General features: G+C 59.3%; 106 protein-coding genes, 4 tRNA genes and 1 pseudogene (1 of these 111 running past the window's edge). 70 read left to right on the top strand and 41 right to left on the bottom strand.

Annotation, left to right across the window (positions count from 1 at the left end; genetic code table 11):
* The 4 genes from lysA to QP994_RS06270 form a co-directional block, all read left to right on the top strand.
* Positions 1-1,231: the 3' portion of a diaminopimelate decarboxylase gene (gene lysA / locus QP994_RS06285; protein ID WP_284865756.1), read on the top strand. It extends 116 nt beyond the left edge of the window; 1,231 of the gene's 1,347 nt are visible here — the last part of the coding sequence; its start codon lies beyond the left edge, outside the window; the stop codon is at positions 1,229-1,231.
* Between the two features lie 54 nt (positions 1,232-1,285).
* Positions 1,286-2,638, top strand: a complete 1,353-nt coding sequence (locus QP994_RS06280) for a homoserine dehydrogenase (RefSeq protein ID WP_284865747.1) — start codon at positions 1,286-1,288, stop codon at positions 2,636-2,638.
* A 35-nt stretch (positions 2,639-2,673) separates the two neighbouring features.
* Positions 2,674-3,603 (top strand): homoserine kinase, encoded by a 930-nt coding sequence (thrB, locus tag QP994_RS06275; protein WP_284865746.1) that lies wholly within the window; start codon positions 2,674-2,676, stop codon positions 3,601-3,603.
* 97 nt (positions 3,604-3,700) lie between these two features.
* On the top strand, positions 3,701-5,623 hold the full coding sequence (locus tag QP994_RS06270) for a vWA domain-containing protein (protein ID WP_284865745.1): 1,923 nt from the start codon (positions 3,701-3,703) through the stop codon (positions 5,621-5,623).
* Positions 5,624-5,642: 19 nt separating this feature from the next.
* Here QP994_RS06270 and QP994_RS06265 read toward each other — a convergent pair whose 3' ends face one another.
* Positions 5,643-7,454, bottom strand: a complete 1,812-nt coding sequence (locus tag QP994_RS06265; protein WP_284865744.1) for a long-chain fatty-acid--CoA ligase — start codon at positions 7,452-7,454, stop codon at positions 5,643-5,645.
* A 335-nt stretch (positions 7,455-7,789) separates the two neighbouring features.
* Here QP994_RS06265 and rho point away from each other — a divergent pair, with 335 nt between their 5' ends.
* The 17 genes from rho to QP994_RS06180 all read left to right on the top strand — a co-directional run bounded on the left by rho (position 7,790) and on the right by QP994_RS06180 (position 23,135).
* Positions 7,790-9,619 carry a transcription termination factor Rho gene (gene rho / locus QP994_RS06260; RefSeq protein WP_284865743.1) on the top strand — a complete coding sequence of 610 codons (1,830 nt, stop codon included), beginning with the start codon at positions 7,790-7,792 and terminating at the stop codon, positions 9,617-9,619.
* Positions 9,620-10,699 (top strand): peptide chain release factor 1, encoded by a 1,080-nt coding sequence (gene prfA / locus QP994_RS06255; RefSeq protein ID WP_284865742.1) that lies wholly within the window; start codon positions 9,620-9,622, stop codon positions 10,697-10,699.
* Positions 10,665-11,609 carry a peptide chain release factor N(5)-glutamine methyltransferase gene (gene prmC, locus QP994_RS06250; protein WP_502870017.1) on the top strand — a complete coding sequence of 315 codons (945 nt, stop codon included), beginning with the start codon at positions 10,665-10,667 and terminating at the stop codon, positions 11,607-11,609. Before prfA ends, prmC begins: the two co-directional genes overlap by 35 nt.
* A gap of 16 nt (positions 11,610-11,625) precedes the next feature.
* Complete coding sequence (locus QP994_RS06245; RefSeq protein ID WP_284855013.1) at positions 11,626-12,291, top strand: L-threonylcarbamoyladenylate synthase; 666 nt, start codon at positions 11,626-11,628, stop codon at positions 12,289-12,291.
* Positions 12,292-12,294: 3 nt separating this feature from the next.
* Entirely contained in the window at positions 12,295-13,443 is a 1,149-nt protein-coding gene (locus tag QP994_RS06240) for an MraY family glycosyltransferase (protein ID WP_284865740.1), read from the top strand.
* Positions 13,444-13,454: 11 nt separating this feature from the next.
* Complete coding sequence (locus tag QP994_RS06235) at positions 13,455-13,892, top strand: Cg1360 family ATP-synthase-associated protein (RefSeq protein ID WP_284855011.1); 438 nt, start codon at positions 13,455-13,457, stop codon at positions 13,890-13,892.
* Between the two features lie 375 nt (positions 13,893-14,267).
* Entirely contained in the window at positions 14,268-15,065 is a 798-nt protein-coding gene (gene atpB, locus QP994_RS06230; protein WP_284855010.1) for a F0F1 ATP synthase subunit A, read from the top strand.
* A gap of 108 nt (positions 15,066-15,173) precedes the next feature.
* Positions 15,174-15,416 (top strand): ATP synthase F0 subunit C, encoded by a 243-nt coding sequence (locus QP994_RS06225; protein WP_034664082.1) that lies wholly within the window; start codon positions 15,174-15,176, stop codon positions 15,414-15,416.
* Positions 15,417-15,469: 53 nt separating this feature from the next.
* Positions 15,470-16,051 (top strand): F0F1 ATP synthase subunit B, encoded by a 582-nt coding sequence (locus QP994_RS06220; RefSeq protein WP_284865739.1) that lies wholly within the window; start codon positions 15,470-15,472, stop codon positions 16,049-16,051.
* Between the two features lie 8 nt (positions 16,052-16,059).
* Complete coding sequence (locus QP994_RS06215) at positions 16,060-16,899, top strand: F0F1 ATP synthase subunit delta (protein WP_284855008.1); 840 nt, start codon at positions 16,060-16,062, stop codon at positions 16,897-16,899.
* Positions 16,900-16,908: 9 nt separating this feature from the next.
* A complete protein-coding gene (atpA, locus tag QP994_RS06210; protein WP_284855007.1) occupies positions 16,909-18,588 on the top strand; it encodes a F0F1 ATP synthase subunit alpha in 1,680 nt (559 codons plus the stop codon).
* Positions 18,589-18,664: 76 nt separating this feature from the next.
* Positions 18,665-19,639 (top strand): F0F1 ATP synthase subunit gamma, encoded by a 975-nt coding sequence (locus QP994_RS06205; RefSeq protein WP_284855006.1) that lies wholly within the window; start codon positions 18,665-18,667, stop codon positions 19,637-19,639.
* A gap of 3 nt (positions 19,640-19,642) precedes the next feature.
* Positions 19,643-21,169 (top strand): F0F1 ATP synthase subunit beta, encoded by a 1,527-nt coding sequence (gene atpD / locus QP994_RS06200; protein WP_102723766.1) that lies wholly within the window; start codon positions 19,643-19,645, stop codon positions 21,167-21,169.
* 9 nt (positions 21,170-21,178) lie between these two features.
* Positions 21,179-21,541: a F0F1 ATP synthase subunit epsilon gene (locus QP994_RS06195; RefSeq protein ID WP_284855005.1), complete on the top strand. Its 363-nt coding sequence runs from the start codon at positions 21,179-21,181 to the stop codon at positions 21,539-21,541.
* Between the two features lie 131 nt (positions 21,542-21,672).
* Positions 21,673-22,131 carry a DUF2550 domain-containing protein gene (locus tag QP994_RS06190; protein ID WP_284855004.1) on the top strand — a complete coding sequence of 153 codons (459 nt, stop codon included), beginning with the start codon at positions 21,673-21,675 and terminating at the stop codon, positions 22,129-22,131.
* Positions 22,132-22,150: 19 nt separating this feature from the next.
* The gene (nucS, locus tag QP994_RS06185; RefSeq protein ID WP_284855003.1) at positions 22,151-22,843 is read left to right on the top strand and encodes an endonuclease NucS; all 693 of its coding nucleotides are present in this window, start codon (positions 22,151-22,153) and stop codon (positions 22,841-22,843) included.
* A gap of 4 nt (positions 22,844-22,847) precedes the next feature.
* The gene (locus QP994_RS06180) at positions 22,848-23,135 is read left to right on the top strand and encodes an Rv1322 family protein (RefSeq protein WP_284865738.1); all 288 of its coding nucleotides are present in this window, start codon (positions 22,848-22,850) and stop codon (positions 23,133-23,135) included.
* Positions 23,136-23,151: 16 nt separating this feature from the next.
* Here the strand turns inward: QP994_RS06180 and glgB are convergent, their stop codons facing one another.
* Together glgB and QP994_RS06170 are read right to left on the bottom strand one after the other, a co-directional pair.
* On the bottom strand, positions 23,152-25,344 hold the full coding sequence (glgB, locus tag QP994_RS06175) for a 1,4-alpha-glucan branching protein GlgB (RefSeq protein WP_284865737.1): 2,193 nt from the start codon (positions 25,342-25,344) through the stop codon (positions 23,152-23,154).
* A 39-nt stretch (positions 25,345-25,383) separates the two neighbouring features.
* Positions 25,384-27,402: a maltotransferase domain-containing protein gene (locus tag QP994_RS06170; RefSeq protein ID WP_284865736.1), complete on the bottom strand. Its 2,019-nt coding sequence runs from the start codon at positions 27,400-27,402 to the stop codon at positions 25,384-25,386.
* A 133-nt stretch (positions 27,403-27,535) separates the two neighbouring features.
* Here QP994_RS06170 and QP994_RS06165 point away from each other — a divergent pair, with 133 nt between their 5' ends.
* The 7 genes from QP994_RS06165 (at position 27,536) to QP994_RS06135 (ending at position 34,603) form a co-directional block, all read left to right on the top strand.
* Positions 27,536-28,396, top strand: a complete 861-nt coding sequence (locus tag QP994_RS06165; RefSeq protein WP_502870016.1) for an ABC transporter ATP-binding protein — start codon at positions 27,536-27,538, stop codon at positions 28,394-28,396.
* A gap of 99 nt (positions 28,397-28,495) precedes the next feature.
* The gene (locus QP994_RS06160) at positions 28,496-29,323 is read left to right on the top strand and encodes an NUDIX hydrolase (RefSeq protein ID WP_284854998.1); all 828 of its coding nucleotides are present in this window, start codon (positions 28,496-28,498) and stop codon (positions 29,321-29,323) included.
* A complete protein-coding gene (locus QP994_RS06155; RefSeq protein WP_284865734.1) occupies positions 29,313-30,539 on the top strand; it encodes a THUMP-like domain-containing protein in 1,227 nt (408 codons plus the stop codon). The genes QP994_RS06160 and QP994_RS06155 overlap by 11 nt, the downstream gene beginning before the upstream one ends.
* Before the next feature lie 41 nt (positions 30,540-30,580).
* Positions 30,581-31,366 carry an electron transfer flavoprotein subunit beta/FixA family protein gene (locus QP994_RS06150; RefSeq protein ID WP_284865733.1) on the top strand — a complete coding sequence of 262 codons (786 nt, stop codon included), beginning with the start codon at positions 30,581-30,583 and terminating at the stop codon, positions 31,364-31,366.
* A 13-nt stretch (positions 31,367-31,379) separates the two neighbouring features.
* Positions 31,380-32,333, top strand: coding sequence for an electron transfer flavoprotein subunit alpha/FixB family protein (locus tag QP994_RS06145; RefSeq protein WP_284865732.1), 954 nt, complete (start codon positions 31,380-31,382; stop codon positions 32,331-32,333).
* Between the two features lie 4 nt (positions 32,334-32,337).
* Positions 32,338-33,474, top strand: a complete 1,137-nt coding sequence (locus QP994_RS06140; protein WP_284865731.1) for a cysteine desulfurase family protein — start codon at positions 32,338-32,340, stop codon at positions 33,472-33,474.
* A gap of 61 nt (positions 33,475-33,535) precedes the next feature.
* A complete protein-coding gene (locus QP994_RS06135; RefSeq protein WP_284865730.1) occupies positions 33,536-34,603 on the top strand; it encodes a glycoside hydrolase family 25 protein in 1,068 nt (355 codons plus the stop codon).
* A 15-nt stretch (positions 34,604-34,618) separates the two neighbouring features.
* On the opposite strand, the gene QP994_RS06130 is transcribed toward QP994_RS06135, so the two are convergent.
* The 6 genes from QP994_RS06130 to QP994_RS06105 all read right to left on the bottom strand — a co-directional run bounded on the left by QP994_RS06130 (position 34,619) and on the right by QP994_RS06105 (position 39,739).
* Positions 34,619-35,413, bottom strand: a complete 795-nt coding sequence (locus tag QP994_RS06130) for a spermidine synthase (protein WP_284865729.1) — start codon at positions 35,411-35,413, stop codon at positions 34,619-34,621.
* Between the two features lie 11 nt (positions 35,414-35,424).
* Complete coding sequence (locus tag QP994_RS06125) at positions 35,425-36,174, bottom strand: ABC transporter permease (RefSeq protein WP_284865728.1); 750 nt, start codon at positions 36,172-36,174, stop codon at positions 35,425-35,427.
* Between the two features lie 4 nt (positions 36,175-36,178).
* The gene (locus QP994_RS06120; protein WP_284865727.1) at positions 36,179-36,925 is read right to left on the bottom strand and encodes an ABC transporter permease; all 747 of its coding nucleotides are present in this window, start codon (positions 36,923-36,925) and stop codon (positions 36,179-36,181) included.
* Positions 36,922-37,839: an ABC transporter ATP-binding protein gene (locus tag QP994_RS06115; protein ID WP_284865726.1), complete on the bottom strand. Its 918-nt coding sequence runs from the start codon at positions 37,837-37,839 to the stop codon at positions 36,922-36,924. The genes QP994_RS06120 and QP994_RS06115 overlap by 4 nt, the downstream gene beginning before the upstream one ends.
* Before the next feature lie 83 nt (positions 37,840-37,922).
* Entirely contained in the window at positions 37,923-38,609 is a 687-nt protein-coding gene (locus QP994_RS06110; protein WP_284865725.1) for a response regulator, read from the bottom strand.
* A complete protein-coding gene (locus QP994_RS06105) occupies positions 38,606-39,739 on the bottom strand; it encodes a sensor histidine kinase (protein WP_284865724.1) in 1,134 nt (377 codons plus the stop codon). Before QP994_RS06105 ends, QP994_RS06110 begins: the two co-directional genes overlap by 4 nt.
* Positions 39,740-39,845: 106 nt before the next feature.
* On the opposite strand from QP994_RS06105, the gene mnmA reads away from it, so the two are divergent.
* The 3 genes from mnmA (at position 39,846) to QP994_RS06090 (ending at position 42,266) form a co-directional block, all read left to right on the top strand.
* Positions 39,846-40,955, top strand: a complete 1,110-nt coding sequence (gene mnmA / locus QP994_RS06100) for a tRNA 2-thiouridine(34) synthase MnmA (protein WP_284865723.1) — start codon at positions 39,846-39,848, stop codon at positions 40,953-40,955.
* Positions 40,952-41,821 carry a uroporphyrinogen decarboxylase/cobalamine-independent methonine synthase family protein gene (locus QP994_RS06095; protein WP_284865722.1) on the top strand — a complete coding sequence of 290 codons (870 nt, stop codon included), beginning with the start codon at positions 40,952-40,954 and terminating at the stop codon, positions 41,819-41,821. The genes mnmA and QP994_RS06095 overlap by 4 nt, the downstream gene beginning before the upstream one ends.
* A 70-nt stretch (positions 41,822-41,891) precedes the next feature.
* Positions 41,892-42,266 carry a hypothetical protein gene (locus QP994_RS06090; protein ID WP_284854984.1) on the top strand — a complete coding sequence of 125 codons (375 nt, stop codon included), beginning with the start codon at positions 41,892-41,894 and terminating at the stop codon, positions 42,264-42,266.
* 15 nt (positions 42,267-42,281) lie between these two features.
* Here QP994_RS06090 and QP994_RS06085 read toward each other — a convergent pair whose 3' ends face one another.
* Positions 42,282-42,959, bottom strand: a complete 678-nt coding sequence (locus QP994_RS06085; protein ID WP_284865721.1) for a 3'-5' exonuclease — start codon at positions 42,957-42,959, stop codon at positions 42,282-42,284.
* A 74-nt stretch (positions 42,960-43,033) separates the two neighbouring features.
* Between QP994_RS06085 and QP994_RS06080 the strand changes: the two genes are divergently transcribed.
* Positions 43,034-43,804, top strand: coding sequence for a MerR family transcriptional regulator (locus tag QP994_RS06080; RefSeq protein WP_284865720.1), 771 nt, complete (start codon positions 43,034-43,036; stop codon positions 43,802-43,804).
* 128 nt (positions 43,805-43,932) lie between these two features.
* A complete protein-coding gene (ligA, locus tag QP994_RS06075) occupies positions 43,933-45,963 on the top strand; it encodes an NAD-dependent DNA ligase LigA (protein WP_284865719.1) in 2,031 nt (676 codons plus the stop codon).
* 6 nt (positions 45,964-45,969) lie between these two features.
* On the opposite strand, the gene QP994_RS06070 is transcribed toward ligA, so the two are convergent.
* The 6 genes from QP994_RS06070 to QP994_RS06045 all read right to left on the bottom strand — a co-directional run bounded on the left by QP994_RS06070 (position 45,970) and on the right by QP994_RS06045 (position 49,533).
* The gene (locus tag QP994_RS06070) at positions 45,970-46,284 is read right to left on the bottom strand and encodes a hypothetical protein (RefSeq protein ID WP_284854981.1); all 315 of its coding nucleotides are present in this window, start codon (positions 46,282-46,284) and stop codon (positions 45,970-45,972) included.
* Positions 46,272-46,940 (bottom strand): hypothetical protein, encoded by a 669-nt coding sequence (locus tag QP994_RS06065; protein WP_284865718.1) that lies wholly within the window; start codon positions 46,938-46,940, stop codon positions 46,272-46,274. Before QP994_RS06065 ends, QP994_RS06070 begins: the two co-directional genes overlap by 13 nt.
* 21 nt (positions 46,941-46,961) lie before the next feature.
* Positions 46,962-47,219, bottom strand: coding sequence for a hypothetical protein (locus QP994_RS06060; RefSeq protein WP_150386055.1), 258 nt, complete (start codon positions 47,217-47,219; stop codon positions 46,962-46,964).
* Entirely contained in the window at positions 47,216-48,238 is a 1,023-nt protein-coding gene (locus QP994_RS06055) for a serine hydrolase domain-containing protein (RefSeq protein WP_284854979.1), read from the bottom strand. Before QP994_RS06055 ends, QP994_RS06060 begins: the two co-directional genes overlap by 4 nt.
* Complete coding sequence (locus QP994_RS06050; protein ID WP_284854978.1) at positions 48,238-48,762, bottom strand: ArsR/SmtB family transcription factor; 525 nt, start codon at positions 48,760-48,762, stop codon at positions 48,238-48,240. Before QP994_RS06050 ends, QP994_RS06055 begins: the two co-directional genes overlap by 1 nt.
* A gap of 96 nt (positions 48,763-48,858) precedes the next feature.
* On the bottom strand, positions 48,859-49,533 hold the full coding sequence (locus QP994_RS06045; protein WP_284854977.1) for an ACT domain-containing protein: 675 nt from the start codon (positions 49,531-49,533) through the stop codon (positions 48,859-48,861).
* A gap of 91 nt (positions 49,534-49,624) precedes the next feature.
* Between QP994_RS06045 and gatC the strand changes: the two genes are divergently transcribed.
* Genes gatC through QP994_RS06020 form a run of 5 tightly spaced genes read left to right on the top strand, consistent with a single transcriptional unit; the run spans position 49,625 to position 54,365 of the window.
* A complete protein-coding gene (gene gatC / locus QP994_RS06040) occupies positions 49,625-49,933 on the top strand; it encodes an Asp-tRNA(Asn)/Glu-tRNA(Gln) amidotransferase subunit GatC (protein WP_284854976.1) in 309 nt (102 codons plus the stop codon).
* The gene (gene gatA / locus QP994_RS06035) at positions 49,934-51,415 is read left to right on the top strand and encodes an Asp-tRNA(Asn)/Glu-tRNA(Gln) amidotransferase subunit GatA (RefSeq protein WP_284854975.1); all 1,482 of its coding nucleotides are present in this window, start codon (positions 49,934-49,936) and stop codon (positions 51,413-51,415) included.
* Complete coding sequence (locus tag QP994_RS06030) at positions 51,399-52,733, top strand: MFS transporter (protein WP_284865717.1); 1,335 nt, start codon at positions 51,399-51,401, stop codon at positions 52,731-52,733. Before gatA ends, QP994_RS06030 begins: the two co-directional genes overlap by 17 nt.
* A gap of 19 nt (positions 52,734-52,752) precedes the next feature.
* Positions 52,753-53,784 (top strand): ATP-dependent 6-phosphofructokinase, encoded by a 1,032-nt coding sequence (locus QP994_RS06025; protein WP_284865716.1) that lies wholly within the window; start codon positions 52,753-52,755, stop codon positions 53,782-53,784.
* Positions 53,784-54,365 (top strand): GNAT family N-acetyltransferase, encoded by a 582-nt coding sequence (locus QP994_RS06020; protein WP_284865715.1) that lies wholly within the window; start codon positions 53,784-53,786, stop codon positions 54,363-54,365. Before QP994_RS06025 ends, QP994_RS06020 begins: the two co-directional genes overlap by 1 nt.
* Here QP994_RS06020 and nadC read toward each other — a convergent pair.
* Both nadC and nadA read right to left on the bottom strand, forming a co-directional pair.
* Positions 54,362-55,210 carry a carboxylating nicotinate-nucleotide diphosphorylase gene (gene nadC, locus QP994_RS06015; RefSeq protein WP_284865714.1) on the bottom strand — a complete coding sequence of 283 codons (849 nt, stop codon included), beginning with the start codon at positions 55,208-55,210 and terminating at the stop codon, positions 54,362-54,364. The two genes, QP994_RS06020 and nadC, sit on opposite strands and share 4 nt — an antisense overlap.
* Positions 55,211-55,214: 4 nt before the next feature.
* Complete coding sequence (nadA, locus tag QP994_RS06010; protein ID WP_284865713.1) at positions 55,215-56,168, bottom strand: quinolinate synthase NadA; 954 nt, start codon at positions 56,166-56,168, stop codon at positions 55,215-55,217.
* A 103-nt stretch (positions 56,169-56,271) separates the two neighbouring features.
* On the opposite strand from nadA, the gene QP994_RS06005 reads away from it, so the two are divergent.
* Positions 56,272-57,219 (top strand): bile acid:sodium symporter family protein, encoded by a 948-nt coding sequence (locus tag QP994_RS06005; RefSeq protein ID WP_502870019.1) that lies wholly within the window; start codon positions 56,272-56,274, stop codon positions 57,217-57,219.
* A 49-nt stretch (positions 57,220-57,268) separates the two neighbouring features.
* On the top strand, positions 57,269-58,771 hold the full coding sequence (gene gatB, locus QP994_RS06000) for an Asp-tRNA(Asn)/Glu-tRNA(Gln) amidotransferase subunit GatB (RefSeq protein ID WP_284865711.1): 1,503 nt from the start codon (positions 57,269-57,271) through the stop codon (positions 58,769-58,771).
* Between the two features lie 199 nt (positions 58,772-58,970).
* Here gatB and QP994_RS05995 read toward each other — a convergent pair whose 3' ends face one another.
* On the bottom strand, positions 58,971-60,065 hold the full coding sequence (locus QP994_RS05995; protein ID WP_284865710.1) for an HNH endonuclease signature motif containing protein: 1,095 nt from the start codon (positions 60,063-60,065) through the stop codon (positions 58,971-58,973).
* Positions 60,066-60,302: 237 nt separating this feature from the next.
* The gene (locus QP994_RS05990; protein WP_284854966.1) at positions 60,303-61,706 is read right to left on the bottom strand and encodes a YkvI family membrane protein; all 1,404 of its coding nucleotides are present in this window, start codon (positions 61,704-61,706) and stop codon (positions 60,303-60,305) included.
* A 171-nt stretch (positions 61,707-61,877) separates the two neighbouring features.
* Between QP994_RS05990 and QP994_RS05985 the strand changes: the two genes are divergently transcribed.
* Complete coding sequence (locus QP994_RS05985; protein WP_284865709.1) at positions 61,878-62,825, top strand: DoxX family membrane protein; 948 nt, start codon at positions 61,878-61,880, stop codon at positions 62,823-62,825.
* Positions 62,826-63,113: 288 nt separating this feature from the next.
* On the opposite strand, the pseudogene QP994_RS05980 reads toward QP994_RS05985, so the two are convergent.
* The 4 genes and pseudogenes from QP994_RS05980 to QP994_RS05965 form a co-directional block, all read right to left on the bottom strand.
* Positions 63,114-64,052: pseudogene (locus QP994_RS05980) on the bottom strand (glycosyltransferase 87 family protein); the annotation flags it as partial.
* Positions 63,953-65,806, bottom strand: coding sequence for a dihydroxy-acid dehydratase (gene ilvD / locus QP994_RS05975; RefSeq protein WP_284865708.1), 1,854 nt, complete (start codon positions 65,804-65,806; stop codon positions 63,953-63,955). The gene ilvD and the pseudogene QP994_RS05980, both read right to left, overlap by 100 nt.
* 4 nt (positions 65,807-65,810) lie before the next feature.
* The gene (locus tag QP994_RS05970) at positions 65,811-66,320 is read right to left on the bottom strand and encodes a PH domain-containing protein (RefSeq protein ID WP_284854963.1); all 510 of its coding nucleotides are present in this window, start codon (positions 66,318-66,320) and stop codon (positions 65,811-65,813) included.
* A 49-nt stretch (positions 66,321-66,369) separates the two neighbouring features.
* Positions 66,370-67,929 carry a mechanosensitive ion channel family protein gene (locus QP994_RS05965; RefSeq protein ID WP_284865707.1) on the bottom strand — a complete coding sequence of 520 codons (1,560 nt, stop codon included), beginning with the start codon at positions 67,927-67,929 and terminating at the stop codon, positions 66,370-66,372.
* A gap of 317 nt (positions 67,930-68,246) precedes the next feature.
* Between QP994_RS05965 and QP994_RS05960 the strand changes: the two genes are divergently transcribed.
* The 3 genes from QP994_RS05960 (at position 68,247) to ilvC (ending at position 71,692) form a co-directional block, all read left to right on the top strand.
* The gene (locus tag QP994_RS05960) at positions 68,247-70,055 is read left to right on the top strand and encodes an acetolactate synthase large subunit (protein ID WP_502870018.1); all 1,809 of its coding nucleotides are present in this window, start codon (positions 68,247-68,249) and stop codon (positions 70,053-70,055) included.
* A 2-nt stretch (positions 70,056-70,057) separates the two neighbouring features.
* A complete protein-coding gene (gene ilvN / locus QP994_RS05955) occupies positions 70,058-70,585 on the top strand; it encodes an acetolactate synthase small subunit (protein ID WP_034664858.1) in 528 nt (175 codons plus the stop codon).
* 90 nt (positions 70,586-70,675) lie between these two features.
* On the top strand, positions 70,676-71,692 hold the full coding sequence (ilvC, locus tag QP994_RS05950; protein WP_284854960.1) for a ketol-acid reductoisomerase: 1,017 nt from the start codon (positions 70,676-70,678) through the stop codon (positions 71,690-71,692).
* A 161-nt stretch (positions 71,693-71,853) separates the two neighbouring features.
* Here the strand turns inward: ilvC and QP994_RS05945 are convergent, their stop codons facing one another.
* From QP994_RS05945 to QP994_RS05930, 4 genes are all read right to left on the bottom strand, one after another.
* Complete coding sequence (locus QP994_RS05945; protein ID WP_284865706.1) at positions 71,854-73,476, bottom strand: MFS transporter; 1,623 nt, start codon at positions 73,474-73,476, stop codon at positions 71,854-71,856.
* 10 nt (positions 73,477-73,486) lie between these two features.
* A complete protein-coding gene (locus QP994_RS05940) occupies positions 73,487-74,713 on the bottom strand; it encodes an amidohydrolase (protein ID WP_284865755.1) in 1,227 nt (408 codons plus the stop codon).
* 157 nt (positions 74,714-74,870) lie between these two features.
* The gene (locus QP994_RS05935) at positions 74,871-75,203 is read right to left on the bottom strand and encodes a DUF2314 domain-containing protein (RefSeq protein ID WP_284854958.1); all 333 of its coding nucleotides are present in this window, start codon (positions 75,201-75,203) and stop codon (positions 74,871-74,873) included.
* Between the two features lie 136 nt (positions 75,204-75,339).
* Positions 75,340-75,756, bottom strand: a complete 417-nt coding sequence (locus tag QP994_RS05930) for a hypothetical protein (RefSeq protein WP_284854957.1) — start codon at positions 75,754-75,756, stop codon at positions 75,340-75,342.
* Between the two features lie 224 nt (positions 75,757-75,980).
* Here QP994_RS05930 and QP994_RS05925 point away from each other — a divergent pair, with 224 nt between their 5' ends.
* The 9 genes from QP994_RS05925 (at position 75,981) to QP994_RS05885 (ending at position 87,519) form a co-directional block, all read left to right on the top strand.
* The gene (locus QP994_RS05925; RefSeq protein ID WP_502870015.1) at positions 75,981-76,931 is read left to right on the top strand and encodes a cation diffusion facilitator family transporter; all 951 of its coding nucleotides are present in this window, start codon (positions 75,981-75,983) and stop codon (positions 76,929-76,931) included.
* A 39-nt stretch (positions 76,932-76,970) separates the two neighbouring features.
* Positions 76,971-78,776, top strand: a complete 1,806-nt coding sequence (locus tag QP994_RS05920) for a GmrSD restriction endonuclease domain-containing protein (protein WP_284865705.1) — start codon at positions 76,971-76,973, stop codon at positions 78,774-78,776.
* The gene (locus QP994_RS05915; protein WP_284865704.1) at positions 78,773-79,741 is read left to right on the top strand and encodes a hypothetical protein; all 969 of its coding nucleotides are present in this window, start codon (positions 78,773-78,775) and stop codon (positions 79,739-79,741) included. Before QP994_RS05920 ends, QP994_RS05915 begins: the two co-directional genes overlap by 4 nt.
* Before the next feature lie 153 nt (positions 79,742-79,894).
* Entirely contained in the window at positions 79,895-81,478 is a 1,584-nt protein-coding gene (serA, locus tag QP994_RS05910) for a phosphoglycerate dehydrogenase (protein WP_284854954.1), read from the top strand.
* Between the two features lie 61 nt (positions 81,479-81,539).
* Positions 81,540-82,556 carry a 3-isopropylmalate dehydrogenase gene (locus tag QP994_RS05905; protein WP_284865703.1) on the top strand — a complete coding sequence of 339 codons (1,017 nt, stop codon included), beginning with the start codon at positions 81,540-81,542 and terminating at the stop codon, positions 82,554-82,556.
* 10 nt (positions 82,557-82,566) lie between these two features.
* Positions 82,567-84,114, top strand: coding sequence for a cell wall-binding repeat-containing protein (locus QP994_RS05900; protein ID WP_284865702.1), 1,548 nt, complete (start codon positions 82,567-82,569; stop codon positions 84,112-84,114).
* Between the two features lie 74 nt (positions 84,115-84,188).
* Positions 84,189-86,054, top strand: coding sequence for a DUF294 nucleotidyltransferase-like domain-containing protein (locus tag QP994_RS05895; protein ID WP_284865701.1), 1,866 nt, complete (start codon positions 84,189-84,191; stop codon positions 86,052-86,054).
* Positions 86,055-86,639 (top strand): 3'-5' exonuclease, encoded by a 585-nt coding sequence (locus tag QP994_RS05890; protein WP_284854950.1) that lies wholly within the window; start codon positions 86,055-86,057, stop codon positions 86,637-86,639. It begins immediately after the preceding gene.
* An 88-nt stretch (positions 86,640-86,727) separates the two neighbouring features.
* On the top strand, positions 86,728-87,519 hold the full coding sequence (locus QP994_RS05885) for a fumarylacetoacetate hydrolase family protein (RefSeq protein WP_284854949.1): 792 nt from the start codon (positions 86,728-86,730) through the stop codon (positions 87,517-87,519).
* A 10-nt stretch (positions 87,520-87,529) separates the two neighbouring features.
* Here the strand turns inward: QP994_RS05885 and QP994_RS05880 are convergent, their stop codons facing one another.
* Positions 87,530-88,654, bottom strand: a complete 1,125-nt coding sequence (locus tag QP994_RS05880) for an isochorismate synthase (protein WP_284865700.1) — start codon at positions 88,652-88,654, stop codon at positions 87,530-87,532.
* A 120-nt stretch (positions 88,655-88,774) separates the two neighbouring features.
* Here QP994_RS05880 and gltX point away from each other — a divergent pair, with 120 nt between their 5' ends.
* The 5 genes from gltX to QP994_RS05855 all read left to right on the top strand — a co-directional run bounded on the left by gltX (position 88,775) and on the right by QP994_RS05855 (position 91,727).
* Positions 88,775-90,277, top strand: coding sequence for a glutamate--tRNA ligase (gene gltX, locus QP994_RS05875; RefSeq protein WP_284865699.1), 1,503 nt, complete (start codon positions 88,775-88,777; stop codon positions 90,275-90,277).
* A gap of 146 nt (positions 90,278-90,423) precedes the next feature.
* Positions 90,424-90,495: transfer RNA gene (locus QP994_RS05870), tRNA-Gln, on the top strand.
* Positions 90,496-90,540: 45 nt separating this feature from the next.
* A tRNA-Glu gene (locus QP994_RS05865) sits at positions 90,541-90,613 on the top strand.
* A gap of 211 nt (positions 90,614-90,824) precedes the next feature.
* Positions 90,825-91,460, top strand: a complete 636-nt coding sequence (locus QP994_RS05860; RefSeq protein ID WP_284865698.1) for a hypothetical protein — start codon at positions 90,825-90,827, stop codon at positions 91,458-91,460.
* Positions 91,461-91,654: 194 nt separating this feature from the next.
* A tRNA-Glu gene (locus QP994_RS05855) sits at positions 91,655-91,727 on the top strand.
* Positions 91,728-91,899: 172 nt separating this feature from the next.
* On the opposite strand, the gene QP994_RS05850 is transcribed toward QP994_RS05855, so the two are convergent.
* Together QP994_RS05850 and QP994_RS05845 are read right to left on the bottom strand one after the other, a co-directional pair.
* Positions 91,900-92,298, bottom strand: coding sequence for a carboxymuconolactone decarboxylase family protein (locus QP994_RS05850; RefSeq protein WP_284865697.1), 399 nt, complete (start codon positions 92,296-92,298; stop codon positions 91,900-91,902).
* A 24-nt stretch (positions 92,299-92,322) separates the two neighbouring features.
* Positions 92,323-93,030 (bottom strand): IclR family transcriptional regulator, encoded by a 708-nt coding sequence (locus tag QP994_RS05845; protein ID WP_284865696.1) that lies wholly within the window; start codon positions 93,028-93,030, stop codon positions 92,323-92,325.
* Positions 93,031-93,172: 142 nt separating this feature from the next.
* Between QP994_RS05845 and leuC the strand changes: the two genes are divergently transcribed.
* The gene (leuC, locus tag QP994_RS05840; RefSeq protein ID WP_284865695.1) at positions 93,173-94,594 is read left to right on the top strand and encodes a 3-isopropylmalate dehydratase large subunit; all 1,422 of its coding nucleotides are present in this window, start codon (positions 93,173-93,175) and stop codon (positions 94,592-94,594) included.
* A gap of 13 nt (positions 94,595-94,607) precedes the next feature.
* Positions 94,608-95,198, top strand: coding sequence for a 3-isopropylmalate dehydratase small subunit (gene leuD, locus QP994_RS05835; RefSeq protein WP_284865694.1), 591 nt, complete (start codon positions 94,608-94,610; stop codon positions 95,196-95,198).
* 25 nt (positions 95,199-95,223) lie between these two features.
* Here leuD and QP994_RS05830 read toward each other — a convergent pair whose 3' ends face one another.
* Positions 95,224-96,243: an NUDIX hydrolase gene (locus QP994_RS05830; RefSeq protein WP_284854942.1), complete on the bottom strand. Its 1,020-nt coding sequence runs from the start codon at positions 96,241-96,243 to the stop codon at positions 95,224-95,226.
* A gap of 151 nt (positions 96,244-96,394) precedes the next feature.
* On the opposite strand from QP994_RS05830, the gene QP994_RS05825 reads away from it, so the two are divergent.
* Positions 96,395-97,393 carry an NAD(P)H-dependent glycerol-3-phosphate dehydrogenase gene (locus QP994_RS05825; protein WP_284865753.1) on the top strand — a complete coding sequence of 333 codons (999 nt, stop codon included), beginning with the start codon at positions 96,395-96,397 and terminating at the stop codon, positions 97,391-97,393.
* Between the two features lie 22 nt (positions 97,394-97,415).
* The gene (locus QP994_RS05820; protein ID WP_284865693.1) at positions 97,416-98,480 is read left to right on the top strand and encodes a D-alanine--D-alanine ligase family protein; all 1,065 of its coding nucleotides are present in this window, start codon (positions 97,416-97,418) and stop codon (positions 98,478-98,480) included.
* Here the strand turns inward: QP994_RS05820 and QP994_RS05815 are convergent.
* A complete protein-coding gene (locus tag QP994_RS05815) occupies positions 98,449-99,435 on the bottom strand; it encodes a DUF3515 domain-containing protein (protein WP_284865692.1) in 987 nt (328 codons plus the stop codon). The two genes, QP994_RS05820 and QP994_RS05815, sit on opposite strands and share 32 nt — an antisense overlap.
* A 141-nt stretch (positions 99,436-99,576) precedes the next feature.
* On the opposite strand from QP994_RS05815, the gene QP994_RS05810 reads away from it, so the two are divergent.
* The 6 genes from QP994_RS05810 to coaD are packed head-to-tail and all read left to right on the top strand — an operon-like array spanning position 99,577 to position 105,974.
* Positions 99,577-100,581, top strand: a complete 1,005-nt coding sequence (locus tag QP994_RS05810) for a thiamine-phosphate kinase (RefSeq protein WP_284865691.1) — start codon at positions 99,577-99,579, stop codon at positions 100,579-100,581.
* Positions 100,578-101,222 carry a uracil-DNA glycosylase gene (locus QP994_RS05805; protein ID WP_284865690.1) on the top strand — a complete coding sequence of 215 codons (645 nt, stop codon included), beginning with the start codon at positions 100,578-100,580 and terminating at the stop codon, positions 101,220-101,222. Before QP994_RS05810 ends, QP994_RS05805 begins: the two co-directional genes overlap by 4 nt.
* Before the next feature lie 11 nt (positions 101,223-101,233).
* On the top strand, positions 101,234-102,772 hold the full coding sequence (locus QP994_RS05800) for a DAK2 domain-containing protein (RefSeq protein WP_284865689.1): 1,539 nt from the start codon (positions 101,234-101,236) through the stop codon (positions 102,770-102,772).
* A gap of 3 nt (positions 102,773-102,775) precedes the next feature.
* Positions 102,776-104,896 (top strand): ATP-dependent DNA helicase RecG, encoded by a 2,121-nt coding sequence (locus QP994_RS05795; protein WP_284865688.1) that lies wholly within the window; start codon positions 102,776-102,778, stop codon positions 104,894-104,896.
* Between the two features lie 20 nt (positions 104,897-104,916).
* Positions 104,917-105,495 carry an RsmD family RNA methyltransferase gene (locus tag QP994_RS05790; RefSeq protein ID WP_284865687.1) on the top strand — a complete coding sequence of 193 codons (579 nt, stop codon included), beginning with the start codon at positions 104,917-104,919 and terminating at the stop codon, positions 105,493-105,495.
* Complete coding sequence (coaD, locus tag QP994_RS05785; RefSeq protein WP_284854934.1) at positions 105,495-105,974, top strand: pantetheine-phosphate adenylyltransferase; 480 nt, start codon at positions 105,495-105,497, stop codon at positions 105,972-105,974. The genes QP994_RS05790 and coaD overlap by 1 nt, the downstream gene beginning before the upstream one ends.
* An 86-nt stretch (positions 105,975-106,060) precedes the next feature.
* Here the strand turns inward: coaD and QP994_RS05780 are convergent, their stop codons facing one another.
* From QP994_RS05780 to QP994_RS05755, 6 genes are all read right to left on the bottom strand, one after another.
* On the bottom strand, positions 106,061-106,825 hold the full coding sequence (locus QP994_RS05780; RefSeq protein ID WP_284854933.1) for an amino acid ABC transporter ATP-binding protein: 765 nt from the start codon (positions 106,823-106,825) through the stop codon (positions 106,061-106,063).
* The gene (locus QP994_RS05775) at positions 106,826-107,746 is read right to left on the bottom strand and encodes an amino acid ABC transporter permease (protein WP_284854932.1); all 921 of its coding nucleotides are present in this window, start codon (positions 107,744-107,746) and stop codon (positions 106,826-106,828) included.
* Between the two features lie 2 nt (positions 107,747-107,748).
* The gene (locus QP994_RS05770; RefSeq protein ID WP_284865686.1) at positions 107,749-108,648 is read right to left on the bottom strand and encodes an ABC transporter substrate-binding protein; all 900 of its coding nucleotides are present in this window, start codon (positions 108,646-108,648) and stop codon (positions 107,749-107,751) included.
* A gap of 100 nt (positions 108,649-108,748) precedes the next feature.
* Entirely contained in the window at positions 108,749-109,093 is a 345-nt protein-coding gene (locus tag QP994_RS05765) for a hypothetical protein (protein WP_284854930.1), read from the bottom strand.
* Positions 109,094-109,177: 84 nt separating this feature from the next.
* Positions 109,178-110,755, bottom strand: coding sequence for a phytoene desaturase family protein (gene crtI, locus QP994_RS05760; RefSeq protein ID WP_284865685.1), 1,578 nt, complete (start codon positions 110,753-110,755; stop codon positions 109,178-109,180).
* Positions 110,752-111,666: a squalene/phytoene synthase family protein gene (locus tag QP994_RS05755; RefSeq protein WP_284865752.1), complete on the bottom strand. Its 915-nt coding sequence runs from the start codon at positions 111,664-111,666 to the stop codon at positions 110,752-110,754. The genes crtI and QP994_RS05755 overlap by 4 nt, the downstream gene beginning before the upstream one ends.
* Positions 111,667-111,859: 193 nt before the next feature.
* Here QP994_RS05755 and QP994_RS05750 point away from each other — a divergent pair, with 193 nt between their 5' ends.
* The gene (locus tag QP994_RS05750; RefSeq protein ID WP_284865684.1) at positions 111,860-113,437 is read left to right on the top strand and encodes an alanine/glycine:cation symporter family protein; all 1,578 of its coding nucleotides are present in this window, start codon (positions 111,860-111,862) and stop codon (positions 113,435-113,437) included.
* A 70-nt stretch (positions 113,438-113,507) separates the two neighbouring features.
* Positions 113,508-113,581: transfer RNA gene (locus QP994_RS05745), tRNA-Leu, on the top strand.
* A 222-nt stretch (positions 113,582-113,803) separates the two neighbouring features.
* On the opposite strand, the gene QP994_RS05740 is transcribed toward QP994_RS05745, so the two are convergent.
* Both QP994_RS05740 and QP994_RS05735 read right to left on the bottom strand, forming a co-directional pair.
* The gene (locus QP994_RS05740) at positions 113,804-114,898 is read right to left on the bottom strand and encodes a DNA alkylation repair protein (RefSeq protein WP_284865683.1); all 1,095 of its coding nucleotides are present in this window, start codon (positions 114,896-114,898) and stop codon (positions 113,804-113,806) included.
* Positions 114,899-114,948: 50 nt separating this feature from the next.
* Positions 114,949-115,343: hypothetical protein (locus QP994_RS05735; protein WP_350338195.1), on the bottom strand; the 395-nt coding region annotated here is incomplete at its 5' end.

Genomic DNA, 115,343 nt, shown 5'->3' with positions numbered 1-115,343 from the left:
CGTCGCGGAATACGGCACTCCTGTCATGGTCGTGGATGAGGAGGACTTCCGTTCCCGCTGCCGCGACATGGCGCAGGCGTACCTCGAGCCGAAGAACGTCCACTATGCCTCTAAAGCGTTTTTGACCACGCGCATTGCCCGCTGGGTGGAAGAGGAAGGTCTCTCCCTCGACGTGGCTAGTGAGAATGAGCTGCTCATCGCGCTGGCTGCGGATTTTCCCGCGGAGCGCATCACCGTACACGGCAACAATAAGTCCGAATCCTTCCTGCGTACCTGCGTCACCCGTGGTGTGGGGCACGTGGTGGTGGATTCCCACCAGGAACTGGACACCCTGGACCGTATCGCCGGTGAGGAGGGCGTTGCCCAGGACGTGTTCATCCGCGTGAAGCCCGGCGTGGAAGCGCACACGCACGAGTTCATTGCCACCAGCCACGAGGACCAGAAATTCGGCTTGTCGCTGGTGTCCGGCTCGGTTTTCCGTGCCGTGCAGACAGCCCACAATGCTGCGAACCTTAAGCTCACTGGCCTGCACTGCCACGTGGGCTCCCAGGTCTTCGACGCAGAGGGCTTCAAGCTGGCCGCATCTCGCGTGCTGGGGCTGTACGCCAAGATCTACCGTGAGCTGGGTTTGCAGCTGGATTACCTCGACCTCGGCGGTGGCTACGGCATTGCCTACACCGTGGATGAGCAGCCGCTTGACGTGCAGGCTGTAGCAAAGGATTTGCTGCGCGCCGTTGAGGATGCGGCAGGGGAGTTGGGCATCACTCCGCCGACCGTCATCGTGGAACCCGGCCGCGCGATTGCGGGCCCGGCAGCCGTCACGGTGTACTCCGTGGGCACCGTCAAGGACGTCCATGTGACCGATGATGCAACGCGTCGATACATCGCTGTGGACGGTGGGATGAGCGATAATATTCGCACCGCTTTGTACGGTGCGGAGTATGACGCGCGAGTGGTCAATCGTCTCACTGAGGGCGTGCCACACGCGACGCGCCTTGTTGGTTCCCACTGCGAATCCGGCGACATCCTGATCAATAACGCCCTCTGGCCAGACGATATTGCGCCGGGGGATCTGATCGCTCTCGCCGCGACCGGAGCGTACTGCTACTCCATGGCTTCCAACTACAACTGCTTCGGTCGCCCTGCCGTAGTCAGTGTGAAGGAAGGCACCGTGACACCCATGGTGCGCCGAGAGACAGTAGAAGACATACTCGCTAGGGAGTCTTTGTAAACTCTTAGGGCATTGCTGTCCACCAGTCCATCGTTTCAACGACACAGGAGAACCATGACTGCGCTAAGCGCCGAAGGCAGGAACGGAAACTACCCAGGCAAAGGCATTGGGCAACCAGTTGGAGTTGCTCTGCTTGGTATGGGCACCGTGGGTACAGAGGTCTTGCGTCTGATTAATGATTTCTCTGCCAACCTGGAAAACCGCATCGGTGGTCCGATTGCTGTCCGTGGCGTGGCCGTGTCTGACTTGAACAAGAAGCGCCCGGTGCTGGATAACTTCCCGGATATCACGGTCACGGACAATGCCCGCGAACTCATTGACCGCGACGATGTTGACGTTGTGGTTGAGGTCATCGGTGGCATCGATTACCCGCGTGAGCTGGTGCTCACCGCACTGAAGGCCGGCAAGTCTGTGGTCACCGCGAACAAGGCCCTCATCGCTGCGCATGCGGATGAGCTGTCGGATGCTGCGAATGAGGCCGGCGTGGACCTCTACTACGAGGCAGCCGTTGCGGCAGCCATTCCCGTCGTGGGTATGCTGCGTCGCTCCCTGGCTGGTGACCAGGTGCAGCGAATCTCCGGCATTGTGAACGGCACGACCAACTTCATCCTTGACGCCATGGCTTCCACCGGCATGGGCTACGACGAGGCGCTGGCTGAGGCGACCCGCCTGGGTTACGCGGAAGCTGACCCGACCGCGGATGTGGAGGGCCACGATGCTGCATCCAAGGCTGCGATCCTCGCTTCTATGGGCTTCCACACCCGCGTGACCTACGACGATGTTCACGCTGAGGGCATCACCAACATCACCGCCGAAGACATCGAAGCAGCAAAGGCCGCTGGCTTCACCATCAAGCTGCTCGCTATTTGCGAGAGGCTTGTCGACGACGCGGGGGTCACCTCCGTCTCCGCTCGCGTGCACCCGACGTTGGTGCCGAATGAGCACCCGCTGGCGAGCGTCGACAAGTCTTACAACGCTGTCTTCGTGGAAGCGGAAGCCGCTGGCCGTCTCATGTTTTACGGCAATGGCGCGGGTGGTGCTCCCACCGCGTCCGCTGTGCTTGGTGACCTGGTCGGTGCAGCCCGCAACAAGATCCACGGTGGTCGTGCTCCGGCTGAGAACCCGTACGCGAACTACCCGGTGGCTGATTTCGGTGATGTGCCGACGCGCTACCACATTGACATGTCCGTGGCTGACCGCCCGGGCGTGCTGGCTGAGATTTCCCGCCGCTTCGCCGCGCAGGATATTTCCATCTCCGCTGTGCGCCAGGAAGAATCCGGTGAGCATTCCCGCCTCATCGTGGTGACCCACTCCTCGCTAGAGCGCAAGCTCGCCGGCATCGTTGACGAGCTGCGTGAGATTGAAGAGGTCAAGGCGATCAACTCTGTGATCCGCCTCGACTCCTAAGCCCTCAACAGCTGCGTGAACCGGAAGGACTAATAGTGAGCATCGACCTTGAAGTAGGCCTGCGCGCCCGCGTCACCGTGCCTGGCAGTACCGCCAACTTGGGCCCCGGCTTTGACACCCTTGGCCTCGCCGTGGGCATCTACGACACGGTGGAAGTGGAAGTCACGGCGTCTGGCCTTGATGTGGAGATTTTCGGCGAGGGCGCCAATGACCTGCCGCGTGATGCCTCCCACCTCGTGGTCAAGGCGATCAACTCGGCCCTGCACGCCGCTGATGCTCATGCACCGGGGCTGAAAGTCACCTGCACCAATAACATTCCGCAGTCCCGCGGCCTCGGTTCTTCCGCTTCCGCTGCTGTTGCCGGTGTCATCGCTGGCAACACTCTCGCCGGGAGCCCATTGAGCACTGATGACGTGATTCAGCTCAGTTCTGCCTTCGAGGGCCACCCGGATAACGCTGCGGCCAGCGTCGTCGGTGGGGCAGTGGTGTCCTGGACGGACATCCCTGTCGATGGTGTGTCTCAGCCGGTTTACCGCGCTGTGCCCTTGACCGTGCACCCGGACATCAAGGCCACCGCGCTGGTGCCTAACTTCCACGCGTCGACGAACGCCGTGCGCAAGGTGCTGCCGTCGCACGTGACGCATACGGACGCCCGCTTTAACGTCTCCCGTACCGCGGTGATGACGGTTGCGATCCAGACCCACCCAGAATTCCTCTGGGAAGGCACCCGCGATCGCCTGCACCAGCCGTACCGTGCGGACGTTCTACCGGTCACGGCTGAGTGGGTCAACCGCCTGCGCAACCGTGGCTATGCCGCATTCTTGTCCGGTGCTGGACCCACCGCGATGGTGCTGTCCACGGAGCCGATTGACCCGAAGATCCTCGAATCGGCCCGTGAGGACGGCCTCCGTGTGCTCGAGCTCGACATCGCTGGGCCGGCGACGGCGGAGCTGCTTCGTTCTTAGATTTTCCTGGCAAAATCTCGCCTCGCACTGCGAGGCGCTGTGCGTTACTTTAGTTTGGAAAGTGACCTTGGACACATTGCAATGAAGGAACGGGTAGATGAAAACACTTTCTATGCCGGCACGAATGAGAGCTGCTTTTGCTCTTGTTGTGGCAGCGGTCTTGACCGTGGCGTGGGCACCGGTGGTGTTCGGCCAGGATGAGGCAGCGGACAGCAAGGCAATGCTGATTCTGGATGCATCTTCGTCCATGCTGGAGGAAGACGCGGACGGTTCGCGTATTGATGCGGCGAAGCAGGCCGCCAACGACCTGGTGGATTCCCTACCAGCGACCGCCAATATGGGGTTGATGGTCTACGGTGCCAACGAGTCGGATGCACCGGATAACCGCGATGCCGGTTGTAAGGATATTGAGACGCTTGTGCCCGTGGGCAAGGTGGATAAAGGGAAGTTCACCTCAGCGATCAATGGGCTGACTCCGAAGGGCTACACCCCGATGGGCAATTCACTGCGTGCTGCGGCGAAGGAACTGGGGGATGAGGGGCAGCGGTCCATCATCTTGGTCTCCGATGGCATTGATAGCTGCGCCCCGCCACCGGTGTGTGAGGTGGCAAAGGAGCTCGCCGCCGATGGCGTTGACCTGGCCATCCACACCGTTGGCTTTAAGGTGGATGATGCTGCGCGTGAGGAGCTGCAGTGTATTGCAGAAGCCGGCAACGGTGAGTTCCATGAGGCTGATGATGCTGGCTCCCTAGCTGAAACCCTGAAGTTCCTGTCCCAGCGTGATGTGGGCAAGTACAAGCTCAAGGGCACGAGGTTTGAGTTCGCCGACAACCCTGAGGACGCCAAGTGGTTGGGTGAGGGCCAGTACCAGACCAAGGTGAAGCCAGACACGAACACTAAGAAGGACCGCTATTTCCGTGTGTCTGTTCCGGAAAAGCACAACGCTCTGATCAGTATCACACCGGTGTGGCAATCCAATGGCAATGTTCGCCACGCTGACCTGTTCCTGGACACGAGCGACATTACAAATGAAGTGGATTCGTCTTGTGGTGACGTGTCAAAGACATTAGGAAATAGCTCGATCTTTGGAAACGCGATGTTCGGCATTGACCCCTACGAGATTGCGCTTCGCCGTGATGGCCAGGACGACAACTGTGATATGAGTACATGGCTCATCGGCATGCAGGTGTACCAAACCGGGGAAGAGATCACTGAGGACGTCAACCTCGAAGTGAATGTCTTTTACGAGCCGATTCCAGAAGCAGGTCAAGCAGAGAAGTGGAAGAACCAGAAGATCTCCTCGCAGAGCAAATTCAGTGGTGATATTTCGATCACGAATTCGCAGGAGATCACCGGTGGTTCGGGTTTCAATGACGCGGTGGAAATTACGGAAGGTTCCTATTCCGACAAGATTGTTCCGGGTGAATTCCGTTTCTACAAGATCCCCGTCTCTTGGGGTCAGCGTCCTGTGATCAAGTTGAAAACTCCAGAATCAGAAACCTCAGACCACGATGGCATTGGGTTTGGTTTCCACGATCCTTTGCGTAGTGAGGCAGGGAGTGGAAGCGTGAGTATGACTGGGCAAAAGGCTGATGAGTCTGATCCGGTAATGCCGTCCGATGTTGCATGGTTCGCGCCTAAGAGTCCACCGCAAGGTTATTACTTCGCGTGGGTTGGTATGGGCTCGAAAGGCGGGAGCCAGATCACCGGTGTGGAGCAGCCCTACGAGTTCGCAGTAGCCCTTGACGGCGAACCAGGTGATGGTGGTCCGGATTGGCAGCCCACTTATGAGGATGGGCCGGAACCATCGGATACGCCAATTCAATTTGACAGTGCGAATGTGCCGAAAGAAACCTCGAAGGAAGATTCCGCGGAGGATGCGCAAGTGGCCGAGGATTCATCCTCGGCAGGTTGGGTGGTGCCAGCCATGATCGGTGCGGGCATCCTCTTGGTTGTGCTGCTCGGCGTGCTGCTGTTCCTGCTGAATAGGAACAAGAAGAACCAGATGCCACGCCGCTAACGGCAGCGGTGATGTTTATCTAATCCTCGTCCGCGTCCGGGTCGAGGACCGGAATGGTGTCCTCGCCGGCGTCGTCTGCGTCCGCTGCTTCGGCTGCGGGCGCGGTTTCATTGTCTGGGCGGGTACCGGGACCGGGGAGGGCGATGATGTCGAATTCATCTTTGGCCAGATGCTCGCGCAGGTCGATCTTGTCAAACTTGCCCACAGAGGTTTTGTCGATGGAGGAGACAAACGTCCAGTACTCCGGCGCCATCCAGGTGGGCAGCTCCTGCTGAAGGTCTGAGCGGAGCTTCTTAGCCAGCTCGATGGATGGTGGCACATCGGCGTGCAACACGGTGACAGCGAGGGGGCGTTCGCCCCACTTCTTGTCGGGGTAGCCGATGACGGCGCACTCAACCACCTCGTCAGCCTCCATGATGAGGTTTTCCAGCTGGGCGGAGTAGATCCACTCGCCGCCAGAACGGATGACGTCGCGGGAGCGGTCATACAACGTCATAAACCCGTCGGAGGTCACCGTGCCCACATCACCAGTGCGGAGCCAGCCGTCGGCGGTGAAGAACTCATCGTCTTCTGTGACTTCCTTGCCGCGGAACACCGAGGCGTACTCCTGAGTTTCAGCATTTGTGGGGTGGTAGTAGGAGCCGGCAACCATGTTGCCGCGAACCTGGATCTCACCATCACTCCGGTCAGAGCCGGAGACGATCTGCCCGTCATTGACCACGCGGTAATCCAACCAGGGAGCAAAACGGCCCTGGGACACGCGGTAAGCCCAGCGGCGCTCGCCGCCGGCACCTGAAGGTGGGCGGGCAACGGTGCCCACGGTGGACGTTTCTGTCATGCCCCAGACGTGCACTACGTCCACACCGTAGCGTTCCTCCCACACTTTGATGAGGGCTGGTGGGGCAGGGGAGCCGCCCACGTAAATCTCCGTGAGCGACATGCGCTCGGGTGGATTGTGCAGGTAGTAGACCATGAGCTGAATCCACAAGGTAGGCACACCGTGGGCCACGCGCGGGTGAGTGCCGGCGATGAGCTTGGCCAAGGTCGGTGCAGACACATCCGAATCCGGTAGCACCAGCGGGGTGCCCGCCAGAAATGCGGTGAAGGGCACACCCCAGCTGAGCACGTGGTAGATCGGGATGCAACACAGGAAAGACTCACCGTGAGTAATAGCCAGGGAATCCGTTGCGCGCAGGCTCATCGCGGTCAGCCAGATAGAGCGGTGGGAATACGCCACGCCCTTCGGGGCGCCCGTCGTAGCTGTCGAATAGCAGATTGCCGCCGCAGTGTTTTCTGGCAGTTCGGGCCAATCGTAGAGGGTGGAACGGCCGTCGAGAAGGGCTTCGTAGCTCCGTACAGACACTGAATCCGGCAGCTCCTCCGCAAGCGGTGCGACTGGTTTTGTCCCGGTGAAACAGACCACCCGTACCTTCGGGCACTTCGGCAGAATACGCGCGAGCTTCGGTGTGAGGCGCGGATCCGCAACCAGAACCTCCATCTCGGAGTGGTTGATGATGTAGGTGATCTGGTCCTCCAGTAGCTGCATATTCAGCGGGACGAAAACCGACCCTTTCGCGGCGACGGAGAACATCACCTCCAAATGCTCCGCGCAGTTGTACATGAACGTGCCCACGCGCTGGTCCCCGTCAATCCCCAAAATGTCATTGAGCGCGTGAGCAAACGCGGCGGCGCGGGACCCGATAGCCCCGAACGTGGTTTCCTCCGCGGTGCCCGTGCGCCACGTGGTCACCTTCGTCGTGGAGTGCACTGAGGAGCCGTATCTTAAAATTCGTCCGACGGAAAAGGGCACTTCCTGCATGGTGGCGAGCATGCCCACAACTCTAGCGCGACCCTTTTTGCGCGGGGCATTCCACCGCACCGTTGAAATGTGGTCTACAATGACCGACATAGATCGCGACCGTGGTGGATCTTCACATGGTCAGGGGCGTATTCTCATTTGTCTGCGCCGCGCCGCATCCACCAAATCTTTAAAACCGTACCGTGTTCATCCACGGCGATGTGTTTGTGCGAGTCCGATCTAACGTGCATCACCTTCTTTGATACTGGTCCGTCGCGCTATGCGTTGTGCACCATCAGCCGAGAAGGCAGGGGACGTTTACGCCGCGCGAAAATGCACGCGCTGGACGACATGATGAAAGGACATCCGTGACTGATACGGGTAATGCCGCGAGCCAAGACCTCGCATCACTGAAGCTGCCGGAGCTGCGCAAGATCGCAGCCGAAAAAGGCCTTCGGGGGACCTCAGCCCTACGCAAGGGCGAATTGATTCAGGCCATCACCACCGGTTCTGTGCCGCAGCGCGCACGTCAGCGTGCCAGCGAGCAGGCCGCCGCTGAGAACACGCCGGCACAAGAGGGCCGTGCGAAGAAGTCTCAAGAGCAGGGAAAACAGCCTGATCAGAAGGAACAGAAGGAGCAGGGCCAGGAGAAGGACGACCAGCGTTATGAGTCGCGCTCCGCTGCGCGTCGTGCCCGCCGCAACCGTGCCAAGCACGCTGAGCAGGAGCAGGGAGACAACTCCGAGAGCTCCTCGCGTAACGACGATCGCTCGGACCGCGACGACCGCTCAGACCGTGGCAACCGCGATAACCGCGACAACAATGACGATCATGGCTCTGACCGCGACGGTCGTGACAACCGGGATAACCGGGATAACCGCGGTGGTCGGAACAATCGCGACAACCGCGATGGTGACGGCAATGGTCGCCGTGGTCGTCGTGGACGCCGTAACCGCCGCAACCGGGACAACCACAACGGTGGTGGCAATAACAACCACAACAATGGCCAGGACTTCGATCCGGAGGATCTGCAGGAAGTCGCTGGCATCGTGGACATCGTGGACAACAATGCAGCGTTCGTTCGCACCACCGGTTACCGGGCGAACCAGGCTGACGTGTTCATCAACAACAACCTGGTGCGCCGCTGCGGCCTGCGCGCCGGTGATGCGGTGATTGGGCAGGTTCGTGCCAACGGCCAGAGCCATTCCCACGGCAGTGGGCGTAACCGCCAGCGCTACAACCAGCTGGTGCGTGTGGATTCCATCAACGGCATGAGCGTGGAGGACGCGAAGCAGCGCCCCGAGTTCCACAAGCTCACGCCGCTGTACCCGAACCAGCGTCTGCGCCTGGAAACGGAGCCGAACATTCTGACCACGCGTGTGATCGACCTGGTCATGCCGATTGGTAAGGGCCAGCGTGCACTCATCGTCTCCCCGCCGAAGGCTGGTAAGACGACGATTTTGCAGAACATTGCTAATGCAATCGCGCAGAACAACCCGGAGTGCTACCTCATGGTTGTGCTCGTGGATGAGCGCCCGGAGGAAGTCACGGACATGCAGCGCTCCGTCAAGGGGGAGGTCATTGCCTCCACCTTCGACCGCCCGCCGAGCGAGCACACCGCTGTTGCGGAACTCGCGATCGAGCGCGCCAAGCGCTTGGTTGAGATGGGGCAAGACGTTGTGGTCCTGCTGGATTCCATCACCCGCCTGGGCCGTGCGTACAACAACTCCTCGCCGGCATCGGGTCGCATCCTGTCTGGTGGTGTGGACTCGAACGCGCTGTACCCGCCGAAGCGTTTCCTGGGTGCCGCCCGCAATATCGAGGACGGTGGCTCGCTGACCATCATCGCCACGGCGATGGTGGAGACCGGTTCTGCTGGTGACACGGTGATCTTCGAGGAGTTCAAGGGCACCGGTAACGCGGAGCTCAAGCTCGACCGCAAGATCGCGGAGCGTCGCGTGTTCCCGGCTGTGGACGTCAACCCATCCGGTACCCGAAAGGACGAGCTGCTGCTCGCCCCGGAGGAAGCCCGCGTCATGCACAAGCTGCGTCGCATCCTCTCCGCACTGGACCCGCAGGCCGCGATTGATCTGCTGATCAAGCAGCTGAAGAAGACCAAGACGAACGGTGAGTTCCTCGTTGGTGTCGCGCAGTCGGCGCCGATGGCCGCTGATGTGGACACGGAGGAGTACCAGTAAATGGCCGGATCACACGTATCGCTCGTTGATGACTATGTGTCTGAATACCAGGGCATCCAAGCCCAGATGTCAGACCCAGAGGTTGTCGGCGACCAGGACTTGTTCCGCAAGCTGTCCAAGCGCTATGCGCAGCTGCAGCCGATCATCAACGTGAACAATGACCTCAACCAGGCCCGAGAGGACCATGAGGCCGCCAAAGAAATGGCCGCCGAGGACAAGGAATTCGCTGAAGAGGCAACCCGCCTTGAAAGTGAGATTGTCCGCCTGGAGGAGGAGCTGGCCGATCTGCTGGCTCCACGCGATGAGCACGATCCGGATGACGTGATCATGGAGATCAAGGCTGGTGCCGGTGGGGAAGAGGCTGCGCTGTTCGCGGCTGACCTTGCCCGCATGTACCAGAAATACGCTGAGAAGCATGGCCTGAGCTGGGATGTCCTGGACGTCTCCGAGTCTGACCTCGGCGGCGTGAAGGACATGACGGTGTCTGTGACCATGAAGAACCCGTCGCGTGATGGCGCATGGTCCATGCTGAAGTTCGAGGGTGGCGTGCACCGTGTGCAGCGCATCCCCGTGACTGAATCGCAGGGCCGCATTCAGACGTCCGCTGCTGGCGTCTACGTCTTCCCGGAGACCGAAGAGGTCGGCGACGTTCAGATCGATGAGAAAGATCTGCGCGTTGACGTCTACCGTTCCTCCGGTAAGGGCGGCCAGGGCGTGAACACGACGGACTCCGCTGTGCGTATCACCCACCTGCCCACGGGCATTGTGGTGACCTGTCAGAAGGAACGCTCGCAGATTCAGAACCGTGCGCGCGCGATGCAGGTTCTGCAGGCTCGCCTCGAGCAGATCGAACGCGAGAAGGCTGAGGCAGAAGCCGCTGAGGGTCGTGCTTCGCAGGTGCGCAACATGGACCGCTCGGAGCGCATTCGCACCTACAACTGGCCGGAGAACCGAATTTCGGATCACCGTATCGGCTTTAAAGCCAACAACCTTGACTCGGTGCTCGATGGCAACATGGATGACCTGATCACCGCTCTGCAGACGCATGAGCGCCAGGAGCGACTCGAGGCGGAGCACTAGTCCAGTGCGCTGGAACTCACCCGAGCTCGCATCGCTTATCGACGATGCCCGGCGCCGCTTCATCCACTCCGGTATCGCCTCCCCCGACGTGGACGCGACTTTGATCGCGGCGGCGTTGCTAGGGGAGTCATCCCATTTGGCCTTGCGCTTTTATTCCCCGGACCAGATCCCAGATACCTTCACGGCTGAGTTTCGCGAAGCCGTGAAGCGACGAGAGAAGCGCGAGCCCCTGCAGCACATCATTGGCTCTGCGCCCTTTGGTGTCTTGGATCTCACCGTCGGGCCGGGAGTGTTCATTCCACGCCCGGAAACGGAAGTGCTCGCCGAATGGGCAGTGACGGAGTTTGAAAAGCTCAGTGAGACCCATGAGTACCACTCGGGTGAGTCCATCATCGTGGACCTGGGCACTGGTTCGGGTGCCTTGGCGATCTACATTGATCAGCGTGTGCAAGCTGATGAAGTGATCGGCGTGGATCTTTCGCCCGTCGCTGTTGCTGCTGCGCAAGAGAACGCACGCGAGCATGGCTCAGCTGTACGTGTCATCGAGGGCGATATGACAGACCCAGAGCTGCTCAGTGAGTATTCCGGGCGCGTTGCCATGGTGGTGTCCAACCCGCCGTATGTGCCTTTTGTCCCGCAGGAAGCAGGACTGTTTCCTGCGGAGATCTACCATGATCCGGAAACAGCAGTGTTCTCTGGCACAGACGGCATGGATGCCATTCGTGGACTCATTCCCGTGGCAGCACGATTGCTCATGCCGGGTGGGCTGCTGGGGATTGAGCATGATGATTCGACGGCGGCGGTGACGCGAGAACTCGTCGAAAAGCAGGGCTGCTTTGAACACGTTCGCAACCTACAAGACCTCACTGGACGGGACAGGTTTGTCACCGCGAGTAAGGTACAACCCTAAAGGAGGATCACCGCCGATGCCGAGCAGAGTGTATGACTGCCTGGACCCACAGGGCCGCAAGAAAGGGATTGAAGCCGCAGCAGCCGCCGTTAAGGCTGGTCAATGTGTGGTGCTGCCCACCGATACCGTGTATGGAATTGGTGCGGACGCATTCAACCCGGATGCCTGCGCCAAGTTGCTAGCCACGAAGCGACGTGGACCGGACATGCCGATTCCGGTGCTCGTGGGCTCGTGGACCACGATTCAGGGTCTGGTGCGTGAATTCACGGACACCGCGAAAACCCTCGTCGAGGCGTTCTGGCCAGGTGGCCTGTCCATCGTGGTGCCGGAAGCTCCGTCCCTGCCATGGAACTTGGGTGATACCCGCGGCACCGTCCTTCTGCGTATGCCGCTGCAGCCGGTTGCTATTGAGCTGCTGCGTGAAGTCGGCCCGATGGCTGTGTCGAGCGCGAACATCTCCGGCCAGCCACCTGCGGTGACCGCTGTGGGTGCGCGCAATCAGTTCGGTGAAGCCGTGCAGACGTACCTTGACGGCGGCCAAGCGGAGGTGGGGGAGCCCTCCACCATCATTGATATTTCCGGACCTCGTCCTGTGATTCTGCGTGAAGGTGCTATCTCCCCGGAACGCATTGGTGAAGTGCTGGGCATTGACCCGGAGGATCTGCGGCGGAAGGACCGCTAACCTATGACGGGAACTGGCGTCCCCCTGCGCGAGCTGGGTTTGGTCATTCTGGTCGCGGCCGTGATCACCTACCTGGCTACTGGACCTGTGCGCTCCTATCTCGTGCGCACCGGCCGTGTCGCAGAGATCCGTGCGCGTGATGTACACACGCAACCCACCCCAAGTTTGGGTGGCGTGGCCATGTTCACGGGCTTCTTATCCGCTGTCTTCCTAGCGTTGCAACTGCCTGCGCTCACCCGCGGTTTCGCCCCCGTCACACCTGAGATGACAGCGGTTGTCGTGGGTGCCTTCCTCATCGTGGTCGTGGGCATTATTGACGATCTCTATGAACTCGGCGCGTTAGCCAAATTCGCTGGGCAGGTGTTGGCGGCCCTCACTGTCTCCGTGATGGGCCTGTCCTACAACATCATTTTTTTGCCTATCGACGGTGGCACCACCCTCATCCTCGACCGCACCCAGGGCATCATCCTGTCCACGCTCATCACAGTGACCTTGGTGAATGCCTTCAACTTTGTCGACGGTATCGATGGGTTGTGCGCCGGGCTGGGGCTTATCGCCGGTGGCGCGATCTTGCTGTTTTCTCTGACGCTGCTCCATGACCAAGGTGGGGCAGTCTCCGCCTACCCGCCTGCAATCATCTGCGCCGGAATGGTGGGAATGTGTGCAGGCATCCTGCCACACAACTTTGAACCCGCCCGAATATTCATGGGGGATACCGGCGCCATGCTCATTGGTCTGCTGCTGTCCGCCGCTTCCATTTCGGCTTCCGGCAAGATCAACATGGCCCTGTACGGCACGGCAGACTTCGTCGCTTTGATCAGCCCCTTCATTGTTGTCCTCGCGGCGATTGCACTACCGGTGGCTGATCTCATCATGGCGGTAGTTAGGCGTGTCTCCCAGGGGAAAAGCCCCTTTTCGGCCGACCGGCAGCACATCCACCACCGGTTGCTTGCCCTCGGTCACACTCACCGTCGCACGGTCCTAGTGCTGTACATGTGGGTCTCCGCCATTGGCTTTGGTGCGGTGAGCTTCTCCATCATTCCCGCGCGCTACGCCGCCATGGTGCTCATCGTGGCGGTTGTGCTTGCAGCAGCCGCCACGGCTGTGCCAGTGCTTCAGGGCAAGATCGGCCCCGTCAGTCCAGATAGGTAGAATCTGTGCCCGTGACTTCCTCAACCACCCCCGCATCCAATCCCGCTGACTTCGACGACCCGCAGGCGCCCCTCAAGCGCGCCCTTAAGCTCGGTGGCTGGGCGCTTGTTGTTCTCACCATCGTCTCTCTGGCTATCTGGGGTGGGATGCGGGATTTGCCCGGTATTTGGGGCGTGCTCATTGGCGCCGCAATCGGTGGCGGATTCGTTCTTCTTACGGTGATTTCGGTGTTGGCTACAGCGAATACGACACCAAGCACCACGATGGCTGTCGTGCTGGGAAGCTGGATGCTCAAGCTCGTCGTGCTGATCGCGGTGCTCTTTGTACTGCGCGGCATGGATTTTTACGACACTGCTGCGCTCGGCGTGACTGTCATCCTGGCGCTCATCGTTGTTTTGGGCTCTGAAGTCTGGGGCATCATGACCACGCGCGCCACCTACGTGGGGTAGGACGCGGGATAGCTGGGGTAGGATGCGGGCGTCTTTTTCTCTCCCCCTGTTGGGCTCCTGTGACTGAGCTAACAAACCCCTTTGACCAGTCTGAATGCGTCTTAATTGCTTAGTGCCCACTTTCGGGTGCGACAAGCTCCCCCCAACATGCCCGATTATGTCGAACGGCTGATAGGCTAATCGCGGGTTAGAAGGAGAGAGCTACACCTTTTGGGGTTATCCGCCCGCTTCTTCTAGATCATCCCCTGCACCGCGGTAGCTGATGTGCGACGGAGTCCGCCGCGGATGGCAGATTTTGAAGACGTCCATCGCACCGCACATGAAAATTGTGCGGCCCGAGAACGGGAGAGAACGCTGAGCGTTGCAACTTTGGCCATGAAGGGTAGCTTCCACGCACCCGAACTGGACCCAGAATTTTTCCCGGGGCAATACTACGGCCAAATGCTGGGGGAGGACTTCCTCGGCGGTTGGTTCGCGCTGGACCGCATCATGATTGTGCGCCTGGTTATGGCGCTCATCCTTGTGGTTCTTTTTGCAATCGCCTTCCGGAACCCCAAGCTGGTTCCGTCGGGTCTGCAAAACCTTGGTGAGGTCGCAGTGGACTTCGTCCGTCTGCACATCGCTGAGGACATCTTGGGCAAGAAGGAGGGTCGTCGATTCCTTCCGGTTATCGCCACGATCTTCTTCACAGTGCTTTTCATGAACGTGGCCACGATCATTCCTGGCCTGAACATTTCGCCTAGCTCCCGTATCGGTCTTCCGATCGTGCTGGCAGTGGTCGGGTACATCACCATGATCTACGCGGGCGCAGCCCGTCACGGCTTCGGCAAATACGTGAAGCACTCACTCGTGATTCCTAACTTGCCTCCGGCGCTTCACCTTCTGGTGGTGCCGATCGAGTTCTTCTCGACATTCATTCTGCGACCGGTCACCCTGGCTCTTCGTCTTATGGCGAACTTCCTGGCTGGCCACATCATTCTCGTCCTTCTGTACTCTGCTACGAACTTCTTCTTCTGGCAGCTGAACGCTTGGACGGCACTGAGTGGCATGACCCTGATCGCAGCGATCCTGTTCACCCTGTACGAGTTGATTGTTATCTTCCTGCAGGCGTACATCTTCGCCCTTCTGGTCGCGGTGTACATCGAACTGTCGTTGCACGCAGATTCGCACTAGTCAGGCGCGAACTGACTGACACTGGCCAACTGAATAACCCCACATACACTTTGTCACCGCTCGGGCCTTGACCTAAGGGCCGGGCACCAAGAAAGGGAACGACTTTCCATGAACGAGATCATCCTCGCCCAGGCAGCAGAAGCTACCAAGTACACCGGCCTCGGCACCATCGGCTACGGCATCGCAACCATCGGCCCGGGCCTCGGCATCGGCATCCTCGTCGGCAAGACCGTCGAGGGCATGGCACGTCAGCCGGAGATGGCTGGCCAGCTGCGTACCACCATGTTCCTGGGTATCGCCTTCGTCGAGGCTCTGGCCCTGATCGGCCTGGTCGCTGGCTTCCTGTTCTAAAGAAACTCCTTAACCCAGAAGTTTCATAAAACCATTTAGATCAGGAGCACCGCATGACGAACGTCATCTACCTACTTGCAGCCGAGGGGGCAGAGCAGTTGCCGCTTGAGGGCGGTAACTCCATCCTGCTGCCGAAGGCTTACGACATCGTCTGGTCTCTCGTCGTCTTCCTCGTGATCTTCCTCCTCTTCTGGAAGTTTGTGCTTCCGAAGTTCCAGGAAGTGCTCGCGGAGCGCGAAGACAAGATCAAGGGCGGTATCGAGCGGGCTGAGACCGCACAAGCACAGGCCAAGGCTGCTCTGGAAAAGAACAACGCTCAACTCGCTGAGGCACGCGCCGAAGCTGCTGAGATCCGCGAAGCTGCCCGTCAAAAGGGCAAGGAGATCGAAGCAGAGGCACGCACCAAGGCTGAGGAAGAGTCCCGTCGCATTGTCGAATCCGGTGAGAAGCAGCTGCTGGCCTCGCGTGAGCAGGTCGTCGCAGAGCTTCGCAACGAGCTGGGCCAGAACTCCATCAACCTCGCCGAGGAACTCCTCGGCACCGAGTTGTCGGATTCCACCCGTCGCTCCAACACCATCGACAACTTCCTGAGCCAGCTGGACACCGTGTCCGCACGCTCGGCTACCCGGAAGTGAGGGCGTCGATGAGAGCAGCGAGCCGCGAAGCACTGTCGAATGTCGCGCAGAAACTGGACGCGTTCATCCGCGACACCGACAGCGCTGACACCGTTTCCGTAGCAGCCCAGACCGGCACCGAGCTGTTCCTCGTTGTGGACCAGCTTGAGAAGGACCGCACCCTGCGCGTCGCCGTTGCTGATGCTTCCCTCAAGGAAGAGCAGCGCACCGGGATCATCAGTGAGGTTTTCGGCGGTAAAGTCGCCGAGCCAACGTTGAACATCCTGCGTGAGGCAGCAGCACAGGTCTGGTCCACGCCGCGCGAGTTCCGTGCAGGACTCGTCCACCTGGGCCGTCGCGCACTTCTGCGCGGCGCAGAGAGCGAAGGCAAGTTGGAAACTGTTGAAGAGGAGCTCTTCGCACTTTCCCGCCTCCTCGAGCGCGAAAGCGAACTCACCCAGCTGCTGTCCGACCGCACTGCCACCGCAGACCAGAAGCGATCCCTTCTGGCCAACGTGCTCTACGGCAAGGTGTCTATGTACACCGAAGCCCTGGCGCTCCAGGTGGTGGGTCGTCCCGAGAAGAACCCGGTTGACGATATCGCGGGCATTTCCCGTGAATCGGCCGAGTTGACCGGCAAGACTGTTGCAGAGGTCACCTCTGCTACGGAGCTTTCCGCTTCTCAGCGCGACGCATTGGCAGAAAAGCTAGGCAAGATTTACGGCCGCGAGATGGCTATCCACACTGAGGTTGACCCCAGCCTCCTCGGCGGTGTGACCATCCGCGTTGGCGACGAGCAGATTGACGGCTCCACGCGAGGCAAGCTTGCCCGCCTGCGTGCCGACATGGCTGCCAACACGGCTTACTAGAACAAAAATATGCTGGAAGAATCTACCGAGAGCAGGAAGAACATGGCGGAGCTGACGATCTCCTCCGATGAGATCCGTAGCGCGATAGCGAACTACACCTCGAGCTACTCCGCGGAGGCCTCCCGTGAGGAGGTCGGCGCGGTGACGTCGGCTGCAGATGGTATTGCCCAGGTTTCCGGGCTGCCGGGCTGCATGACCAACGAGCTGCTTGAGTTCCCGAATGGCGTCATTGGCGTCGCTCAGAACCTTGAGACCGACTCCATTGGTGTCGTGGTCTTGGGTAATTTTGAGACGATTTCCGAGGGCGACAAAGTTGTGAGGACCGGAGAGGTCCTGTCCATCCCGGTTGGGGATAACTTCCTCGGCCGCGTGATCAACCCACTGGGTCAGCCGATTGACGGCCTGGGCCCGATCGAGTCCGACGAAGAGCGTGTGCTGGAGCTTCAGGCTGCAGGCGTGCTTGACCGTCAGCCGGTCGAGGAGCCGATGCAGACTGGCATCAAGGCTATTGACGCGATGACCCCGATCGGCCGTGGCCAGCGCCAGCTGATCATTGGTGACCGTAAGACCGGTAAGACCGCGGTCTGCATCGACACCATCCTTAACCAGAGGGCTTTCTGGGAGACCGGCGACAAGAACAAGCAGGTTCGTTGTATCTATGTCGCTATCGGCCAGAAGGGCTCGACCATCGCAGGCGTGCGCCGCACCCTCGAGGAGAACGGCGCTCTGGAGTACACCACCATCGTGGCTGCTCCGGCCTCCGACTCCGCAGGCTTCAAGTGGCTTGCACCGTTCGCTGGTGCAGCACTGGGCCAGCACTGGATGTACCAGGGCAACCACGTCCTGGTTATCTACGATGATCTGACCAAGCAGGCTGAGGCATACCGTGCCATCTCGCTGCTGCTGCGTCGTCCGCCGGGCCGCGAGGCTTACCCGGGTGACGTCTTCTACCTGCACTCCCGCCTGTTGGAGCGTGCAGCGAAGCTGAACGACGAGTTGGGTGCAGGTTCCCTGACCGCACTTCCGATCATCGAGACCAAGGCGAACGACGTCGGTGCCTTTATTCCGACCAACGTCATCTCGATTACGGACGGTCAGTGCTTCCTCCAGTCCGACCTCTTCAACCAGGGTGTGCGCCCGGCTATTGACGTGGGTATCTCCGTGTCCCGTGTCGGTGGCGCAGCGCAGACCAAGGGCATGAAGAAGGTTGCCGGTAACCTGCGTCTGGACCTGGCCGCATACCGCGACCTCGAGTCCTTCGCGGCGTTCGCCTCTGACCTGGATGATGCGTCCAAGCGCCAGCTCGAGCGCGGCCAGCGCCTCGTTGAGCTGCTGAAGCAGTCTGAGAACTCGCCGCAGCCGGTGGAGTTCCAGATCATCTCCATCTTCCTCGCTAACGAGGGCGTCTTCGACTCCGTTCCCGTCGCTGACGTTCGCCGTTACGAGGCAGAGCTCCATGAGTTCATCCGCGCCGAGGCCCCTGAGGTCTACGCGCAGATCGACGGTGGTGCAGCGCTTTCCGACGAGTCCCAGGCAACGCTGCTCAGCGCCAATGAGCGCTTCGCTGCGTCCTTCCAGACCTCCGACGACGAGCACATCGTGCGTGAGCCGGAAGCTGAGGCTTTGGATTCCGATGAGGTGTCCAAGAACAAGCTCACCATTTCTCGCAAGTCGCAGAAGCGTGACTAACCGGAACTCAAACCGGTTAACGCGAAAATTCACACTTTGAAAAGAAACGACTTAAGAGAAGGGAGGAGCACACACCATGGCAACACTTCGCGAATTGCGTGACCGAATCCGGTCAGTCAACTCAACGAAGAAGATCACCAAGGCCCAGGAGCTGATCGCTACTTCGCGCATCACCAAGGCCCAGCAGCGCGTTGCTGCGGCACAGCCGTACGCCAACGAGATGCAGGACGTCATGGAGCGGCTTGCCGCTGCAACATCCCTGGACCACCCGATGCTTCATGAGCGTGAGAATGGCAAGGTCGCCGCAATGCTCGTGGTCACGTCTGACCGCGGCATGGCAGGTGGCTACAACCACAACGTTCTTAAGAAGGCTGCCGAGCTTGAGAAGATGCTCAACGAGTCCGGCTATGACGTAGTCCGCTATGTCACCGGTGGAAAGGGCGTCACCCACTACGACTTCCGTGATCAGGAGATTGCGGGCGCGTGGACTGGGTGGTCCCAGGATCCGTCGTGGGAAGCAACGCACGATGTGCGTCACCACATGATCCACGGCTTCCAGGCAAGCTCCGAAGGCGAAGCAGCGTGGCGTGAAGGCCTGCGTGCACCGGAAGGTCAGCCGGTTATCGGTTTTGATCAGGTGCATGTTGTGTACACGAAGTTCGTATCCATGCTGTCGCAGGAGGCTACTGTCCACCAGCTGCTTCCGATCGAGCCGGTCTTTGAAGACATCGAGTTCGAGCAGGAAGATTTGCTCACCACTTCGGGCTCTGTGCAGCCGGACATGGACTTTGAGCCGGATGCAGAGACTCTGATGGAGCAGCTGCTTCCCGCGTACGTTTCCAGGTCGCTCTACTCGATCTTCTTGGAAGCGTCCGCAGCGGAATCTGCGTCACGTCGTACAGCGATGAAGAACGCAACGGACAACGCAACTGAACTTGCCGGGGAGCTGTCGCGTGAAGCGAACCAGCTCCGTCAGGCGAAGATTACCCAGGAAATCACCGAGATTATCGGCGGCGCTGGCGCGTTGTCCGGTAGCGGAGAAAGTGACTAAATCATGACTACAGCTCAATCTTTTGATGAGCGTAACGACGAGCCGACCGGGGCTGAGGACAACGTCGCAGCCTCCGGTACCGTCGCGAACACCGGTGCTGGCGAAGGCCAGAAGCCGCAGGGTTCGGACAACGGCCGTGTCGTTCGCGTCATCGGCGCAGTCGTCGACGTGGAATTCCCACGCGGCGAACTGCCGGAACTCTACAATGCGCTGCACGTCGAGGTCGAGCTCGAGGCAGTTGCAAAGACCGTGACGCTCGAGGTTGCTCAGTTCCTGAGCGATGGCCTCGTGCGCACCATCGCCATGGCCCCGACCGACGGCCTCGTCCGCGGTGCCAAGGTTGTTGACACCGGTAACCCGATTTCGGTGCCGGTCGGCGACCAGGTCAAGGGCCACGTGTTCAACGCACTCGGCGACTGCCTTGATGATCCTTCCGTGGGCAAGGACGGTGAGCGTTGGGGCATCCACCGCGAGCCGCCTGCCTTCAAGGACCTCGAAGGTAAGACCGAGATCCTCGAGACCGGTATTAAGGTCATTGACCTGCTCACCCCGTACGTGAAGGGCGGCAAGATCGGCCTCTTCGGCGGTGCAGGTGTGGGTAAGACCGTTCTTATTCAGGAGATGATTACCCGTATTGCACGCGAGTTCTCGGGTACGTCGGTCTTCGCCGGCGTCGGTGAGCGTACGCGTGAGGGTACGGACCTCTTCCTCGAGATGGATGACATGGGCGTCCTTCCGGATACCGCCCTTGTCTTCGGCCAGATGGATGAGCCGCCAGGGGTGCGTATGCGCGTCGCCCTGTCTGGTCTGACCATGGCGGAGTACTTCCGCGATGTTCAGAACCAGGACGTGCTGCTGTTCATCGACAACATCTTCCGTTTCACCCAGGCAGGTTCTGAGGTGTCCACGCTGCTCGGCCGTATGCCGTCTGCAGTGGGCTACCAGCCGACCCTGGCTGATGAGATGGGTGTTCTCCAGGAGCGCATTACCTCGACCAAGGGCCGTTCGATTACGTCCCTGCAGGCCGTTTACGTGCCGGCAGATGACTACACCGACCCGGCTCCGGCGACCACGTTCGCTCACCTGGATGCAACCACCGAGCTTTCTCGTTCCATCGCCTCGAAGGGTATTTACCCGGCTGTGGACCCGCTGACCTCGACCTCCCGCATTCTGGAGCCGGGCATTGTCGGCGAGCGCCACTACGAGGTTGCTCAGAAGGTGATTAACATTCTGCAGAAGAACAAGGAGCTGCAGGACATCATCGCCATCCTGGGTATGGACGAGCTCTCTGAGGACGACAAGATCACCGTTATGCGTGCTCGTAAGATCCAGCGCTTCCTCGGCCAGAACTTCTTCGTTGCTAAGAAGTTCACCGGTGACGAAGGTTCTTACGTTCCGCTCGAGGAGACCATTGACGCCTTCGACAAGCTCGCTACCGGTGAGTTTGACCACTACCCGGAGCAGGCCTTCAACAACCTCGGCGGTCTGGATGACGTCGAGGCTGCATACAAGAAGCTGCAAGAGAAGTAGGAGTAGCTCATGGCTGAAATCACCGCGCAACTGGTATCGGTTGACCGCATGCTGTGGAAGGGCGGGGCATCCATTGTCACCGCTCAAACCACCGAAGGTGAGATCGGCGTGCTGCCTGGCCACGAGCCGTTCTTGGGCCAGCTCAAGGATAACGGTGTCGTGACCATCACCCCGACCAGCGGCGACAAGATTGTTGCGGCTGTTCAGGGCGGGTTCGTCTCTGTGACGGGCAACAAGGTCACTATTCTCGCCGACTTTGCTATCTTCGCCGATGAGGTGGATGCTAACGAAGCGTTCGATGAGAATGATCCGACTGCGAAGGCTCGCCACGAAGCCGAGCAGGCGGCCCTGCGTCGTAAGGGCAGCGCCTAGGTTCTCCGGCATTTTCTTTGACCCCCGACTTCCCTGTGTGGGAGGGCGGGGGTCGCTTTTGCTTATCCGCGCCAAAACCCCCAACTTTCGACGGTACAAACCGCGCGTGCGGCTGACTAGAATGCTTCGCTATGAACGTGCTCTGGATCGCTCTTGGCCTTGTCGCGGCAGTCTTCTCCGCGGCGGGATTGTGGCGGTTCGTTGCAGTGCGCAAGACCGGAACTCAGGCGCTCATGCGTGCGCTGCCGGCGGAGAGCGTGCACGGTTGGCGTCATGGCATTGTGCGTTACAGCGGTTCCAGGATGACCTTCTACATGCTGCGCTCTCTGTCCTTTGGGGCAGACGTGGTGCTGAGCCGCAACGCTATTCATGTCACTGGTAGACGTGAGGCCACCGAGACCGAACGGGAGTTTATGCCCGGGGTCGAGGTGGTCTTAATTTTTTCTGCAGACGGGCGCGAGTATGAGTTTGCGTGCGATCAGCACACGGGAATGGCGTTGGTGTCGTGGTTGGAGTCGGCCCCGGATCGTCGTCAAGTGCGCACTGATATGAACGATTTGCACCACCGCGCGTTCCGCACAAACCAGTAGCCCGGCTAGGGTGGAGGCCATGCGTCTTGTTATCGCCCGGTGCTCCGTGGATTATGTTGGTCGGCTTGATGCTCACCTGCCGCTCGCGGACCGCCTGATCATGGTTAAAGCTGATGGCTCTTTGTCTGTTCATGCGGATGATCGTGCCTATAAACCGTTGAATTGGATGACGCCGCCGTGCACGATCACCGAAGAGGCGATCGTGGATGTGGATGGGGAGGACACTGGCGCTGCCTTGTGGGTCGTGGAGAACCCGAAAGGGGAGCAGTTGCGTGTCACCATTGAGGAGATTCACGCGGATGTGACCTATGAGCTCGGTGAGGACCCCGGTTTGATCAAAGACGGCGTGGAAGCGCACCTGCAGGAATTGCTCGCAGATCATATTGAGACGCTCGGTGACGGCTTCACTCTCGTCCGCCGGGAATACCCCACGCCATTGGGGCCGGTGGACATCATGGCGCGCGATGAGAACGGTGCGGCGGTTGCCGTTGAGGTCAAGCGCCGTGGTGGGATTGATGGTGTGGAGCAGCTTACGCGCTACGTGGAGATGCTCAACCGCGATGCGCTGCTGCGTCCGGTTCGTGGCGTGTTTGCGGCACAGGAAATTAAGCCTCAAGCTCGAACCTTGGCGGAAGACCGTGGCATTGAGTGCGTGACGCTCGACTATGACGAGCTGCGTGGCATCGAGTCGAACGAACTCCGCCTGTTCTAGCGATATGCCACGCCGAAATCGCCGAGCCACGGGCAGAGCGCCACGTCCGCTACCACGGGATGGCAGCGCGTACTGGGGCACCCGTGAAGAAGAGGACCCGAGTTGGGCGAACGGGGAGATGTACCTCGTGCGTCAGATGGGGTCAGCCTCCGCCACGAAGTTCTACATCTGCCCGCGCTGCAACCAGAACATTCCGCCTGGTGTTGCGCACGTCGTTGCGTGGCCTCGCGACACGGGTGGGCGCGCTGATGATCGCCACCATTGGCACCGCCACTGTTGGGCCGCGCGCTAAGAAGACTCGGCGAGCCTTAGCGCATGCGGTAGTACTGCACGCTCATCGCCGGGATGTGGAACACGGCGGACTGCTCGAAGCTGTCCCAGGAGGTGTCCTCCGTGCCCACGACATCAGCCAATGGGTTGCCGGCACCCTGGTAGCGCTCGTCATCAGTGTTGAGCACGAGCTCCCATTCGCCAGCGCGTGGCAGGCCAAGGCGGTAGTCCACCTGCGAGTTGCCGGAGAGGTTGATCACCGTGAGCAGTGGCGTGCCATCAGCGCCCCAGCGGATGTAGGCGAGGATGTTGTTCTGTGAGTCATCGCCCTTGATCCACTGGAAGCCCATCGGGGTGTTGTCCTGGCTGTAGAGCGCAGGGGTGTCCCGGTAGAAGTGGTTGAGATCGCGCACGAGGCTGCGGATGCCGTGGTGGTATTCGCTGTCCCACCCTTCGAGGTTGTCCCAGTTGATGGAGCCAGCTTCAGCCCATTCGGTAGTTTGGCCGAACTCGCAGCCCATGAACATGAGTTGCTTGCCGGGGTGGGAGAACATGTACGCAAACAGGGTGCGTACACCGGCGGCTTTATTCCAGGCATCACCGGGCATACGGGACCACAGGGAGCCCTTGCCGTGGACGACTTCATCGTGGCTGAACGGCAGCACGTACTTCTCAGAGAAGGCGTAGACCAGCGAGAAGGTGATCTCATTGTGATGGTAGGAGCGGTGCACCGGATCTTCGGAGAAGTACCGGAGGGTGTCATTCATCCAGCCCATGTTCCACTTGAGGGAGAAACCAAGGCCGTCAGCAGATGTGAGTGCAGTGACGCCGGGCCACGCGGTGGATTCCTCCGCGATGGTCACAATCCCCGGGTGCTCGCGGTGCACGGTCGCGTTGAATTCCTGGAGGAACTGAACCGCATCAAGGTTTTCGCGCCCTCCGAATTGGTTGGGCACCCACTCGCCGGGTTGGCGTGAGTAGTCCAGGTAGAGCATGGAGGCCACCGCGTCGACGCGCAGTCCATCCAAGTGGTATTCCTCGAGCCAGTACAGGGCGTTGGCCACGAGGAAGTTGCGTACTTCGTTGCGCCCGAAGTCGAAGACGTAAGTGCCCCAATCCTTTTGTTCACCACGGCGCCAGTCGGGGTGTTCGTAGAGGGCGGTGCCGTCAAAACGTGCGAGTGCCCAGTCGTCTTTGGGGAAGTGCGCGGGAACCCAGTCGACGATGACACCGATGCCGGCCTGGTGCAGCGTATCCACGAGGAATTTGAAGTCTTCCGGGGAGCCCCAGCGTGCGGTGGGGGCATAGTAGCCGGTGACCTGGTAGCCCCAGGAGCCGCCGAAGGGGTGCTCGGCAACGGGGAGGAATTCGACGTGGGTGTAGCCGTGTTCGACGAGGTACGGCACGAGTTCTTCCGCGAGCTCACGGTAGCCGTAGCCGACGCGCCACGAGCCGATGTGGACCTCGTAGATGCTCATGGGCGAATTCGTGGCGTCGATCCCTGGGCGTGCAGCCATCCATTCGTGGTCGGACCAGGAGTACTCTTCGCCGCCCGCGACCACAGAGACGGTTTCCGGTGGGTTCTTCGTTTGCTTCGCCATCGGGTCCGCCTTATCGACGACCCGTCCATCCGCCCCCTGCACCTTAAACTTGTACTCCGTCCCCGGGCCGATGCCAGGGATGAAGATTTCCCACACGCCGGTCGAACCGAGCGTGCGCATGGGGTACTGGTTGGGGTTCCAATTGCAGAACTCACCGACAACAGCAACGCCCTTAGCGTTGGGAGCCCACACAGCGAAAGAGGTGCCGGAGACCTGCCCCATGGATGTGGTGTAGGTGTGGCTGTTGGCGCCCAGGACTTCCCACAGGCGCTCGTGGCGGCCCTCACCGATGAGATGCAAGTCGAAGGAGCTCAAAGTGGGCAGGAAGTGGTACGGGTCAGCGATAACAACTGGGTCGCCCTCCGGGTAGGTCACCTGGAAGCGGTAATCAGGCGTGAGTTCATCCTCAAGCCCGATGACCCAAATATCATCCCCGATGGGGGTCATGGGCAGGCCCTGATTGTGGATGAGCACCTCAACGTGTGTGGCGCCGAGGATGCGAGTGCGGATCACGGAGCCCGTCGGTGTTGCGTGCCACCCATAGAAATCATGCGGGGCGTGGTGCTGGCATTGCACGAGGCGCTCGCGGTCGGCGTCGGGGATCAGCAGGGCGGGGTCGAGGTCAGTCATGTCGGAATGTTTCCTTTCGGGCACTATTGTTGGCCCATCCTACGGGCGGTAGTCCTCATCGGCGAGGTGTCGGAAGGCGAGTGGGGTGCGCAAGGTTTCGTCGATAAGCGGGAGGCGGAAGATGTGCGCGACATTTTCCACGGGGCTCAACCGGATGTAATTGCGCATGCTCCATTCGTATTCGGCGCCGGTGACCATGTCGTGGACGGTGAAGGAAGCGGCGGGCGAGAGACCGAGGGCTTCCATGTTGAGCGTGATCATGCCCTCTTGCGTGTAGGTGGGGTCGAGATTGACCACGGTGAGCACGCTGTCGCCGGTGACCGGATCGAATTTGGAGTACGCGATGAGCTGCTCATTGTCCACGGTGTGGAACGTGAGGTTGCGCAGCTGCTGGAAGGCGGGGTGATCGCGGCGGATGCGGTTGAGCAGCGTGATGTACGGCTCGAGGGAATCGCCGTTGTCCAGTGCGCCTTGGTAGTCGCGCGGTCGGAGCTGGTACTTCTCAGAGTCGAGGTATTCCTCACTACCGGGAGCGACGGGCTCGTGTTCGTAGAGCTCAAAGCCGGAGTACATGCCCCACAGCGGACTGAGCGTGGCAGCGAGGGTGGCGCGGAGAGCAAAGGCGGCGCGGTTCCCGGTTTGGATGAACGCGTGGAGGATATCCGGGGTATTCACCCAGAAGGATGGCCGGCAGATGTCCGCCTCACGCACACAGTCCAACGCGAAGCCCGTGAGTTCCTTCTTTGTGGTCTTCCACGGGAAGTAGGTGTAGGACTGTGAGAATCCGGCCTTGGCCAGACCCAACAGACGCGCCGGACGGGTGAAAGCCTCGGCGAGGAAGATGACTTCCGGGTGTGTTTCGTGGACTTTTGCGATGAGCCAGTGCCAGAAATTCGCGGGCTTGGTATGCGGATTGTCCACGCGGAAAGTGGTAATACCCAGCTCAACCCAGTGCATGACCACGCGGTAGATCTCCTTATAGATCTTCTTCGGCGCGTTATCAAAGTTGATGGGGTAGATGTCCTGGTACTTCTTTGGCGGGTTCTCGGCGTACGCGATGGTGCCGTCCGGCAGCACGGTGAAGAACTCAGGATGTGTCTTGGCCCACGGGTGATCCGGGGCTGCCTGCAGCGCGAGATCTAGGGCGACTTCCAAGCCGAGCTCCTGGGCACGTGCGATGAGTGCACGGAGGTCTTTCTCCGTCCCTAATTCGGGGTGAATCGCGTCGTGCCCGCCTTCAGCGGAGCCGATGGCCCACGGCGAACCAACGTCGCCCTCTTCCGCCACGAGAGTGTTATTCGGCCCCTTGCGGTTGAGCGTGCCAATCGGGTGGATCGGCGGGAAGTAGACCGTGTCGAAGCCCATAGCAGCCACGCGTGGAAGCGCCTCAGCGGTTGTGGAAAAGGTACCGTGCACCGGGTGGCCTTCTGCGTCCCAGCCACCCGTCGAGCGTGGGAAGAGCTCATACCAGGAGCTAAACAGGGCCTTTCGCCTTTCGACGTTCACCGCACACTCCGGCCCCTCCGTCACCAATTCGCGCAGAGGCTGAGCAGCAAGAGCCGCCGCAACCTCATGGGACAAGGCGGGTGCAAGACGGTCGCGCAGCGGGGCCTCGGCCTCCAAAGCCTTGGCCGCCGAACGCAGGAGAGCACTGTCCGCAGAGCCTTTAGCAGCGCGGTTGAGCAGCTCCGCACCGTGGATCAAGTCATTGTCCATCTCTACTGCGCTCTGTCCGGCAGCAGACTTCTTGGTCACAGCATTGCGCCAGGTGGCAATCGGGTCCGACCATGCTTCCACATGGAAGCGCCACTGGCCGGGGCTATCCGGGGTAAACACAGCGTGGCAGTAGTCGGGGCGGTACTCTTCCGCGGTCATGGGAAGGTTAAACGTGCGCCCATCGGGGGACGTGACCACAACCGTGGCGGAAATCGCATCATGTCCTTCGCGCCAGATAAGCGCGGAGATCGGCACAACCTCCCCAACCACAGCTTTCGTGGGTACGGCACCGTCGGTGGTGCGGGGCCTTACGTCATCGATTCCAAGTCGGCCAATCGCCATTTATGTCACCTCGTCCGGTTCGGTGTTGCCGTCGCGCCACTAACCGTTTCACAGCAGGGCAGAAGTCCACACCCAGCCTAGCGGAGGACGGCGCGCCGAGTCGGGGCACCGAAAGAGGAAAAAATGCGCCACAATGGTGGGCGTGACTAATGCACCGACAAACCATTCTGATCTTGCGCCGACCAACCCTGACCTTCTCATCGACTTTCGGGGGGTGGAGTTCCGTCGCGGGGGACACACACTGGTGGCGCCCGTTGACTGGCAAGTGGAGCTGGATGAACGCTGGGTGGTCATCGGCCCGAACGGTGCAGGTAAAACCACGTTGATCCGGATTGCCTCGGCGCAGGAATTCCCGTCGGAGGGCACGGCCTTCGTGTTGGGGGAGCAGCTGGGCAAGACAGATATGCGGGATCTGCGTGCGGTGATCGGCATGACTACGACGTCACTGGCGGACCGTGTGCCGGGCGATGAGATCGTCGAGGACGTGGTCATCTCCGGCGGCTATGCCGTCGTTGGTCGCTGGCGTGAGGAATATGAGGACGTAGACGTGGAGCAGGTCTACGAATCCCTCGAGCAGGTTGGGGGCCTTCATCTGCTGGGCCGTCGCTGGGGCACACTATCCGATGGTGAGAAAAAGCGCGTGCTCATCGCCCGCGCCATCATGGTCAACCCAGAGCTGCTCATCATGGACGAGCCGGGTGCTGGTTTGGATCTCGGCGGCCGCGAGGACCTCGTGGGGTATCTCAGCGATCTCGCGCTCGACCCGGATGCGCCCGCCATTGTCATGATCACGCACCATGTAGAGGAAATTCCCTACGGGTTTACGCACGCCATGCTGCTGGATGAAGGTTCCGTGGTCGCACAAGGCCTTATCGACGATGTATTGACCAGTGAAAACCTGACCAAGGCGTACCACCAGCCGATTAAGATCACCAAAGAAGACAATCGCTTCTTCGCCCGTAGGGAAACCCGAGGGGGCGCGCACCGCGTTTGATCTTCCAACGAAGATCAAACGGGGATAAGGAATCAAACGGAGATCAAAAGGAATCAAACGGGTAGAAGCAGGAAGAGGAAAGGCGTAAGGAGGTGAACCGTGGCACGGCGTGATGAAGAAGACATGAAAGGCATCAACTATGGCCGCCTTTCGGCCACGGTGATCCTTGTGCGCGATGGCGCTAACGGCCTTGAGGTGTGGATGCAGGAACGCGTGCTCACCATGGCTAATTACCCCGGCATGACGGTCTTTCCCGGTGGTGGTGTGGATATCCGTGATTTCCCGCCGAACCAGGACGAAGCGAAGCAGTTGTGGTCCGGCCGATCCGTGAGCGACTTGGCCAAACAGCTCGACGTCAAGCCGCGCCAAGCCCACGCCCTCATGTTCGCTGCTGTACGCGAGCTCTTCGAGGAAACAGGCACGCTCTTGCTTGTCGACGACTCTGGCACTCTCCTTAGCGACGCCCGACCCTTCCACCACGCCCGCAGACGGCTGGAAAGCCACGAGCTCTCGTTCACGGAGCTACTGGAGGAAACCGGCCTGGACGTGGATGCGTCTTTGCTCAAGCCCTCGGGCCGTTGGGTAGGGAAGTCGGAGAAGGGCGTGTGGTTCGACACCTTCACCTTCATCGCTGAGCTGCCCGAGGGCCAAGAACCGGATGTGACCACGGGTGAGGCCAGTGACGCGAACTGGTTCCCGCCCAGCCTCCTGCTGGATGGCTGGCGCCAAGGCCTTGTCCGCTTCGCACCGTCCACGTGGGCACAGCTGCATGACATCGCCGAGTTCAACAGTGTTGCCGAGATCATGGAGCACGTGAAAGGCCTGCCAATCGAAGCTGTTGTGGGAGACCCAGTAGACATTCCGCGCTACCGTGAACTCTTCGAATCCAACCCCGTCAACCGGATGGGCAAGCAGTTTGAGCTTTAGCCCAGAAGAGGTCCGCTTCCTCATCGAACACGGCGACAAGATCGCGGCTGCCGCCGAGGAAGTCGAGCTGACCAAGAAGAGCGCCATCGCGGACCACAAGAAACTGCACGGCCAGTTCGGCGATCACACTCGCGCCGTCATGGAGCTCATCCAGGCACGCCGGACCCTCGCTCCGAAGATCGGGGAGGAGGCCAGCACACAGTGGTTAGCCGATAATGATTCCGCGCAGCAAGCCACCCCGCACGCTGTCGCGCAGGTTCGCGCCGAACGTATCGCCCGCGCTGGGGCTTCCCTCGTCCACGACGTCACGTGTTCCATCGGTACCGAAGCACCCGCTATGACCGCGGCTGGCATGGAATACTTGGGCACTGACCTGGACTACACGCGCCTGCTCATGGCGCGGCACAATCTCCAGCTTCCCGTGCCCCAGTCGTTCCGCGTAAGCGGGACGGCTTGGGTGGCACAAGCTGATGCCCTCGCACCCGTGACCACCCCGGCAAGCAGCTCCGGCCCTCGCATCCGCGCATGTTCTGGCTCCGGTCCTGGCCGAGTCATTGTGGCGGACCCTGCGCGCCGGGCTGATGGGCGTCGCATAACAGACCCGGCCAAGCTCATCCCACCGCTGCCGGATCTCATCGAGGCTTACCCCGGTGCAGCGCTGGCCATTAAATGTGCGCCGGGCATTGACTACTCGGACTGGCACGGGCTGGTCAGCGTGGTCAGCGTGGACGGTGGCGTGAAAGAAGCGTGCCTCTACACACCGGATCTCGCGGACCATCGTCGGGAGGCAGTGGTCATCCGGGACGGTTTCACGGAGACGGTGACAGATGATGGGGGTGCGGTGGACGTCGATAAGCCAAGAAGCTTCATCGTGGATCCGGATGGTGCGATTGTGCGCGCGGGCCTCGTACAACAGTGGGGCGCGCGGCACGGGCTGACCATGCTCGATCCGCACATTGCTTACTTGTCGGGAGATGTACTGCCGGATGGCTACTCGGGGTTTCCTTTCATTGAGCAGGTCCCGTTGAAGAAGCTGCGGCCCGCACTCCAAGCGCATGGCGCGGGTGCGTTGGAGATTCTCGTGCGCGGTGTTGATGTGAATCCTGATCAATTGCGCACGAAGTTGAAACTGAAAGGCGCCCGGCCGATGGCCGTGGTCATTGCGCGGGTGGGGGATGGTGCCACGGCCTTCATCTGCGGTGCGCGAGTGCGCTAGGCTTGGGCTTTGCAAAAATCTTGACGGAAGGTGATTTTTTCATGCCCACCATTGCTGTGCTGGTGAAAAACGTGCCCGACACGTGGTCGGCGAAGACCCTCGAGCCGGACAACACGCTCGATCGCGCAAGTGCGGACAATGTCCTCGATGAGATCAACGAATACGCCGTTGAGGCTTCTCTGCGCCTGCGTGATGCCGGCGACTACAAGGTTGTCGCTGTCACGATGGGGCCGGAAGGCTGCGAGGAAGCATTGCGCAAGGCGATCGCGATGGGTGCGGATGATGCAGTCTCGCTTATCGACGACACCTTGGCCGGATCCGATGCCATCGGCACCGCCTGGGCGTTGCACAACGTGCTGAACACACTCGATGATGTTGCTCTTGTCATCGCGGGTAACCAGTCCTCGGATGGTGAGACCGGTGCTGTGCCTGGCTTGTTGGCGGAGTACCGCCAGGTGCCGGCCTTGACGCAGGTGCATGGTCTGCGTCTTGCTGGTGATGTGATCGCCGCGACCCGTGAGGATGACCATGGCACGTGGGAACTGGAAGCAACATTGCCGGCGCTGGTCACCGTGACGGAACTGGCGGATAAGCCACGCTTCCCCAACTTCAAGGGCATGATGGCCGCGAAGAAGCATGAGATCACGCGCCTGAGCCTGGCTGATATTGGTGTGGATCCGGCGCAGGTGGGTCTGGCAAATGCCGCGACCTCTGTCACCGCTGCTACCGAGATCCCTGCCCGTGCTGGTGGCGAGATCCTAGAAGGTCGTGCCTCCGACATCGCCGCGCAGGTTGTTGACCGCTTGGCCGAACGAAACCTCATTTAAGGAGCCTTGATTCATGCACGTCTACGTACTTGTTGAACACACAGGCGCAACCTTGAGTCCCGTCACCGGTGAACTGATTACCGCCGCGCGTCCACTAGGTGTTGTGTCCGCCGTGGTTGTCGGCGCACCGGGCGACGCCGCTGCCCTGGCGTCTGAGTTGGCGGCACTTGGTGCTGCACAGATCATTGATGCGTCCGCTGCGGATTACACTTCGCGCCTGATCACTCCTGAGGTGGATGCGCTGCAGGCTCTCGGTGCGGCGAACCCAGCGCCGATTGTCATCGCCGCTACTGCAACGGGCAATGAGATTGCTGGCCGCCTGGCTGCCCGCCTGGGCGCAGGAGTATTGACCAATGTTGTGGGCATCGCCCCAGATAAGACCGCGCGCCATGAAATCTTCGGTGGCGAGTATAGCGCAACCGCTGCTGCTGGTGGTGCGACCCCGATTTACACGCTGCGCCCGGGCTCTGTGAAAGCAGTGCCGGAAGCTGCGGCTGGTCAGCTCGCCCCCATGCCCCTTCCAGCCGCCACTCAGCGCGATGTTCGCGTGACATCCTTCACCCCGAAGGTGCGTGGTGATCGTCCCGAGCTGACCCAGGCCACTACGGTTGTCTCCGGTGGCCGCGGTATCGGCGACGCGGAAGGCTTCCGTACGTACGTGGAGGGGCTTGCCGATGAGCTCGGTGCTGCCGTTGGTTCCACCCGCGACATCGTCGATCTGGGTTACGCCGACCCGGAGACCCAGGTGGGGCAGACCGGTGCGACTGTGTCCCCGGACCTCTACATCGCACTGGGTATCTCCGGTGCGATCCAGCACACCTCCGGCATGCAGACTTCCGGCACCATCGTCGCTGTGAATCAGGACCCTGATGAGCCGATCTTTGCTATCTCCGACATTGGTGTTGTTGCTGATGTGGAGGAGTTCGTGCCCGAGTTGATCAAGGCACTTCAGGCCCGCAAGCAGTAAACCCGTGGTGAGCTACTTCGATCACGCCGCCACCACGCCGATGCGTCAGGTGGCGGTGGATACTTGGGTGGAACACGCCCATTTTCTCAACCCCGGTGGGCAGTATCGCTCCGGCCGTGAAGCCAACGCGGTGCTGGCCCAAGCTCGCGAAACCATCGCGAGCATTCTCGGTGCGGATCCCGTCGAGGTAATCTTCACCGGCTCCGGCACGGAGGCCGATAACCTAGCCATCCGCGGTTTCGCTGGGACTCCTGGCGCGCGCATCGTGTCCACCCCGATTGAGCACCCGGCGGTGCGCGAAACTGTCGCCGACCTGGCCAAGCATGGCGTATCCGTTGACCTGCTACCGGTTAGCCAGGATGGGGTCGTGGGGCTCACTGATGCACTCGATCAGCCCGCCTCGGTGGTCACATGCATGTGGGCGAATAATGAAACGGGCGCGATTCAGCCCATCACCGAGATCGTTTCCCGTGCCACCGCCGCCGGCTCACCTGTCCATGTGGATGCCGTGCAAGTGGTTGGTCATCTTCCCGTGGACTTTCACTCCCTCGGGGCAACAACGCTTGCTGCCAGCGCCCATAAATTCGGTGGCCCGCGTGGAGTGGGGGTCTTGCTTGCTCGACGCTCACCAACCCCTGCACCGGTGCTCACTGGCGGGGGACAGCAGCGTGGCTTGCGCCCCGGAACTGTTGACGTTGCCGCCGCCGCTGCCACCGCGGCCGCATTGGAAGAAGCCAGTGCCGAAATGGACGCTGAGAACAAGCGCCTGACACAGCTTCGGCGTGAGCTCATCGCCGCCATCACTCACACAGTCCCCGGCGCTTATGCCACGGTTCTTGGGACAGAGCACCCGCCCCAAGTCCTCCCCGGCCACGCGCATCTGATCTTCCCCGGGGCCAACGGTGATGCCATGATCATGCTTTTGGACAGTCACGGCATTGAGGCATCCACTGGCTCCGCCTGCAATAACGGTGTGAATCAGCGCAGCCATGTTCTTGAGGCAATGGGTTTGCCCGATGATCATGCGGACGGTGCCTTGCGCTTCACCCTCGGTCGAACCACCACGCAGGAGGACATCGACCATCTCATTGCCGTTCTACCCGATGTGATTGAGAAAGCTCGGAGCGTGGCGTCGCTCTAGCACTCAAGTTTTTGCGTGTCGCATGTGGCGTGTGTGACCAATGTGCACTACGGTGCAAAACATGACTCGTTTTATGCGCCCCGCAGCCCTGCTCACATCCGCTGCAATCGCCCTTGGCGGCATCATGGCCGCTGGCAACGTCCACGCTGATAGCCCCGCTGATTGGGTGAATGGTGTGGATGTTTCCCACCACCAGGACACTGGTGGTGATTCCATCGCGTGGCATGAGGTGCGCGACGATAACCACAAGTTCGCCATCATCAAGGCGACCGAAGGTCAGGATTACACGGACAATGCCTTCGCAAAATTCGCACAGGGCGCCATTGACTCCGGCATGGCAGTGGGTGCCTACCACTACGCCCGCCCGGCAAAGGACCCGGTTTCGCAGGCGCAGAACCTGGCCCGTGCCTACAACTCTGTGCCGGGTCTGACCCTGCCACCGGTCCTTGACATTGAGGTTGATGAGGGCCTGAACCCGGACGAGCTCAAGGAGTGGACGCGCACGTTCCTCACTGAGGTAGAGAACGAGACTGGCCGTCGCCCGATGCTGTACACCTACCGTTACTTCTGGCTGGAACAGATGGACAACGCTGAGGAGTTCTCCGACTATCCGCTGTGGCTGGCCGCCTACCAGAACAAGGCGCCGGCACCGGTCGGTGGCTGGGACAAGGTGGATATCTGGCAGCGCTCTGAGTCCGGGAACGTGGCCGGCATTAACACTCCGGTGGACCTGAACCTGTTCAACGGCAACCACGGCCAGTTCGCGCGCTTCACCGAGGGTGACTTCAATGCTACCGGTGGCATTCTGGAGCCATTGCAGGATCAGCCGATCGAGGGTGACTTCTCCGATTCACTGCAGGTTCTGGAGCAGTCCAACACGGCTCTCGCCGCTGCAATCCTGGGCCTAGCCTCAGGCATCCTCGCGCCGGAGCAGGTGGAGCACGCTGCACAGAACTTTGGTTTTGATGCTGGTGATGCCCACAACATTGCGGACACCGCCCGCCGCCAGATTGAAAACGGCACCCTGCCGATCGACGACCTGAATAAGATGATGGTCGGCGATGACTACTCCGTGGGCGACCTGCTTATCCTCCTGGATAACGCGAACAAGCAGAACGAATCCAAGTAGCTACTAGTCCACGAGCTAGTCCCCGCGTGGCGTTGCAGAAGCAGCCATATCGCGGGCCCATGCGTCACCTTTGAAGTGAGCGGGCACACCACCCCCGAGCAACCTGCGGGTCAGCTCGGGGGTTTCGGGTATCTCCGCCCGGGACCCAAGCAAAATGATGTTGCCGTAGCGCCGGCCCTTCAGCATCGGCGGATCAGCAATCACAGCAAGGTGCGGGAAAACTTCCGCCATGCCCGCCAACTCTTCACGGGCTTCTTTCAGGTCACCGTGCGAACCACAGTTGGACACGTACAAGCCAGTCGGGGAGAGGGAGTGGAGGCACTGGCGGAAGAAGGGGAGCGTCGTTAAGCTGCGCGGCGTCGTGGCGGACTCGAAGACATCGCGGATGATCACATCGCGCGAGGCCTCGACGAACCCATCGGTGACCTCGCGCGCGTCGCCCACCCGGATCTTCACCAGCGGAGCGCGCGGAATGTCGAACTTCTCCCGCGCGAGCTGCGCCAGATCCATGTCCCATTCCACGACCGTGTTGCGCGAATGCGGCCACACGTGCGCGAAATAGCGCGGCAGCGAGCACCCCGCGCCACCCAGATGCGTCAGACGAGGCTTCTCCCAGGCAGCTGACGTTGCATGGCTCTCGACCGCAGCAGCAATCCACCGCATGTACTCAAAATCCATCCGTTCCGGCTCCCCCGGCACGATGTGCGAGCTGGGAACACCGTTCACAAGCAACAACATCGACCCGTCCGGTTCGTGGATGATCTCCGCGATGCCGGTGTCAATCTCGAAGTTTTCGCTTTTCTGGGCCATACCTGCCGAGACTACAGATCCACATCCGTTGTTCGGAGATAAGCAGTGGCGGCGAGCCACCCGGCCAGCGTCAAGACGGTGGACGCGATTGTGACCTGGATTATTGTTACCTCGCTGATTGTCCCTGCTTCTGCGACTGCACTGCTGCCCAGCCATAGGGTGTCGGTGAGTAGCCCTGGTGGCAAGACGAAGCGGGCGAAGGTCGCACCTGAAGCGAGGGCGCCGAATGAGAAGATGCTGGCGACCAAAGCGAGGGCGACGGGACCTGTGAAATTGCGAATCACCATCGACAGGAAGGACTGCCATGCAGACACCGCAGCAGCTGGCAGTAATGAGAGAAGCGCGACCACACCGAATGCGCAGGGTGGTGTGCCGGGCACGCCGAGGACAAAACCCACGCCGATGGCCAGGACAACGAGCACTGCCTGCATCGCTGCCACCGCAATCGTAATCGCGGCGATTTTGGAGGCGGTCAAGCTGCCCGCCGACCGGGTGGAGGTAAGCAGCGAATGCCAGTTGTGGCCGCGGTGCTCGACGCGCCAGGCAGCGGAGGCGATGATGGCGATACCGGCTGTCATGAAGATCATCCCGTAGAAGAGCATGATCTGGGAGAGATAACTGGTCCACCCGGCGTCGAGTTGCCCTTGATTGCCCGCGTAGTTTCCAGCCCCGATTGCTACCGCGATGAGCGGAACGAGAGTAAGGACAGCCCACATGTGGGACCTGCGGAATTTCAAAAGGTCGTTGCACAGCAACTTCATGTTTCTAGAGCTCCTTCTGATCGAGCATGCGGGTTGCCGCAGTGACAACAGCGACGGCGGTGATGATGTAGATGCCCCACGCGAACCAGTGCGGGGTAGTCGGCGCGATGCCTGAGTCACCAAAGGTGAATGGGGTCAGCATGGCGAAGTAGCCGAAAGGATTGATAGCGGCCAGCCATGTCGGCGAGAGCAGTGCGGCAACGCCGAGGAAGCCACCGATGACGCCGATCGCCAGGACAACAATCTGGGAGTCGGTCACCGCTGCCAACCACAACATGACGGCGAGCAGTGTAAGTGAGGTGCCGAGTGCTCCCAGACCGAAAAACACCCAGGTGGAAAGCATCTCGGAGCCCGGTACCGGGGTGCCCATGAGGAGAGGCACGACAATGACGCCTACGAACTCAACGAGATTGAGCATGGCCACGAGCACCGTCGCCACGGCGAATTTGCGTACGATCAGTGTGCTCGGTGGCACACCGGCGATGGCGTTGAGGCGCCACCCGCCGTTGACGTTTTCGGTGTCCACCACTCGGCTGGCGACTACAGCCAACTGCAAGGGCGACAAGAACGCCAACGCCATGCAGTAGCCGACAAGATGACCAGCCCAGGAGGCCTCGGGGTCCGCGCGGAAATCGTCTATGCGGCCCCCGGCGAAGAGATTCATGCCGGCGAATAAGACAATTCCCGCACACAGAAGGAATCCGAGCAACACGACCTTGGTGCGGCGCAGCTTTGCGATTTCGACGATCATGCGCTCAAACCTTCCCGTCCTGTCAGTCCGATGAAGATCTCCTCGAGACTGCGGCGTTTGCGCACTACCTGGTGCAGCGGAACACCGTGGCTGACCAGGCGGGCGCAGACATCGGCGACCTGGTCATCACTGAGCCCCTGTACTTCGAGACCGCCAGCAACCTGCACGGGGCTCAGGGCAGCCAGAAGCGATGCGGCGGCCTCTGCAGAGGGGGTTTGGATGAAGAGGTCGGGGAGTTGGGCGTCGTAAAGCTCTTGCTGCGAGCCTTGAAAGATGAGCCTGCCCCGGTCGATGATGGTCAGATTCGAGGCCATTTTCTCGATTTCGGAGAGCAGGTGGCTGGATACCAACACCGTGCGGCCTTCATCCCGGGCGAGGCTGACGATAAGTGCGCGGATTTCCTCAATACCGGCCGGGTCGAGGCCGTTGGTGGGTTCGTCGAGGATGAGTATCTGCGGGTCGCGCGCGAGCGCCATCGCGATGCCGAGGCGTTGCTTCATGCCAAGCGAGTAGTTCTTAACCAGCTTGTCCATGTGGTCACCCAGGCGCACGAGCTCGATCGCACGTTGCGCATTTTCGGGAGAGGCGCCGAAGAGTCGCGACGCGATCTTCATGTTTTCGCCACCGGTCAAATGCGGGTATGCGGACGGCGCTTCGATGAGTGAACCGACACCGGCGAGTACTTCGGGGCGGGTCGCGCGGTTCATGGGGCGCCCGAGCATGCTGATTTGGCCACTGGTGGGTGTGACCAAACCGAGCAGCATTTTCATGGTGGTCGATTTGCCCGACCCGTTCGGACCGAGCAGCCCGTGCACGGTACCGGGCTTAACATCCAAGCCAAGGTTGTTGACCACGGTTGCGCCAGCGTACGTCTTTGTCAGACTTTCTGTCCTGATGATCGATGATGTCTCCATGCACTCAAGGTTCCCGCACCACCAGCAGGTTCCGCGTCGGCACGGGGCATGATCTTCGCTGTCCTACTCGGGTATGACGCGCTCTAGGAATCCAGCAAGTCTTCGCGCGCAACGAGTCCGGTCCGGTACGCGAACAGCGCGGCGTGGACGCGGTCGCGTGAGCCTGTTTTCGCCAGGACACGCCCGACATGGGTCTTCACCGTCGGCATGGAGATGAACATTCGCTCGGCGATCTCCGTATTCGACCAACCACGCCCGACTGCGACCAGGATCTCGGTTTCGCGCGCAGTCAACTCGTCCAAGGCAAGACGATCGGCGGGAGCAAGTGGCATATCGGTCTCAGTAGAAGAAGAGCTGAGCTTATCGACGACCCGTTTCGTCGCCCTCGGCGAGATCACCGCATCCCCGGCCGCAGTGGTGCGGATACCGCTCAACAGCGTGTCTGGCTCTGCGTCTTTGAGCAGGAATCCGCTCGCGCCCGCGGACAATGCCCCCATCACGTAACCTTCGTCGTCGAATGTGGTCAGAATGATCACCTTCGCGTCCGGGAAGTGCTGCGAGAACTGGCGTGTGGCTGCGATGCCGTCGAGGACCGGCATCTGGATGTCCATGAGCACGATGTCGACCGGGTTAGCGGCCATCGCCTCCAGGGCCTCTTCACCGTCGCCAGCGAGCCAGCCCACCGATAGGTCTGGCTGGGAGTCCACCACAGCGCGGATGCCGTGGAGGAAGAGCAGCTGGTCGTCGACGAGACCGATGGAATGGGTCATGGCTCGACCCTATCTGCATGCTGTAAAGGCAGGCGCGCTTCGGTGAGCCAGGTGTTGTTGTGGGAGGGGGAGGAGGTAAGGGAGCCGCCGATAAGCGATGCTCGCTCGCGCATCCCGCGGAGACCGTGACCCTGCTGCTGTTTGGCGCCGGGCGTGAACCCATTTTCGAGGCAGATTGTAGCCTCGGTTGGGTGCCAGGCAACGGTGAGCCGCGCAGTGCCGTCACCGTGCTTCATCGCATTGGTAAGTGCTTCTTGGACGATGCGGTGGATTGTCAGCATCGTGCCCGGGTCGAGTGGGGGCAGCGTGCCTTCGACGCTGTAGTCGATGTCGAGTCCGCCCGCGCGGCTAGTGGCGACAAGACCATCGATATCGAGTGCGGGAACGAGCGGCTCGACAGGGCGCTGCTCCCCGCCACGCAGTAGGCTGAGGACACCGCGCATTTGGCGCAACGATTCCCGGCCGACCGTGCTGATCGTGCGCAGCGCGTCGTCGCACGAGGCTCCGTAGCGTGCGCCGTCGGCCTGCGCCACGATGACGGTGAGAGAATGCGTCACAATGTCGTGGATTTCGCGGGCGAGATGCGCGCGCTGTTCAGCTGCCACACGCTCGAATACATCGCGCTGGCGCTCGAGCTGGATCTGTAGTTCCTTCGCTGCCGCTTCCTCCGCACGGTGCCGCAGTTCACCGAGAAGGAAGGCAATGACGAGCAACGTGACGCTCCATGCGATGTACGGGGCGCGCACAGGCAATGGCAACGTCACCAAAGCTGGGGCGATAAGCGCCGTCGCGGCGATGTCGCCGGCAAGGAGCGTGGTGGCCACGACATACCTTACGGGTGCGGGAAGGTGGCGCGCGATGATGTAGGCGGTGATCATCGCAACACCGATCACCCCGGTTGGTAGGCTCTCAGTGAAAGAGCAGGCTGCGAGCACCACGACGCACGATGCAATGGTCACCCACGGCCAGCGACGGCGCGTGAACGGCGCGGCACCCGCGCATACGACAAGGGCTGCGTCGAGCAAGCCGAAACCTGTCGCGAACGGGCTGATGAGGCAAAACGCCACGAGCACGAGCGCTAGAAGTACGTCCCGGGGTCGAATAAGCTCAACCTCCACATGATTGGTCATGCTATGCCAGCGTAATTTCTGGGCGCATCACTGTCGTCGTACCGTGGTACCACTTTGTGGGTCGAGCATTTTCTGTCCTGCGTTGACGCGACTACACTCACGCCACGTGCGAGTACTGGCAGCAATGAGTGGCGGCGTCGATTCCTCTGTGGCGGCGGCGCGGCTCGTCGACGCCGGACATGATGTTGTCGGCGTTCACCTCGCCCTGAGCAAGGACGCGCAACAAACCCGCGAATCCGCACGTGGCTGCTGCTCGATCGAGGACTCCGCTGACGCACGTCGCGTGTGCGACAAGCTGGGCATTCCGTTCTACGTGTGGGATTTCTCCGACCGTTTCAAAGAAGAAGTCATCGATGACTTCGTGGACAGCTACGCCCGCGGTGAGACCCCAAACCCGTGCCTGCGCTGCAACGAAAAAATCAAATTCGCAGCCTTGCTGGAGCGCGCATTGGCGCTCGGCTTCGACGCGATCGCAACAGGGCACTATGCGCTTATCGACGACGCTGGCAACCTCCGCCGATCCACCGACGCCAACAAGGACCAGTCTTACGTCCTCGGAGTGATGACGCGCGATGAGCTGGACCGCTGCCTCTTCCCAGTCGGCGACACTGAGAAGCCACAGATCCGTGAGGAAGCCGCCGCCTATGGTTTCTCCACTGCGTCCAAGCCGGATTCTTATGACATCTGCTTCATCCCGGATGGCAATACCCAGGCGTTTTTGGGCAAGTCCATCGGCATGCGTCCCGGCATGATCGTTGACCAGGATGGCACGGAGCTCAAAGAGCATGACGGTGCTTTCCAGTACACGATCGGCCAGCGCAAGGGCCTGAACATCCGCGTGCCCGCTGCCGACGGCAAGCCGCGCTACGTCACCGACATTGACACTGAAACCGGCACCGTCACCGTCGGCCCGCGTGCAGCCCTAGACGTGACCACGATCCACGCCGACCGCTTGAAGGTTCTTCACTCCGCTATGACCGAGCCTTCCGAGAGCGGAGATCCGCTCTCCGCTCTTGTGCAGATCCGTGCCCACGGCGGTGTGGTGAAATGCCGCGCTTATGTGGACCTAGAAGCCGACACCATGACCTTGGAGCTCGCCGAGCCGCTCTCCGGTGTTGCACGCGGCCAGGCTGCCGTGCTTTATTTGCCGGACCCGGACGGGCAGGGTGACATCGTGCTGGGGTCCGGCACGATCTACGGGACGGAGTCGGCGTGACGGCCTTTGGCCTGGGGCCTATGCCCGGCACCGACCTCGTGCAGGCTGCGGACGTTGTGCTCTCTGAATTACCCACACCGCACCTTCCGCAGCTACCCGCCCGCGGCGTGGGCTCTGACCTGATTGGTCGTACGGCAGCACTGTTGCCACTCAACCTGGACATTGGGCCCCGCTCCTGGCGGGTCACACGCCGCCCACAGATCGCCACCATGCGCGCCCGCGATCAGTTTGAACGCGACCTGGATCTGCTCGAAGAGCTCTGGGCCGGCAAACTCACCGAACTCAAGGTCCAGCTTGTTGGTCCGTGGACCCTTGCCGCCCAACTGGAAATGACCAACGGCCACCGCATGATCACTGACCGGGGCGCGACACGGGAGATTGCCGAGGCGTTGGAATATGCGGCGGGGGAGCATAGGTCAGACGTCGAGAAGCGATTCGGCGTGAGCACGCTCCTGCAGCTCGATGAGCCGGCGCTTACGCGCGTGCGAGGTGGAACGCTCACGGGAACGACGGACTATGAGGACATCCCGGCCGTTCCTGAGGAGCGTCTCTTGGAGGCCTACGAGCCCTTCGGCGAGCACCTCCTCAACACACCGGACCCTTTGTACGCGGCCGACTGGTTCACCGTGAACCTCGCTGGCGATTTCGACTGGGATGCCCTGGCTGGCGCGCTCGACCGCGGTGCGCGCATTGCTGTGCCCGTGATGGAACCACGCGATGTGTTCAACATCTTCGATCAGCTGCAGATCGACCCGGCGTTAACCACAATCGACGTTTATGGCGAGGCTGGCCCGACGCTGCTGGATACAGCGGCGAAGTTCAGCGCAGCAACCGAGATGGCGAACGCAGTCGCGACAGTGGACTGAGGTCCAGAACGCGTAGCAATCGTTTCGGTAACCTAAATAAGAAACGGTTCACTAATTAAGGGGCGTTGCGATGAGCTGGAAACACGACCACTACGAGTGGTACTACATCCTGATTTTCAGCGTGCTCTTCGGCTTCGCAATGAGCAACGTGTTCGACAACCTTGCCTTGGCCATCTCGGTCGGGTTCGCTTTTGGTCTGTCGATTGCTATGGCGTTAGGGGAGAAGCACCGAGCGAAGGTCGAGGACGGCAATCTGATCTTCGGGGTAGGGAAGAAGGTTGAATCAATCCCGCTCAGCGATGTCGATCATGTGGCTTTCGACGACTCGAAGGGCGAGATGGTCGTGCAAACGAGTGACGGCAGCACGCACACCCTCGACGCCGGCTGGGACAAGAAAGGTCTGTCGAAGTTCGTCAACGAGGTTAAGGGCGAATACCAGCTGTAGTTGGCACAAGCATGGCTAGCTGATCATCGGCCACGCGGTGTTGATGGTGGAGGTGTCGCGACCGCGGAATTCCATGTATTTGCGGAAGTCCGTCTGAATCTCAAAATGCTTGACGGCCTGGAATTCCATGAGCTCATCCAGGTCCTTTTGAGCTAGTTCAGGCCAGACTGAATTGACCTGCTTCCAGGCGATCCGCGCAGCAGCCATCGCATCGGACGTGGCCTCGTGTGCATTCTCCAGCTGGACCCCATAGTGCTCAGACAATGCGCCGAGGTTTCGCTTGCCACCTTTGCGGTAGCGGTCCATCGCGCGGTCAATGAGCAGCGGATCAAACACTGGCCCTGTCACTGTGAAATCACCGGTCAGCGCGCGCAGTACCGTCAGGTCGTAGGGCGCGTTGAACACGATCAACGTGAACCCGTCTTCCCACGCCTGCTTGATGGTGTCCACGGTCTCCTTCAGCACCTCATCATGCGGACGGCCCTCCGCGCGGGCCTTCTCCGTGGAGATGCCATGGATCGCGGCAGCCTGCTCGGGGATCTCCACACCGGGGTCGGCGAGGTGTTCGGTGGCGGTGACCTCGCGGCCGTCGATACGCACGAGCGCAGAGGTCACAATGCGAGCTTCCAGCGGATTCGCCGAAGTGGTTTCAAGGTCGAAGGAGAGCATCCGCGACGCGTCGAAAGTAGGCATGGTGCTCATTCTAATGAGGTGTGCGACACGCACATCTTGACCTTGCCCCTAGGGCAACGTTCACACTATGTGGCATGGGTGATTACACGATTGGAGAAATGGCCGACATGCTCGGCCTGAGTACGAAAACATTGCGGCACTGGGAGGCGCGTGGCCTGCTGGAACCATCCCGCACCTACAGCGGGTACCGCATGTACTCAGATGCTGATGTGGAACGCTGCGCAGCCATCGCGCTCTACCGCGGCGTGGGGATGTCGCTCGAAAGCATCGCCAAGCTTATCGACGCCCCCTCCCACACCCTTCAATCCGCCCTGAACCACCACCGCGCTGAACTAGCTCAACGGCTTGCCGCTGTGCACGAGCAAATCGAAGCGGTGGATGACCTTATCAACGAAACCATGAAAGGACAGATCAACATGGATGCAATGAAGAAATACCTCGGCGAGAAGATGCCGGAATACCAGGCAGAAGCCGAAGAGCGCTGGGGTGACACCGCTGAGTGGGTGCAGTCCCAAGAGAAGCTGGCGCAGATGGGTGAAGGCGACTTCGCGCAGTTACAGCGTGACCAGGAGGCGTTCGCCGCGGACCTGGTTGCTGCACGAGACGCTGGGGTGGAGGCTGGCTCTGACGAAGCCTCCGCGCTCGTCGCGCGCCACCGAGAGATGATCGGGCAGTGGTACGAAGTCACTCCCGCCCGTCAGCTTATTTTGGCGCGGATGTACGTCGGTGATGAGCGCTTCCACGAGGCGTATCAGGGGGCGCAGGGGTATCTGCTGGATCTCATCGAAAAGCATGCTGCGGATGAGGGCGTGGATGTGGCAAATCCGGAGTGGCAACAAAGGTGATCCGATTTTTCTTACATCGCACTTTTAGTAACCTGGGTTTTTAGAAGATGAAAGCGCGACAGTGGCGAGATTTCTCGACCTCGTCCGAATAACCCCCTCCTGGTTCCGCGCATCTACACTGGGGCAGCGTGACTGAAAATAACGGCAGCATCGATAAGGATCTCCTCCTCGAGTGGGATGAGCTGGCTAAGGAGATTCGCCACCACCGGGACCTGTATTACAACGGTGACCCGGTAATCACGGACGCGGAGTTCGACGAGATGTTCCGCGCGCTCCAGAAGCTGGAGGAGGAACATCCAGAGCTGGCGGTGCCGGATTCACCGACGAAGGAAGTCGGCGCGGCGGTGACGGATTCAGCCTTCGCGGATGTTGAGCACCTTGAGCCGATGACCAGTTTGGACAACGTGTTCTCAGCTGAGGAACTGGCAGATTGGCTAGCCAAAACCCCCGGCCCGTACCTGACGGAGCTGAAGATCGACGGGGTGTCCATCGACCTTGTCTACGAGAACGGCACACTCGTCCGCGCCGCCACGCGTGGGGACGGTCGCGTGGGCGAAGACATCACCGCCAACGCCAAGGTCATCGAGGACATTCCGCATGAACTCACTGGCGACGCCCCGGCGCTGGTGGAGGTCCGCGGTGAGGTGTTCATCCGCCCGGAGGATTTCCCGGAGCTCAACGAGCTACGCCAGAAGGAAGGCGGTAAACCGTTTGCGAACCCGCGCAATACGGCGGCGGGTGGCCTGCGCCAGAAGGATCCGGAGGCGGTGCGCACCCGCAAGTTGCGCATGATCTGCCACGGCATTGGGGCGCGAGAGGGTGTGGAGTTCACTTCTCAGCATGAGGCGTACGAGAAGCTCGCCTCCTGGGGCTTGCCCGTCAGCGAATACACCAAGAAAGCTGCGACCGCCCAGGAGGTCCAGGACGCGGTGACCTACTGGGCGGACCACCGCCATGATGCCATCCACGAGATGGACGGTGTGGTGATTAAGGTCGATGACCTAGCCACACAACGACAGCTCGGTTTCACGTCGCGCGCGCCACGCTGGGCGATCGCCTACAAGTACCCGCCGGAGGAAGTGACTACGAAGCTGTTGGACATCGAGGTGTCCATCGGCCGCACGGGCCGCGCCACGCCGTATGCGGTGATGGAGCCGGTGTTCGTCTCCGGTTCGACGGTCGCGATGGCCACGTTGCACAATCAGACGGAGGTCAAACGCAAGGGCGTGCTCATCGGTGACACGGTGGTGGTGCGCAAGGCGGGCGAGATCATTCCGGAGGTCCTCGGCCCTGTCGCGGGTCTGCGTGATGGCACTGAGCGCGAATTTGTTTTCCCCAAAGACTGCCCGGCCTGCGGCACGGAGCTTGCGCCCGCGAAGGAAGGCGATGCGGATTGGCGTTGCCCGAACACCCGCTCGTGCCCGGCGCAGCTCGGCGCGCGCCTGGAATACATCGGTTCCCGCGGGGCCTTCGACATCGAAGCTCTCGGCGAGAAGGGTGCGCATGATCTCATCGCATCGGGAGTGCTTATCGACGAATCCACCCTTTTCTCGTTAACCCCCGACGACTTAAAGAAGTCGTCTACGTACACGAGAAAAGACGGCCAGATTAACGCTTCGGGCACGAAGCTCCTGAGCAACCTGCAGGAGAAAAAGACCACTGACCTGTGGCGCGTGCTGGTGGCCTTGTCGATCCGCCATGTTGGTCCGACGGCGGCGCGGTCTTTGGCGGCGCGCTACAAGTCCATGGATGCGCTGCGTGCAGCCTCGGTAGAAGACCTTGCTGAGACCGACGGTGTCGGCACGATCATCGCCGAGTCCTTCAAGGATTGGTTTGAGGTTGACTGGCATGTGGACATCGTGGATAAGTGGGCCGCTGCTGGCGTGACCATGGAAGATTCCGTCGAGGACGCAGCACCCCAAACGCTTGAAGGCCTGACCATCGTGGTCACCGGAACGCTGGAGAACTTCTCCCGCGACAGCGCCAAGGAGGCAATCCTGTCCCGCGGTGGCAAGGCGTCGGGTTCGGTGTCGAAGAAGACCGACTACGTCGTGGTGGGGGAGAACGCCGGTTCCAAGGAGGAGAAAGCACGCGACCTGGGCATCACCATCTTGGACGAAGCCCAGTTTGAACAGCTGCTGGAAACCGGCGAGATTTAGACCGAATCACCAGGCTTCATAGTCGTTGTCGCGCCCAGGCAGCGACTTGAAGAAGATCTCTTCATCCCCACGGGCCTGCCCCAGAATGAGGAAGAAGAGTGGGGAAGCATCCAAATTGGGAAGCTCATGGACGACACTGTTCATGAGCTCTGCCACCTCGCCCCATGGGTCCCGACGGATTTCCTCGGCGAAGACCCGCCAGTCAAAAACATTGCCGTATTGCAGGGTGGCGGCGTACACCTCGTAGGGCCACGAGGAGATCGGATCCTTTGGCGATGCCGAGACGTTTCGGAACATCTGCGGACGAATTACGTGAGCCATGCAGCCAACTCCTTACACGTGGCTTCTACCCGTGACCATGAATTCCAATCGGCTGAAACACCCTTGTAGTTCGCAAGCGAATCTCGATTCCGGGTGTCTGCAGGATTCGGTGCCGCCAACATGAAGATCAGCTCGGAAAGCACTGAACCATCGGTTTCGGTCATCTCGGAGTAGTACGAATCGATGTTGGAAAGAATCTTGCAGGCTGTCTTGATGCCTAATTGGGAGCTAACGGCAGCTACGTCGAGATAATCGCGCACTTGGTTTCGACGAACGATGAGAAAGGCCTTTGTGCGTAGGACTTCGGCAATTGTAGGAATCCGGAGGGTGTCCCCCGATGGGAGAGTGATCTCTTCGATCTCTAATGGGGTTTTGCGTCGTAAGTTACGAAGACCAGCTTGATAGTCATCGAGACTGCCCATAATCGTCATTGGCGGCTTGGAAGCGCGTGGATCGGTCGTCCAGCCTTCGAGCGCCATAACCGATTCAAGAACTGCGTCGTACCGTCCTTGAAGGTTCTGGATCACGTGATCATGATCGAACGACATGCGGTGGCCAGCGTAGAAAACGGCCGCACTTCCTCCGACGAGTACGGCATCTGGCGCCACTTTCTGCAGCTTCGCCGCAGACTCGTAGAGCTTTTCCATATCGTTCATGTTCACAAGGATAGTTGGCTGCTAACCGTTGGATTCGGTTGTACCTTCTTGGGTCAACAGACTCGCTGATTGGAGGCCCACGAGGATGGCTGCCCAAGCCGCGAAGAGCCACCAGACAAGGATCGGGATGGATTCATTCCAACTCATCCCTCGGGCGATGAGAACCACTACGAGGGATGTGACAACTGCATCCAAGAAACCAATGAATGGCTTCTTCTTGCGCATCAAGCTGAACGTCGATAACCCGAGCAAGACTAGAATGACAATTAGGCTGATCATGGGCGCGTACCTTTTACCAGTTCAATTCCTAGGTCGTCGACGTCGGCTTCACTCGAATTAGCGACGAATGCGGCGCGAGGATGTGGTGATTCTGGGTCCCAGACGAGCATTGTGCTGTATCCGCCGGTTCCGCCGTTGTGGAAGATATATGTTGTGCCGTCTTCCTCAAAATCCGCCCAGCCGAGCTCCGGGCCACCGTGTGCGACAACCCAGTCGACATACTTGGCAATGTCGTGTGCAGTGGAACGGATGGCGCCTGCGGGAGCCCAGCCGTTCATATCCCAGCGCTCGGCTTCACGGCCGCTGAAAGTGAGGCCCTGTGGATGGCCGTCGACAGTGCCCGGCATAGCGAGGAAAGTCGAGGCCATTCCGGCCGGCTCGAAGATTTGGGTGCGCAACAGCTCTTCATAGGGAGTGTCAGCGTTGACAGCGAGGAGCTGTCCGAGAAGGGCGTGACCGTAATTGGAGTAGTTTTCTTCGCCACGATTTTTGAGTTCTGCTTGCTTGGCAGCTTCCAGAATGTCGTTCGGGGTGGCATCCTTGTACGGATTGCCGCCATTGCGGAGCAGGGACAGCACTAGGTTGGCAAAGCCCACGCCTTCCAGTCTGGATAGGCCTGAGGTGTGATTTAGTAGTTCCTCAATGGTGACATCAGCAATGGGGGTTCCTGCAGCATCGATAATGTCTTGGACTTGGGTATCCAGGCGAAGGGAGCCATTTTCAATTTGTTGGCGGGCCAGCTCGCCGTTGAAAGTCTTGGTCAGGGAACCGATCTCGAACTCGGTGTGTTCGTCGGCTCCCAAGCCGCCGAAGCGGACCTCGCCACCGTCGTAGATGAATCCGGCGAGTTGGTAGTACCCCTTGGGGGCGTGGGCGACGAGCACCGATGTAATTGTGTCGTCGCCAGTGTGGTCTGTAGCGGAATCGATGGGGCGAGGGCCGAAATAGAGCAGTAATGAAAGAGTGGCCAGAGCAGCGGGGACGCCTACGGCGATGCGGCGGATATATTGCTGGCGCATTAGTGGTCCTCTCCGGCGGCAATGATGGTCAATAGAGGAATGACACGGGAAGGCCTGACTTCGTAGCGGCCGTCGAGTTTGGCAATCCAGCCGGCGCTCTGAAGGGCGGCAATGTGGTGATAGGCGGTGCCGGTGGAGGAAACAAGGGCTTCGTCGACAAGCTCGGCGACTGTTGCGGGCGCCACCAAGAGTCGACGGAGGATAGCGCCTCGGACTGGATGTGCGATCGCGGCGATGCGGTGAATGTACTCGTTCCACTCGCGGCCGGTGAGGTAGTCGGCGCTGCGTTCCCATTGGTACGCGTACTCCCGGCCGTCAAGTGTGATGGCACCTCCGAAGACGACGGATCCATGATGGTCGTGATCGGAAGAGTTCGAGCACTGGATCTGGTCCACGACCCAGAAATCTCCCGAAGACGATGAAGTGGGGGAGGATTCGAGGGCAGCGACTCGGGACTCGAGAGCTTTCAGGCGCTCCAGGATCGTTGTATCGGTTTCATGGGAAATGGAAATCTCCTGTTGCATGACTCTAGAAATACGGAATCACTGGCAATCTGTCAAGCGTGAAAAAGAAAAAGCGCGCCGAAGCGCGCACGAGTCAAAGGGGGTGGAGGGTGCTGTTTAGCGGACCAAGGCTCCCACGATGGCACCGAGGTCGCCGATGTGGTTGACCTCGGAGGCGAGGAAGTCCGGGCCGCCAGTACGACCGACCACCATGTAGAGACCGGTGGTACCCAGAGGAGTGATGGCCAGGGTGGAATCGAGGAGCCACCAGGCATCGGGGACCCACGTGTCGGTGTCGTCGCGGAGGATGCGGGCATGGGAGACGTCGATAAGCATTGGCTCAGAACCGTCGTCGCCGGGCGCGGCCTGAGATGCGGCGACGCGCTCGCTGCCGGTGTCGGTCTCGCGGAGGACCACAGCCCAGGAAGACGTCAACGCCATGGGCATGACGGAAACGAGCTCCTCCATCGCGGCGGGCAGATCGTGGACTTGGTTGGCCACACGTGCGAGCATCTGTACCTGCTCACGGCGGTCAACACGGCCGGTGAAGGGGCGAATGGAATCCACCTCAACGCCCTTGACCGATGCGGCGGCGGTGATGAGGGAATCAACCATGACGCCGGTGGGCAGTTCCACAACAATATCGTCGGTCACCATCGCAGCATCGCCGGCAAAAACTGATTCCACAATGTCTACGGACTTGATATTGGCGTCGACCATGCCGAAGGCCTCGGCGAGCTCACCAAGGCTGCCGGGGGTGTCTGGAAGGACAACACGGATCAGGTAGGACATGACATCTCGTCTCGTTGAAATTCAATTGGGGTGCTGCCGTAGTATAAGGGCGACCGAGACTATTACCAATGATTTTAAGAAGGTGGGCACCGTGGCTGAAGCCTCAGGAATCTCCCGCGAGGAGGTCGCAGGCATCGCTCGACTGGCACGTATTGCCGTGAGCGAAGAGGAATTGGACCAGCTCGCAGGGCAATTGGACACCATTGTTGAGGCCGTCTCAGCCGTTCAGGCTGTAGACACCGACGGTGTTGAGCCGATGAGTCACCCGCACTCGATTGACGCTGGCATGCGCGAGGATGTTGTGCGGCCCACGTTGACGCAGGAGCAGGCGCTGGATCAGGCACCGGAGGTTGAGGAGGACCGCTTTATGGTTCCTCAGATTCTGGGGGAGGAGCAGTAAATGACCGATTACACTATTCCCGCAGAAGGACTGACTAGTCTGCCGGCGCACGTGCTGGCCGAGAAGATTCAGGCCGGTGAGGTGACCTCCCGCGAGGTGACCCAGGCATTCCTCGACCGCATCGCCGAAACCGATGAGACCATCGGTGCATTCCTGCATGTTGGCGCTGAGGAAGCTCTTGTGGTTGCCGACGAAGTGGATGCCGCCGTCAAGGCCGGTGAAGCCCCAGCATCCCCGCTCGCTGGTGTTCCGCTAGCGCTGAAGGACCTGTTTGTCACCACAGACGCGCCGACGACCGCTGCATCGAAGATGCTTGAGGGCTACATGAGCCCCTACGACGCGACGATCGTGTCCAAGATCCGCGCCGCGAAGATCCCGATCCTGGGTAAGACCAACCTGGATGAGTTCGCCATGGGCTCCTCCACGGAGAACTCTGCCTACAAGGTCACCCGTAACCCGCATGACCTGGACCGCACGCCGGGTGGTTCCGGTGGCGGTACGGCTGCGGCAATCGCGGCTGGCCAGGCGCCGCTGGGCATTGGTACGGACACCGGTGGGTCGATCCGCCAGCCGGCTTCACTCACCGGAACGGTGGGCGTGAAACCGACGTACGGTGCGGTGTCGCGCTATGGCATGATCGCCAACGCCTCCTCCCTCGACCAGGCTGGCCCGTGTGCGAACAATGTGCTTGACACGGCACTGCTACACGAGGTGATCGCCGGCCACGATGAGTTCGATGCCACTAGTGTCGACCGCCCAGTCAGTGCTGTTGTGGCAGCCGCCAAACAGGGTGCCTCCGGTGACCTGACCGGCGTTAAGGTCGGTCGCGTGAAGCAGTTCTCCGGTGAGGGGATGCAGGCGGGGGTTACGGAGGCCGTCGATAAGGCGATCGCGCAGCTCGAAGCACAGGGCGCAGAGATCGTCGAGGTTGATTGCCCGACGTTCGAAAATGTCATGGGCGCGTACTACATCATTCAGACCTCGGAGGTCAGCTCTAACCTCGCGCGTTTCGACGGCATGAGGTACGGCAAGCGCGTCGGCGACGACGGCAAGAACTCCGCCGAAGAGGTCATGGCTCTCACCCGCGGCGAGGGCTTTGGCGACGAAGTGAAGCGCCGCGTCATCCTGGGTACGTACGCCCTGTCCGTTGGTTACTACGACGCGTACTACCTGCAAGCACAGCGCATTCGTACGCTCATCGCGCAGGACTTTGCCAAGGCTTTCGAGCAGGTGGACATCATCGCGGGTCCGGCGACACCGACGACGGCGTTCAAACTGGGCGACAAGATCGATGATCCGTTGGCGATGTACAACTTCGACCTGTTCACCCTGCCACTGAACCTGGCTGGTCTGCCCGGTATGTCCGTCCCGGCCGGCACCGCCTCGGACACCGGCCTACCGGTTGGCCTGCAGCTCATCGCGCCGGCGTTCGCCGACGAGCGCCTCTACCGCGTGGCGGCAGCCTTTGAAGCCGGCCGTTAATCCTTGGAATACCCTCGCAGCGGTTGCTGCGGGGTATTTTCTCGTCCTCATTGATCAGGGCTTCATGCCCGTGATCACCCCGCTGTTGCCTTTCGACGTCGGCGATGCCATCTGGCTCACCAGCATCTACTTGCTGTGCACCGTCGCCCCCATGCCAGCCTCAGGGCGTCTGGGGGATGCCTATGGGCAACGGCGGGTGTTTCTTCTTGGGTTGGCGGTCTACGTGGCGGCGCTGGTCTTTGCTGGGATGTCGTGGTCTTTCGGGTCGCTCGTGGCAGCACGCGGGCTCCAAGGCTTTGGCGCAGCGCTCTTCTTGCCACAGGCGTTCGGGCTCATCCCGCGAGTGTTCAGCGAGGATCTTCAAGGCCGCGCCTTTGCCGCGTGGGGTGTGATCGGCTCGGTGGCCTCACTCATCGGACCAGTGGCGGGTGGCGCGATTGCTGAATTCTCGGGGTGGCGTGCGGCTTTCTTGGCGCAGGCTGGCCTTGGTGGGCTGGCCCTTATCGCGGGGCTTATTGCCTTGCCGACGCTCCCTTCCACCCACCAACGCATCTTCCTCCTACCTGTTTTGCTCTCTTTCGGTGGGCTGGGGTGCTTGGTCTATGGCATCCAGTTCGGCCAGTGGCTCACGGTGATCCTGGGTGTTCTGTTCTTGGGGCTCCTCGTGCTCTTTGCGCAGCGGGGCGCGGATGAAGGTTTTCTGCCCTTGGAGCTTCTGCGCGATCGTTCTTTCACCCTGGGTGCCGTCGGGGTGGCCGCGATGGGTTTCACCGTTGCGTCAATGTTCATCCCGTTGATGTACTGGCTGCAGACAGTCGCCGGTGCCACACCGAGTCAATCCGGTCTGATCACCGCGCCGATGTCTGTGTTGGCTTTCGTGCTCACGCCTGTGGCGGGGTATCTGACAGACCGGCGAGATCCTGGCCGCTTATGCGTCATCGGTTTCGGGGTCTCTGCGGTTGGGATTGGTCTTGCCATTTTCCTCATTCAGGTCTCGGCGGGGGTGTGGTGGTTCTTGGCAGTCACGGCTTTGCTGGGAATTGGTGGCGCTTTCGTATGGGCGCCGAATGCCGCGGTGACCATGCGGGGTATCGCTGAGCATCAGACCGGCGCGGCATCGGGGTTGTACAACACCGCCCGCCAGGTGGGCAGCGTACTGGGGGTGGCGCTGGTGGGCACGGTGTTGGCTTCTGGTGCGATCGACGCCACAGCTGGCAAAGCACTGGCAGTGCCAGCTGCGGCCATGGTGGTTGGAGCCGTGGCTTCTTTGGCGCTGGCTAATGGAGGAAAGCAGGCTGTCGCGGACAGGCGGGCATAATCGCGCTAGTGTGGGGTTCATGCGTCTTGCCACACTGACCTCCGGAGGCGACTGCCCCGGCCTGAATGCTGTTATCCGCGGCATCGTCCGCACCGCGAGCTCCGAGTTCGGTTCCACGGTGGTGGGTTACCGCGATGGCTGGGTGGGTCTCATGGATGATCTGCGCGAAGATCTTTACGACGACGCGTATATGGATTCCATCCTGCTGCGCGGCGGCACCATCTTGGGCACGGGCCGCCTGCACCCAGACAAGTTCAAGTCTGGGATTGATCAGATTAAGGCGAACTTGGCGGATGCGGGAGTGGATGCGCTCATCGCCATTGGTGGTGAGGGCACTCTTAAAGGCGCGAAGTTCCTCTCTGACAACGGCATCCCGGTGGTGGGTGTGCCGAAGACGATTGACAATGACGTCAATGCCACGGACTACACCTTCGGCTTTGACACCGCCGTATCCGTGGCCACGGACGCGATTGATCGCCTGCACACCACGGCGGAATCCCACAACCGCATCCTCATCGTTGAGGTAATGGGGCGCCACGTCGGCTGGATCGCGCTGCACGCCGGCATGGCTGGCGGTGCGCATTACACGGTGATCCCCGAGGATCCTTTCGACATTGAGGACATCTGTAAGGCAATGGAACGCCGCTTCCAGATGGGGGAGAAGTACGGCATCATCGTCGTCGCCGAAGGTGCTGTGCCGAAGGAAGGCACGATGGATGCCGGCCTGGGCGAAGAAGATGAGTTCGGCCACAAGACCTTCAAGGGCATGGGCCAGATCATCGGCGATGAGATTCACAAGCGCCTGGGCTATGACGTACGCACGACGGTTCTGGGCCACATCCAGCGCGGTGGCACGCCCACGGCCTATGACCGTGTTTTGGCTACCCGCTACGGCGTTCATGCGGCACGTGCCGCGCACGAAGGTAATTTTGGTATGTCCGTGGCCCTGCACGGTGAGAACATTGATCTCGTTCCACTGGAAGACGCCGTGGGCACGTTGAAGCGTGTGCCGGAGCACCGGTATAAGACTGCGCGCGCTATGTTTGGCTAATGAATTTTTGCGATACCCCCACCATGTCCAACGAGTGGGTTACGTTGGAGCCGCTGAGCCACGAGCATACGGAATCCCTCGCAGCGCACGTCGGGGACCTCTCGGAGCTGTGGTACCAGGACCACATCCCCACACCGGAGGGCGTGCCCGCTTACATCGATGCCCTCCTGTCACAGCAGAAGCAGGGGTCCCGCGCACCGTGGGCGATTGTGAATCCAGAGGGGCAAGCGATCGGCGTGACTACCTTCTTCCACCCGGATCCTGCGAACAGGAACATCGAGATCGGCTCGACCTGGTTGGCCAAAGACGCGCAGGGCACCCCGATCAACAAGGCCGCGAAGTTGCTGTTGCTGCAGCGTGCTTTCGAGGAGCTTGGCTGCTTGCGTGTGGAGATTCGTACGCATTACATGAACCGCCAGTCGCGCGCGGCCATTGAGAGCCTTGGTGCCAAGCTTGACGGTGTGCTGCGCCGCCACAAGATTCTTAAGAGCGGGCTTGTCCGCGACACGTGCGTGTACTCGATCTTGGACACCGAGTGGCCTGAGGTGAAAACTGCGCTGCTGGCGAATCTGCGTTGCTAGATTGCATCCAGCCCGATGTCCAAGACCCTCACGGAGTGTGTGAGTGCGCCGACGGCAAGGTAGTCCACGCCCGTCTCCGCATAAGCACGTGCAACGTCAAGCGTGAGTCCGCCCGAGGATTCCAGCTTCGTCTCTGGTGACAAAGCATTTCGCTTATCGACGGCCTCCCGCGTCCCCTCCACACCAAAATTGTCCAGCATCACCAGGTCTGGTTTGAATACAAGCACCTGCTCTAGTTGCTTAAGGTCATCGACTTCGATTTCGCGGGGGAGGTGGGGGAAGGCTTCGATGGTGCGTCGATAAGCTTCGGCGACGCTTCCCACGCTGGCGACGTGGTTGTCCTTGATGAGCACGGCGTCCCCCAGACTCATGCGGTGATTGGCCCCACCGCCGCAGCGCACGGCGTACTTAGCCAGGTCGCGGTAGCCGGGCAGCGTCTTGCGGGAGTCCCGCACGCGGGCGTGCGTTCCCGCGAGCTCCTGAGTCCACTGGCTGGTGTGAGTGGCAATGCCACTGGCGTAGGTCAGCAGGTTCAGGGCGGTACGCTCTGCTGACAGGATGGCGCGCGCTGGGCCGGAAATAGTGGCTAGGTGATCACCGGGTGCGACAGCGTCCCCGTCGGATGCGTGGACCTCCACCGCGATGGCGGGGGACACCTCAGTGAACGTCCACCGCGCGGCGTCGAGTCCAGCGATAACGCCTGGTTGTCGGGGGATAAGGGCTGCGGTCAGCTGTGCGTCCGCATCGATGGTCGCTTCAGTGGTGGCATCTGGACCATGCGCGAAATCTTCACCGAGTCCAAGCCGAATGAGTTGCAACGTGGCGTCTTTGTTCAAACTCTGCATTGGTTTACTTCCCACTGCCTGGATTACCGATGGCGATCATGCGCTCCAGCGACCGCCGCGCCTTCGTCGCGACATCTTCTGGGACTGTGACTTCATCCTTCATCTCGCGCAGACAGGCCACGAGCTTCTCCGGTGTGATCATCTTCATGTACGAGCACGAAGCCTGCGGGTTCACCGGCTGGAAGTCGGTGTTCGGGGATTTCAGTTGCAGCTGGTGGAGCATGCCCACCTCAGTGGCCACGAGCACGGTGCCTTCCGTATCTTGTGCGGCCTGGTCGAGCATGCCACCGGTGGATAGCATGTGCACGCGGTCAGGATCGATGACGCCTTCACCAGCCAGGTAGATCGCGGAGTTCGCGCAACCGCACTCCGGGTGAATATACAGTGGCGCATCCGGGTGAGCAGCTGCCTGATCAGCCAACTGCTTACCATTGATGCCAGCGTGGACGTGGCACTCGCCGGCCCAGATGTGCATGTTGTCCCGGCCAGTCTCGCGCTTCACGTGCGCGCCAAGGAACTGGTCGGGGCAGAAGAGAATCTCCTTGTCCGGATCGATGGACGCGACGACCTCCACCGCATTAGACGAGGTGCAGCAGATATCGGTGAGTGCTTTCACGTCTGCCGTGGTGTTGACGTAGCTGACCACGACGGCGTCGGGGAATTCTTCCTTCCACTGCTGGAGCTGCTCAGCGGTGATGGAATCCGCGAGTGAGCACCCAGCTTTCGCATCCGGGATAAGCACGGTTTTGTCCGGGCTAAGAATTTTTGCGCTTTCTGCCATGAAGTGCACACCGCAGAACACAATCACGTCTGCGTCAGTTTCTGCGGCGATGCGGGAAAGAGCCAAGGAGTCACCAGTGAAATCAGCGACGTCCTGGATTTCTGGGATTTGGTAATTGTGCGCCAGAATAACGGCGTTGCGTTCTTGCTTCAGTTTTTGCACTTCATCGGTCCACATGTGTTCAATGTAGCCCGCTTTTCATCCAAACAAGGTCAAGTTGACCCCCAAAACACAAGTTTCACACAGTGGGAGCTATTGTCCACTGTATGGAATCAACGGAATTGAACAGAACAAGCGCAATGAAGAGCGCTCTGCTTTCATAGCAACACTTGGTTTTCCCTTGTTGGTGATCGCCGGCGGTGTTATCGGTTTCGCCGCGCCCAGCGTTGTCGCACCGATTTCGGGGTGGACCACGTGGCTGCTGGGCATCGTCATGTTCGGCATGGGCCTGACACTGAGGGGCAACGACTTCGTCTTTGTGGCGAAGGAGCCTTTGCCGGTTGTCATCGGTGTGGTGGCGCAGTTTGTCATCATGCCATTGGCTGCCGTCGCATTGACATGGGCGTTGGGTTTGCCACCCGAAATCGCGGCAGGCGTGATTCTTGTCGGCTGTGCCCCAGGCGGGACCTCCTCCAACGTTGTGTCGTACTTGGCACGTGGTGACGTCGCCCTGTCCGTGACCATGACATCCGTGTCCACACTGCTGGCGCCCCTGCTCACCCCACTTCTGACACTGTGGCTGGCAGGTGAGCACATGGATGTCAGTGCTGGACCGATGGCGCTGTCCATCCTGAAGATGATTGTCCTGCCTGTTGGGCTGGGGCTGTTGGTGCGTTTTCTGGCTCCGAGGTTCGTCGAAAAGCTTCTGCCTGCACTCCCATGGGTCTCTGTGACGGCCATCGCGATGATCGTGGCCATCGTTGTCGCAGGTTCGCGCGACAAGCTCGCACAGGCGGGCCTTATCGTCCTCATCGCAGTGATCCTGCACAACGCGATCGGGTACCTGCTTGGCTACCTCACCGGCAAGGTCACGGGCCAGCCGGAGGCAACCTCGCGCACTATGGCCGTTGAAGTGGGCATGCAGAACTCCGGCATGGCAGCAACGCTGGCTACCACCTACCTCAGTCCACTGGCCGCTCTGCCTGGCGCGGTGTTCTCCGTCTGGCATAACCTGTCCGGTGCGGTGCTGGCGCTTCTCTTCCGTGCGAAGGACCGAAAGAAGCAGTAACGGGAGCTATCGTCTCGGCACCAGAGGAAGCGCACTACACTGGTCAACTATGACTGCGTACGACCTGATGGATTACGACGAGGTACTGGAAAAATACGACCCAGTTATGGGCCTTGAGGTGCACGTCGAGCTCTCTACTGAGACGAAGATGTTCTCCACCTCCTCCGCGCACTTTGGTGCGGAGCCAAACACCAACATCGACCCAGTATCGCTGGGCTTGCCAGGTGCACTTCCGGTGGTGAACGCCAAAGGCGTGGAGTGGGCCATCAAGATCGGCCTTGCTCTTAACTGCAAGATCGCAGAATCCTCCCGCTTCGCCCGCAAGAATTATTTCTACCCGGACCAGCCGAAGAACTACCAGATTTCGCAGTACGACGAGCCGATTGCATACGACGGTTACCTCGACGTTCTGCTTGACGACGGCACCGAGTGGCGCGTCGACATCGAACGCGCCCACATGGAGGAAGACACGGGCAAACTGACCCACCTGGGTTCCGCATCTGGCCGAATCTCTGGCGCGACAGCTTCGCTGGTGGATTGCAACCGTGCTGGTGTCCCACTCATTGAGATCGTGACCAAGCCGATCGTTGGTGCAGGGGAGCGTGCCCCTGAAGTTGCCCGCGCGTACGTTGCTGCGCTGCGTGAGCTGGTCAAGGCACTCGGCGTGTCTGATGCTCGCATGGACCAAGGCTCCATGCGCTGTGATGCGAACGTGTCCCTGCGCCCCAAGGGCCAGGAGAAGTTTGGTACCCGTACGGAGACCAAGAACATTAACTCTCTGAAGTCCGTCGAACAGGCTGTGCGCTACGAAATGCAGCGCCATGCTGCTGTGCTCGAAGCGGGCGGGGAGATCGTTCAGGAAACCCGCCACTACCAGGAAACGGATGGTTCAACCTCCAAGGGCCGACCGAAGGAAGAGGCAAGCGAGTACCGCTACTTCAACGACCCGGACCTGCCGCCGGTGATTGCGAAGCCGGAGTGGGTCGAGGAAATCCGCGCAACACTGCCCGAGTTGCCGTGGGTCCGCCGCGCACGCATCCAAGAGGAGTGGCAGCTGCCGGAGAAGGAATTCCGTGATCTGGTCAACGCCGGTGCACTCGACCTCATCGCGGACACAGTGGACGCCGGCACCACCCCGGACGAGGCGCGCGCATGGTGGGTGTCCTACATCGCTGGTAAGGCGAATGAGGCGGGCACCGATCTTGATGCGCTTGGGGTCACGCCCGCAGATGTCGCGCGTGTTGTAGCACTGGTGAAGGAAGGCAAGCTCACCACGAAGCTCGCCCGCCAGGCACTCGACGGTGTGATTGCCGGTGAGGGCAATGTCGATGAGGTCGTGGCTAAGCGTGGCCTCGAAGTCGTCCGCGATGACAGCGCGATCGAGGCAGCAGTTGATGAAGCGCTTGCGGCCAACCCGGACATCGTGGAGAAGTACAAGGCCGGAAACACCAAGGTCACCGGCGCCATCGTGGGTGCGGTGATGAAGGCAACGCAGGGCAAGGCGGATCCGAAGTCGATCAACGAGATCATCGCGAAGAAACTCGCCGAATAGCTTCTCGACGCACCCGACGCCCCAGACAGCCTTTCCTCGCTGCTGGGGCCTTCGCATTGATGAGCGGTTTGACTATCGCACCGTGCAGCGCTCAGCGACCTGCGGTTTTGCTGCGCATGACTGGCGATAGTCAAACCAACCGAATTTGGGCATGCCGAAAGACCAGCTGTTGCTGGCTTTCGTCATGGGGGAGTGTCGTTTACCTGCCGTAGAGCAGTGTCATTGCCCCAAAGGGGTGGATGGTGTTGGGGATGAGGTGTCCGTTTGGTGATCTCCATATGGGTGCGCCCCGGATGTTCTCCACTCTGCCGTAGTGGGATCTGGTGGGGTCATCGTCGTTGGTGCGGTTGTGATACCTGCACAACATCGCCAGGTTATCCATGTTGGTTAACCCACCCTGTGACCAGGCTTTGATGTGGTGGACCTGACAGTTATCCGCCGCATGCCGACAATCCGGTACCGGACATGTTGGTGATAATGCTCTGGCTAGGTCGCGTTGTTTCTGGTTGGCAAACCGTTGTGTGTCGTACAGGTTGACAGCACCTTGTTGTGGGTGGAACATCGCTACTTCGAGTACGTCCCCAAAATTCTGGGCCAAGTATTCCGCACCGGTCATGGTGGTGCCGTCGGTTAGCCCCAGGATGATGTCATCGCCTACACCACTGATGATTTTGATGTGTTCTTCTAGTGGGATGAGGATCAGTGGACGGGGGACAGCAGGAGCAATACTCTGGGTTGGTGTGTCCTCAGTGTCGGGGCGAAGACCCAGGATGGTCATGAATGCTTCGTACATCTGTGGCCCGGCAGGCCCATCACCAGTGACTTTTTGGCGTAGTGCGTACTCGATGGCTGCCATGTCTCGGTCTGGACCCATGAGCCTCATGGGGCGGGACTGCTTACGTGAGCGACCAAACCGGATTGTTGGCTCCGGGGCAGGTTTATCCACCTCAGGCACGATGTCTTTCGCCCGACGCTGCAACGTCTCATAATTGCCTGGAACCGACAGCAACGCCAGGCGTAACTCCCATGTCTTGCCGGGGTCGGTGATCCCGACAAGACATGATTCGATGTAGGCAAGCTGATCCAAGGACTTCTTCGTGGACTTCGCCACTGTGATCGCGTTGGCTTGTTTGCGGGTGAACTTGGTCGGCCCGTAGTAGACCTTGTGGACTTTGGTCCATTGGCGAATCAGGGCGGGTTTGCAGCCAGCGTCGAGGAGGACCTGGGCATCAAAGGATGCCAGGGTCTCGATCGGGTTGGTTAAACGCGTAACTAGTGCTGCAAAAGTGTTCATGCCACGCACACTAAACCGAAAACCAGAAACGTGCAGATAGGGGCTAAAAAGCCTGTGGATAACCCAAAAACTATCCACAGGCGCCACGCCCCGAAACAGGTGCCAGAACACGTAAAGAAGCCGCATGACCAGCGAGAACAGGAAGAGTTCCCGAAAACCCAAAAAAGTTAAGGCCCGCAGAAAACAATCGGATTTGCTGGCCCGGCAAAAGGATTGGGGGCGTCGATAAGCGAAAAGCTATTTCGACTCGGGCTTGACGGCGGGGAACTCGCCGGTTTCGTACATCTCCTCGTAGGCCTTCCACTGGATCTCATCATCCTGAGTTTCAGGTGCGCCTTCGTACTGTTCGGACTCAGGGTCGAGAGCCGGAACGTCCTTGAGGTCGAATTCGCTCTCCGGATCTGCATCAAGGTCAGCGGCTACTTCCTCCTGGACGGACTGCCACAGCTCCTGATCCGCAACGTGAGAATCGGAGACAAGATCCTCAACTTCCTCGCGCTGTGTGCTAGTGAGGTCTTCCATCTCCGGGTCGAGTGCGGTTTCAGCCAGCTCGGCCAAACGCTCACGGCGCTCCGTCTCCTCCTTGATGTTCTCGCGGTCGCGGAACCAAGCAACACCCATGACAACGCCAAGGATCAGACCCAGGTAGCCAAGGAGTGGGTAGACCCAGCCGATGAGATCAGCGAAGCCAATGAAGGACAGTGCGAAACCGATCATGACCACGATGCCGTAGTAGGCGCGGAACTTCTTCGGTTTGTCGTGGCTGAGGCGGCGACCAAGAGCGTAGAACAGGCCAACGGCAGTGTTGTAGATCATCAGGTAGATGATGATGGACACGATTGTGCCCACAACGGGGTGCATCGTGGAGAAGACCATGAGCAGCGGCAGGTCTGCGTCCATGATGTGTTCCATGTTGAAGAACAGGATGAACACCAAGATCATCAGCAACACAGCGAAGATGATGCCGCCAAGGAGTCCACCCTTACCGGCTTGCGCTGGGTTCATTTGGGAGCCGGCGAAGACGAGCATCATGGAGCAGTCCATGATCATCACCAGGGTGGCGTAGTTCAATGCCGTGATGAACCAGTTGTTGAACGTGCCGGAAGCTGGAGTATTCGTCTGGGCGAGTTCATTGAGGCTGGCCGCATTCTCCGGCATGTTCATCAGCGTGATTGCAAATGCAGCCAAAAGGCAGATGATCAGCAGGGGAGTGATGAAGGAGATGACGTTGGTCAGCTTGTCAATGTCCAAGAATCCGGAACCGATGAGCAGTAGCACCATGATTGCGGAACCGATCCATGTGTCGACCCCAAACTGTTGGTTCAGGTTGGACCCGGCACCGGCGACCATGACAAACCCGATACAGAACAGCGTGAACATTGTGGTCACGTCCATGTAGCGGGCAAGCCATGGGTGGGAGACACTCTTGAATACGGCGCTGTGGTCATCAGCCATGTAGTAGGAACCAAGCTGGTACACCCAGGCACTGAACACTGCGATGGTGATGCCGGCGATGGCAGCACCGATGATGCCGCGGTAGCCGAATGCAAGGAAGTATTGAAGGATCTCTTGGCCCGACGCAAAGCCAGCACCCACTGTGAGTCCGACGAGCGCTAGGGCCACTTTTAGAGACTTATTCATTTAAAAAACCTTTAGATATCGAAAAAACGTGCGGAGTCGAGGGTATCAGACAGGTTTTGATGCGGTGGACTCAACCTTTTGGCCAGGAATCACCCAGCTTCTGTTGATGGCTTGGCGTACACGCGGGAAAGATCCCCAGGATCAGCAGGGTGCTGCCATAGATTGGTGTGCATGAACGAAACTGGCAGCACTCCGAATAATCCGAACAAGAAACAGCCGAGCCTAGATGCCCGCGACATCAATGACGTGGACATTGACCTTGAGCTTGATACCGCGCTGGATGATATTCCGTCCGCATCCGAATCGAATGTCTACACCCGTACGGGCAAGGCAGCACCGACTGAGGTTCTCCCGGCAGCCCCGAAGCCGCAGTCCGCACCGGAGCCAGAAGCGCCGGTCGTCCCCACGGAAAAGACGGCCGAGAAGTTTGTGGCGGACGAGGAGCCGATCAAGATCGTTGGCGGTAAGACGGAGGCTCCGGCACGGTCAGAAGGTCTGAAGACAGAGACGCTTGCACCGGTTGCGGCAGGCGCCACCGCATCGACGGTTTCGCTCGAGCCCACGGAGGGCCCCGAGCAGCCATCGCTTATCGACGGCACCACTCCCGCACCAGCAGCACAACCGGTCGCGGTGGACCGCGGGACGATCGACTTTGGTCTGCTGATTCTGCGCGTTGTTCTAGGCCTAGTGCTCACGCTGACCGCGGTGGCAACTTTCTTCCAGTTGGGCACGAACGAAGGGTTGGCCGGACTGCAGGATCAGTTGGCTAACCACAATGAGCCGCGCATCCTCGCGATTGCGCTGCCGACAATGCAGCTGGCGGCTGGTGTTTTCCTACTGCTGGGTCTGATGACTCCGGTGGCAGCCATGGTGGGTGTCGCTGCAACCGGGTTTGTAGCGCTTGATGCTGTGGCCGGTACGGTCTCGCCATTCAACTGGGATCCGGCTACGTGGCTCGCGGTTGTTCTGCTGGGCATGGCCTTAGCGGTTCAGTTCACTGGCCCCGGTCTCTTCGGTGTGGATTACTCCCGCAGCTGGGCCCGTCGTCCGCGCGTCAGTGCCTGGATCGGCGCTGCTATCGGTCTTGGTGCCGCCGGCCTTCTGTGGTGGTTCCTGTAACCGCCACTCGGGGGAAGCGGTGTAAATCAGGTACACGATGAACACCGTTAACCCCATCAGACCAATAAGGTTGCCAGCCAGCCACGTCCGCCATTCCACGTTGGAGGGGTCACTCTCAGGGATGAGCATGTAACCCGGGACAATCCACGCACCGGCTGTGATGGAAAGCAGAATCCGCAGGAAATCCTCACGCACAGCAAGGATGATCGGAAGGACCAGGATGGCACCGGCCCAGTGGTGGGCCACCGCATATGGCCCGCCGATGGAAATACCAAGGACAACCAGGAAGAGAGCCTCCACGCTGCGGTTGTGCTTCTCCAGTTGGTAGGCCACGTAAATGGTGGCGGCCGCAAAAGCGACGAAGATAAACGGTGTGAGGGTGCCCACCGCATCAACGCTCAATGGTCCCCGGGACAAAAGGCCGCCAAGGCCTTGGTTGTGTGGGTAATCTACCCGGCCACCGCGGTCGGTTTCGAAGAAGTACTTCGTCCAGAAGTCCACCGATTCACTCGCGCGGGCAAAGAATCCAAGAATGACGGTGATGAAGAAGAATCCGGCGGAGCGGCCCAGGGACCACCAGTCCTTACGTACCAAGAAAATGATGGCGTAGGCGGCTGGCGTGATTTTCACACCCGCGGCGAGACCAATGCCCAGGCCGCGAAGAGGTTTCGGGGTATATCCGAGCACGTCAGCCGTGACCAAGAAGACCAAGAAGACGTTGATCTGGCCGAAGTATAGGTTGGCCTGGATGATGTCCAGGCAGGTGGCAAATCCGCCGAGGGTGACTGCCCAGAACAGCCAGTCCTTCATGCCCAAACGGTGGCAGGCCATCGCTAGAATGCCCACCACGCAGGCGATGATGGTGGCGTTCCACACGATGTCCATGAATAGTTCCCCGCCCACAGTCAAGGGGAGGAACAGGACAGCTGCAAATGGTGGGTAGATGAAGGCGTAGCCGCTGCGGGACGGGAAGCCGTCGTAAAGCGGATGGCCGTGCCTAAACGCATTGCCGGCATCGCGGAAGACACCGACGTCGAGCAAGCGTGAGTCAAACGCCGTGAGGTAGCTGCCGTACAGGTTCACCGCGCCCAGCGTGATGGCGAGCGCGATGAGCAGAACGCGGAAAACTAGTCGAGTTTGCGTACTGCGCCCTTGTCCGCCGACGTTGCCATGCGTGCGTAGGCCTTGAGCGCCTTGGTGACGTGACGGGTGCGGTTCGGTGTCCATGGATTGTCCTTTGTTTCCATCGCTGTGCGGCGCTTATCTAGTTCTTCGTCATCCACCTCGAGTGACAACACGCGGTCACGCACGGAGATGCGGATCGTATCGCCGTTCTCAATGAGGCCGATGAGGCCCCCCTGGGCTGCTTCCGGCGAAATGTGGCCGATGGACAGACCGGAGGTGCCGCCGGAGAAGCGCCCATCGGTGATGAGAGCACACACCTTGCCCAAACCGGCACCCTTGAGGAAGGAGGTGGGGTGGAGCATCTCCTGCATGCCCGGGCCACCGGCGGGACCTTCGTAGCGTATGACCACAACATCGCCCGGCTGAACCTCGCGGGCAAGAATCATGGATACGGCCTGTTCCTGCGAATCGACAACGCGGGCAGGACCGGAGAATTCCCACAGCTCCTGGTCCACGCCAGCTGTCTTCAGAATGGCGCCGTCCTCGGCGAGGTTGCCACGCAGAACCACCAAGCCACCATCGGAGCTGAACGGGTGGTCAAAATCGTGGATGACGCCGTTGACGGAATCGGTGTCCAGGCTGTCCCAGCGGTTGGATTGGGAGAATGCCTCGGTGGAGCGAACACCACCTGGGGCCGCATGGAAGAGGTCGATGGCTTCTTCCGTAGCCTTGCCACCGCGGATGTCCCAGTCATCGAGCCATTCCTGGAGGGTGGGGTAGACCACAGAGTGGACATCGGTGTTGAGCAGTCCAGCGCGGTTGAGCTCACCCAGGATGGCGGGGATGCCGCCGGCACGGTGGACGTCCTCGATGTGCGCGTCACCGTTAGGTGCGACCTTGGAGATGCACGGGATCTCATGCGAGAGCTCGTCAATATCTTTCAGGTCAAAGTTGATTTCACCTTCTTGCGCTGCGGCAAGGGTGTGCAGGATCGTGTTAGAAGAACCACCCATGGCCATATCCAGGGCCATGGCGTTGCGGAAGGCCTCGCGCGTAGCCACGTTGCGTGGCAGGACAGATTCATCGCCCTCGCCGTAGTAGCGGCGGCAGATGTCCATGATCGCGGCACCAGCGCGCTCGAACAGGTGACGACGCGCGGTGTGCGTAGCCAGCGTGGTGCCGTTACCCGGCAGGGAGAGTCCTAGTGCCTCCGTCAGGCAGTTCATTGAGTTTGCGGTGAACATTCCAGAGCAGGACCCGCAAGTGGGGCAGGCGGACTCGACGATGCGGTCGAGGTCCTCATCACTCACGTTGTCATCCGCGGACATGGAGATCGCATCGACGAGGTTCGTCTTCTTGCCGGACTGGGCGATTCCGTCGATGACAACAGCCTTGCCTGCCTCCATCGGCCCACCGGAGACAAAGACCGACGGAATGTTAAGGCGCAGCGCAGCGTTGAGCATGCCCGGTGTGATCTTGTCACAGTTGGAAATGCAGACCATGGCGTCAACAGTGTGCGCGTTGACCATGTACTCAACGGAATCCGCGATGATCTCACGGCTGGGAAGGGAGTACAGCATTCCGCCGTGGCCCATGGCAATGCCGTCGTCAACAGCGATGGTGTTGAACTCCTTCGGAATACCGCCAGCTTCACGCACTGCTTCAGCAACAATGTCGCCGACGTTCTTCAGGTGCACGTGACCGGGCACAAACTGGGTGTACGAGTTCACAATCGCAACGATCGGGCGACCGAATTCGTTGTCTTTGGTTCCGGTTGCCTTCCACAGAGCGCGCGCACCGGCGGCTTGCCGGCCGACGGTGGTGACCCGGGAACGGAGAGGGATCGCGTTGGGCACGTGCTTACTCCTTGTCTGCTTGCTTTTCTGCTTCCGCGTGTGCTTGTGCGTGGGTTTCGTACTCTTCCTTAGTCATGAGTACGGAGTTGCCTTCGGTGTCGGTGACTTCCATCATTCCGTCTGCTGCTTCAGCAGCTTCCGTAATCACGTCGGTGATGCGACCTTGGGAGGCTTCAGACAGCTCCGGCAATGAATTAAACGTTACTCCGGGCATGGGGAACTCTTTGCCGTTTGTGGTGGCGGCTTTGGCACTCATGCCTTCGAATGACACACCTTTGAACTCGTCCCAAGGAATAGAAACGTTCTTGCGGAAGAGGTACTTGATGTCAATTCCCGCCTCATCAACATGCGTTTGTGTCTTCAGCACCCACATGATGAAGATCACCGGGAAGATGAGAACCCAGCCGAGGTAAAGCGGAGCCCAGGAGATCGCGATGAGCCCAATACCCGTCATCAAACCCACCGCGAGGAGGTGGGTGCGGTCTGGAGTAAACGTACGGCCGACAGAAGTCATGGGTGTCATGCTAGCCAACTAGGTGTCACGCTGGGCAGTCACCGCCAGGTTACGGTCGTGCGGGCTCGCTTATCGACGCCCCCTGGGCCGCCCCGGCCCCTTCCTGGTGCGGTGCCTGCCCCTGCTCGGTTGGGTTCTGCTCTGGCTGCTGAGTGTTGTTCGTTGGTGCCTCCGTTTGCCCAGACGTGGGCTCGGTGGTGTTGAACTCAGACTCAGCTGCGTCGGTGGGGGCAGCGTCGGAGGTGGGAGCTGGCGCCTGGGTCGGTTGGGGTTGTGGCTGTGGCGTTTCAACAACGGAGGAAGGCGTGTTGCTGCGCGGTGGGGCAAGGATCCCGGAGTTCCTCTCGTTGTCTTCTCCCGAAGACAACGTCAAGCCACGCAGAATGAGTAGCACCGCGAAGGCCAAGATGAGCATGCCTGTAGACGCCCGAATGCGCCCACCAAGGGTGCCAAAGTGAGAGCGCCGCTGCTTGTCAGCTTCTGCTTTATCTTTTGTTGCTGGGTCATCCTCCGGAGCAGTCTTGTCGGACTTGGTGCGGTCACCCGCGGACAAACCGGTGCGTTGCGGTTCATGTGAGGTTTCTTCTACCGCTACAGGCTCAACCTTTGTTTCAGGGGCAGGGGAGAGGATGTGCTTGTCCTTGTCCTCTTTGTCTTCGGATTCCCACTGATTCCACTCGGAGGCATAACGCCGGGTGAGGAAGGCGGGGGTGAAGGCGATGGTGCGGGTATCGTTTGCGTCGAAAAGCGGAGCCTCTGGCATGGCGGCGGCGGAGCCGTACTCATCGAAGAACTCGTCGAGGATGTACACGCGAATTGCGCGCTCGATGGGGAACTGATCACCAGGTGTGCAGCGCACCATGAAGCGGATATCCAGCGTCCATGGCATGCCCACCGTGTTCGGCGGGTTGAGGTCGGTGCCGGGCTGGCACAGCAGCTCGCCTTGGATGAGCGGAACGATATCCGGCTCCGAAATCGCACGGCGTGCTGCTGCTTCCGCGCGCGAGATGACTTCTTCGGTGTCGTGGGAACCAAGCAGCGGTACGGGCACTTCCACGAGGGCGCGAGACCAGTGATTCGAATTGTTAATGCACACCTGTGCCGCAGAATTCGGAATGGTCACTGTGTACTGCTCGAGTGTGCGCACCTGCGTGGCGCGCATGGTGATCTGAATGACATCACCAGTGACATCAATGCCATTGCCCTGGAATGTGACCAGATCGCCCACTCCGTATTGCTTTTCCGTGAGGATGAAGAAGCCTGCGACGAAGTCCGCGATGATCTGTTGCGAACCAAAACCGATGGCAGCGGAGACCACGGTGGCAGGAATAGCGGCGCCGGCGAGAGAGAAGCCAAGCTGCTGCAGGAAGAAAACAAGGATGAGGAAGTAGGCGATCAGCTGGACGATATAAATGCCCACACCGGCAAGCGCTAGGGAAGTTTTACCCTCATTCGTGTCTTTAGATTCAGCTACCTGGCGTTCCACATAACGGTTGGCCAAACGGCCAGCGCGAGGCACCAGAAAGGCGAGGACAAGCAGAAGGGCCAGGTTAATTCCGGTATCAGCAAGCCAACGCCAGACCTGGTCAAGAATCAGTGAAAACGGCATAACATAGCTAGACTAGCCCGTTATAGCTGAGAAAGTGCTGGGGAATTGTGTATGATCTTCGGCATGACTTTTATTGGCCTAGTAGTGGTACGGCGTGGCGCTTCGCGTGACTGATGCTCTCGTAGCATCGGAGCCGGTTTCACAAACGGTCAAGTACAGCAAGCGCCCCCGCTAAGTAAGCGGGGGCTTTGTTGTTGGTCACCCCAAGATCACGCCTACTAACTGGGTGTGATTAAGTCTGGTAAAACACCGAAAAGGCCTCACATAAGGAGTTTGAGGGAATAGTGGCAGCGTCACAGAAAAAGCAGCCCGAACGCATGACAGGTGCGGAGGCGATCGTCCGCAGTCTTGAGGAGCTGGGCACGGACATTGTTTTCGGTATTCCAGGGGGAGCGGTGCTTCCGCTATATGATGCCCTGTTTGCCGCCAAGAAGTTGCGCCACGTCCTCGTGCGCCATGAACAAGGTGCTGGGCATGCCGCTGAGGGTTACGCACTCGCTTCCGGCAAGGTCGGTGTGTGCCTGGCCACCTCAGGCCCGGGCGCAACCAACCTTGTTACCGCCCTAGCAGATGCTTACTTGGACTCGGTTCCCATCGTGGCCATCACCGGTCAGGTGGGCACTGCTTTGCTGGGTACGGATGCGTTCCAGGAAGCAGACATCCGCGGCATCACCATGCCGATTACAAAGCACAACATCATGGTGACTCGCGTGGAGGACATTCCTAAGGCGTTGGCTGAGGCATTCCACCTTGCGTCCACCGGCCGCCCAGGCCCTGTCCTCGTGGATTTTCCCAAGGACATCCAGAACGCTGAGCTGGACTTCGAATGGCCACCGGTGGTTGATCTGCCGGGGTATAAGCCGACCACGAAGCCGCACAACCGTCAGATCACTCAGGCGGCGAAGATGATCGCTGAGGCGGAGCGCCCAGTCATCTACGCCGGCGGTGGCATTATCAAGGCTAACGCTGCTAAGGAGCTCCGCGAGTTCGCTGAGCTGACCGGCCTGCCCGTTGTGACTACGCTCATGGCTCTGGGCGCTTTCCCGTCGCACCACCCGCAGTACATGGGTATGCCGGGCATGCACGGAACGGTTCCGGCAGTTGCAGCGCTGCAGAAGGCTGATCTGCTGATCACTCTGGGTGCGCGTTTCGACGATCGCGTGACGGGCGACCCAGAGCACTTCGCCCCGGATGCCAAGGTCATCCACGCTGATGTGGACCCAGCTGAGATTGGCAAGATCCGCGTTGCCGATGTTCCGATCGTGGGTGACGCGCGAGAGGTTATCGGCCAGTTGACGGAGGCCTTCAAGAAGGGCAAGAAGATCTCCACCCCGAAGATCGACGAGTGGATGGAGTACCTCGGCGATATGAAGACGCGCTTCCCGCGCGGCTACGAGAAGCATGCGGACGGCACCCTGTCTCCGCAGTTTGTCATTGAGACCCTGTCTAAGGAAGTTGGCCCCGATGCCATCTACGTTGCTGGTGTTGGCCAGCACCAGATGTGGTCCGCACAGTTCCTCGACTTCGAGCATCCACGCACCTGGCTCAACTCCGGTGGTCTGGGCACGATGGGCTTCGCCGTCCCAGCTGCACTCGGCGCGAAGGCAGGTTGCCCGGACAAGGAAGTCTGGGCGATTGACGGTGATGGTTGTTTCCAGATGACCAACCAGGAAATCACCACCGCTGCAGTGGAGGGATTCCCCTTCAAAGTTGCCCTGATCAACAACGGCAACCTGGGTATGGTGCGTCAGTGGCAGACGCTGTTCTATGACGGCCACTACTCGCACACCAAGCTGCACCAGGACACCACGTATGTTCCGGACTTCCTGGGGCTGGCCGCAGCTCTGGGTGCTGAGGCGATCCGTGTGACCACGGAAGAAGAGGTCCTGCCGGCTATCAAACGTGCCCGTGAGATCAATGACCGCCCGGTTGTCATTGACTTCGTTGTCGGTGAGAACGCACAGGTGTGGCCGATGATTGCTGCTGGAAGCTCCAACTCTGAGATTCAGTACGCGCGTGATCTGCGCCCGCTTTTCGACGAGGAACTCTCTGCCGGCGAATCCCCCGCAGACATCCACGAGACGATCGCTGAGGCGATTGATGACGACAACGACGAGGAGAACTAAGCATGACTACTAATCATCTTTATGACGACGTGACTCGTAGCGTCCTGTCCGTGCTGGTTCAGGACGTCGAAGGCATCATCACCCGCGTGACCGCAATGTTTACACGTCGTGGTTTCAACCTTGTTTCCTTGACTTCTGCGAAGACGGAAACACCGGGTATTCACCGCATCACCGTTGTGGTTGATGCCTCGGAGCATGCGGTGGAGCAGATCACCAAACAGCTGAACAAGCTCGTGAACGTGCTCAAGGTTCTGCGCCTGGAAGAAGAGTCGACCGTTGCGCGTTCTCTCATGCTGGTGAAGGTGAATGCGAACAACAGCAACCGTCCGCAGGTTGTGGATGCCGCGAATATTTTCCGTGCACGCGTGGTAGACGTTGCGCCGGATTCCGTTGTTATCGAAGCCACCGGTACGTCGAGCAAGCTGCGCGCTTTGCTGGATGTCCTCGAGCCATTTGGTATCCGTGAGCTAGTTCAGTCCGGCCGCGTGGCGCTTAACCGGGGTCCGAAGACGCTGGCGCCCTCTAAATAATTTTCCACCCCCGTCTCACATAGTTAGACGCGCGTCCCGTATAGTGGGACGTGCGATTGGCACATCTCACAGAATTTGAAAGGTTCGCTCATGGCTATTGAAGTCTTTTACGACAACGATGCTGATCTGTCCATCATCCAGGGCCGCAAGGTTGCCGTGATTGGTTACGGCTCCCAGGGTCACGCCCACGCACAGAACCTGCGTGAGTCTGGCGTTGAGGTTGTTGTGGGGCTGCGCGAGGGCTCCAAGTCCGCGGAGAAGGCTCGCGAGGCTGGCTTTGAGGTCAAGTCCAACGCCGATGCCGCTGCATGGGCAGATGTGATCATGCTGCTGGCTCCGGACACCTCCCAGGCCGAGATTTTCAAGAACGACATTGAGCCGAACCTCAATGACGGCGATGCACTGTTCTTCGGCCACGGCCTGAACATCCACTTCAAGCTCATCGAGCCGGCTGACAACATCATCGTCGGCATGGTTGCGCCGAAGGGGCCGGGACACCTCGTTCGCCGCACCTTCGTCGACGGCAAAGGTGTGCCGTGCTTGATTGCTATTGAGCAGGACCCGAAGGGCAATGGCCGCGACCTGGCTCTGTCCTACGCTGCAGCCATCGGTGGCGCTCGCGCCGGTGTCATCCCGACCACCTTCGAGGCTGAGACCGTCACCGACCTGTTCGGTGAGCAGGCTGTTCTCTGCGGTGGCCTGGAAGAGCTGATCATGAACGGCTTCGATGTTCTGACTGAGGCTGGCTACGAACCGGAGATGGCGTACTTCGAGTGCCTGCACGAGATCAAGCTCATCGTTGACCTGATCTACGAAGGTGGCATTGCCAACATGAACTACTCGGTGTCCGACACCGCTGAGTTCGGTGGCTACCTGTCCGGCCCACGCGTTGTTGACGCTGGTGCCAAGGAGCGCATGCGTGAGGTACTCAAGGACATCCAGTCCGGTGAGTTCACCCGTCGCCTCATTGCCAACGTCGAGGGTGGCAACAAGGAACTCGAGGACCTGCGCGCAAAGATCTCCCAGCACCCGATTGAGAAGACCGGTGCTGAGCTGCGTGACATGATGTCCTGGGTGCAGAACCCGCTGACCGATACCGCGCGTTAATCAGCTCCGCCGCACTGTGTGGCAAACCTAAACCGCCTGGAATCCGGGTTCGAACCGGATAGCTCCAGGCGGTTTTGTCATTCCTTCCCATAACAATTCCCCCACCCTCCGAACTGATTTCTCAGCTCGGAAAGTGGGGGAGAAGCGCAAAGGCCGAAGTACTACTCGTGCGTCAAAGCTTCTTGTGCTTCCTTGTAGCGTTGACGTGCCAGGCGTGCTTCTTCTTGTGCCTTGGCAATCTTTTCTTCGGCAGCGGCGATTTCTTCCTCGGCAGCAGCGAGAAGTTCCGTGGCCTTTGTAGTTGCCTTGTCGGACTTCTTGCTACCAGCGTCACTCGGAACGAACAGGATGATGGAGGACAGGGCGATCAGCGCCATGATGAGCGTTGCACCCAAGCCGAACATTGCTGCTTCGCGTACAACGGCGTTGTCTTGGCGACCGGAAAACTCGAGTGCGTTGCCCAAAAGGATCGAGTCGGAGGAAGACATGACGGTGTAGATGGTCGTCGGGATAGCGGCGCCAAAAGCTGCACCGAGAGAAGATGCCATCTTGTACACGCCGGAGCCTGCGCCAGCCTGCTCATCTGGAAGTGCGCTCAGTGCTGCATCCGTCGACGGAGTGGCGTAGAAAGCCAGGCCCAGGCCAAACAGGCTGAAGGCGATCACCGACAGGATGAGGTACGTCTGAGTCATCACATTGGTGCCCATGAGCAGAACAATGGAGACGATGACGATCATCGCACCCCACATCATCGGTTTCTTGGCGCCGAACTTCTGCAGCAATTTCTCACCGACGCGGATGAAAGCGATGATGAAGATCGCGTAGCCCAGCGTGTAGTAGCCAGCCTTTGCCGCGTCCATACCGGCAGCATCCTGCAAGACCCACAGGGTGACAGGAATAAGGCCAGCCGTTGCGTTGATCATCAGGTTAGAGATCGTGGCACCGGTGAACACCGGGTTCTTGAACAAGGTGAAGTCAACCAGAGGAGCCTCGGCGTGGTTCTCAACGCGGATAAAGGCGGTCAGCGAGAGGATGGATACTGCCAACAGCGTCCATGTAATCCAGCTGGTCCAACCAATGTTTGCGCCTTGGGTGACCACCAGCAGCAGTGTCAACACAAAGGTTGCCAGGGTGATGATGCCGGGCACATCCGTCTTCGCACCAGAGTCCCTTGCAGGAGCATCCTCCGGAATCTGTCGCATGAGCAGGATAGAGACCACAGAGATGAGTGCGCTGATGATGAAGATGGAGCGCCATCCAAGGGGTGTGGAGGCCATGAACCCGCCAAAGATTGCAGCCAGGCCAGAGCCACCCCAGGAACCGATCGACCACATGGATACTGCGCGTTGTCGGTCAGTACCCTGCCAGTAGGTCTTCAGCAGTGCCATCGTTGCAGGCATGATGCACGCTGCTGACACGCCTTGCAGGACGCGGCCAATGATGAGCATCGTATTGCGCACGCCGCCGGTGATAGCAAAACCGACGAGGAGGGAACCGATGATGCCCAGGATGTTACCAATATTGGTCATCCGGACACGCCCGATGCGGTCAGCAAAGCCACCAGCAACAACGATGAACATGCCGGAGAACAATGCGGACAGGGAGATGGCGATGTTCATGATGGTAGGAGGTGTGCCAATATCTTGGCCCATCGCCGGACCAATATTCAGTGTTGTCTGAGCAAAAAGCCAGAAGGTGATCACGGCAAGGACAATGCCGAGGAGGGCAGAATCATTATCTTTGAACTCTTTGGCCTTTTGGACTGATTGAAGTGATGTTGACATCATGGAATCCTTACTTGGTCAGCCATGCGGACGTTGCAACAACAACTGCTTCAGCGCCACGATCAAGGGTGGGTTGGAGGTCCGGTGCGAAAGCAGGATTGTGGTTCCCCACGGCTTTGCTCAAGTCAGCGAAGCCACCGAGGCCCCAGTAGGTGTATGGCACACCGAGCGCATCAGGAATGATGGAAAAATCTTCGGAGGCGGGGACGGCATCGAGGTCGCAGGCCTCATCGCCAAAGTAGGCGTCGAATGCCTCGCGCACAGTGCTGGTGGCATCCCCGTCGTTGTCGGTGAGCGGATAGCGGTCGTAGTAAGTGAACTCAGGCTCTTGCGGGCTTCGCGCCGCAACACACTCGGCGCGAACGATGCGTTCGATTGCTTCCTTGAGGTGCTCGCTCACCGCACTGTTGTACGCCCGGGTATTGATGAGCAGTTCCGCGGAATCCGTAATGATGTTGGATTTCGTGCCCGCATGGATCGCTCCCGCGGTCACTACCGCCGTCTCCTTGGCTGCCACCTCGCGCGAGACAATCGTCTGCAGTCGCATCACAATGGTGGAGGCCAGCATCACTGGATCAACACCAAGTTCTGGCATGGAGCCGTGGGAACCTTTGCCGTGTACGACAACTTTTACCGAGAAAGCCGAGGAGAGCACTGGACCTGGGCGCGTGCCCACGTAACCGCCCGGAAGGCTGGCGAGCACATGCTGGCCGAGATAGACATCCGGGCGGGGCATGACCTCTTTCAGGTTTTCTTCGAGCATGGCGCGGGCACCTTCGGCAGTCTCTTCAGCGGGTTGGAAGACACCGATGAAGGTGCCTGCCCACTGATCTTTATGCGCGTTGAAGGCCTGCAACGCGGTGATCAGCGACATGAGGTGGAAGTCGTGCCCACAAGCGTGAGCAACGGAGACCTCTACGCCAGTCTTCTGATCAACCTGCGTTGCCGTGGAAGCGTAATCCTTGCCTGAGACTTCCTTTACGGGCAGCGCGTCAATATCCGCGCGCATAGCCACGATCGGACCGTCACCGTTCTCGATGGTGGCGAGCACACCGGTTTCACCGATGCGAGTAGTGGATATGCCTGAACCTTCGAGCTCTTGAACAATCCGATCTGCAGTGCCGTGCTCCTGCATAGACAGCTCAGGGTGTTGGTGAAAAAACTTGTACAGTTCTTCGCGGTCGGATTGGGTGGATGGGAGATCCCCCAATATCTTCTTGACAGGCTCTATATTGATGGACGTACTTTCACGGTACGCCCATTCTCAGCTTTAGTGCAGGCTAGATCATGCCTTTAACCTGCCGGTAAAAGAATATTCAGGAAACGTTTCCATAGAATATGAGATTTTTCACAGCTTTAGGGCTTGCTAAAACCGGGTGGATCAGGACTCGCTACTACTCGTGAATGTCAATAACGTGTTCTGGCCCGAATTCGATGAAATCCCCAAGCTTGGCACCGCGCACTAACGCGGGCTGGTTATGCAGTTCACCGACATAGTTTCTGCCTTGCTGGGCTGCAACCTTCGCCCACATGCGTTCACCATTCGGTTGACCCGCTGGAGGATCGTCAAGAAGGAACACGAGCTTCACTAAAACGCCGGTGGCAAGGTTCTCTCGTTTGATCCGGTGAGGGATCTCAAACGTGAAGGGGTTTGCGGCGTGTAGCTGCTCGGCGTTGTCGAGGTGATAGTCAACAGGCGTAGGCATTTCACAGTATTCGTTAGTCATGCGCGCATTCTTTCAGATGGTTAGGACATGCCCCGTTTTTCACATTGGACGACTGACGGCATCTAGGACATATAGGGCATAGAAAACGGGCCCGAAGGGGAGTGGATTCCCTTCGAGCCCGCGAAAGTGCGGCGACTTAGTTGGCCGGTGCTGGCGCTTCCTCAACCGGTGTGGGAGCGTCCTCGGCCGGTGCCGGAGCGTCCTCCGCAGGAGCGCCATCGCCCGGTTCGCCTTCAGCCGGTGCCGGAGCATCCTCAGCAGGGGCGACGGTGGTGGTCACGTTGATGGTGGTGGTGCCCACGATGGTGGTGGACGGCTCCGTCGGGGATTCTTCACCGGAACCCGTGGCCAGAGCCCAGATGAGCCAGCCAAGCAAGGCTAAGGCAATCAGGCCGAGCAGCCACTTCCACCAGCCACCGCCGTTGGCGTCAGTGGTAGTGGGGTTCTCGGCGTAGCCAGCACCTGTGGCGAGTGGAATCGACTCGGTGTGGGACTCCTCCGGCAGAACCTGGTCCTGGATACGTGTCTCGTCGTTTGGATTCTGGTGAGTCATGTGTGGTCTACCTTCCAATAATCTGTTGTAAGTAATCGAATGTCCACGCTAACAAGTTTTTGGGCTACGTGAGGTTTTCTTTTCACTTTGCAGTGAGCTGTGTCGTGGGTGGATTGCAATGCGTGCTGAATTAAAGCAGGTGGGGAACGTTCCTGGTCGTTGTGTTAGGCCACCCTATTTTCAATAGACTTTCAATAAGTGTTGAATTGTCATAAAGTGAGGTCATGAAAGATCACAGTGCGTCCTCTCATGGACACTCTCATCACCACCATGATCACGGTGGGGCGGTTGCCATGGATGCCTCGGTGCGTTCGCTTGTCATCGCGCTGACTATTACCGGTGTTGTTTTCTTCGCGGAGCTTATCGGTGGCTGGTTATCTGGTTCGATGGCGTTGTTGGCAGATGCGATGCACATGCTGTCTGATGCCACGGGGATGATTATCGCCCTCGTTGCTGTGCTCATCGGGCGGAAACAAGTGTCTCGTTTTGCCACCTTTGGGTACCGCCGGGCTGAAGTTCTTGCCGCAGCGGTGAATGCTGTGACGGTGGGCGTGGTGTCATTGTGGATCGTCTACGAGGCAGTATCGCGACTTGGGCGTGGCGTAGAGATTGCCAGCCGCACGATGATCATCATTGCCGTTATTGGTTTGATTGCCAATGCGGCATCGGCGCTCGTGCTGCATCGCCAGCGCAAGGACTCCATCAATGTGGAAGGTGCATACCTTCACGTTCTGGTGGACATGGCTGGCTCAGTGGCTGTCATCGTGGCCGGCATTGTTATCGCCACCACCGGCTTCCAGGCGGCGGACGTGATCGCGTCCCTCATCATTGCTGGGATGGTGTTGCCGAGGGCGTGGGAGTTACTCAAGACGTCGACAAGCATTCTGCTTGAGCGTGTTCCCGAAGGCTTCGACCCCGATGAGGTGGCTAACGAGCTGCTGGCGTTGGACGGCGTGGAGGGGATCCATGATCTTCACCTGTGGTCGATGAGTGGCAATAACGTTCTGTGCACCGTGCACCTGATTACGCGTGCGGATCATGGGTTTCTGCTGGACCGTGCGCAAGCGAAGCTCGCAGAGCTGGGGGTTGATCACGCAACCATTCAGATTGAACCGCCAGGACACGTGAACCATGAAGTGGTGTGCGCACCTGAGGAGGCACGGGAAACTCTTTAGACCCAGCTCAAAGTGTTGGTGTCCTCTACAGTTAGGCACATGGGGTTTACAACGCCGAGCTACTCCTTGACCGACTTGTTCGCACGCGCCGAGCGTGGCGAGCTTCAGATTCCTGATTTCCAGCACACCTACTTGTGGGACGTGGACCGTACGCGCTTGCTTATATCCACGGTTCTGCGTGGTTATCCAGTGGGAACCCTTCTGGCGCTGGATACACGAAATGTGCCCATGCGCTTCAGCCCGCAGCCACTTCCTGGCGCGCCAGCTACTGATAGTCAGCCAGGTTTGCTCCTGCTCGATGGTCAACAGCGCCTGTCGTCCTTGTACTTGGCTTTCCAGGGTGATGGCCGCGTGGAGGTCTTGGATTTCCGCGGGCGGAGCATTTATCGACGTTTCTTCGTCGACGTGCGCCTCGCTGTGCAATCCGAGCCCATCCCGGAAGAAGCAATTTTTGCTATCGACGATGACGGGGGCATCCGCTCCCACTTCGGGCCTGATATCCCCGGGGGTATCACCTCGCGGGAAACGATGGTGGAGAACTATGTGGTACCGGTGTCCTCCCTGTTGTGGGAGGAAGGCAATGACTTGCTCTTCGACATGGCGGCGAATACGGATGACCCTGTGCTGCGCGAAAGCGTGAAAGAATTTCATCGCCGAGTGCTACGGCCGTTGGCTGCTTATGACATTCCGATGACACGGCTGGACCGGGGCACCTCCCAGATTGGTGTGGGACAGATCTTTGCACAGGCCAATTCGCAGGGCGTGTCGATGGATGTCTTCGAGCTGCTCACTGCCAGCTTTGCCCTTGAGGATCCTACGTTTGTTCTCGCCGAACATTGGGCGCAATGTGAGAAAGCATTACGCAAACATCCGGCGTTAGATGAGATCGACCGCGTGCGGTTCCTGCGCGGTGTCTCACTGTTGGTGTCCAGCATCACCGGTCCGTCGCGCGGTCACCGCGGGGACGTGCTCAACCTGTCTTTGGAGGATTACCTCTGGGCCTCACGCGAACTGGTCGAGGCTTTTGAGCGCACCGCACAGTTCCTGGAAGAGCGGTGCATTTTCAGCGTGGATCAAGTGCCGTATTCGCACCAACTCGTTCCCTTGGCCGTCATCCTTGCGCGCTTGAGCAGGGATTCTGCTGGAGCCAGTTGCGATGCGCAGACCATGACTGACCGCATCAACCAGTGGTTCTGGTGCGGTGTGTTCGGTGAACTTTATGGTGCACATGCGCCGTCAATTCGGGCAGGAATTGACGTGGATCAGGTGACCCCGTGGGCGATGGGCGCCACCGATCAGGTGCCAAAGACGGTGAAGGATGCGCAGTTTGCACAGTCACGCCTGCTCACCGCCGGGCCTGATTCGGCGGTGTACCGGGGAATTTATTCACTGCTCATGGCGCGGGGTGCACGTGATTGGCGTACCGGCAAGACTTTTGACTCAACAAGCGTGGTTGAGCTGGAACCAGATTTCTATCAGGTTTTCCCGGCCGGCTACTGTCGCGCACAGGGGGTCGATGAACAACTCGCAGATTCGGTGCTCAACCGCACGCCCCTTGGCAAACGCACTGAAAGGGTGATGGAAAGTGGCGCCCCGAAGCGGTATCTGTCGCGGCTGCAATCCAAGGCCATCATGGAAGATTCTGAGTTTGATTCGGTTTTGGCAACGCACGAATTGGAGCCCGAATATCTGCTGACGTCCCATTGGCAAGCATTCTTTGCTGACCGGGCAGAACGCTTCATCGGGATGATTGAATACGCCATGGACAAACCCGTAGTGCGTGACGGTAACGTCAGTGCTTGGAACACAGACAGTGAAAACAGCGAAGACAACGGGGACGAGTGACCAAGGTAATCAACACATTGGCTAAGGCAGCATCGGCACTTGGTGCAGCCATCTGTCTTGCGCTGGGGCTCGTTGCATGCGGGGCTGCTGAAGAGGACGTGACTGGGCAAGACTCGACGGTGACCGCGCCAACAACGACGGTGCATCCACTCCTGCAGCAAGCACGCACAGTGAACCGTTCAAACCATGTCTCTGAAAGCTTTGCTCCAACCCCGGTCGTGTTGGATGATCCGTGGGGTTTTGAGGCTTCCAAGATCTTCTTTGACATCTCCGAGGTATTAATCATCAGCGACGGTGACCCGCAATCCCAGCTGCGCGCTGCCACGCTCGCGGTGGTCGCGCATGCGCCGATGGTGGTGTACTCGAGTGACCATCATGCGGCTGTTGTGCAGGAGATCGAACGTTTAGGTGCGCACACCGTCTTTGCGGTGGGGGATGTGCCGGTGCTCAACTATTCGGAGAAGCTCACGGTGATCCGGGATCCCGGCGGATTGGAAGCCTTAGAGAAAGCGACAGCGCTGCAGTTCAGCGAAAAAATTGTGGATGCGCCTGAGGATGCTGCTGCAGCGGTTGCGGGTCTGGATCCCAATGATCCGGTGTGGCTGAAAAGTGGCTATGGGGGAGAGCAGCACGTAGAAGAAGAGGCAAAGGAAGGCGTTGTCCCGCTTCAATCACGCCAGAATGCTGAGATGGCACCTCACGTGATTGCCCTTGCTTCGAGCCCTCTCGCCGCTATTGCTACTGCACGAGGTTTTGGCGCGGACGTTTATGTAGTGGATAGCCCTGACCCCAGAGCCGATGACCGCGCACTGCTGGTCATGGCAGGACTTGCGGATAAGCCACTCATTGCTCTTGGCCCAGAATTCGGCACAGACGAGGAGCTTCGGACCCGGATCAGGGAAGCGGAGGCATCCGCAGATACCCGGAGGTTTGCTGGGGTGGAGAAGTTGCCGCAGGTTCTGTGAGGGAGGGGCTTGGGGGACGTCGATAAGCGATCCTGCATGAAATAGAACCCTGAAATAGGGGAATACACGGCAGTGTGAATAAAATAATCGACGCTGCCAGAAGCGAATGCACGTCCGTGTGCACCAACCCACATAGCAGGAGAAGTAAAGACCGTGTCTAAACCCGTTGTCCTCATTGCAGACAAACTCGCCCAGTCCACCGTGGACGCACTTGGAGATGCAGTGGAGGTGCGCTGGGTAGACGGTCCGAACCGCGCTGAGCTCCTCGCTGCTGTGCCCGAGGCAGAGGCATTGCTCGTTCGCTCCGCAACCACTGTTGATGCGGAGGTCCTTGAAGCCGCGCCGAACCTGCGCATCGTTGGGCGTGCCGGTGTGGGCCTAGACAACGTCGACGTAGACACCGCAACCCAGCGTGGCGTCATGGTGGTCAACGCGCCGACCTCCAACATTCACTCCGCATGTGAGCACGCTATTGCTCTGCTTCTGTCCACCGCACGCCAGATTCCGGCTGCGGACAAAACCCTCCGCGATGGGGAATGGAAGCGCTCCTCCTTCAAGGGTGTAGAAATCTTTGGCAAGACCGTGGGCATCGTCGGGTTTGGCCACATCGGTCAGCTCTTTGCGCAGCGTCTTTCCGCTTTTGAAACCACCGTCATCGCGTATGACCCGTATGCCAACCCCGCCCGTGCCGCACAGCTTGGCGTCGAATTGGTTGAGCTGGAAGAGCTTGTTTCCCGCGCTGACTTTGTCACCATTCACCTGCCCAAGACCAAGGAAACGCAGGGAATGTTCAACGCAGAGCTTCTGGCAAAGGCGAAGGAAGGCCAAATCATCATCAACGCCGCCCGCGGTGGCCTGGTAGATGAGCAGGCACTGGCTGATGCCATTGCTAACGGAAAGATCCGCGGTGCCGGCTTTGACGTGTACGCCACCGAGCCGTGCACGGACTCCCCACTGTTCGCACTGAACGAGGTGGTTGTCACCCCGCACCTGGGTGCGTCTACCGCTGAGGCGCAGGACCGCGCAGGCACGGATGTTGCAGATTCCGTGCTTAAGGCGCTCGCCGGCGAGTTCGTCCCGGATGCTGTCAACGTCATCGGCGGTGCTGTAGGCGAAGAGGTCGCCGCATGGCTCGAGCTCGCACGCAAGCTCGGACTCCTCGCAGGCAACCTGCTTGATGACGCCCCGGTGTCCCTCCGCGTCACCGCCCGCGGTGAGCTCTCCACCGAGGACCCCTCCACGCTGGCACTGTCTGCTGTACGTGGTCTGTTCTCCGGCATCGTGGAGGAGCCCGTCACCTTCGTCAACGCCCCGGCTATTGCCAAGGCCCGTGGCCTTGAGATGGAGTCCGGTGTGGCAACTGAGTCCCGTGGCCACCGTTCCACCCTCGAGGTTCAAGTCGTCTCCGCCAATGGTGACACCGCGACCGTTGAGGGTGCGCTGACCAGCCTTGAGCATGTGGAGAAGATCGTGCGCATCAACGGTCGTGGCGTGGACATGCGCGCAGAGGGCCGTAACCTCTTCCTGTCCTACACCGATCAGCCTGGTGCACTGGGCAAGGTGGGCAGCCAACTGGGTGAGCAGGGCATCAACATTGAGGCTGCTGCCCTGACCCAGGCGGTTAAGGGCGACGGCGCCTTCCTCATCCTCCGTGTCGAATCTGAGATCCCGGAAGATCTGGAGCAGTCCATCGCCGACTCCATCCAGGCATCCAGCTTCCAGCTGGTTCTGGACTAAACAGCCATTGCACGTAACAGCTCTTCAGCCACCCTCGACGGGAAGAAAGGTCACACACAATATGAACATCGCAGTGATTGCTGGCGACGGAATCGGCCCCGAGGTGATGGCTGAGGGCCTCAAGGTACTCAATGCTGTGCGCCAGGATGTTGAATTCACGGAGTACGACTTGGGTGCCCGCCGCTACCTCCGCAATGGCGAGTTGTTGACAGAGGAGGACCTGGCAAGCCTGCGTGAGCACGATGCCATCCTGCTCGGTGCGATTGGTGATCCGGAGCGGGTGCCGGCCGGAGTGCTGGAGCGTGGTCTGCTGTTGCCGTTGCGTTTCAAGCTCGATCACTTTGTTAACCTGCGGCCTTCGAAGCTGTACCCGACGGCAGTAAGTCCGTTGGCAAACCCCGGCAACATCGATTTCGTTGTGGTGCGCGAGGGAACTGAAGGTTTGTACTGCGGTAATGGCGGTACTCTGCGTCAGGGGACCCCGGCTGAGGTCGCATGTGAGGTTTCGCAAAACACGCGCTACGGGGTTGAACGCCTCGTGCGCCATGGTTTTGAAACAGCGATGGCGCGCCGTAAGAAGCTCACGCTCGTGCACAAGACCAATGTGTTGACCAATGCGGGCGCTCTCTGGCAGAACACCGTCAACGACGTTGCTGCGGAGTATCCGGAGGTGGAGATCGATTACAACCACATCGACGCCGCGACCATCTACTTGGTCACTGGCCCGGAGCGCTATGACGTCATCGTGACCGACAACCTCTTCGGCGACATCATCACCGATCTGGCTGGCGCTGTCACCGGTGGCGTCGGCCAGGCCTGCTCGGGCAACATTGACGCATCCCGGACGAATCCGTCCATGTTCGAGCCAGTCCACGGCTCCGCCCCTGACATCGCCGGGCAGGGGATTGCTGATCCCACCGCCATGATCCTGTCTGTGGCCATGATGCTGCGCTGGTTGGGTGATGAGGACAACGCGGTTCGCATCGAAGACGCTGTGGCCCAGGATGTGTCCCAGCGTGGTGATGAGCCAATTGCAACGGAGCAGGTCGGCACAAGGATCGCTGAGGCTCTCAAGTAGGCTTCGGCCCATGCGTGCATCTCACCGCCGAGTCCATGTGGTCCGTACTGTCGCTGCTGTCGCAGTCAGTCTCGCCGTGGGACTGGGCGGTGTTGCGTGTACAACGAAACCTGAATCCGATGTTGAGCGATTGTCAGAGACCGATACTCTGCTTCAGGCAGTGCTCGAAGACGGCTCCACCGTGCTCGGGGATGCCGATGGGACAGGGATCGACGCCTCTAGGGCATTCTTTGAAACCTCTGATGACGTGGTTATTTCGGCGCCGTCCCATGATGCTCAGCTGAAAGCAGCGGGTATCGCTGTGGACCTCGGCGCGCCAATGCTCATCCGCCAACCAGGCTCAAAAGATGCAGTGGAGACTGAGATCTCGCGCCTTGGTGTACAACGCCGAATTCAGGTTTCATCAGAGGATCCTGCAGACGCTTCCGTGGAACTCGAAGAGGATGCTGAGGATGTAGCGCTTATCGACGAAACTCTGCCCATCGAGCCCGGTGAAGGCCACGGCATCACTCAGATCATCAAACGTGGAGCAGCGGCTACGAAAGAAAGCAATACCCCAGTTCTTGCTACCGAGGCGACCTCCTTGGCAGCAGCAGCGACTGCCACTGCTAAACGCATCCCTGTCACCGTCTTATCCCACCCGGATCCCCGCGTGACCCGGGAATCGATGGATCAGGTGAAAGGCAAGAAAGCCCTCGCCTTAGGCCAAGACTTTGGTTCCTCGGAGTATTTCCGTGGGGCGGTAGACATGGCTGCTAACGGTGAACTGCCAGGCGGCGGTGGTTTGGTCTTCCCAGGCCGTCGGATGGTTGCTTTGTATGGCCACCCGTCTGGTCCAGCATTGGGGCAGATGGGGGAGCAGCCACCGGCCGAAGCGGTTCAGGTGGCGCAGAACTGGGTGGACCAATACCGCGAGCACACCAATGAGACCGTCATCCCGGCCTTCGAGGTCATTGCCACCGTGGCAGCGGGCGGGCCCGGGGACGATGGCAACTTCACCAACGAAACAGATCCAGCTGACCTCGTGCCGTACATCGATGCGATTACGGAGGCCGGTGGGTATGCAGTGATTGACTTGCAACCGGGACTGGCCACGTTCAAGGACCAGGCTGTGCTGTATAAGGATCTGTTGAAGCGCCCGAATGTCGGTTTGGCACTGGATCCGGAGTGGAAGCTTCAGCCGGGACAAACCCCAGCCGCACAGGTCGGTTCCGCAGAAGCCGCGGAAATTAATGAGGTGACGCAATGGCTGGCTGACCTGACACGCAAGCATGATCTGCCCCAGAAGGCCCTCATCGTGCATCAGTTCCAGGTAGCTATGCTGCCGGATCGGCACAACATCAATACAGATCACCCAGAATTGTCGTTCATCCTGCATGCGGATGGACATGGCTCACCGGGCGAAAAGTTTGATACCTGGAATATCCTCCTGGAGAATCTCGACCCGCGATTCTTCGTTGCATGGAAAAACTTCATTGACGAGGACAAGCCGATGTTCACTCCGGAGCAGACCTACACGCAGGTTCAGCCACGCCCGTGGTTTGTTAGCTACCAGTAGATATCTGTTTCATGCTGGAAACCAAAATGGTCAAAGCTGTCATGTGAGAGCAAAGTTTCTGGCACTCTAAGCGCATGACAGTTGAGCTCGATGAGGTGCGTGGCTTTCTCGCGCAGCACGAACCGTTTTCACACCTGCCGGATGAGGCGCTTTCTGCGCTACCGCGACAGATGCAGATCATCTATGTGCGTCGGGGCGAGGTCATCGTGGCCCGTGGGCAGGTCAATGACAACCTGTACATCATCCGGTCTGGTGCTGTTGATGTTCTTGCGGAGGGCGATGCGCTTATCGATCGGCGCGAGTCAGGCCGTAATTTCGGGTACTCCTCGCTCGTGGGTACGCCCGAATCGGATTACACCATGATCGCTGTGGAGGACAGCATTTTGTTGGTCCTGCCACGTGAGGCCTTTGTTTCGTTGATTAGCGATCACCCGGACATCCTTCGCTTCTTCCAATCCCTCTCGCGCCGTGTTGCGGCTTATGCGCAGGAGTTGAACGATCCGGGCAATGCGGACACGCTGCGCACCAACGTGAGCGAAATGATCAAAACGGGCAACTTGGTCACGGTGGAAGCCTCCGCCTCGATCCGAGATGCTGCTGTCCGTATGAGTGAGTCAGATGTGTCTTGCATTGTTGTCACTCCAGTGGAGGAGAACGGGGAGATTGGCATTCTCACCGACCGTGACCTGCGCCGCCGCGTAGTGGCTCAAGGCTATTCCACTGATGCATCGGTAGCGGAAGTGATGACATCTCCGGTGCGCACCATTAGCGCCGAGACATTGCTGTTTGAGGCCATGTTGGTGATGAGCGAGCATGGCTTCCATCACCTGCCCGTGGTCGATGGGTCCACGACGGAGATCATCGGTGTATTGACCAGCAGCGACGTCATGCATCAGCTCCAATCAGATCCCATCTACTTGGCTGCTGATGTTGCTGGCAGCAGTAGGGAGGAGCTGCGGGATGCCTACAAGCGCGCGGCGGCGGTGGCGGCGAGGTTTGTGGACCGGGGGTCGTCGGCAAGCGATGTGCAACACCTTCTCACGGGCATTGCAGACGCGATCGCGCGGCGTCTTGCTGAGCTGGCCTACGAGGAGTTTGGGCCACCACCTGTGCCTTTCGCCTTCGTGGCTGTGGGCTCACAAGCGCGCCGTGAGATGGGACCGGCCTCGGATCAGGACAATGCACTGGTATTGTCGGATTCTTACAACGAGGCGGAACACGGCGCATACTTCCAGAAGTTCTCCGAGTACATCTGCATGGGGTTGGCTGATGCCGGGCAGGCCTTGTGTCCCGGTGACATGATGGCGTCTACGCCGGAATGGCGTATGACTGAAAGTGAATGGAACAAAACCTTTCACAACTGGATCACCGCCCCCGAATCGGAGGCACTGCTCCACGCGCAGGTGTTCTTTGATTTCCGTTGTCTCTTCGGTGATGAGGAGATGGCGCAACGGGTGCATGACAATGCAGTTGTTTCCGCGCGTGGATCCCGGCGCCTTCACGCTCACTTGGCGGCGCTGGCAACGCGCCGTGAACCACCCATCGGTTTCTTCCGCGGATTCGTTGTCCAGCGTTCCGGGGAGTATGCGGACACCCTTGATGTGAAGAAGGGAGGCACCGCAGCAGTCGTACAGATGGCGCGACTGTACGGCATTTTGTCTGGTTCAACGGTTGTGGGCACACAGGAGCGCATTGAACAAGCAGCGGGAGATAGCATCAGCGTCCGCGGTGCTCAAGATTTACAGCGCGCCTACAACCACATTTCTAATCTGGCATTGCGCCACCAAGCGGAGCAGGTGCGTGCCGGGGAGGCTCCGAACTATCACATTGATCCGTCCAAGATGTCTTCCATCGACCGTGACGCGCTGCGGGACTCCTTCCGCATTATTAAATCCCTGCAAGCGGCGGTGGCATCGAAGTTCCCCGTGAGGTCGATCTAGATGTTGTCCGGTCTTTTTGGGCCACAGAAACGCGACGTGGAATCAGGCGCACTGCTCGCCGTGGATGTGGAGACGACGGGGCTGAAACCCGGGGTGCATGAGCTGGTTTCCATTGGATGGGTGCCCGTCAACGATCGGGTGATTGACCTTTCCGGCGCTGGCTACTGTGTGCTTAGTGGTGCCCATGTTGGTGATTCCGCGACCGTGCATGGTGTTACTGATGATGATGTTGCGCGCGATGGCATCCCTTCTGCGGAAGCCCTTCAAAAGTTTCTGAAGGCGATAGAGGGCCGCAAGATCTTGGCGCACTTTGCCCAGATGGAAACCGGTTTTCTTGGAGCGTTGCACAAAAAGGTTCTGGGGAAGACGTGGCGTGTGCACGAGGACGAGGTCGTGGACACTATGACTATGGAACGCCGCCGCATGGAACGCATGGGAACGTATCCACGTGGAGAGGATTTGCGACTAGCACGTGTGCGTGCCCGCCACGGGCTGCCTGATTACGGCAACCATAATGCGCTGACGGATGCACTAGCGTGCGCTGAGCTTTACCTGGCTTTAACTGCGGGGAAGCCCGAGCGGTAGGGAATCTACATGCACAATATGTAGAGCGCTGAGAACAATGCGTGGGTTAAAGCCACTGTTGTGATCTAGCTCGCGTATGCTCTTTTTCATGCGTTTTGGACGAATTGCCACACCTGAGGGAATGACCTTCGCGGTCATCGATGATGAGGGCACCACTGCTAAGCAGATCAAGGGAACCCCGTTTACGGAGCCGGAGTACACCGGTAAGGAGTGGCCGCTGGATAGCGTGCGCCTACTCGCCCCCATGCTTCCCAGCAAGGTAGTAGCTATTGGTCGCAACTACGCCGACCACGTCGCTGAGGTGTTCAAGCAGTCCGCTGAGCACCTTCCGCCGACCCTCTTCCTCAAACCACCGACCGCGGTCATTGGTCCGGAAGCAGCTATTAAGATCCCGGACTTTGCCACCCGCGTGGAATTTGAAGGCGAGCTGGCACTGGTTATTGGTGTCCCATGCAAGAACGTGAAGGCTGAGGACTGGAAGTCTGTTGTACGTGGTGTGACCATCGTGAACGATGTTTCCTCGCGTGATCTGCAGTTTGCTGATGGTCAGTGGGCGCGTGCGAAGGGCATTGACACTTTCTGTCCTCTCGGTCCTTGGATTGAAACGGATCTGGACAAGTTTGACTTTGATGATTTGCCGATCAAGGCGCACCTGACTCATGACGGTGTTACTGAGACGAAGCAAGATTCAAACTCGAATCAGATGATCTGGAAGATTGGCAAGATCATTGAGTTCATCACCTCGTCCTACACCTTGCTTCCGGGTGATGTGATCTGCACCGGCTCCCCGGCAGGTACCGCCGAGATGATCCCGGGTGATGTCATCGAGGTCGAGATTGATGGGATTGGGTCCCTGCGCAATCCGGTCGAGCGGGCTTAGTGCTTAAAGCCTAAAGCCCCAGCGCTCGCTGGATGGTGAGGAGCTTCGCGGTTGTTTCCGCAAGCTCCTCTTCTGCATCTGAGGAACCAACGAGTCCGCCACCCGCCCAGGCCCGGGCAGCCGTCCCATCCTCGTTGACTTGGGCGCAGCGGATGGATACGACGTACTCGCCATCACCGTCGGATGTTGCCCATCCGACAGCACCGGCATAGAAGGAACGATCCGATTCCGCAGTGGTGATCAGGGTCTCTGCTGCATGCTGCGGGGTTCCACACACAGCTGGGGTGGGGTAGAGCTTAGCTGCGAGCTCCAATGCGGTCGGGGCTGGCTGCTTGAGCACGCCACTGATCGGGGTGGCCAGATGCCACATCTCGTTCGTGGCTTCGAGCTGTGGGCGGTCAGGGATGTTTAGCTCTGTGCAGAGGGGTGCGAGGATGTCCCGGATGTGTTCTACAACGTAGGAGTGTTCCTCGAGGTTCTTCTCTGACTCAGCTAGCTCCTGGCCTGCGGCAGCATCGGCTACGGGGTCATTCGGGACCCGCGGGGCTGAACCGGCGAGCGGATAAGAGTAGATCTTCAGGCCGTGGCGGCGGATGAGAAGCTCCGGTGAGGATCCAACAATGGTGTGGCCCTTCAAGCCGGCGGGTGAAAGGTCCGCCATGAACCCGTCGCGGGACTGAGATAAATCGATGAGGCGCGCTGCCACTAGGCGCGGGTCTACTGGTGGATCAAACTCAAAATCAACTGCGCGGGCGAGCACAACTTTGTCTAGGACCGACTCCCGAATGGTGTCAATCGCGGCTTCAATGCGGCGAAGGTGTTCGTGCGGTTCTGGATCGAAGCCGCTCACACGCGCGTGCACCACTGAGCCAGGGCCCGTCCGGTAATAGGCGTGAGGCTGTAGGCAGCCGTCCTCCCGGATAATGTGCTCCGGAACCGTGAGTGCTGCTGGTGCCTCTCGGTCGAAGGGGAGTGCGCCGACTACCATTTCAACGTCGCCACGCTCAAGCGCGGCGATTGCGGAGCCAGCATCGGTGAACGTGGTTACCGCGCCTTGGGTACGCACTGAACCTGTGGGCCGGGACAGAGCAAAATCCGGTGCAGAATCAGGTGCGGCTTCAGGGCGGGTGGACATGAGGGACCATCTTAGCGGGTGGATATTCTCGGCTCACTGCTGCACCATGTCGGTTCATGTCCACTGACAGCATGGACGCTGCTGAAGTTGCGTGAGGGGGAGCGCGCTACAGTTGTGGGCATGACTGACACTGCTGCATCTGTACACGTACGTTTCTGCCCATCACCCACTGGTACTCCGCACGTGGGCATGGTGCGCACGGCACTGTTTAATTGGGCGCAAGCCCGCCACACCGGGGGCACATTGGTGTTCCGTATTGAGGACACTGATGCCAAGCGTGACTCCGAAGAGTCCTACCAGGCCATCATCGATTCGCTGACCTGGCTCGGCATGGAATGGGACGAAGGTGTAGTCAAGGGGGGCCCGCATGAGCCGTACCGCCAGTCCCAGCGCATGGACATTTACAAGGAGATCCTGGACAAGCTGATTGAGGCCGGCGAGGTCTACCCGGCGTACTCCACCGCCGAAGAAGTCAAGGAGCGCCATATTGCTGCCGGCCGCGACCCGCAGCTGGGCTACGACAACTTCGACCGAGACCTCACGGAAGAGCAGGTTGCTGCATTTAAGGCGGAGGGGCGCGAACCGGTGTGGCGTCTGCGTATGCCGGAGAAGGATTGGAAGTGGCACGACCTTGTCCGCGGGGACGTCGAATTTAAGTCCGCCACCCAACCGGATTACGTGGTTGCGCGTTCCAACGGTGCGCCGCTGTACACCTTGGTCAACCCCGTCGATGATGCACTCATGGGGATCACCCACGTACTGCGCGGCGAGGACCTATTGTCGTCGACCCCGCGTCAGATCGCGCTCTACGAGGCGCTGCAGCGCATTGGCGTGACCGACTTCACTCCGGAGTTCGGTCACCTGCCCTTCGTCATGGGCCAGGGCAACAAGAAGCTGTCCAAGCGCGATCCGGAATCCAACCTGTTCAACCACCGCGATAACGGCATTATCCCGGAAGGCATGATCAACTACTTGGCCCTGCTGGGTTGGTCCTTGTCTGCTGATCAGGACATTTTCACGGTGGATGAGTTCGTCAAGGCTTTCGACGTTTCAGACGTGTTGGCTAACCCCGCTCGCTTCGACCAAAAGAAGCTGGAAGCCATTAACGCGGACCATATTCGCATGCTCGAACCGGAGGATTTCAAGAACCGTCTGCGCGAGTACCTCACCGAGTACACCGACTTCCCGGCTGACTACCCGGCCGACAAGTTCGCCATCGCCGCTGACCTCGTGCAAACGCGTATCAAGGTGCTTTCAGACGCCTACGGTCTGCTCAAATTCCTTGTCATCCCGGACGCGGACCTCACCCTCGACGAGCGCGCCGCGAAGAAGAACCTCAAGGAAGCGGCCATCGAGCCACTCGACGCTGGCATCGCCGCCCTGGAGGCAGTCGGGGAGTGGACCACGCCCAACATCGAAGCTGCGCTCAACAAGGCGCTTATCGACGATCTCGGCCTCAAACCCCGCGTCGCCTTCGGCGCCCTGCGCGTAGGCGTCACCGGCGCAGCTGTTTCCCCGCCACTATTCGAATCGATGGAACTTCTTGGCCGCGAATCCACGTTGGTCCGCTTGCGGGCTGCACGTGCTGTCACGCCGTACGTGGCGGAAGAACCTACGCAGTAGAAATCACAGCGGGGTAGTTTGCTGCTCTTACTATCCCGCTATTTCTATGGATTGAACTGGCGATTTGGTAGTCCAGCACAGGCGTGGCTATAGTATCCAACGTTGTCTTGAACAGCTTAAGAACTTAAGAAGTTCAACAGCAACGATGGCCTATGGTGTAATTGGCAACACTACGGTTTCTGGTACCGTCATTCTAGGTTCGAGTCCTGGTAGGCCAGCTGCAGAAAACTAGCAATAGCGCTCTGCAGGACAAAAGTCCTTACGCCCCGTTCGTCTAGCGGCCTAGGACGTCGCCCTCTCACGGCGGTAACACGGGTTCAAATCCCGTACGGGGTACAACGAAGTCCCTCCGGATCTGTTTTCAGGTGCGGAGGGACCTTTGCTACTTACCCTGTGTTCGCATGGCTGGTCGCTTTTACGAATATTCCAGCTGACCTCTCCGTCTGGTGTGAGCTGCAAAACCAATTTGCACTGATGAAACTGGCTTGTGTTGATGCGCTAGTTAATAATGTGAAGCAACATATTCCTTATCCCAAGGAGGTCTGTTGTGGCTATTGAGCAACAATCAATTGTCGTGCCCAAAGAGATTCAAGAACTCATTGACAGTGGACAATTATCTAAGAACGGCAGTGTCGTGCGTGATACGGGCGGTCGGTTTTTCACTTTTTTGAAGGAGGTCCAAAATGATCCGGGGTGGGCGCAGAAGTCGGGCGCAGCACTTGATGAAGTCATAGGGAAGATGCGTAGTGCCACAAAGGACAATCCGAGTTTGATTCTCGCAGTCGTCGGTGCGCCTATGGCTGTTTGTATCTGTACGGCTGTTCGCAAGACCATGGCCAAGCGATCAAACTCGAAGGCGATTCAGGAGCGGAATTCCATCGAGGTTCGATTTAATTTAGCGGCGAAAGCATGGATTGAAGCTGCTAAGACTGGAGCGGTTAAATCTGATATCGTCGCAGAGCTTCAAGAGGCGTGGGAAGCATATGACGCATCGAACAGGGATTGGAAGACTCAACCGAGCGAGTTAGCGGTGAGTCTGATGCAGTTGGTTAAAACCTGGAACTTCCAAAATGGATTGATTGGGAACCCGCCGGCTGCAGCCGACAGTTCACGGGATGATGTAGTTGTGAATTTAGGCGAGTATCTGTCTGCCCAGAGGGATGCGCTCAACGAGACTGCGTAGAGTTACTACTTTGCGCGTCCAATTGGAACATGACGTCATCAAGGCGGTCCTCTTTATTGTTCTGAGTTTCACAGAGCTGGAGCGCATAACTAGACAGTTGGGAGACTCGCGTATCAAGAGCACTGATAACCAGCTGGTTTGGAGTTTCGTGTGCGGTCCTTTACTGTAAGCAAGTCGCAAGAAATAGCGAGCGCGCCCCGTTCGTCTAGCGGCCTAGGACGTCGCCCTCTCACGGCGGTAACACGGGTTCAAATCCCGTACGGGGTACAAAGAAGTCCCTCCGGATCTGTTTTCAGGTTCGGAGGGACAATTGTTTTCTGCGGATCAGCCCGCTGCGTGCTACCGGCTTCCGGGAATGTGTAGCACGTCCTGTGGATTTAGTACGTTCCTGTAGTGATTCGAGAAGTGTGTTACGCGGAGCCGACTGTGGGTCAGGGGGTTAACCCTCTTTGGGCCCGAGCTCGGCCTCGAGCACTTCCTGGGCCACCTTCATAGCGGAGAGGGCAGCAGGGGCACCACAGTAACCGGAGGAGTGGATGATGGCTTCGGTGATCTCTTCGCGCGTGAGCCCGTTGGTCAGGCCGCCGCGAACGTGGCCGCGGAGTTCTTCGGTGGCGCGCAGGGCGACGAGCATGCCGATGTTGAGGAGGCTGCGGTCGCGACGACTCAGGCCCGGACGGTTCCATACGGAACCCCAAACAGTGGCGGTGATGTGGTTTTGGAGTGGCTCACCGTCTTTGCCGGCGTTGCATGCAAGGGCGGCGTCGACGAAGTCATCGCCCATCACGGCACGACGGATCTCAATGCCGGTGTCGTAGCGGCTGTCTTTTTCAGTCATGGTTTTAACCTTCCGCAAGGTGAGTTAGATCTCTGACATAAGTTGGTCGGCAGCCTTGAGTAGCTGCTTACCCCACGTGTTGGCGGGGGAGGGCTTCAGGCGCTCAGCTGGGCCGGAGATGGACAGGACGGCGCACAGGCGCCCCGTGGCGTCATGGATAGGGGTGGACACGCTAGATAAACCAACTTCACGCTCGTTGACGGATTCTGCCAAACGAGTTTTGCGTACACGCCCGAGTTCTCCCTCGCTGAAAGGTGCAGTGATGTGCTCATAGGCGGCGAAAACGCGGGCAGCGGAACCGCGGTCGAGCGGAAGCTGGGATCCAACCGGCACGGTGTTGGTCAATCCGCTGGGTGGCTCCACGGCGGCAACGCAGGTGCGGGTGTTGCCGGTCAGTTCGTAGAGCTGGACGGATTCACCGGTTGTGCGCACCAGTGCGCCCATGATGGGTTTAGCCGCCTCAATGACAGCTGACGGTGCAGACGCAGCGTAGCGGGAGAGAGCCGGTCCGATGGACCAAGCTCCAGTTTCTGTGCGGATGAGGATGTGGTGCACTTCCAGTGCGGTGGCCAGGCGGTGTGTGGTGGCACGAGGCAGGCCGGTGACATCGCTGAGCTGAGACAGTGTCTTATCGCCGCCAGCGACGGCCTCGATGATGCTTACAGAGCGGTCGAGGACCTTGATGCCGGAAGGGCCCTCGAGCGCGTCTGTCTTCTTGTCGGTCTTTCTCACATAGTGGATCGTAGCAGTCCACTATGTGGGAGGGGCGGGGGAGTGGGGGAGGCGTCGATAAGCTGCATGCAGAGATGTTCTATACTGTCTCACTGAATGGAAATATACGTCCCATGCGATGGGAAGCTTCAAGGAGGCGACAATGGTTGATAAACCGTTGACACTGGCTGAGAAAGTCTGGCGTGACCACGTGGTCAAGAAGGGTGAGAACGGTGACCCGGATCTGGTTTACATTGACTTCCAGCTTCTCCACGAAGTGACTTCGCCGCAGGCTTTTGACGGGCTGCGCATGAACGGCCGTGAGATCCGTCGTCCGGAGCAGCATCTGGCTACCGAGGATCACAATGTGCCCACCGTGGGCATCAAGTCCGGCAACCTGCTGGAGATTGAGGAGCTGACCTCCCGTACGCAGGTGTCCACCCTGCGGAAGAACTGCGAAGAGTTCGGTGTGCGGTTGCACTCCATGGGCGATATTAAACAGGGCATTGTGCACACCGTCGGCCCCCAGTTGGGTATCACTCAGCCTGGCATGACCATTGTGTGTGGTGACTCGCACACGTCCACCCATGGCGCCTTCGGCTCGATCGGTATGGGCATTGGTACTTCCGAGGTGGAGCACGTCATGGCAACGCAGACGCTGCCACTCAAGCCGTTTAAGACGATGGCTATTGAGGTCTCTGGTGAGTTGCAGCCGGGCGTGACGGCGAAGGACTTGATTCTGGCCATCATCGCCAAAATCGGCACGAATGGTGGCGCTGGCCACATCATTGAGTACCGTGGCGAGGCAATTGAGAAGCTCTCTATGGAAGCCCGCATGACCATCTGCAACATGTCCATTGAGGGCGGTGCCCGTGCCGGCCTGGTCGCTCCGGATGAGAAGACCTTTGAGTATGTCAAGGGCCGTGAGTTCGCGCCGAAGGGCAAGGACTGGGACGACGCAGTGGCGTATTGGAAGACTTTGCCGACGGATGAGGGCGCCGAGTTTGACACTGTCGTGGAAATCGATGGCTCTGCGCTGACCCCGTTTGTCACGTGGGGTACGAACCCGGGCCAGGGCCTGCCGCTAGGGGAGTCTGTGCCGGATCCAGAATGTTTCGGTGATGACACGCTGAAGGCTGCCGCTGAGAAGGCCCTCAAGTACATGGACCTTGAGCCGGGCACGCCACTGCGTGACATCAAGATCGACACGGTCTTCCTGGGGTCCTGCACCAACGCCCGTATTGAGGACCTGCGTGCGGCAGCGGAGATTCTCAAGGGCAAGAAGATCCACCCGGAGACCCGCATGATGGTTGTGCCGTCTTCCGCCATGGTGAAGCAGCAGGCAGAAGAAGAGGGGTTGGACAAGATCTTCATCGAGTTCGGTGCGGATTGGCGTACCGCTGGCTGCTCTATGTGCCTGGGCATGAACCCGGACCAGCTCAAGCCGGGCGAGCGTTCTGCTTCCACCTCGAACCGTAACTTCGAAGGCCGTCAAGGCCCTGGTGGCCGCACCCACTTGGTGTCCCCGCTGGTTGCCGCAGCCACCGCTATTACTGGCCACCTGTCTAGCCCCGCTGATCTGTAAGGAGAACAACACCATGGAGAAGTTCACCACCCACACCGGCATTGGCGTGCCACTGACCCGCTCCAACGTGGACACGGACCAGATCATCCCGGCCGTGTACCTGAAGCGTGTGTCACGCACCGGCTTTGAGGATGGGCTGTTTTCTAACTGGCGCCAAGGTGAGCCGGATTTTGTGCTGAACCAGGAGGCGTTCAAGAACGGATCCGTTCTGTTCGCTGGTCCGGATTTTGGTACGGGCTCATCCCGTGAGCACGCCGTTTGGGCGCTCATGGATTACGGCTTCAAGGCTGTGTTCAGCCCCCGCTTCGCGGACATCTTCCGCGGCAACACGTCGAAGGCAGGGCTGTTGGCAGGCCAGATGACGGAGTCCGATATCGAGCTCATTTGGAAGATCCTCGAGCAGAATCCGGGCACCGAGGTCACTGTGTCCCTAGAGGATCGCACGGTCACCGTGGGGGAAAACACCTTCACGTTTGAGATTGACGACTACATCCGTTGGCGCCTCATGGAAGGCCTGGACGATATTGGTCTGACCATGCGCGATGCGGATGCTATCGAGGATTTTGAGGAGCACCGCCCGGCATACAAGCCGTCGGTGTCCTAGGCACCCGCACTAGCCCTCGCACTACCTAGCGCACGGGCAGCGCGGTGGGCATGTAGTCCGCGCCGATGAGCTGGCCTTCATTAAAGGTCAGCACCCAGACGGAGCCCTTCTTGGACTTGATTTCCCCGTCGATAGGCAAGCGACCGTTTGCTGCCAGCCAGGCGAGCATATTCGGGATGATCAGGCCCTGGCCCACGATGACGCTCGTGCCACCTTCATTGACCACATCCATGAAGGCTTTTTGGGCTTCCACCATGTTGTTGATCCAGGTTTCATCACCAAAGCGGATGTCTACGTCGACGGGCAGCTTCAATTCGTCCGCTAGCGGCGCTGCGGTTGCTTGGCAGCGATCGGGCAGGGCCGAGTAGATCCGGTCCGGCGCGAAAGGTGCCAGCAGCGGAACAAGCATCTCTGATTGGCGGCGCCCCTTCTTGTCCAAAGGACGCAAGTTGTCGTTGCCAGCCCATTTCTTGCGGTCATGGGCGCGAGCGTGGCGGACGTAGAGAATTCGGCTGGTCGAAGGCAGACGGAAGCGCTTCTCCGCCTTGGCTAGCACCTGGCGGTCGAGGTCGTAGGACATGATGGCCTTAGCTTCGTCGATAGGCAACCAGCGAATCTCATCGACTTCTTCGTTCGGTTCGAACTCGCCACCGATGACCTTGCCTGTCCAGTAGTACACAACCTTGGTTGAGTTCTTAATCGGGTAAACGGTTTTACCCAGCAGCTTGCCCAGGTTGATGTGATAGCCGGTTTCCTCACGGATTTCGCGCACCGCTGTTGCCACAAGCGACTCGCCCGGATCGACCTTGCCTTTAGCCAGGGACCAATCGTCGTAACGCGGCCGATGAATACAGGCCACTTCAATGCTGTCGAAGTCCTGAATATTGCCTCGCCACAGCACAGCACCTGCGGCGAGTGTGGTCTTTGCAAACTCTTCATGCGGGTTGCGGGGGATTTCTTGGTGGCGTCCTGTGAGGAACATTTCGCCCCGCACGTCTTTGTCATGTTCGTGCAACTTTGAGTTTGGTTGTGACTGCTTGCCCATGAGAACCCATTGTTCCGCATCGCTTGATACTGTGCACGGAAGCCTCCTTGTCTGCGCGTCCTTACACACTGTGACCTACTCTGCTAGATAGTTTGTGGAGGAACGCGTTTTTCAAAAGCGCATGCTTATCGACGAAGGGAAGGGCACTCACATGGTCAAAGTAGCCGTCTTAGGCGCTGGATCTTGGGGCACGGCCTTGGCAAAGGTTTTTGCGGACGCGGGCAATCAAGTGATGTTGTGGGCTCGCCGGCCGGAGCTTGCCCAGGCAATTGCTGAAACCCGCGTGAATGCTGATTACCTTCCTGGGATTAATTTGCCGGCGGGCATCGAGGCCACGTCTGATGCAGTAGCGGCTGTTGATTCCGCACAGATCGTTGTGCCTGCTGTGCCCAGTCAGACGATGCGTGAAAATTTAGCTGAATGGGCGCCTTACTTGCCATCTGATTCCACGCTGGTGTCCATTTCTAAAGGTATTGAGACGGGCACGTTTAAGCGGATGTCAGAGGTCATCGCGGATGTCACGGGTGTGGCAGAAGACCGTATTGCTGTCCTGTCAGGGCCTAACTTGGCGCGTGAGGTGGCAGAGGAACAACCAGCTGCCACTGTGATTGCGTGCACTGATTTAAATCGCGCAAAACTGATTCAAGCTGCGTGCGCCACGAACTATTTGCGTCCGTACACCAACACCGATGTCGTGGGCTGTGAGATCGGCGGTGCTTGTAAAAACGTTATTGCCTTGGCTTGCGGTATGGCTGCAGGTAAGGGTCTGGGAGAGAACACTCAGACAACGCTGATCACTCGTGGCCTAGCTGAGATCACGCGCTTGGGTGTGCAATTGGGGGCTGATCAGAAGACCTTCGCTGGCCTGGCCGGAATCGGTGACTTGGTGGCTACGTGCAGTTCAACGCTCTCTCGGAACAGGACATTCGGGCAGCGCTTGGGGCAAGGCATGTCCATGGCGGAGGCGCGGAAGGCCACGAATGGTCAGGTGGCTGAGGGCGTGACTAGTTCCACCAGCGTGCATCAACTCGCTGAGGCAAATGGGGTAGAGATGCCTCTCACAGCCGCGGTTCATGCGGTCTGCCACGGGGACATGAAAGTTGATGAGATGGTTGTGGCACTGATGGGTCGATCCAAAAAATCGGAGTAGCACCCAAGTAGTGTGGTGAACCATGATCACACTAGCCGTCGTTTACGGAGGAATGTCGTCTGAGCATTCCATCTCCTGCATTTCCGCAGGCGCCATCATGGCTGAACTGCCACAGGACACCTTCGATATTTTCCCGGTAGGCATCACCCAGGACGGTGTGTGGGTGGAGGGCACAACAGATCCAGTAGGGGATTCCAAGCTGCCGTCTGTTACGCAGGGCCGTGAAATCGCTCTGTCCGTCAACCCGAAACGCCGTGGCGAGTTTTATGACGTGAATACAGGTGAGGTCCTCGCCACCGTCGATGTTGTCTTTCCTGTGCTGCACGGCACTTACGGTGAAGATGGGACGATCCAGGGGCTGTTGGAGATGGCTGGCGTTCCCTATGTGGGCACGGGTGTGCTTTCCTCGGCGTGCTCCATGGACAAGGAGTTCACCAAAGCAATCACTCGTGCTGCTGGTATCCCGGTCACCCGAGAAGTCATCCTCCAAGACGGTGTGGGAGTGGACTCAATTGGTCAGAAGGAACGGGACTACCTCGGTTTGCCGGTGTTTGTGAAGCCGGCGCGCGGGGGATCGTCGATAGGAATCACCAAAGTCACTGCGTGGGATGATCTCGCGGACGCAGTGCGGATGGCGCAGCTCTATGACACGAAGGTCATCGTCGAGGCTGAGCTCGTCGGCGATGAGGTTGAGGTTGGCGTCATCGAGCTGGCCAGCGGTGAGTTGGTGGCATCACCCCCGGCGAAGCTCAACGGCACTGCTGATTCGGATGAAGGTTTCTACGGCTTCGAAACCAAGTACCTGGACAACGTGGTCACCGCGACGATCCCGGCGGGATATGACGACGAGTTGAACCAGCAGCTCGCCGATCTAGCTATTCAGACGTTCAAGGCTTTGGATTGCCGTGGCCTTGCACGCGTGGACTTCTTTGTCACAGAGGCTGGACCGATGCTCAATGAGGTAAACACCATGCCTGGTTTCACCTCTATTTCGATGTTCCCTCAGGTGTTCCAAGCTGCGGGAATGAGCTACGGCGAGCTCCTCAACACACTGATTAGTTCCGCTCTGGAACGGTCGAGGAAATAACACCGGAGATTGTGTTCAGGGCTTCATCCCCGAGGCCAGTCGGCAGCGACAAAGCGATATTTGCTTCACGGCCAAGTGCGTAGAGAGTTGTAGCTAGGCCACCGGAGGTTTCAGGATTGTCGGTGGCCGCTTCATCTTCAAACCACGGAATCTCATTGACTTGCGTGAGCACTGCCCCCGGCGCGTAGCTGTCTGGTTGCTTCACGCCGCAGCGAACAACGATGGGCTCAAGGCCATCGCCCGCCCAGGCCTGCGTGCGGTCCTTGTTTAGGCCTTCAACCCCTTTGACATCAACGGGGGTGTAGCCTTCCGCCACCTCTTCGGGCAACGCGGCGATGAATTCATCACAGGCACGTGCGGAATAATCCTGGGCGTCTTCCAGCGTTGCTAGTGGTGCACGTGCTGGTTCAGGGGCCGTGCCTTCAGCTGCGCCCAGGTTCAGGCCTTCAACTGGGTTGTCGTGACGGCCGAGAGCCGTGTTGTCAGCCGTCACTGCCAACACGGGGGAGCGGTCGACGGTGAACCAGGTAGCCAGGCCAGTGCCTGTGGGATCACCCACCTTCACCCATTTGGCCCCGGCAGCGGTGAACGTGGGGCTGAGTTCTGTGTATTGCAGGGGCATATCCACACCACAGCGCAGCGTGATGCGCTCGGTGGAGGAGGACTGCCACACGGCGGCACCAGCCGGGGCGGGGTCCGCCAGCGGTGTGCGTTTGTGGCCAGCGAGCTTTTCAGGCAGCTGTTCAACCACGGCAGCGCATTCGGGGGATTCGGCCAGCGGTGCTGGGAGGGGTGAGAGGACAACAGGCTGGTGGGCAGTGCGGTCCAAGACAAATTTGGATCCAGCCAGAACACCGATGACCAGCAGCAGCGCTAGCCCGAGGGTGATGTACACCAATGTGCGGTTCATGGGTGCGCCGGTGGAAGATTCTGTGTGTGTACTCGCCGTGCTCATAACGGCACAGTCTATCTGGTGAGAGGTACAGAACCCATGGCAGCTACCCCGGGCGCGGTGTTGTGGCCTACGGTCGTTTACCCTGTGACCTGATTGTCTTCATTCTCCCCGTCTGATTCCATGCGAAAGGCGCGACGTTCTGTGATCAACACTGGCTTTCCCCTTGATGGTCCCACCTTGGGTGAGATCGGGGAGGACGCTGTTATCCGCTCCATCATTGAAGCCAGCCCTTCGGCTGTGAATGGTGATGATGCAGCTGTGCTTCATCCGCCGTCCCCTAATTCCCGGATGGTTGCCACGACCGACATGATGGTGGAGGGGCGCCATTTCAGGTCGGATCTGACCACCCCGTTCCTGTTGGGGCGAAAGGCTGTGGTGCAGAACTTTGCCGATATTGAGGCGATGGGGGCTCGCCCATTAGCCGCGTTGCTGTCTTTTTCCGCACCCAGCAGGACTCCAGCTGCGGTGGTGGCGGACATCGCCCGCGGTATTGGCACGGAATTGGATAAGTACGGCACCGAGCTCGTGGGTGGAGATGTGACGGCGGGGCAGAGCCTAGTTATGTCGATCACCGCGATCGGCTCCCTCGGCGGCAATCGCCCACCCTTGATGTTGACGGGTGCGCGTGCTGGACAAACGGTGGTGGCGCATGGGCGAATTGGTTACTCAGCTGCGGGGTTGGAGCTGTTGGAGTCCGGCATCACTATTCCGGCAGAACTGGAGCCGCTCGCGCATGCTTACCAGTCGCCGGAGCTCACGCCAGGGTGCGGCATGGTTGCGCGTTCAGCTGGCGCTACCTCGATGACGGACAATTCGGATGGTCTGCTGCATGATGTCGGAGTTTTGGCGCAGCGCTCTGGTGTCCGGATTGATTTGAACTCCGATGCGATCGCGCCAGATGCGTTGTTGGTCAAGGCCGGTGAGATGCTGGGGGTTGATCCCTGGAAGTGGGTATGTGAAGGAGGGGAGGACCACACGTTGATAGGCACCCTGCAGGCCGAGGCGCCGGTGGGTTTCCGTCCCATCGGGACGGTGCACAAGCCAAGTAGTGAGAGCGGGTCCAGTGCCGCAACCACCTCCAGCATCTCCGTGACCATCGATGGGAATGCGCCACAGTACACACGCGGGTGGGAGAGTTTCTCGTGAGTCTTCCCGTTCACCCTTCGTGGCAGGAGCCGCTGGCCAGCGTTGAGGATCGCATTCATGCGATGGGGGATTTCCTCCGCACACAGCCAGCGTATTTGCCGGCGGGGAAGGACATCCTTCGGGCTTTTCAGGATCCGTTTGAGAGTGTCCGAGTACTCATCCTTGGCCAAGACCCGTATCCCACACCGGGACATCCGATGGGCTTAAGTTTTTCTACGCAGCCAGGAGTCAAGCCGCCGCGTTCCTTAGTGAATATCTATGCAGAGCTTTTCGACGACTTAGGCATCCCACCCCGCACCGACGGCGACCTAAGCTCCTGGGCAAGCCAAGGGATCATGCTGCTTAACCGAGTTCTCACCGTTGCGCCGGGGCAACCAGGCTCCCACCGTGGCAAGGGCTGGGAAGAGGTGACGGAGACGGCGATTCGTGCGCTTGCTCAGCGTAGAACACCGCTGGTTGCCATTTTGTGGGGCAAGGATGCGCAGACCGCGAAGGCCTTCTTGGGGAATACGCCGTGCATTATGTCTCCACATCCATCTCCGCTTTCAGCACGCCGTGGATTCTTTGGTTCGAGGCCGTTTTCCCGTGCTAATGAGGCTCTTGCTGCACAGGGCGGGACCGGTGTCGACTGGGCATTGTAGAGTTAATGGCCATGACTTCTGCTGAGACTATTGATGGCGCCCGACTCCTGTCATGGGCGCGCCGTTCAGCAGATGAATTGGGGCGTCACCGCGAAGAGATCAACAGCCTGAATGTTTTCCCCGTCCCGGACTCGGACACGGGCTCAAACATGGCATTCACCATGGCTGCTGCCGTGCGTGAAGCTGCGGAATGTGAAGCTGACGCCACCGCTGATGTTGTTGCGGAGGCTCTGGCCGTCGGCAGCATCAAAGGTGCTCGTGGCAATTCCGGTGTGGTCCTTTCGCAGGTGCTGCGTGGCGTTGCCCAGGCAGCAGCAGATGGGGATTTGGATGGCAGCGCTGTCGCGGCGGCTTTGGGCAATGCCGTTACCTTCGTGGAACGCGCTATTGCGGAACCTGTTGAAGGCACCATCATTACGGTCTTGCGGGAGGCGGCGAGGGCGGCGGAGGGGGCGTCGATAAGAAATCTTGATTTGAGCGATGTCACGGCGGCGGCTTTGGCATCCGCTGAAGAAGCTCTTGCGAACACTCCTTCTCAGCTGGCTGAACTGCGCGAAGCCGGTGTTGTGGATGCGGGCGGTACAGGCTTGGTGTTGTTGCTCAAGGTGCTTAATGCTGAGGTGACTGGTGGCAGTATTCATGGAACCGCGGGGGATGACGCGGATCATGAGAGCGCACATGATGAGGCGGATCATTCCCATGGGGTAGCAGGCTGGCTGGAAGTCCTGTTCATGTTTGAAGGACCGTTGGATGAGCTTGAAGCTGTGTTGGCCACGATGGGCCGTAGCCTTGTGATCGCGCGAGCGACGGATACACATGGCAAGGTACACATTCACACGACGGCAGCTGGTGCGGTGATTGAGCGAGCTTTTGAGCTCGGTGCCGTGAGTGACCTGCGGTTGGAGATCCTGCCGGATGCCACCCCGATGCACGAAGCGCGACGCGTTGGTCGTCTCATTGTGGCAATTACGCCGGTTGGTTCGCTCATGGATTTGTACAACCGCGCGGGTGCTGTGGCGGTGGCTCCGGGGCCCAACGTGGTCGCGGACGTTTACCGCGAAATAGCGGCTTCCGGTGCGCATGAAGTGATCATTCTTCCTAATGGGCAGCTTGACCGGGCCACCGTGGAGGAGATCGAATCGACAGCGGCGAATGAGTCCTTGGCGCTGACACTGCTCCCCACTGTCCGCCTGGTCAACGGCATCGCGGCGGTATCTGTCCATGATCCGCGCCTGCCTGTTGATGAGGCCGCGGCAGTGATGAGCGAAGCTGCTGAGGAGATGGCCGTGGCGGACATTGTGGCCACAGATGGTGGTATGGAAGTCGTCGCACGCGACACGCTGATTGTGCGGACCGAAAGCCTAACCGCAGCCGTGCGGGACGCAGCTACAGTGATGTTGGATGGCGGTGGGGAACTGGTGACAGTTTTGGTCTCCCCGCAGGATGTGGCCAACGTAGATGTGGAGGCGCTGGAAGCTGACCTTGACGCTGAGGTCGTGGTGTATCCCGCAGATGGGTTAGGCTCGGCCGGACAGCTCGGAGTGGAGTAAAACATGCTGGGTCTGACTAATTTCACCCCTCTAAACTTGGTCATTCCCACGGCACCTGCGCGCGCGATTGCGAAGCACCTCGGGATTGAGACAGTTGCTGGTCTCCTAGAGCACTATCCCCGCAAATACCTGCAATACGGCACGGGGGACGCGTTGGATGGTGTCCTGCCCGATGACACGATCAGTTTCATCGGCAACGTTGAAAGCGTGCGCACCATCACGACGTCCAAGCGTCCAATTTTTAAAGCCGTCATCACCGATGGGTCTCAATCGATTGAGGCTTCCTTCTTCGGCGCGAAGTATGCCCCGCGGGTACTCAAGCCTGGCGTGCGCGCGATGTTCACGGGCAAGGTGAAATTCTTCAGGGATCAGCCGCAGATGCAGCACCCGGATTTCATGATCCTGTCTGCACCGGGGACCCCTCAAGCAGGCAGCAACAAAGGTGCTTCGACCGGCTCGATCAAAAAGCTTTCGGTCTTTGGGGATCCGGATGAACTTCTGGCTGGACGTGATTTTCTTCCCGTCTATCCAGCCACGAAGAGTCTTTCCACGTGGACGATCATGGGTGCTATCAGTATGGTGCTGGACACCATTGAAGAGATTCCTGAACCGCTGGGGTACACGCCTCCGGGGCTGCTGTCTTTGCATGAGGCGCTCAATCAGATTCACAACCCCACCTTGCAGGGACCGCACGCGGCGATGGAGCGACTCAAATACAACGAGGCATTGAGCGTCGCGCTTGTCATGGCTATGCGTAGGCGTGATGATTCCTACCGTCAAGCCACCGCGCTGCCACGCAAGCCTGATGGGGATATGTCACACCTGGTGGATCATCTTCCGTTTAAGCTCACCGCCGGGCAGGCAAAGGTACTTGAAGAGATCTCCGCTGACCTTGAGCGCAGCACCCCCATGAGCCGGTTGCTGCAGGGTGAAGTGGGTTCCGGTAAGACCATCGTTGCTCTTGCCTCGATGTTGCAAGCTGTTGATAACGGCATGCAGTGCGCCCTGCTTGCACCGACTGAGGTGCTCACCCTGCAGCACGAGAAGTCCTTGCGCAAGACCCTCATGCAAACGGGGGTGCACGCGCGCGTTGTTGCGCTGACAGGGTCCATGTCCACGGTGCAGAAACAGGAAGCGCTGTTGGCGATTATGACGGGTGAAGCTGACATCGTCGTTGGAACTCACGCGATTATCCAGGACATGGTGGAATTTTTTAACCTTGGCTTCGTCGTGGTGGATGAGCAGCATCGTTTTGGGGTGGAACAACGCAATCGTTTGCGTGATAAAGCAGGGGAGAACACACCGCATCTGCTGGTCATGACAGCAACGCCGATTCCCCGCACCATCGCCATGACGGTGTTCGGGGACCTGGCTGTGTCCACCTTGACTGAACTTCCCGGTGGACGTAAACCCATCCAGTCCGCGGTTGTCCCTGAGTTCAAGCGGGCGTGGGTGGAACGGGCCTGGGAGAAGATAAAGGAAGAGGTTTACAGTGGCCACCAGGCCTACGTGGTGTGCCCGCGTATTGATGGTCCAGGGGGTGTTCTTGAGGTCGCCGACACGCTAGAGCGCCGAGAGCTCGAAGGGCTCACCATCGGTGTCCTGCACGGTCGCATGAAGAGTGAAGAGAAGGATCACGTCATGTCCGCCTTCGCCGCGGGAACAATCGACGTGCTGGTCTCCACCACGGTCATTGAGGTGGGCGTGGATGTGCCCAACGCCACCGTGATGATGGTGCGCGAATCAGAGCATTTCGGTGTTTCCCAGCTCCACCAGCTCCGCGGACGCGTTGGCCGTGGCGGTCACGCTTCACTGTGTCTCTTCCACACGTTCGCGGAGGAAGGATCGCCCCAACTGGAACGCGTCACCCGGATCGCGGAAATCTCTGACGGTTTCCAGCTCGCCGAACTTGACCTGGAAACCCGCTCCGAGGGTGACGTTCTGGGCACATCCCAGTCCGGTACGGACCGTCAACTGCGGTTGCTGAATCTTGTGCAGGACTATGAGATTATTCAGCGCGCGTACGACGATGCGGCGGACTACGTGGACTCTGCGCCCGAACGTGCACGGGAGATCGCCGAGGATCTCTTCCTCGACCCCTTTGATTATCTGAACAAGAGCTAACTCAAGCTAGAGTGTTGCGCATGAACCGCATCATTTCGGGTGAAGCCCGAGGCCGGAAGATCAAGGTCCCACCGGAGGGCACCAGGCCCACTGCTGATCGTGCGCGTGAAGGCTTGTTTTCCTCGTTGCAGGTCCGTTTCGGCTTCGCCGGCCAAAATGTGCTTGATCTATTTGCCGGCTCCGGAGCCCTCGGCTTGGAAGCTGCGTCCCGTGGCGCGGCTGAGGTCGTGCTGGTGGAAAACGACCCGCAAGCGGTAGAGATCATCCGCTACAACGCGGGGGTTGTTGGTCACCCGAACGTGCACATCGAACCCGTGAAAGCATCGACCTATGTTGCCCGTGCCCCGCGTGAGCATTTCACCATGGTCTTGGCGGATCCGCCGTATGAGCTTGCGGACGAAGCGGTGGTGGACATGCTCAACGCCCTCATCCCCTCCCTGGCTGATGAGGCTGCAGTGGTGATTGAACGCCACCGTGATAGCCCGGAGACAGCGTGGCCGGAGGGATTCACGCCCACTGGGCAGAAGCTGAAGAAGCGGCTGTATGGTATCGCTCGTATGGATATGGCCACGTTCCACCGCAGGAAGGACGAGGAATAGTGACGAAAGCAGTGTGCCCCGGATCCTTTGATCCCGTGACAAACGGCCACGTGGATATTTTCACACGTGCCGCCAAGAGCTTCGAGGAAGTCATCGTCCTTGTCACCGCGAACCCGAACAAGCAAAGTGGCTTGTTCAACATCGAAGAACGCATGGACATGATTCGTCAGGCCACCAGCCACATCCCCAACATCACGGTGGACACATGGGGTGGGCTGTTGGTGGACTACACCACGGCAAACCATGTGGGTGCCTTGGTGAAAGGCCTGCGCTCTTCCCTGGACTACGACTATGAGCTGCCGATGGCGCAGATGAACCGTCGCTTGTCTGGGGTAGATACCTTCTTCCTCATGACGGATGAGAAGTATGGCTACATTTCCTCATCCCTGTGCAAAGAAGTGGCTAAATATGGCGGCGACGTGAGCGGACTGGTGCCCGATCACGTCGTGGAGGCCATGAACGCCAAGTTCAAGGATTAGAAGCACTCGAGAAATCTCACCACTTCCTGAATATGCGCACCTGTTTCCCCAGGTCGGCGCTCTTGCGATGAGAGATTTCTCGAACGCTAGAAGATAGAGGAAAGAAATTCCTTCGTCCGCTCGTGCTGCGGGTTGTCCAGCACCTGCTCCGGCGTGCCGTATTCGACAATCTGACCGTCAGACATGAAGGCTACGTTGTCAGCCACCTCATGGGCGAAGGCCATCTCATGGGTGACCACGAGCATGGTCATCCCAGAAGCCGCTAGTTCACGCATGACGCGGAGGACTTCACCGACGAGTTCGGGGTCGAGGGCGGATGTGGGTTCGTCGAAAAGCATGAGCTTCGGATCCATGGCAACCGCACGAGCGATGGCGACACGCTGCTGCTGACCACCCGAGAGCTGTACCGGATACGCCTCAGCCTTGTTGGCCAGGCCGACCTGCTCAAGCAGTTCCATCGCGCGCTTCTTCGCGGCCTCCGGCTTCATGCCTTTGACATGGATCGGCGCTTCGATGATGTTCTCCAGCGCGGTGCGATGACCGAAGAGGTTGAAGTTCTGGAACACCATGCCCACCTCGCGACGCTGCAGTGCGGCTTCTTTCTCGGAGATTTCATGCAACGCACCGTTCTTCTCCCGGTAGCCGATGAGCTCACCATCGACGTACAGGCGACCAGCAGTGACCTTTTCCAGGTGGTTGACACAACGCAGGAACGTGGACTTGCCGGAGCCAGAGGGGCCAATGAGACAGGTGACCTCTCCCTTATTCACCTCTAGGTTGATTCCCTTGAGCACGTCAAGAGTGCCAAAAGACTTCCATACATCAACGGCTTGAATCATAGGGGTGCTCATTTAAGAGTTCCTTTCCACGACGGTGACGTTGTTCGGGGCCTTACCCTCAGCGTCAGTGAGTGCCGCCAACTGGCGGGCGGTCAGTTCGCGGGTAACACCGCGGTCAAAATAGCGCTCCAAGTAGTGCTGGCCAACCATAAGGATGGATGTGATGATGAGGTACCACGTTGCGGCAACAAGCAGCATGGGCACTGGCTCGAAGAGCGCGGCAGCGATGTCTTGGCTGCGGCCGTAGAGCTCGAGGGAGTAGGGGACAGCGACAACGAGGGAAGAGGTCTTCAGCAGCGAGATGAACTCATTTCCGGTAGGTGGGATGATGATGCGCATGGCTTGCGGCAGCACGGTGCGGCGCATAGTCATGCCCCAGCCCATGCCCAAGGCTTTCGACGCTTCAATCTGGCCAGCAGGCACCGAGTTCACACCAGAACGGACAATCTCTGCCATGTAGCCAGCCTCGTTGAGACCCAAGCCGATCACGGCGAGGGCGAAAGCAGAAGACGTCAGTGCGTCGAGGGAAACCTCTGTAAACCCTAGGTTGATGGACTGGTAGATCGCACCAATGAGACCCCAAAAGACCAACTGCACGTAGATCGGGGTGCCACGGAAGACCCACAGGTACAGCCAAGCGATGGATTTGAACACTGGGTTCGGCGACATGCGCATCACTGCCAGCACCACGCCGAGCACAACACCGATGATCATGGACAGAACAGTCAGCGCGAGGGTGTGACCAGCAGCGGTAAGAATGCGGGTGTCAAAGATGTATGCCCTGTACGTGGACCACCCATAGGCATCACGGCCGGCGGCATCGACGATGAACAAGATGAACAGCGCAACGAGGATAGCTGCGGTGATCCACCGTCCGGGATGGCGCAACGGTTTGGCTTCGATGCGCTCTGGGCGTGTGGGTTTGAGCGTCATGGTTATTGTCCTCCCACGGGTTGTTCGTTAATAAGAGCTTGGTCGAGCAGGCCGGTCCTCACATTCCACTGCTCCATGATGCGTTCGTACTCGCCAGTGTCGATGAGATGCTGCATGGCAGTGGCCAAGGCTGGCCCCAGTGGGGAGTCCTTCGGCACAGCAATGCCATACGGTGCCGCATCAAACATCTCCCCAACCAATTCGAGCTTGCCGTCTGAGCGGTCGACAGCCCACGCGGAAACAGGGGAGTCCGCACTCAGCGCATCGGCGCGACCGACGAGCACAGCAAGAGCAGCGTTGTCTGACGTGTCGTAGGAGAGGATGGTGATGGGGTTGCCTTGCTCCTCACACTTGGCGGCCTTCGGTCGCACATCATCCGTTTCGGAGACGGTGGTGCGCTGTACAGCCACGGTGAGACCACAGGGGTTAGCCGGATCAACATCGTTGCCAGGAGATTGCGCCCACTGGATGCCGGCGTAGAGGAAATTGACAAAGTCAAAGTTCTGTCGGCGTTCCTCGCTATCCGTAAAACCCGACATGCCAGCATCAAGCGTGCCTGCTTGCACTGCGGGGAGAATCATGGCGAAGTCTTGGTCAACAGCGCGGAATTCCAAGCCCATGACGCTAGCTAGGGCGTGGCCCAAATCCATCTCCATCCCCACGATTGCGCCTTCCGAGTCCTTAAACTCGAAAGGCGCGAACGGTGGGTTGGCGCCAATGGTGAAGAAACCGTCCTGACGGACATTGTCCGGCACCATTGCTGCGATCTCGGGTACTTCAGCTGGGGTAATTTGTTCCCAGCCGTCTGGATTTCCGCCTTCTACGTTGGTGACACAGCCACTCAACGCGCCGACAGTAGCGGCGGTGAGCATGGCGGTGGCCACCTTGCGAGGTTTAAACATAAAAAGAAGCATACAATGCCTTCGAATGAAGATTATTGTATGCCTCTGGATAAAGTGGAAGAATTTTTAAACGCTGATTGAGCAGTGCATTCTTGGATTATTAGCGTGGCAGTTTGGACATGATCAGCTGAATAATCTGACCAATCACCGTCACACCAACCGCAAGGATCACGTAGTTGATGATGGCCTGGGTCACACCCTGGGAGCTCTGCTCCGTATTGTCAGAAGACATCAGACGGTACGGTTTCACCACCATGTCGAAGAAGCCTTTGGCGCTATCTTCCTTCATCGACGAGGCCTTCTCCGGATCAAAGGCATTCTCAATGCCGCGACCAATAGCGGTATCAGCACCCTTGGTGCTCTTCGCGGGTTGTGCATGAACAGCGGGTGCAGCGGAAAGGGCCAAGGTGGCAGCGGTGGCAACGGCAATCATCTTTGTACGCATGACAGTGAAGTGTAGCTTTACTAGCCCCAATACAAAACTGAGTTGGTGTACAGAAACTCACAACCGCGGTGGAGTTGCGGAGTTTCACACGGATAACGGCCCGGCCGAACGGTCACCGCGCAGGCGTTTGATCACGTTCTCCGCTGAAATCAAACACATCGGCACACCCACGCCTGGCACGGTTGTCGCCCCAGCGTAGTAAAGGTTTTTTAATTTCCGCGAGGTGTTTCGCCCGCGCAGGAATGCCGATTGTTTCAGCGTGTGCGCAGGCCCGATCGCACCACCGGCCCAAGCGTGATAGAGCTCTTCAAAATCAGCCGGGCCTAAGGTGCGTCGGACCATGATGCGCTGGGGCAAATCAGGAATCCCGCACCATGCAGCCACCTGTTCAATAGCAGAATTTGCGATAGCTTCCACCGTTTCGGAGGCATGCACGTGGTATGCATCGCCGTGCCCAAGATTTGTGTCAGCTGGCGTGGGAATGAGAATGAAGAGGTTCTCATGACCTTCTGGCGCTGTGCTCGGATCCGTCGCGGACGGCTTGGAAATGTAGATCGACTGGGACGCGCCGTTTCGCCGACTAGCCACTGGGCCACGGAAAACCGCACCAAAGTCATCAGACCAATCGGCACTAAACAGCAGGTTGTGGTGTTCAAGCTGGGGGAGTGCGCCCTTCACGCCAAGCATGACCAGCACCGTGCCCAAACCGGGGTTGCGGGCGGCAAAGTACTCCTCGCTATACGTGCGTTTATCGTGAGGAAGCAGCTGTGTTTCAGTGAATTTCAGATCCGCGGCAGACACCACGATGTCAGCAGAAAGCTTTTCGACGTCCGCGTTATCCCGCCTCACCGTCACCCCGGCAGCTCTATTCCCCTCCGTATCAATGGCTGTCACCGCTGTATTGAGCTGAATCTCGGCGCCGTAGGCGACAGCTTGATCCGTAATGGCCTGAACGACGGCGGTGAATCCACCGCGGGGATACTTCACTCCTTGGACAAGATCTGTGTGGCTCATGAGGTGATACATCGACGGGGTGTGTGCCGGATCAGAAGAGAGGAACACCGCTGGGTAGGAGAGCATTTGGCGAAGCCGTGTGTCAGTAAACCGTCTCGCCACAAAGCTTTCCAGGGAGCGGGTGAGGTACTCGGCGAGTTTGGAGTAGTTCCGCCGCACCGCGGGCACAAAGAACGCAGCTGGGGAACTGAACGTGGTGTACAGGAAGTAGTCCACTGCCAGCCGGTAGGTTTCCCCGGCGCTATCCAGATACTCTGCCAGCGTCACTCCCGCTCCAGGCTCTATGGTTTCGAATAGAGCGATGGCTTCATCACGGTTAGAAGGCACATCAATATAGGTGGCTCCCTCAGGGAAGAGCCGGTAGCCGGGATTGAGATCCACGAGATCAAGGACATCCGCAGTGCGCGTGCCACAGAGCTCAAAGAAATGGTCAAAAGCCTCGGGCATGAGATACCAGGACGGACCGGTATCAAAACGAAAGCCGTCAACATGGAGATCTCCGGCGCGGCCGCCGATGGCATCTAGGCGTTCGATCACCTTCACGGCATAGCCCTCCTTGCCCAGCAACGCGGCTGTGGCCAGACCAGCGATGCCAGCGCCAATCACAATGGCGGTGCGTCCGGCATGCGCACTTTCATGCGTGGTCATTGCCGTGGATCCTCCGAGAACGAGGACATGCTTTGGCGCTGGCCAGCAACACGGGAAGCGGCACGTGCCGTTAACCACAGCTTGCGTCGACGGGGAACACTAATGCGTGTAGTGGCTAGTACGGCTGCGGGTGTCACATCAATCATGTTTGTCAATTCCTCGAAAAGATCGGCTGCCGCAACAACACCGGCTCGTACACGGCGGGGGAGCAGACCGATGGATTGCCGTGCTACCGCAAGATCTGCGCGAATATCAGCAACGATGGCATCTTTGGCAGCATCATCGAGTGGTTGGTTCGCGGCTGGATTGATTCCGGGGAAATAGGAACGACCGAGCTCCCGTGAGTCGACTGCTATATCTCGGAGGAAATTGACCTTCTGGAAGGCCGCGCCCAAGGAGCGTGCGCCCTCGGCAAGCTTTGCCTCCACGGCAGGGGAGAAAGGCATGCCTGCGGTGAACGTCGATAAGCAAAGAAGCCCAATGACTTCCGCTGAACCGTACACATACTCATCAAAGTCATTTTGTGTGTACGTGGTTTGGTTGGCGTCCCTGCGCATGGAAGTGAAGAAGGCGGTGATATGCGCAGGATCAAATGCGCAGCGTCGTGCTGTTTGGGCGTAGGCGTGAAGGATAGGGTCGGAGTGGAAACGCTGAGACGGCGCGGCAAGCACAGCGACTTCATACGCATCGAGCAGCGCAGAAACATCAGCCACCGACGCTTGCTGCGCAGTACCATCCACAATCTCATCCGCAATGCGGACTACCGCATAAAGATTCCGGATGTCTACCTTGGTCTGCCCGGGGAGCAGCTTCGTGGCCATGGTGAAGCTTGTGGAATACTGCTTCATCACCGCGGCCGCAGCATCGCAACACATCGCGTCGTATCGCCGCAAAAAGCGATCCGAGGACATTGCACTCATAGGACATAAGTTAGTGCGTGGCGGCCAGAATGCCGAAACGGTACGGGCCTTGACATATGCACAGGCGTGTATTTTTTAACAAGAAATTCGTTGAAAACTCTTAACATTGGGCTGGACCATGCACTAAATTCATTTCATCATGTGAAACCCGCCCCGCTGCGGCTGGCATAGGAAAGGTCCATACGTGGAAACCGTCATTACAACGCTGAATGGCCTGATTTGGTCCAACTGGCTCGTTTATCTTTGTTTGGGCGCCGGGGTGTACTTCACTCTGGTGACCTTGTTCCTGCAGGTGCGCTGCTTGCCGGACATGATCAAGCAGGTGTCGTCGAGGGAAGACTCCGCTGACGGTATTTCGCCGTTCCAGTCCCTCATGATCTCGCTTGCCGGCCGCGTCGGTGTGGGCAACATCGCAGGTGTGGCCACCGCGATTGCCTTTGGTGGCCCGGGCGCTGTGTTCTGGATGTGGATCGTGGCCTTCCTCGGGTCCGCTACGTCCTACATCGAGTGCTGTCTGGCTCAGATCTACAAGGAGAAGGACCAGGACACGGGCGAATACCGTGGTGGCCCGGCCTACTACATTGAGAAGGCCTACAAGCACACCAAGGCCGGCAAATTCGCTCTCGTCTACGCGATCGTCTTCGCGGTCATGATGATCCTGGCCACGTCCTACTTCCTGCCGGGCGTGCAGGCCAACGGTGTGTCTGGTGCAGTTGAGAACGCCTGGGCGGTTCCGACATGGGTGACCGCGCTTGTCATGGTGACTCTGCTGGGCATCATTGTCATCGGTGGTGTGAAGCGCATCGCGTGGTTCGCCTCCATGGTTGTGCCCTTCATGGCACTGATCTATGTGATCGTGGCTATCGCCGTGCTCTTTGCCAACGCATCTGAGATCCCGGAGGTCTTCGGGCTGATCTTCCGCTCCGCATTCGACAAGGAAGCAGCATTCTCTGGTCTCCTCGGCTTCGCCATTATGTGGGGCGTCAAGCGTGGTATTTACTCCAACGAAGCTGGCCAGGGCACCGGCCCGCAGTCCGCTGCTGCCGCCGAAGTTTCGCACCCGGCGAAGCAGGGTTTTGTTCAGTCCTTCGCTGTGTACGTTGACACTTTGCTCATCTGCTCCGCTACCGCGTTCATCATCATCTCCACCGACATGTACCGCGTGTACGAGAACGGCATCGAAGACGGGCCAGTACGTTTCAGCGGTGCTGTGGCGGACACAGTTAAGGTCGGCCCCGGTTTCGTGCAGTCCGCACTTGACTCCTTCACCCCGGGCCTTGGCGCAAGTTTCGTGGCGCTGGCCATCCTGTTCTTCGCCTTCACCACGATCGTCGCCTACTACTACATGGCTGAGGTCAACTTCACCTACCTGAACCGTTGGATCAAGAATGAGAAGACCCGCTCCGTGATCATCTGGTTCCTGCGTGTCCTCATCCTCGGATCCGTCTGGGTGGGCGCCACCACCACCCCGGGCAACGCATGGGCACTCGGCGACATTGGCGTGGGCGCGACAGCTTGGCTGAACATTCTGGCCATCCTGGTCATCCAGGCGCCCGCCCTCAAGTGCCTGTGGGATTACCGCCGCCAGAAGAAGGCCGGCCGCGACCCCCAGTTCGACCCTGAAGCACTGGGCATCAAGAACGCCGATTTCTGGGTTGCACGCAAAGCCGCCATGGTTGAGGCCGGCACATGGGAGACAGGCGAGCTTATCGACGAACCCCGTCTCAACGACCCCATCCTCGACCGCTACCCACGCATTTAGTGGGATAACAGCCTCTGGAGCGTGCTGATTTCAGCGCACGCGATCCCGTGCGCTATTCTTTCCAGAGCACGCCCCAGTAGCCCAATTGGCAGAGGCAACGGATTCAAAACCCGTCCAGTGTGAGTTCGAGTCTCACCTGGGGCACGGTGTGAAGTCTCGAGACATAGTTCCGGTTATGCCTCGGGGCTTCTTTCTTTTAACCCGAGACCTGGGTGTTGACGGTATGCCCTCAACTTTCCGAAGTTCAGTGCGGTCCAGGTGTTTTAATGAGGGTTCTGCACGATATTCGAGAATGGTGCAGCGGGGAGCCACGCAGGAGCGCGGTGAGACCTCACCGTCTACTGGCGGCTAGTCCATCTGCGGCTGCTATTGGGTGAGTTCGAATTCCACGAGCTCACCCTCGCGCCCGTTGATCACCAGGCTTATAGCCTGTGTACCGGGGTAGTAGGTACGCGTGCTGGTGATCCGGAACGGGTGTGTCTTGGTCACGACACGGGTTTCACCCGGCTCAAGCGTGTATTTGCCAAGGCGGAAAACGCTTGGTTTGCGGGTTCCGTTCTTCTTGAGGAAGTGAACGCGGTATTCCGCCAGTACATTCGCGGGCGCATCGCCCGTGTTAATGAGCGTCGCTGAAAGAGTCGCCTTCTCCCCAACACCCACAGCGTGGGGGAATTCGGGGCGAGTCATGGTGATGGCGGTAGGTGACGAGAACCCGGCCAGCTCCAAGGCCTCACTGTGACCTTGCTTGATCAGCCCACGCAACCCGCGTTCCACTACCCATGCGGCGTGCGGTGCACCGCTGTCTGCCCATCGCCGAGCAGTTGCGAGCGCCAAGTCCGGTTGTGTTCGTCCGATGTCGTTGAGGTTGTTGGCCACGGATTTACGCACGAAGAGCGATTCATCCGTATATAACCGGTCCAGGACCGGAATGATCGGGGAAGGATCCGCCACAAACGGTGTGTGCACCTTTGCCCATGGCAGGCGTGGTCGGATGCCCTCAGAAGCCAGACGACGCACGTTGTGGCTGTCCGAGCCTGCCCACTCATGCACCCGCGCCATGGTCAGCTCCGGGTAGCGCTCGAGGAAGGGACGCACAGCCCACTCGCCAGTAAAGGCCCTCGTAAGAGCCTCGATTGCACCTAGAGAAACCTCCGGATTATCCACCCCGTATAGCTCAATAAAACGACTCACCGGCCACAAGTGAAATGCGTGGTTGAAGTAGCCCTCGCCCTCCGCAAGCTCGGGCCCAAGCTTATCGACGATCCCTCCAACCACCTCCGCATAGTCCCCCGCAAGCCTCTCTCGAAGCCCCTGAGCAAACACAGTCACACGGTCCAGGATCTCTAAACTCTCAACGCGCGGCGCGACCCACGTGGCGTATTCCGCACCATCAATCCCCAGTTGCGCACCGAGTTTGTTTGCCGTGTCAGCGTTGAAGTAGTCCTTCAATTTGGGGGCCATGACTGTGCACAATACCGGGTGTGGAGAAACCTCTACATTTCACTGCGTGACTACTTTTTATTGGCCATAGCCAGTTCATTAATTCTTGCTACGTTCTGCGCCGGGTTCTCAATCGAGAGGATCAGCCGACTGAAGTCTTCGTTGGTTAGTTCAATAACTACGGCATCCTCGTATCCACTGACATTCCAAAAGTGTTTCTCTCCTCCAGTGCGGAATGTTCCGGCAAACTTCTTCCCCTGTGCGAGCCCCGGCCCACGGAAGCCTTTCGGTTCATCTTTGATACCCGGGTCGTGGGTGGCGCCTCGAACATGGCTCCACGGCACCTTGATAGAGCCTTTAAAGGACCAAACTTTGTTCATCCCAACGGGTGTTGCGCGCGTGCATTTAGTAACACCGTGGTGACTATCGGGTAACGCGATGGTGAGTATCGAGTAACACTGCAGTT

The organism is Corynebacterium sp. MSK044 (assembly GCF_030232825.1).
Lineage (GTDB): Bacteria > Actinomycetota > Actinomycetes > Mycobacteriales > Mycobacteriaceae > Corynebacterium.
The sequence above is the reverse complement of the archived record's forward strand: the minus strand, read 5'-3'. Positions and strand labels throughout refer to the sequence as shown.

Bases quoted from the DNA above. Each gene is read 5' to 3' on its own strand.
- QP994_RS06060 (WP_150386055.1), bottom strand. From the start codon at position 47,219: ATGATCAGCCTAATTGTCATTCTAGTCTTGCTCGGGTTATCGACGTTC.
- QP994_RS05825 (WP_284865753.1), top strand. From the start codon at position 96,395: ATGGTCAAAGTAGCCGTCTTAGGCGCTGGATCTTGGGGCACGGCCTTG.
- QP994_RS05790 (WP_284865687.1), top strand. From the start codon at position 104,917: ATGAACCGCATCATTTCGGGTGAAGCCCGAGGCCGGAAGATCAAGGTC.
- QP994_RS06170 (WP_284865736.1), bottom strand. From the start codon at position 27,402: ATGGCGATTGGCCGACTTGGAATCGATGACGTAAGGCCCCGCACCACC.
- QP994_RS06240 (WP_284865740.1), top strand. From the start codon at position 12,295: ATGACGGGAACTGGCGTCCCCCTGCGCGAGCTGGGTTTGGTCATTCTG.
- QP994_RS05930 (WP_284854957.1), bottom strand. From the start codon at position 75,756: ATGACTCACCAGAATCCAAACGACGAGACACGTATCCAGGACCAGGTT.
- ilvC (WP_284854960.1), top strand. From the start codon at position 70,676: ATGGCTATTGAAGTCTTTTACGACAACGATGCTGATCTGTCCATCATC.
- atpA (WP_284855007.1), top strand. From the start codon at position 16,909: ATGCTGGAAGAATCTACCGAGAGCAGGAAGAACATGGCGGAGCTGACG.
- QP994_RS05755 (WP_284865752.1), bottom strand. From the start codon at position 111,666: ATGTCCTCGGATCGCTTTTTGCGGCGATACGACGCGATGTGTTGCGAT.
- QP994_RS06215 (WP_284855008.1), top strand. From the start codon at position 16,060: ATGAGAGCAGCGAGCCGCGAAGCACTGTCGAATGTCGCGCAGAAACTG.
- QP994_RS05965 (WP_284865707.1), bottom strand. From the start codon at position 67,929: ATGCCGTTTTCACTGATTCTTGACCAGGTCTGGCGTTGGCTTGCTGAT.
- QP994_RS05795 (WP_284865688.1), top strand. From the start codon at position 102,776: ATGCTGGGTCTGACTAATTTCACCCCTCTAAACTTGGTCATTCCCACG.
- QP994_RS05900 (WP_284865702.1), top strand. From the start codon at position 82,567: ATGCGTGCATCTCACCGCCGAGTCCATGTGGTCCGTACTGTCGCTGCT.
- QP994_RS06105 (WP_284865724.1), bottom strand. From the start codon at position 39,739: ATGACCAATCATGTGGAGGTTGAGCTTATTCGACCCCGGGACGTACTT.
- leuC (WP_284865695.1), top strand. From the start codon at position 93,173: ATGGTTGATAAACCGTTGACACTGGCTGAGAAAGTCTGGCGTGACCAC.
- QP994_RS06180 (WP_284865738.1), top strand. From the start codon at position 22,848: ATGCCACGCCGAAATCGCCGAGCCACGGGCAGAGCGCCACGTCCGCTA.
- prmC (WP_502870017.1), top strand. From the start codon at position 10,665: ATGAGCGCCAGGAGCGACTCGAGGCGGAGCACTAGTCCAGTGCGCTGG.
- QP994_RS06065 (WP_284865718.1), bottom strand. From the start codon at position 46,940: ATGAACGATATGGAAAAGCTCTACGAGTCTGCGGCGAAGCTGCAGAAA.
- QP994_RS05890 (WP_284854950.1), top strand. From the start codon at position 86,055: ATGTTGTCCGGTCTTTTTGGGCCACAGAAACGCGACGTGGAATCAGGC.
- QP994_RS05905 (WP_284865703.1), top strand. From the start codon at position 81,540: ATGAACATCGCAGTGATTGCTGGCGACGGAATCGGCCCCGAGGTGATG.
- QP994_RS06225 (WP_034664082.1), top strand. From the start codon at position 15,174: ATGAACGAGATCATCCTCGCCCAGGCAGCAGAAGCTACCAAGTACACC.
- QP994_RS06020 (WP_284865715.1), top strand. From the start codon at position 53,784: ATGAATTTTTGCGATACCCCCACCATGTCCAACGAGTGGGTTACGTTG.
- QP994_RS06135 (WP_284865730.1), top strand. From the start codon at position 33,536: ATGACTCGTTTTATGCGCCCCGCAGCCCTGCTCACATCCGCTGCAATC.
- QP994_RS05815 (WP_284865692.1), bottom strand. From the start codon at position 99,435: ATGAGCACGGCGAGTACACACACAGAATCTTCCACCGGCGCACCCATG.
- QP994_RS05775 (WP_284854932.1), bottom strand. From the start codon at position 107,746: ATGACGCTCAAACCCACACGCCCAGAGCGCATCGAAGCCAAACCGTTG.
- leuD (WP_284865694.1), top strand. From the start codon at position 94,608: ATGGAGAAGTTCACCACCCACACCGGCATTGGCGTGCCACTGACCCGC.
- QP994_RS06150 (WP_284865733.1), top strand. From the start codon at position 30,581: ATGCCCACCATTGCTGTGCTGGTGAAAAACGTGCCCGACACGTGGTCG.
- QP994_RS06130 (WP_284865729.1), bottom strand. From the start codon at position 35,413: ATGGCCCAGAAAAGCGAAAACTTCGAGATTGACACCGGCATCGCGGAG.
- QP994_RS06080 (WP_284865720.1), top strand. From the start codon at position 43,034: ATGGGTGATTACACGATTGGAGAAATGGCCGACATGCTCGGCCTGAGT.
- QP994_RS06195 (WP_284855005.1), top strand. From the start codon at position 21,179: ATGGCTGAAATCACCGCGCAACTGGTATCGGTTGACCGCATGCTGTGG.
- QP994_RS06265 (WP_284865744.1), bottom strand. From the start codon at position 7,454: ATGCTCGCCACCATGCAGGAAGTGCCCTTTTCCGTCGGACGAATTTTA.
- QP994_RS06280 (WP_284865747.1), top strand. From the start codon at position 1,286: ATGACTGCGCTAAGCGCCGAAGGCAGGAACGGAAACTACCCAGGCAAA.
- QP994_RS05830 (WP_284854942.1), bottom strand. From the start codon at position 96,243: ATGGGCAAGCAGTCACAACCAAACTCAAAGTTGCACGAACATGACAAA.
- ilvN (WP_034664858.1), top strand. From the start codon at position 70,058: ATGACTACTAATCATCTTTATGACGACGTGACTCGTAGCGTCCTGTCC.
- QP994_RS05925 (WP_502870015.1), top strand. From the start codon at position 75,981: ATGAAAGATCACAGTGCGTCCTCTCATGGACACTCTCATCACCACCAT.
- QP994_RS05995 (WP_284865710.1), bottom strand. From the start codon at position 60,065: ATGAACACTTTTGCAGCACTAGTTACGCGTTTAACCAACCCGATCGAG.
- QP994_RS05850 (WP_284865697.1), bottom strand. From the start codon at position 92,298: ATGACTGAAAAAGACAGCCGCTACGACACCGGCATTGAGATCCGTCGT.
- QP994_RS05920 (WP_284865705.1), top strand. From the start codon at position 76,971: ATGGGGTTTACAACGCCGAGCTACTCCTTGACCGACTTGTTCGCACGC.
- atpD (WP_102723766.1), top strand. From the start codon at position 19,643: ATGACTACAGCTCAATCTTTTGATGAGCGTAACGACGAGCCGACCGGG.
- gatA (WP_284854975.1), top strand. From the start codon at position 49,934: ATGACCGATTACACTATTCCCGCAGAAGGACTGACTAGTCTGCCGGCG.
- QP994_RS06085 (WP_284865721.1), bottom strand. From the start codon at position 42,959: ATGCCTACTTTCGACGCGTCGCGGATGCTCTCCTTCGACCTTGAAACC.
- QP994_RS06165 (WP_502870016.1), top strand. From the start codon at position 27,536: ATGGTGGGCGTGACTAATGCACCGACAAACCATTCTGATCTTGCGCCG.
- QP994_RS06025 (WP_284865716.1), top strand. From the start codon at position 52,753: ATGCGTCTTGCCACACTGACCTCCGGAGGCGACTGCCCCGGCCTGAAT.
- QP994_RS05970 (WP_284854963.1), bottom strand. From the start codon at position 66,320: ATGACTTCTGTCGGCCGTACGTTTACTCCAGACCGCACCCACCTCCTC.
- QP994_RS05935 (WP_284854958.1), bottom strand. From the start codon at position 75,203: ATGACTAACGAATACTGTGAAATGCCTACGCCTGTTGACTATCACCTC.
- crtI (WP_284865685.1), bottom strand. From the start codon at position 110,755: ATGACCACGCATGAAAGTGCGCATGCCGGACGCACCGCCATTGTGATT.
- glgB (WP_284865737.1), bottom strand. From the start codon at position 25,344: ATGACTGACCTCGACCCCGCCCTGCTGATCCCCGACGCCGACCGCGAG.
- QP994_RS05770 (WP_284865686.1), bottom strand. From the start codon at position 108,648: ATGTTTAAACCTCGCAAGGTGGCCACCGCCATGCTCACCGCCGCTACT.
- QP994_RS05880 (WP_284865700.1), bottom strand. From the start codon at position 88,654: ATGTCCACCCGCCCTGAAGCCGCACCTGATTCTGCACCGGATTTTGCT.
- QP994_RS05800 (WP_284865689.1), top strand. From the start codon at position 101,234: ATGACTTCTGCTGAGACTATTGATGGCGCCCGACTCCTGTCATGGGCG.
- QP994_RS06270 (WP_284865745.1), top strand. From the start codon at position 3,701: ATGAAAACACTTTCTATGCCGGCACGAATGAGAGCTGCTTTTGCTCTT.
- QP994_RS05885 (WP_284854949.1), top strand. From the start codon at position 86,728: ATGCGTTTTGGACGAATTGCCACACCTGAGGGAATGACCTTCGCGGTC.
- QP994_RS06045 (WP_284854977.1), bottom strand. From the start codon at position 49,533: ATGTCCTACCTGATCCGTGTTGTCCTTCCAGACACCCCCGGCAGCCTT.
- QP994_RS06070 (WP_284854981.1), bottom strand. From the start codon at position 46,284: ATGGCTCACGTAATTCGTCCGCAGATGTTCCGAAACGTCTCGGCATCG.
- gltX (WP_284865699.1), top strand. From the start codon at position 88,775: ATGACTGACACTGCTGCATCTGTACACGTACGTTTCTGCCCATCACCC.
- prfA (WP_284865742.1), top strand. From the start codon at position 9,620: ATGGCCGGATCACACGTATCGCTCGTTGATGACTATGTGTCTGAATAC.
- QP994_RS06190 (WP_284855004.1), top strand. From the start codon at position 21,673: ATGAACGTGCTCTGGATCGCTCTTGGCCTTGTCGCGGCAGTCTTCTCC.
- QP994_RS05960 (WP_502870018.1), top strand. From the start codon at position 68,247: ATGACAGGTGCGGAGGCGATCGTCCGCAGTCTTGAGGAGCTGGGCACG.
- nadA (WP_284865713.1), bottom strand. From the start codon at position 56,168: ATGTGGACCGATGAAGTGCAAAAACTGAAGCAAGAACGCAACGCCGTT.
- QP994_RS05895 (WP_284865701.1), top strand. From the start codon at position 84,189: ATGACAGTTGAGCTCGATGAGGTGCGTGGCTTTCTCGCGCAGCACGAA.
- QP994_RS06245 (WP_284855013.1), top strand. From the start codon at position 11,626: ATGCCGAGCAGAGTGTATGACTGCCTGGACCCACAGGGCCGCAAGAAA.
- QP994_RS06120 (WP_284865727.1), bottom strand. From the start codon at position 36,925: ATGATCGTCGAAATCGCAAAGCTGCGCCGCACCAAGGTCGTGTTGCTC.
- QP994_RS06090 (WP_284854984.1), top strand. From the start codon at position 41,892: ATGAGCTGGAAACACGACCACTACGAGTGGTACTACATCCTGATTTTC.
- QP994_RS06115 (WP_284865726.1), bottom strand. From the start codon at position 37,839: ATGGAGACATCATCGATCATCAGGACAGAAAGTCTGACAAAGACGTAC.
- QP994_RS05985 (WP_284865709.1), top strand. From the start codon at position 61,878: ATGAACGAAACTGGCAGCACTCCGAATAATCCGAACAAGAAACAGCCG.
- QP994_RS05765 (WP_284854930.1), bottom strand. From the start codon at position 109,093: ATGCGTACAAAGATGATTGCCGTTGCCACCGCTGCCACCTTGGCCCTT.
- QP994_RS05945 (WP_284865706.1), bottom strand. From the start codon at position 73,476: ATGTCAACATCACTTCAATCAGTCCAAAAGGCCAAAGAGTTCAAAGAT.
- QP994_RS06050 (WP_284854978.1), bottom strand. From the start codon at position 48,762: ATGCAACAGGAGATTTCCATTTCCCATGAAACCGATACAACGATCCTG.
- QP994_RS05990 (WP_284854966.1), bottom strand. From the start codon at position 61,706: ATGAATAAGTCTCTAAAAGTGGCCCTAGCGCTCGTCGGACTCACAGTG.
- nucS (WP_284855003.1), top strand. From the start codon at position 22,151: ATGCGTCTTGTTATCGCCCGGTGCTCCGTGGATTATGTTGGTCGGCTT.
- QP994_RS06220 (WP_284865739.1), top strand. From the start codon at position 15,470: ATGACGAACGTCATCTACCTACTTGCAGCCGAGGGGGCAGAGCAGTTG.
- QP994_RS06205 (WP_284855006.1), top strand. From the start codon at position 18,665: ATGGCAACACTTCGCGAATTGCGTGACCGAATCCGGTCAGTCAACTCA.
- QP994_RS05780 (WP_284854933.1), bottom strand. From the start codon at position 106,825: ATGAGCACCCCTATGATTCAAGCCGTTGATGTATGGAAGTCTTTTGGC.
- atpB (WP_284855010.1), top strand. From the start codon at position 14,268: ATGAAGGGTAGCTTCCACGCACCCGAACTGGACCCAGAATTTTTCCCG.
- QP994_RS06110 (WP_284865725.1), bottom strand. From the start codon at position 38,609: ATGACCCATTCCATCGGTCTCGTCGACGACCAGCTGCTCTTCCTCCAC.
- QP994_RS06145 (WP_284865732.1), top strand. From the start codon at position 31,380: ATGCACGTCTACGTACTTGTTGAACACACAGGCGCAACCTTGAGTCCC.
- QP994_RS05820 (WP_284865693.1), top strand. From the start codon at position 97,416: ATGATCACACTAGCCGTCGTTTACGGAGGAATGTCGTCTGAGCATTCC.
- QP994_RS05740 (WP_284865683.1), bottom strand. From the start codon at position 114,898: ATGGCCCCCAAATTGAAGGACTACTTCAACGCTGACACGGCAAACAAA.
- QP994_RS06055 (WP_284854979.1), bottom strand. From the start codon at position 48,238: ATGCGCCAGCAATATATCCGCCGCATCGCCGTAGGCGTCCCCGCTGCT.
- QP994_RS06125 (WP_284865728.1), bottom strand. From the start codon at position 36,174: ATGAAGTTGCTGTGCAACGACCTTTTGAAATTCCGCAGGTCCCACATG.
- nadC (WP_284865714.1), bottom strand. From the start codon at position 55,210: ATGCAGAGTTTGAACAAAGACGCCACGTTGCAACTCATTCGGCTTGGA.
- gatB (WP_284865711.1), top strand. From the start codon at position 57,269: ATGACTGCGTACGACCTGATGGATTACGACGAGGTACTGGAAAAATAC.